The organism is Pseudomonas sp. W15Feb9B, assembly GCF_000828175.1.
Taxonomy (GTDB): domain Bacteria; phylum Pseudomonadota; class Gammaproteobacteria; order Pseudomonadales; family Pseudomonadaceae; genus Aquipseudomonas; species Aquipseudomonas parakoreensis.
The window spans coordinates 1-115,343 of record NZ_JTKF01000005.1; the positions used below are offsets into that span (position 1 = coordinate 1).

Below are 115,343 nucleotides of genomic sequence, written 5' to 3' on the forward strand. Positions count from 1 at the left end.
CTCAGACACAAGCGGGCTTGCTCGCGAATTCGGTCTTTCATTCAACATCTTTGTCGACTGACCTGACGCTTTCGCGGGCAAGCCCGCTCCCACAGTTGTTTTGGGTTGTTTTTAAGAGCGGCGTTGCCGCATCAAGTGCTTGAAGCCTTCAAACACCAGCACCACCACCGCCAGCCAGATCGGGATGTAAGTCAGCCATTCACCGGCCTTGATACTTTCACCGAGCAACAGCGCGACACCGAGCAGCAATACCGGCTCGACATAGCTGAGCAGACCAAACAGGCTGAATGGCAACAAGCGGCTGGCAATGATGTACACCACCAGCGCCGACGCACTGATCAAACCGAGCAGCGGGATCAGCCAGAGCAGGCCCGGATACTGATCGAACACGGCAAAGCCTTGCTCGCCACCGCGTACAAACCAGTACGCCACTGGCAGCATCAGCGTCATGTCGACCCACAGACCGCCGAGGTTGTCGGTCTTCAGGCGTTTGCGCAGCACGAAGTACAGCGGATAACCGACCACAACCACCAGGGTCGCCCAGGAAAAACCGCCGACCCGATACAGCTCGTTCGCCACACCCAGCGTGGCAAAGAACACCGCGATTTTCTGCAGGTACGACAGGCTGTCGCCGTAGACGATGCGCCCGGTCAGCACCATCGCCAGCGGCAGCAGGAAATAGCCCAGCGACACGTCGAGGCTATAACCGTTGAGCGGCGCCCACATGAACAGCCACAACTGCACGCCGAGCAACGCTGCCGAAACGATCAGGCCACCTGTCAGCTTCGGAGAACCGGCCACGCGCCGCAGCAATTCCAGCACCCGCCGCCATTCACCGGAAACCAGCATGAACACGGTCATGCACGGCACAGTCAGCAGCATCCGCCAGCCGAAGATTTCCACGCCGCTCAACGGAGTGAGCAGCGAGGTGTAGTAATACATGACGGCAAACAGCACCGAAGCTGAAACCGATAGAGCGATACCTTTAGACAAACTGTCCTCGCGGTGGGTGATCAAACAGGGCGCGCAGGATACGTGGTTTTTGTGCTGAATATTGGCCGAGTGCTCAATATTTCCCACATTCTGAAGATAAGCACAAAACCTGTGGGAGCGAGCCTGTTCGCGAAAGCGGTGTGCCAGACAACGCAGATGTTGAATGTGCCGGCCTCTTCGCGAGCAGGCTCGCTGCCACAATGGATTGGTGTTGCCCTCGTAATCTGCTGACGCCGCTGATGCCCGGCTTGTGAGGCTTTCAGGCCTGGCGCGGTTTACGGCCCGACACAAAATGGCTTACATCATTGAACCCCGGTGTCGACGCGTGCCCCGGGGTCACCAGCGAGTCGATAAACGCTTCATCCTCCGCCGTGATCTGCACCGCCTGCGCCTTGGTGTAAGCATCCCACTGCTGCTCGGTGCGCGGCCCGACGATCGCCGAAGTTACCGCACTGTTGTTCAGCACCCAGGCAATTGCGAATTCGACCATGCCCACGCCACGGCCTTGGGTGTATTGCTGGATCTGCTGAGCAATGCGCAGCGATTCAACCCGCCATTCGGTTTCCAGAATGCGTTTGTCCTGACGTCCGGCGCGGCTGTTGGCATCCGGAGTGACATCGGGTGCGTATTTGCCGCTGAGCACGCCACGGGCCAGCGGGCTGTAAGGCACCACGCCGAGGCCATAGGTCTGCGCGGCGGTGATCTGTTCGGTCTCGGCCTGGCGGTTGACGATGTTGTACAGCGGCTGGCTGATCACCGGGCGGTCGATACCGAGCTTGTCAGCGATACGAATCACCTCGGCGATGCGCCAGCCGCGATAGTTCGACAAGCCCCAATAGCGAATTTTACCCTGACGAATCAGATCGCCAATCGCCGACACGGTTACTTCCAGAGGGGTGTTGTGGTCCTCGCGGTGCAGGTAATAGATGTCGAGATAGTCGGTACCGAGGCGCGTGAGGCTGGCTTCCAGACCGTTGAAGATGTGCTTGCGGCTCAAACCGCTGCGGTTTGGCACGCCGTCCGCCGGGCCGAAACCGACCTTGGTTGCCAACACCCAGTCGTGCCGATGGCGGGCGATCGCCTCGCCGACAATTTCTTCCGAGCGGCCGTTGGTGTAGACGTCCGCGGTGTCGATGAAATTGATGCCCTGATCCCAGGCCTTGTCGATGATGCGCAGCGAATCCTCGGCGCTGGTCTGTTCGCCAAACATCATCGTGCCGAGGGTGAGGGTGGACACCTGCAACCCCGAGTGCCCCAGTGTGCGATAGCTCATGCCGAAATCCTTTTATCGGTGGGAAAGCTTCCATCAAATACCAGAAGCGTCCGACGGGGCAAAGTGAATTATCGGCTCAGTGCTGCGCAACGCGTCTGTAAAAACGCCTGCAACACCCGAACGCGTTCGGACACTTGGACCCGATGCGGGCAGAGCAGATTGAACGGCACGCTCTCGCCATGCCAGTCATCGAACAGCGTCAGCAGGCGTCCGCCGCGCACATCCTCGGCGACGTCCAGCCAGGCCTTGTAGGCAATGCCATGCCCGGCCAGCGCCCAGCGCCGCGCGACTTCGCCGTCATCGCTGAGATAGTCACCGTGGACTTCAACTTCCAGCGTTTCGTCCTCGCGACTGAAGCGCCAGGTGTTGTAAGGCCGGCCGTTGCGCAAATAGAGCAGGGCGCTGTGCTCGTTCAGTTCGCCGGGATGTTGCGGGGTACCATGGCGAGCCAGATAGTCCGGGCTGGCGCAGGCTACTCGTCGATGCGCCGGCAGAATCGGCAGCGCCACCAGCGTCGAGTCGCTGGGCACGCCGAAGCGCAGCGCGACATCCACGGTTTCGCGAAACAGATCGGCGTGCCGATCGTTGAGCAGCAGTTGCAATTGAATATTCGGGTGTTCGCGTTTGAATTCATCCAGCCATGCCAACAATACGTTGCGCCCGAAATCCGACGGCGCCGCCAGTTGCAGCACCCCACTGAGGCCTTCGCCGTGTTGCTTGAGCGCTTGTTCGCCTTCGGCCAGGGCGGACAAGGCGATGCGTACACTGTCGAGATAGCGCCGACCTTCTTCGGTCAAGCGCATGCTGCGGGTGGAGCGCGCGAGCAGGCGAATGCCGAGACGGGTTTCCAGGCGCTTCAACGCAATGCTGGCCGCGGCCGGCGTCAGTTCCAGCGCGCGGGCAGCGGCGGAGATGCTGCCGGAGTCGGCCACGCGGACGAAGATCTCCAGATCGAGAATCGAGCTCATTGGTAAAAATCCTTTAAAGATCTGTGCGTTTTTGCGGGATTTTTACGTGATTGGCAAGTTCGGGCGTTGCAATCAGTAAAGAAAAAAGATCGCAGCCTGCGGCAGCTCCTACATGGAAATACGCGTTTTCCTGTAGGAGCTGCCGCAGGCTGCGATCTTTTGATCTTAAAGCGTGATGATTAAGCCCGCAGAGTCCTCGTCATGCGCAACGCCAGCAAGCTGCCGCCAACGATCACACCCGCCAGCAGATACAACGCGGCATCGGTCGAACCGGTGCTGTCCTTGACCCAACCCACCAGGTACGGGCTGAGGAAGCCGGCCATCTGCCCCATCGAGTTGATCAACGCCAGTCCGCCGGCCGCGGCGCCTGCGCTCAACAGCGCAGTCGGCACTGGCCAGAACATCGGCAGACCGGTCAGCGCGCCCATGGTCGCAAGGGTCAGGCCGAGAATGGCGATGGCCGGGTTGGCGGCGAAGTTCACCGCGATCAGCAGACCGAGGGCGCCCATCAGCATCGGCACCACCAAATGCCAGCGACGCTCTTTGCGCAAGTCCGCCGAACGCCCGACCAGCAGCATGAACACCGCCGCCAGCAGATACGGAATCGCGCTCAACCAGCCGATCACCAGGTTGTCGCTGAAACCGAGGTTTTTGATGATCGACGGCAGCCAGAAGTTGATCGCGTACACGCCGCTCTGGATGCAGAAGTAGATCAGGCCAAACGCCCAGATCGCCGGGTTCTTGAATACCGCAAGCAACGAGTCCGAGGTGGTTTTCGGTTTGTTCGCCAGGTCTTCGGCCTGATCGGCTTCAAGCACCGCGCGCTCGTGCGGGCTCAGCCACTTGGCGTTGGCAAAGCTGTCACTCAGCAGGAAATAGGCGAGGGCGCCGAGGATCACCGTCGGGATGCCTTGCAGCAGGAACATCCACTGCCAGCCCGCCAGGCCGCCCTGCCCGGCGGCGAAGTGGTTGAGGATCCAACCGGAAAACGGGCTGCCGAGCAGGCCGGAGACCGGGATCGCCGACATGAACAGCGCCATGATCCGCCCACGGCGAAACGTCGGGAACCATTGCGAGAGATACAACACCACACCGGGGAAGAACCCGGCTTCTGCCGCGCCGGTGAACAGGCGCAGGGTGTAGAACTGGGTCGGGGTGGTGACGAACAACAGGCAGGTCGATAGCGTGCCCCACGTGATCATCATCAGCGCGATCCAGCGCCGTGGACCGAACTTGGTCAGCGCGAGGTTGCTCGGTACGCCGCACAGCACGTAGCCGATGAAGAAGATCCCGGCGCCGAGGCCGTACACGGTTTCACTGAATTTCAACGCGTCGAGCATCTGCAGCTTGGCAAAGCCGACGTTGACCCGGTCGAGGTAGTTGAACAGGTAGCAGATGAAAATGAAGGGAATCAAACGCAGGGTGATGCGTTTGTAGACGGCGTTTTTACCGTCGTCGATGGTCTGGGTAGCTGCGGCGCTCTGCGACATAGCGGCTCTCTCTTTATTATGATTTTTTGCGATGCACAGGTTAACGTTGATCGCCCTGAGAGTCTCGGCCACCTTTGGCCGGATTGTCTTTGTGCCTGAGCACAGGGTTTGCCGCCAGACCCTGTGCGGGTGAACAACCGTCCGCCGCCGTTGCTTAAGGATTTTGCCGATCATGTTCGAACTCGATCACGACCTCGCTCAGGATATCGTCGACCGGGCCATGGCCATTTTGCCCTATAACGTCAATGTCATGGACAGCCAGGGCCTGATCCTCGGCAGTGGCGAACCGGAGCGCATCAACACCCGTCACGAAGGCGCGCAACTGGTGCTGGCCAACGGCCGCGTGGTGGAAATCGATGCGCAAACGGCGATGCATCTCAAAGGTGTGCAGCCGGGGATCAACCTGCCGCTGTTACTCGATCAGCGCCTGATTGGCGTACTCGGCATTACCGGCGAGCCGGAGCAACTGCGCACCTACGCCGAACTGGTGCGCATGACTGCCGAAATGCTCGTTGGTCAGCGCAATCAGCAGGCCGAGCAGCAATGGCGGCGCCAGCGTTGCGATGACCTGCTGGCGTTGCTGTTGAGCGACGCCGGCGACTCGCCGCGGCTGGTCGATGAGGCGCAGCAACTGGGGCTCAAGCCGCAGTTGACCCGGGTGCCGTACCTGTTCGAGCTGGGCCTGGAACAAGGGCCGGGACAAACCGTCGAGGCATTGAGCGCATGGTTGACCTCGCGCTACCCGGACAGCTGGTGCGTGAGTTCGGCCAAGTCATCGCTGCTGTGGTGCCGGCCCGCAAGTCAGACGGTTGAGCATGATCGTTTGCTGGAAAAGCTGGATGGCCTGGGCTGGAACATTCTGCGCATCGCCGTGGGCGGGCAGGCGGATGGGCTGGCCGGTTTGCGCCGCTGTTATCGACGGGTCGGCGATCTGCTGGCGTATGGGCGTGAGGTGCTGCCGCAGTCGCGACTGCTGACGCTCAATCGCTATCGTTTGCCGGTGATGCTCTGGCGCCATCGCAACGATGATGCGCTGGATGAGTTGCTCAAACCGTTGCGCAAGGTCATCGCCAAGGACGGCAACGGCCAGTTGCTCGCGACCCTGCGCAGTTGGTGTGAACACGACGGCCAGAGCCAGGCCTGTGCCGATGCGCTGGGCATTCACCGCAACAGCTTGCGTTACCGGATGGAGCGGATTGCCGAGATCAGCGGAGTTGATCCGTTGCGGCTGGACGGGATGTTGGCGTTGTACCTTGGGCTGCAATTACTGCCGCAGACTGATCCGGCGGTGTGAGTTGTTCTTAAGGCCGCCATCGCTGGCAAGCCAGCTCCCACAGGTTTACAAGGTGATTACAAGTTATGTAGCCACTGAAGATCCCTGTGGGAGCTGGCTTGCCAGCGATGAGGCCAGAGCATTCGGCATCAAGTCCAAGGCTTTTGTAGAAATGAACAATAAACGCCAACCGCCCTTGTGCAGCGGACAGGCGTCAATGCGCGTGCCGACTGGCAGCATGAAGCGCATTGGAACTGGAGAATTCGCATGAAGATCGTCATCGCCCCCGATTCGTTCAAGGACAGCCTGAGTGCCCAAGGCGTTGCCGAGGCCATTGCCTTGGGCCTGGCGCAAGTCTGGCCGCACGCCACGCTGGTCAAATGCCCGATGGCTGACGGCGGCGAGGGCACGGTGGAGTCGATTCTTGCTGCCTGCGAAGGCGAACTGCGCAGGACTCGGGTACGCGGGCCGCTGGGCACTCCGGTCGATGCGGCATGGGGCTGGCTGCCGCACAACCACACCGCGATCATTGAAATGGCCGAGGCCAGTGGTTTGCAGTTGGTGCCTACGGGGCAGCGCGATGCCTGCATCACCAGCACCTTCGGCACCGGTGAACTGATTCGCGCCGCACTGGATGCCGGCGCGCAACGGGTGATTCTGGCCATTGGCGGCAGCGCCACCAACGATGGCGGCGCCGGCGCGATGCAGGCGCTGGGGGTGAAATTGCTCGATGCACAAGGTCAGGTGCTGGTACCGGGCGGCCTGGCCTTGGCGCAACTGGCGCGGCTGGACTTGAGCGAGCTTGATCCGCGTCTGGCCCAAGTGCGCTTCGACATCGCCGCCGACGTCAACAATCCACTGTGCGGGCCGCATGGCGCCTCGGCGATTTTCGGCCCGCAAAAGGGCGCGTCACCGGTACAGGTGCAACAACTGGATCAGGCCCTCGGTCACTTCGCCGAGCTCTGCGCGCAAGCGTTGGGCAAAGACGTTCGCGATGAGCCGGGCAGCGGCGCGGCCGGCGGGCTGGGCTTTGCGGCGAAAGCGTTTCTGGGCGCGCAATTTCAAGCAGGCGTGGACGTGGTGGCCGAGCTGGTGGGCCTGGCTGAAGCGGTCAACGGCGCCGATCTGGTGATCACTGGCGAAGGCCGCTTCGACGCGCAGACCCTGCGCGGCAAAACGCCGTTTGGTGTGGCGCGGATCGCCAAAAAACACGATGTCCCGGTAATCGTCATCGCTGGCACCTTGGGTGAGGGTTATCAGGAACTCTACGAGCACGGCATCGACGCCGCATTCGCCGTCACCAGCGGCCCGATGACCCTGGAGCAGGCCTGCGCCGAAGCTCCACGCTTGTTGCGCGAGCGGGCGACGGACATCGCCCGGGTCTGGCGGATGGCAGCGAAATCCTGAGTAAACCCTTTAGGAGCTGCCGAAGGCTGCGATCTTTTGATTTTGTTTTTAAAGATCAAGATCCAAAGATCGCAGCCTTCGGCAGCTCCTACAGGGGCGTGTTAGTGTTTCAGTGGTGAAACACCTTGAAAAATATTTTCGCTTTACACGAAATCTTCCTAAAGCCCAGCCGATACAGAGGTCAGGCGCACACAGATTCCCTCGAACAGTGCCGCCGGACTGATCCCGCTCAAGGGCCAGTGATGACGGCAAGGACGCTCGCAGTTACCTCTATCGAGAGTCCAACCATGTCCCTGCGTAACCTGAATATCGCGCCTCGTGCTTTCCTCGGTTTTGCCTTTATCGCCTTGTTGGTGATTGTCCTTGGCGTGTTCGCCGTCAACCGCATGTCGACCATCCGTCAGGCCTCCATCGACATGGAGACCAATCAACTGCCCAGCGTCACCTACCTTGGCGTGGTAACGGAAAACGTTTTGCGCCTGCGGATCCTGTCGTTCCGGATTCTGGTCAACCGCGACCCGGCAGGCCTGCAAGAAGCGCAAACCCGCATCGGCGTGCTGGTGGACAAGGTGCGCAGTGCTCAGGCCAGTTACGCCGCGTTGCCGGCAGAGAGCGAAGAGCGTGCGTTGTATCAGACGTTCGCGACCACGCTCGACAACTACCTGCAAGCGCAAAACCAGATGATGGAGCTGTCGCGTCAGGACAAGGTCGACGAGATGCGCACCTTGATCAACACGCGAATCAAGGACGGCACTGACCAGATGGGCGAACAGCTCAACAAGCTGATCGCAATCAACGCTGCAGGCGCGAAAGTCGCCTCCACGCAGGCCGGTGAGCACTACGACAGCGCCATTACCGGTATCGTCATTGTGGCTGTTGTCGCGGCGCTGGCCACCGTCCTGCTGGCCCTGCTGCTGACCCGCAGCATCGTCACCCCATTGAACCGTGCCGTACAGGCGGCGCAAACCATCGCTGGCGGCAACCTGACCCAGTCGATTGAAGTGGATGGCAAAGACGAAGCCACACAATTGCTGCAAGCCTTGTCGACGATGCAGACCAATCTGCGCAAAACCATCGAACAGATCGCCGGCTCCGCCACTCAGTTGGGCGCGGCTGCCGAAGAGCTGAGCGCGGTCACCGAAGAAGCCTCCCGTGGCCTGCAACAACAGAACAACGAGATCGAACAGGCCGCCACCGCCGTCAACGAAATGACCGCCGCTGTGGAGGAAGTCGCACGCAACGCGGTCTCGACCTCCGAAGCCTCGAACCAGTCGACCCAGGCCGCCCGCGAAGGTCGCGATCAAGTGGTGAAAACCGTCGACGCGATCCAGACCATGACCCATGACGTGCAGAGCACTGCGCAAATGATCGAAGGCCTCGCCGCACAGGGCCGCGACATCGGCAAGGTGCTCGATGTGATCCGCGCCATCGCCGAACAGACCAACCTGCTGGCCCTCAACGCGGCGATCGAAGCGGCGCGTGCCGGTGAGGCCGGACGCGGTTTTGCGGTGGTAGCGGACGAAGTACGTGCCTTGGCCCATCGCACTGCGCAATCGACTCAGGAAATCGAAAAAATGGTCGCCGGTATTCAGAACGGCACCGGTGAAGCCGTGTCGTCGATGCAGCAAAGCAACCAGCGCACCCAGACCACCCTGGAAATGGCTCGTGCCGCTGGCGTGGCACTGGAGCAGATTACCCAGTCGATCCATCAGATCAACGAACGCAACCTGGTGATCGCCAGCGCCTCGGAAGAACAGGCGCAGGTCTCGCGTGAGGTCGACCGCAACCTCGTCAACATCCGTGATCTGGCCACGCAATCGGCCGCCGGGGCCAACCAGACCAGCGCCGCGACCCATGAACTGTCGCGTCTGGCGGTGGATTTGAATGCGATGGTGGCGCGGTTTGTGATTTGACCTAGGGTGAAGGCTGGAGACCGCGCCATCAGGAGACGTACATGCGCTATTCAGCCTTGACCCAACGCATCGCCGGGGAGGGCGCAGCGGCCTGGCAGATTCATGACCGCGCGCTGGCGTTGCGCGCCGAGGGAGTCGACATTCTGCTGCTGAGCGTGGGTGATCCGGATTTCGACACGCCGCTGCCGATCATCCACGGCGCCATCGACAGCCTGTTGGCTGGCGATACCCATTATTCCGAAGTGCGTGGCCGACTGGCGCTGCGCAAGCTGATCGCCGCTCGCCACCAGCGGCGCAGCGGTCAAGTGGTGGATGCCGAGCACGTGATCGTGCTGCCCGGCGCGCAATGCGCGGTGTATTCGGTTGCTCAATGCCTGCTGGATCCGGGTGACGAAGTGATCGTCGCCGAGCCGATGTACGTGACCTACGAGGGTGTGTTCGGCGCGTGCGGCGCGACGGTGGTGCCGGTGCCGGTACGGCCGGAAAACGGCTTTCGCGTTGATCCCGCCGATGTCGCCGCGCGGATCACGCCGAAGACCCGCGCGATGTTGCTCAACAGTCCCAATAATCCTTCCGGCGCGAGCCTGTCCCTGCTGATCTGGCAGGAACTGGCGGCGCTCTGCATGCGTCACGATTTGTGGCTGATCAGCGACGAGGTCTACAGCGATCTGCTTTACGAGGGCGAGCACATCAGCCCGGCGAGTCTGCCGGGCATGGCCGAACGTACGGCGACCATCAACAGTTTGTCGAAATCCCACGCCATGACCGGTTGGCGCATCGGCTGGTCGATCGGGCCGAAAGCGCTGGCCGAGCATCTGGTGAACCTGTCGTTGAGCATGCTTTTTGGCCTACCGGATTTTGTGCAGAAAGCGGGGGAGATTGCGCTGCACAGCGATCTGCCGGAGGTGACACAGATGCGCGAGGAATATCGTTTGCGCCGCGATCTGGTCTGCGAGCATTTGCGCGGCTGCCCGGGGTTGCAACCGATTCGCCCGGATGGCGGGATGTTCGTGATGGTCGATGTGCGCCAGACCGGGTTTGGTGCGCAGGCATTTGCCGAGCGGCTGCTGGAAGGTTACGGGGTGTCGGTGCTGGCCGGTGAAGCGTTCGGGCCGAGTGCGGCGGGGCATATTCGCATCGGGCTGGTGCTGGATCGGGTGAAGCTGGCGGATGCTTGTGCACGGATTGCGTTGTGTGCGGTGCAGTTGTTGCAGGCGCGTAGTGCCTGACAGTTTTGTGTTGCCTGTCCCGGCCTCATCGCTGGCAAGCCAGCTCCCACAGGGTTTTGTGTCGTTCTGAAATGTAATGAACACTGAAGAACCTGTGGGAGCTGGCTTGCCAGCGATTTGGCCAGAACAGGCACTGAAGATATCAGCCTTGCCAAGCCACCGGATTCACCAGATTCACCGGCTTCTCCCCAGCCAAAGCCGCCAGCAGATTGTCCACCGCACACCGCGCCATCGCCTCCCGCGTCTCATGCGTCGCCGAACCCATGTGCGGGGTTGCCACCACATTGTTCAACTGCAACAACGGCGAATCATGATTCAGCGGCTCACGCTCGAACACATCCAGCCCCGCTGCGCGAATCCGCTGGTGGCGCAACGCGTCGATCAGCGCTGCCTCATCCACCACTTTGCCGCGCGAGATATTGATGAAGATGCTCTCGGGGCGCATCAGCGCAAACTGCTCGGCGCCAATCAGGCCTTCGGTCTGCGCAGTCAGCGGCAGGGTCAGGCAGATGAAATCAGCCTCTTGCAGCAGCGCTTCCAGGCTGCGGTACTGCGCCGCAAAACGTTCCTCAACGGCCGGTTTGCGCGACTGGCTGTGATAGAGCACCGGCATGCCAAAACCGAAATGCCCGCGCTGCGCCAGCGCCTCGCCGATGCGACCCATGCCGATGATGCCCAGGGTCTTGCCGTGCACATCGGTGCCGAAATGCGCCGGGCCGATGTTGCGGTGCCACTGGCCACTGCGCACCATGTTCGCCAGTTCCACCACGCGCCGGGCCGTGGCGAGGATCAGCGCGAAACCTGTGTCAGCGGTGGTTTCGGTGAGCACATCCGCGGTGTTGCTGAGAAGGATCTTGCGTCGGCTCAGGTAGTCGATGTCGTAGTTGTCGACGCCCACCGAAACGCTGGCAATCGCCTGCAGTTGCGGTGCCAGATCGAGTAGCGCGGCGTCGAGTTTCAAGCTGGCACCGAGCAAACCGTGGGCGCTCGGCAAGGCGTCGCGCAGCTTCATCAGCCCGTCGGCATCGAGGCTTTCGATCAGCGTCACTTCACACGCTTGTTGCAGGCGCGCCATCAGCGCTGGCGACAGTTTCTTGTACAGCACGACTTGCTTTTTCATGGGCAAAAATCTCTTCAGGAATGCGCCGGCACAGGACGCGTGGCAACGGCTTTGGCCACGACACGATCACTGGCGCCGGGCTTGAGAAAAATTGTCAGCACCACCGACAGCAGCAACGCGCCGCTCATCAGCAAATACGAAGCGCCGGGCGAACCGGTGGAGCTGTTCAGATAACCGACCAGGTACGAGCCACCGAACGAACCGAGCGCGCCCATGCTGTTGATCAGCGCCATAGCCCCACCGGCAACGTTGGCCGGCAGGATCTCCGGAACGATGGCGAAGAACGGCCCGTAAGGCGCGTACATGCAGGCGCCGGCGATCACCAGCAGCGTGTAGGACCACCAGAAATGTTCCGCGCCCAAGGCGTAGGAGCCGTAGAACGCGATGGAGGCGATCAGCAGCGGCGGCCAGACGAAGCGTTTACGTTTTTGCAGCTTGTCCGAGCCCCACGACACCCCGAGCATGCCGATCACCGCCGCCAGATAGGGCAGCGCCGACAGCCAGCCGGCTTCGATCATGTCCATTTGCGCGCCGGCCTTGAGGATCGACGGCAGCCACAGCACGAAGCCATAGACGCCAATGCTCCAGCAGAAAAACTGCAGCGCCAGAATGATGACCTTCGGCGAACGGAAGGCTTCGGCGTAGTTCTTCACCGCTTTGATCCCGACCTGTTCGGCGGCGAGAGCGCTTTCCAGATCGTGCTTTTCCTGTTCGCTCAGCCACTTGGCCTGAGCAGGACGATCATCGGCCAGCTTCCACCAGATAAACGCCCAGATCACCGCCGGCAAACCTTCGATGATGAACATCCAGCGCCAACTGAAGTGCTGCACCAGATAGCCCGAGACCACCGACATCCACAACATCGTGACCGGGTTGCCGAGGATCAGAAAAGTGTTGGCCCGCGAGCGCTCGGCACGGGTGAACCAGTGGCACAGGTAGACCAGCATCGCCGGCATTACTGCGGCTTCGACCACGCCGAGCATGAAGCGAATCACGATCAGCCAGTAGGCGTTGGACACGACGCCGGTCAGCGTGGCGAGCCCGCCCCAGAAGATCAGGCTGAAGAAAATCAGTTTTTTCACGCTGTGCTTTTGCGCGTAGATCGCCCCGGGCACCTGGAAGAAAAAGTAGCCGAGGAAGAACAGCGCCCCGAGCAATGAAGACAGGCCCGGGGTGATCATCAAGTCGGCGGCCATGCCGGACGCGGCGGCGAAGCCGTAGTTGGCACGATCGAGGTACGCCAGGCTGTAGGTGATGAACACGATCGGCATGATGTACCACCAGCGGCGGGCGGCGAGGGTTGTGGTTTTCATGGTGTTGCTCCTGAGCTTGTTGTTTTTGTCGCAGCAGGTTCAATTAATGGGTTGTCTGAGCGGGCCTCATCGCTGGCAAGCCAGCTCCCACAGGTATCTCGGGTAAGTCGACTATTGCATCCCCACCGCCGAACCCTGTGGGAGCTGGCTTGCCAGCGATGGCGGCCTCGAATTCGCTGGAGAGCTCAGACCGGGTCGGCAACCCCTCCATATCCCCGCGACTCTGCACCGCCCGACTACCAATCCAGTTGGCGCGTTGCACCGCCTCGGCAAAGCTCTGATGTTCAAGCAGGGCACTGATCATGCCGACGGCAAATCCGTCGCCCGCACCCACGGTGTCGACCACGTTGGCCACCGGCACTCCGGCGACAAACCCCTGATCCAGTTGCGTGCGGTAATAAGCGCCTTGCGGCCCAAGCTTGATCGCCACGGCTTCGGCGCCCTGATCGAGATAGAACGCGGCGATGTCCGCCGGATCTTCGAAGCCGGTCAGCAAGCGACCTTCACTCAAACCCGGCAGTACCCAGTGGGCGAGGGCGGCGAGGCGGTTGATTTCGCGGATCATCTCTTGCTCAGAGGCCCACAGGCTCGGGCGCAGATTGGGGTCGAACGACACGCTGCGCCCGGCATGGCGCATGCGAGTCATCAGTTCGAACGACATTTCCCGAGCGCTGGCCGACAGTGCCGGTGGAATCCCGGTGGCGTGCAGGTGGCGGGCACTGAGCAAAGTGTCGCTGATCGACTGCACGGACAGATGACTGGCCGCCGAGCCACGGCGGAAATACTCGACCTGCGGGTCGCTGCCATCGTCGTTACGGGATTTGAACTGGAAACCGGTCGGGTGCTGGTCATCGACCGCGACGTGACTGCAATCCAGACCTTCCTCGATCAAGGTCTGGACCACGAACCGTCCGAGGGAATCGGCGCCGACCCGGCTCAGCCACGCCACATTGAAACCCAGGCGCGACAAGCCGATCGCCACATTGCTGTCGGCGCCGGCAATGCGTTTGTGAAAATGTTCGACCGCCGCCAGATCACCGGTCTGCTCGGCGACCAGCATCGCCATGGTTTCACCGAACGACAGAATATCGATCTCAGACATGGGCAGGCTCCAGACGCGATTGGCCAAGGCGGGCGAGGGCGGCGACATGTTCGGTGGTAATTGCCACCAGGTCATCGCCCTGCAGTGGGTATTCGGCGGCGCGCATAACGCCTTGGGCCATGTGCCGCAGCAGTTGTTCCCACAAATGCAGGTCGCTGACGGCGGGCGGCACGGCGACCAGTTTGCCGTCGGCGCGCCGGGCCACGGCTTTGCAGTGCACGTAGCCGACATGCCGTCCGAGCAGACGTGCGGCGTTGGCGGCGGACTGGTCCTGCCACTGCCAGTTGCCGATATCGAAGGTCATCTTGATCGGCAAGTCATGCTGCTCGACCGCCGCGAAAAAGCGCTGGAACGGCTCGATGCGGCCGCCCTGCAAGGTCTGGTCGTTTTCCACCAGTAGCTGCACCGGGCTGTTGCCCAGCAGTTGCTGCAGCGCCTGCAAATCACAGTTGTCGGTGAAATAGCCGAGTGAGACTTTCAGCCATTTTGAGCCAAACGCCTGGGCGTGTTGCAGGGCGTTGATCAATTCGGGATTGGGCCGCGCCTGACCGGCGAGCCACAGTTCGGTCGGCGACGAATAGATGCTTTGCAGACCCTGCGCCTGGGTGGCGGCTTGCAATTGTGCAGGCACTTCGCGGGTCAGCAACTCTTCGCGCCATTCGATGCGATCGGCACCGGCGGCGGCCAGCACGTCGATGAAGAAATCTTGCCCGCGTTGGCGCACAAGCTCGGCGCCGTAGCTGGACAGGCTGATGGAAACGGCGGGTTTATTCATTGTTATCTGCCTCTGAAACCGGTTTCATTTTTGTTCAAAAAAAATCAGGTGGTTCTGTGATGGCCTTTCGGGCCGCATCGCTGGCAAGCCAGCTCCCACAAGGTTCTGGGGATTGCATTAACACCACAAACACCTGTGGGAGCTGGCTTGCCAGCGAAGGCGTCAGCTCACACACCACCATTCCCTCGGGTAGAACCGCGCTCAATCAGCACCGGGGTAAAATCGAGCCTGCGTGGAATCTCGACATCCCCCCGCAAACGCTTGAGCAAACACTCAAACGCCCGCGCGCCAATCTCGGCCGTTGGCTGGGCGAGGGCGGTAATCCCGCTGCCCACCAACGGGTACCAATCCAGGTCATCCAGGGCAATCAGCCCGACATCCGCGAATAACCCGCAGCCGATTTCACGCAAGGCGAGGGTGCAGGCCAGCGCCGCCACGCCGTTGGCGCAGAACAGTGCTTTAGGCCCGGTAGCCGGTGTGTTCAAAAAGGTTTGAAGATCAGTGGCGAGTGTGTCGCCGGTTTCCAGCACGGCCCCGGTCAATTCGGAACGCTGGGCAATGTGCGCCTGAAAACTGCTGACCCGCTCGATCCGCGAACTGGTGCCGTCATAAGGTTCAGTCACCATCAACACATCGCGATAGCCGCGCTGCTCAAGGTGCGTCAGGGCCATCTCGACAGCCTGCGCGTTGTTCAGCCCGAGCATGTCGCTATTGAGGCCATCGACCTTGCGATCCACCAGCACCAGCGGCATTTCCCGGTGCAGTTCGTGGAGTTCGTCACGGTGATGACCGAGGGTGTTCACGATCAGCCCTTCGATGTTGTACGAGCGCAACAACGCCAGGTGTTGGCGTTCCTGCTCGTCATCGCGGTCGGTGTTGCACACCACCAGGCTGTAGCCATGCGCACGGCAGGCGGTTTCCACCCCGTGCATCACGGCAATCGAATAAGGGTTGCGGATATCGGCCACCAGCATGCCGATCAGGCGCGTGCGCCCGCGTTTCAGACCACGGGCCATCTGGTTCGGGCGGTAACCCAGTTCGCTGATCGCCTGCTCGATACGCAGGGCGATGGCGTCGGAGAGCAGGGCGCGGTCATCGCCGATGAAGCGCGAGACGCTGGCCTTGGACACGCCGGCGCGTTCGGCAACATCGAGCATGGTCACGCGGCTGCGCTGGGCGGCGGAAAAGTCGTTCACGGTGTGAAACCTTATTATTGGATTTATTCGTTTCGTGCGCCGCGATGGCGCTGAAACCGGTTTCAGGAAACACCAGAAGCCGACGCTCCGTCAAGTGAATGCGCGTGGTACTTCAACCTGGCGCCGACGGGCGGTGCTTAGCGTTATTGAGGTATCTGCGCAATGCTCAGCCAAACAGGCCGGCAGCGATGTTGATCGAAAAGCCCAGAATCGCGGTGTTGAACACAAACCCGATCAACGACTGCGCCAGGACGATCTTGCGAATCTCCCGGGTAGCCACGCCGACATCGGCCGTCTGCACCGCCACGCCGATGGTGAAGGAAAAATACAGGAAGTCCCAGTAATTGGGCGTGGTCAGGCCTTCGGCAAAACGCAGGGCCGGTTCCTTGCCGTCCCAGGTGTAAAACAGGCGTGCGTAGTGCACACAGAAGATCACCCCGATCACCAGCCACGAACCTACCACGGTGACGGCGGTGAAGGCGTAATGCAGAAGTTTGCGATGGGTATCCAGATCCTTGCTACCGGCCAGTTCCAGGGTAATGGCGGCGAGACTCGCCAGGGCTGCGATACACACCACGAACAGCACCAGCCCGGCGTTTTCGTCTTCGATGACAGCAATACGTTTGACGTCCGGCGCCTTCGCCCGAACGGTCAACCAGAACATCAGGATCAGGTAGGTCCAGACGCCCGCATTCCAGCCGATGAGGATTTTGCTGACGATGGCGTCGGCAGGAACCAGCAGGCCGGTGGCAAGGCCAACCAGGGCGGCGGCGGACAGGCGAGGGTGGGTGCGGGCGAGAAAGCGCATGGGGATTCACAGTGATGATCGATCCCTGCACCTTAGCGCACGCTATCGTGCTTTTGTAGGCGCTGCTGGCTGCGATTCTTTTGATTCTGTTCTATCAAGATCAAAAGATCGCAGCCTGCAGCTCCTGCAGTGGGATCAAGGGTGTTTGCTGAAGCGTTGGACGAGCTTCATGACCACCACGAAAAACAACGGCACAAAAATCACCGCCAGGGTCGCCGTGATCATCCCGCCGATCACCCCGGTACCGATCGCCTGCTGACTCGCCGAACTGGCACCGGTGGCGATGGCCAAAGGCACCACGCCAAGGATGAACGCCAGCGAAGTCATGACAATCGGTCGCAGACGCAGGCGCGCTGCCTGCAACGTTGCATCGATCAGGTCGTGGCCTTCGTCATACAGGCTCTTGGCGAATTCGATGATCAGGATCGCGTTCTTCGCCGACAGACCAATGATCGTGATCAGCCCGACCTTGAAGAACACGTCGTTGGGCATGCCGCGCAAGGTCACCGCCAGCACCGCACCGAGTACGCCCAGCGGTACCACCAGCAGCACCGAGGTCGGAATCGACCAGCTCTCGTACAGCGCCGCCAGACACAGGAACACGATCAGCAGCGACAGGCCGAGCAGGATCGGTGCCTGACTGCCGGACAACCGTTCCTGCAGCGACAGCCCGGTCCATTCCTGACCCAGGCCTTTCGGCCCTTGGGCGACCAGTCGTTCAATCTCTGCCATCGCTTCACCGGTACTGTGCCCCGGCGACGGTTCGCCAGAAATCGCAATCGCCGGGTAACCGTTGTAACGGGTCAGTTGCGCCGGGCCTTGGGTCCATTTCGCCTGGACGAACGCCGACAGCGGCACCATGTGCCCGGCGTTATTGCGCACGTGCATTTTCAGCAGATCATCGACCTGACTGCGCTGATCGCCTTCGGCCTGGACCACCACCCGCTGCATGCGCCCCTGATTGGGGAAGTCATTGATGTAGGAAGAACCCACGGCGGTGGACAGCACGTTGCCGATGTCGGCGAACGACACACCCAGCGCGTTGGCCTGCTTGCGGTCCACTTCCAGTTGCACCTGCGGCGCTTCGGCCAGCGCGCTTTCGCGCACGTTCATCAGGATCGGGCTTTTCTCGGCGGCGGCGAGCAATTCGGTACGCGCCTGCATCAACGTCGCGTGACCGAGACCGCCGCGATCCTGCAGACGGAATTCGAAGCCGCTGGAAGTACCGAGACCGTCAACCGGTGGCGGCAATACCGCAAACGCGATGGCGTCCTTGATCTGGCTCAGGGCGATGTTGGCGCGGTCGGCAATCGAAGTGGCCGAATCGTCGCTGCCGCGTTCCGACCAGTCTTTCAGGGTGGTGAACGCCAGTGCCGCATTCTGCCCGCTACCGGAGAAACTGAAGCCGAGAATCACCGTGCTGTCGCCCACCCCCGGTTCACTGGCGTTGTGCGCCTCGATCTGCTCGACCACCTGCACCGTACGGTTCTTGCTCGCGCCCGGCGGCAGCTGAATATCGGTGATGGTGTAACCCTGATCCTCGACCGGCAGAAACGAGGAGGGCAGCCGCGCGAAGCACAACCCCATGCCGATCAGCAGCACGCCATAGATCAACAGATAACGTCCGCTGCGCTTCAGCGCGTAACCGACCCAGCCTTGATAGCGATCGGTCAGTTGCTCGAAGCGGCGATTGAACCAACCGAAGAAGCCGCTCTTTTCATGATGCTCGCCCTTGGCAATCGGCTTGAGCAGCGTGGCGCACAAGGCAGGCGTCAGCGTCAGGGCCAGAAACGCCGAGAACAGGATCGACGTCGCCATCGACAGCGAGAACTGCCGGTAAATCACGCCCACCGAACCCTGCATGAATGCCATCGGAATGAACACCGCCACCAGCACCAGGGTAATGCCGATGATCGCCCCGGTGATCTGCTTCATCGCTTTGCGCGTGGCGTCTTTTGGCGACAAGCCTTCGGTGGCCATGATGCGCTCGACGTTTTCCACCACAACGATGGCGTCGTCCACCAGAATGCCGATCGCCAGCACCATGCCGAACATGGTCAGCACGTTGATCGAGAAACCCAGCGCGAGCATGGTGGCGAAGGTGCCCATCAGCGCCACCGGCACCACCAGCGTCGGAATCAGGGTGTAGCGAATGTTTTGCAGGAACAGGAACATCACCGCAAACACCAGCAGCATCGCTTCGCCGAGGGTGTAGACGACTTTGGTGATCGAGACTTTGACGAATGGCGAGGTGTCGTAGGGAATCTTGTATTCGACGCCGGCCGGGAAGTAGCGCGACAGCTCGTCCATCTTCGCCCGGATCAACGTGGCGGTCGCCAGCGCATTGGCCCCCGGGGCCAGTTGCACGCCAACGGCGGTGGACGGCTTGCCGTTCAGGCGCGTGCCGAACTGGTATTCCTGACTGCCGATCTCGACCCGCGCCACATCGCCGATGCGTACGGTAGAACCATCGGGGTTGGCCTTGAGCACGATGTCGGCGAACTCTTCGGGCGTCGACAACTGACCCTTGACCAGAATGGTCGCGGTGATTTCCTGCGTAGACGGGTTGGGTAAATCGCCAATACTGCCTGCCGATACCTGGGCGTTCTGCGCGACGATGGCGGCGTTGACGTCGGCCGGGGTCAGGTTGAAACCGATCAGCTTCTGCGGATCGATCCAGATCCGCATCGCGCGTTCAGCGCCGTACAGTTGGGCCTTGCCGACGCCGTCGATGCGTTTGATTTCGTTCATCACGTTGCGCGCCAGGTAATCGCTGAGCGCTACGTCATCGAGGTTGCCGTCGCTGGAGGTCAGGGTGATCAGCAGCAGGAAGCCGGCGGAGACTTTTTCCACCTGCAGACCTTGCTGATTGACCGCTTGCGGCAGGCGCGACTCGACCACTTTGAGGCGGTTCTGCACATCAACCTGGGCCAGTTCCGGGTTGGTGCCCGGCTGGAACGTGGCCTTGATCGTCGCGCTGCCGAGGCTGCTCTGCGATTCGAAGTACAGCAGGTGATCGGCGCCGTTGAGCTCTTCTTCGATCAGGCTGACCACGCTTTCATCGACGGTTTGCGCCGAGGCACCGGGGTACACCGCGTAGATTTCGATTTGTGGCGGCGCGACGTCGGGGTACTGCGCCACCGGCAATTGCGGGATGGCCAGCGCACCGGCCAACAGGATGAACAGGGCGACAACCCAGGCGAACACCGGGCGGTCGATAAAGAACTGCGGCATAGAAGAGCGTCCTGCTTACTGACCAGAAGTCTGGGCAAGGGGAAGAGGGGTGTCGTCGATCTGCACTTTTTCGCCGGGACGGGCGTGTTGCAGGCCTTCGATGACAATACGGTCGCCGGGCTTGAGGCCGCCGGTGACGATCCAGCGGTCGTTTTGCACTGCGCCCAGTTGCACCGGTTGCTGCGCCACGCGCATCTGCTGGTCGACAGTCAGCACCTGAGCGATACCTGCGCTGTCACGCTGCACTGCACGTTGCGGTACGGTGATGCCGTTCTGCACAGTCGCTTGTTGCAGGCTTACGCGAATGAAACTGCCCGGCAACAGGTCGAGATCGGGATTGGGGAACTCGCTGCGCAGGATGATCTGGCCAGTGCCTGGATCGACCGTGATGTCGCTGAACAGCAACTTGCCCGGTAACGGGTAGAGACTGCCGTCATCCTGAATCAGCGTGGCCTTGACCTGATCCTGACCGACTGCCTGCAACTGCCCGGAACGGAACGCGCGACGCAGTTCGTTGAGTTCACGGGTCGACTGGGTAAGGTCGGCGTAGATCGGATTGAGTTGCTGGATCAGCGCCAGTGGCGTGGTTTCGTTCTGCCCGACCAGCGCGCCTTCGGTAACCAGAGCACGGCCGACCCGCCCGGAAATCGGCGCGGTGACGGTGGCGTAGCCGAGGTTCAGCTTCGCGCGTTCCACTGCAGCTTTATTGGCGGCCACATCGGCGGCGGTTTGCCGGGCATTGGCGCGGGCGTTGTCGTAGTCCTGAGCGCTGATGGCCTTGTCGTCGATCAACTGCGCGTAGCGCTGCTCTTGCAACTTCGCCTGAAAGGCGTTGGCCTCGGCCTTGCGCAGCGCAGCTTCGGCGCTATCAAGATCAGCCTTGAACGGTGCCGGATCGATGCGAAACAGCACGTCACCCTTTTTCACGTCGCTGCCTTCACGAAAGGTTCGTTGCAGCACCACACCGGCAACCCGGGCACGCACTTCGGCGATGCGCGGTGCGGCGATGCGCCCGCTCAGTTCACTGCTGATCGACAGGGGGCGGGCCTCGATGGTCTCGATGCGCACGGTGGCCGGCGGCGCTTCTTCTTCGGCCTTCGAAGACGAATCACAGGCGCTCAGCAACGACGCAACAGCGATCAGGCCGAGCCCGGCCAGAAGTTTTTTCGACATGTACCACCCCCAATATTGAAGCCCGCATCCTAAGGCCAGACGCCGAGGGTAGCGGTGAAGCTTTGTAGGCGCTGTGTGAAATTGTGTAAGGGTTTTACTCAGGGACGGGTGAGGGCGTATATCCTTTACGCCTTGAATTCTTTTGTGACGGTTGGACCGCTTTCGCGAGCAGGCTCGCCCCCACACAGGTTTTGTGAACGACGCAAAATCGATGTGGGCGCGAGCCTGCTCGCGAAGAGGGTCTGACATCCACCACAGCAATATTTGGAACACCCCCATGCCCAACATCCTCCTGGTCGAAGACGACACCGCCCTCGCCGAACTGATTTCCAGCTACCTGGAGCGCAACGGCTATTCCGTCAGCGTGATCGGTCGCGGTGACCATGTGCGTGAACGGGCACGGATCAATCCGCCGGATCTGGTCATTCTCGACCTGATGCTGCCGGGGCTCGACGGCCTGCAAGTCTGCCGTCTGCTGCGGGCCGATTCGGCGACGCTGCCGATCCTGATGCTGACCGCCCGCGACGACAGCCACGATCAGGTGCTGGGCCTGGAAATGGGCGCCGACGATTACGTCACCAAGCCCTGCGAGCCACGGGTTCTTCTGGCCCGGGTGCGCACCTTGCTGCGACGCAGCAGCCTCGGTGAACCGATGACGGTCAATGACCGCATCGTCATGGGCAATCTGTGCATCGATTTGTCCGAGCGCACCGTGACCTGGCGCGGGCAGCCGGTAGAGCTGTCCAGCGGCGAATACAATTTGCTGGTGGTGCTGGCCCGGCATGCCGGTGAAGTGCTGAGCCGCGATCAGATTCTGCAGCGTCTGCGCGGCATCGAGTTCAACGGCACCGATCGTTCGGTGGACGTGGCGATTTCCAAGCTGCGGCGCAAATTCGACGACCACGCGGGCGAGGCGCGCAAGATCAAGACCGTGTGGGGCAAGGGTTACCTGTTCAGCCGTTCCGAATGGGAATGCTGAGCTGATGTTCAGAATCCTGTTTCGCCTGTATCTGGTGACGATCGTCTCCTACAGCGCGGCAATCTATCTGGTGCCGGATCTGGTGATCATGGCGTTCCGCGAGCGCTTCATCACCTACAACCTCGACTACTCGCGCGGCTTACAATCGCTGATCACCCGTCAGTTTCACGCGGTGCCACAGGACCAGTGGCCAGCCTTGGCGCAGTCGATGGACAAGGACTTCCAGCCGCTGCACATCGTTCTGGCGCGCATCGACGACGCCGGTTTCACCGCCCCCGAGCAGGCGCGTTTGCGCCGTGGGGAAAACGTGGTGCGCATTGGCGATTGGGGATGGCGCACGTTGGCGGTCACGCCGCTGAACGATGATGTCGCGGTGCAAATGGTGGTGCCGCCGGATCCGTTGGACGTCAATCTGTTGTACTGGAGCATCAACGTGCTGATCGGCGCGACCATGCTCGCCTGCCTGCTGTTGTGGATTCGCCCGCACTGGCGTGATCTGGAGCGCCTCAAGGGGGCCGCCGAACGCTTCGGTAAAGGCCACTTGAGCGAGCGTACGCAGATTCCCGCCAGCTCCAACATCGGCAGCCTGGCCAATGTCTTCGACACCATGGCCGGCGATATCGAAAATCTGCTCAACCAGCAGCGCGACCTGCTCAATGCGGTATCTCACGAATTGCGCACGCCGCTGACCCGTCTGGATTTCGGTCTGGCCCTGGCACTGTCCGATGATTTGCCGGCGACCAGTCGCGAGCGCCTGCAAGGGCTGGTGGCACACATTCGTGAACTGGATGAACTGGTGCTGGAACTGTTGTCTTACAGCCGCCTGCAGAATCCGGCGCAATTACCGGAACAGGTTGAGGTTTCGCTGGATGAGTTCATCGACAGCATTCTGGGCAGCGTCGATGAAGAGCTGGAATCGCCGGACATCGTCATCGACGTGCTGCTGCACGGTCAGCTCGAACGCTTCACGCTGGATCCGCGCCTGACCGCGCGGGCGATCCAGAACCTGCTGCGCAATGCCATGCGCTATTGCGAGAAACGCATTCAGATTGGCGTGCAGGTCAGCCCTGATGGCTGCGGGATCTGGGTCGACGATGATGGGATTGGTATCCCGGATGACGAGCGCGAGCGGATTTTCGAGCCGTTTTATCGCCTGGATCGCAGCCGCGACCGCGCTACCGGTGGTTTTGGTCTGGGCCTGGCCATCAGCCGCCGGGCGCTGGAGGCGCAGGGCGGGACACTGACGGTGGAAAGCTCGCCGCTGGGTGGGGCGCGGTTCAGGTTGTGGTTGCCCACTGCCGCCTGAATAAAGTGAAGGAAAACCTGTGGCGAGGGAGCTTGCTCCCGCTGGGCTGCGGAGCGGCCCTGGACAAACTGCGGCCAGGCGGCATTTGTCGTTTTTGCGACGGCTTCGCCGCCGAGCGGGAGCAAGCTCCCTCGCCACAGGGATGCGGTTGCTGTGTCAGATGAGTTGGTTCGACTCAATCAAGCCAACCCCGGCCGTCTGCATCCGCTCCATGGCCGTCGCCAGTGAGCCCTCCATATCAATGGCGCGACAGGCATCCAGCACCACAAACGTATTGAACCCCGCCGCCCGCGCGTCCAGCGCCGAGAACATCACACAGAAATCCAGCGCCAGACCAACCATGTACACCGTGTCGATACCGCGTTCTTTCAGGTATCCGGCCAGCCCGGTGGTGGTGCGCCGGTCCGCCTCGAGAAATGCCGAATAGCTGTCGATGTCCGGGTTGCAGCCCTTGCGGATGATCAGCTGCGCATGAGGCAGTTTCAGGTCGGGGTGAAACTCGGCACCGGCGCTGCCTTGCACGCAATGATCCGGCCAGAGGGTCTGCTCGCCGTAGGGCAACTGAATCACCTCATACGGTTTGCGCCCGGGGTGACTGGAGGCGAATGACGCGTGGCCGCTCGGGTGCCAGTCCTGGGCAATGATCACTTGTTTGAACAGGCCGCTGAGGCGATTGATCAGCGGGACGATCTGATCGCCTTCGGGCACGGCCAACTGGCCGCCGGGGATGAAGTCGTTCTGCACGTCAATGACCAGCAGGGCGCTGCGGGGTGAAATCTGCATCGGGGGTTCCTCCTTGGATAATCACTCGCTCAGCATAGTGGCAGCGACTCTCATGCGCTCAACCGTTCGATCAAGCGCCTGGCCAGATCTTCCAGTTCCGGCGCCGGGTTGTGCCCGATCAACATCCACGCATGCTCGCCTTCGGCCCAGTACACCACGTTCATTTCATGGCGCCGTTCGTGCGCCAGTGGCCGGCTGCCGCTATTGGAGCGGGTCACGCATAAGGCCAGCGGACCATGCCTGGCGTCCAGATAGGTCAGTTGCGCAATCGGTACGCCGTCGTACTCGAGCATTTGTGCACGTTTGAGTTCGGCGCCCGGCAACTTCAGCACTGCCGGTGACAGCTTCAGACCGAGCCGCGCGTCAACCGCACGCAATTGCGCGCGTTGGCTGGCTTCGTCGCCCGGCAAATGATCAAGCGTTTGCGGCACATACAGCGCCATATAGTCGCCCACCAAGGCGCGCCAGTTATGCGCCTGCTGTGACTGCCAGGCGAGAAACAGGCGATCGGCCAATACGCCGCCCGCCAGCAGACTCGCGGCGGCCGCACCGATAAACCAGCGTCGGCTCAGGCCCGGCCGCTGGGGGGCGGGGATGGCATCGAGGCGCGCCTGCAAACGCTCCAGCGGCGCCTGTTGCGCCAGTTCGTCATAGGCATCCTTGTACGGCAGGCTGCTGCGTTCAAACCATTGCACGCGCAGGCTGAGCAACGGGTCGTCGACAATTGCGCTGTCGAGCTGATTGCGATACGCCGGGTCCAGCTCATGATCAAGGTAGGCCACCAGTTGTTCGTCAGAGGGCTTGTTCATGGGCGGTCACCTCCGGTGGTTTTCGGCACGGCTTGCAGCGGCGGGTATTCGGCCAGTTTCAGCCGCGCGGTGGCCAGACGACTCATCACCGTACCGATCGGCACTTGCAGGATCTCGGCGACTTCGCGGTAGGACAGGCCTTCGACGTAAGCCAGGTATACGGTTTCGCGTTGGGTTTCCGGCAACGCATCGACCCGGCGAATCACCTGCGCCGCCATGACGTGGGTTTGTGCGGCGTATTCGCCGTCGAAGGCCAGTTGCCCGTCGGCATCGACCTGGCCTGCACCCTGACGCACCCGGCGGGCGCGCACTTCATTGAGCCAGATCGAATGCAGGATGCTCAGCAACCAGCGATCCATGCGCGTGCCGGCTACATATTGCCCGGCACGTTCCAGCGCCCGCACGCATGTGGCTTGCACCAGGTCCTCGGCCACGTGCCGATTGCGCGACAACAGCAGGCCGTAGCGCCACAGTCGCGCCAGATGCTGTCCGAGTTCCGCTCTGAATGCCTGATCGCTGACGATGATGGCGTTCCTTTATCTGTTTCAGGTTTTCGATGAATCGTTGATGGCTTCAGCCAGGTCCTGGTATTCCTCGCAAGAAGTCCCGCAAATCGATTTAATCTGCTGCAACTGTTCCTGCGCCAGGTCGACGCGGCCTTTGATTACATAGGCTTCGCCGAGGTATTCACGCACTTGCGCGTACTGCGGATCGAGTTTCACCGATTGCAGGTAATAGCCGATGCCTTCATCGGTACGCCCCAGTTTTCGCGTGGCGTAACCGCGATAGTTGAGGGCTTTGGCGGTGTTCGGTTGTTTGAGGGTGTCGAGCAGGGCCAGGGCTTCTTCGTATCGACCGTCCTTGGCCAGTCTGTAGGCGTAATCGGTACGGTCGGCATCCGGCACGGCGCGGCTGGTCTGCATCACGCATTTCTGCGATTTGCTGTCCCAGACCTGGCCTTTGGGGCAATTGGGTTTCTGCACGGGCGCACTTTCATCACCGTTGGCAAACGCCATCGATGCAGACAGCGTGGTCACCAGCAGCAACGGGGCGGCGAACATAACGGAACGGATAGTCATGGGCAAGGCTCCACAGAGGGTTATGTTTCACTTTCAACACCACAGCACGGCATTTTATTCGTTGCTTTGTCAGGCTCTGTTCAAGGTAAGCGCAAATTGTGGCGTTATGCTCAAGAACGCCAGCCGTCCATCCAGCACCTGACGATGCCACCGCACTGCCATACGAGGAACTGCCATGAAAGATCAGGTCCATCACTCCGCTGCTGCCGGCTACAAGACTGCCGCCGACACCTACATCAAGGGCCGCCCGGACTACCCGCCGCAGGTCAGCCAGTGGTTGACCCAGACGTTGGGTCTGGACAGTCACAAGACGGTCATCGATCTGGGTGCCGGTACCGGCAAGTTCACCGGCCGGCTGGTGGCGACCGATGCACAGGTAATCGCCGTGGAACCGGTGGCGCAGATGCTGGAAAAACTTTCCGCCGCCTGGCCGCAGGTGCTGGCGGTGAGCGGTACGGCGACCGATCTGCCACTGCCAGATGCGTCGGTGGATGCTGTGGTCTGCGCGCAGGCGTTTCACTGGTTCGCCACGACCGAGGCCTTGAACGAAATCGCTCGGGTGCTCAAGCCCGGCGGCAAGCTTGGACTGATCTGGAACCTGCGCGACACGCAAGTCAGTTGGGTACCGAAACTCGATGCCATCGTTAACGCGCTGGAAGGCGACACGCCGCGTTACTACACCGGCCAATGGCGTCAGGTGTTTCCGCATCCGGCGTTCGGGCCGCTGCAATTGCAGCAGTTCCACCATGGACATACCGGCTCGCCGGAGGACGTGATTTTCAATCGGCTGCGCTCCACCAGTTTCATTGCTGCGTTGCCGCAGGCGCAGCGGGACAAGGTCGATGAGCAGATTCGCGCGCTGATTGCCTCGGAGCCGGCGTTGCGTGGGCGGCATGTGTTGACGGTGCCTTATGAGACGGCGGCGTATGTGGCGGTGAAGGGCGGTTAGACCGGGGCGGCCTCATCGCCGGCAGGCTGGCTCCCACATTTTTGCATCGATACAAAGCCTTGTAGGAGCTGCCGCAGGCTGCGATCTTTTGATCTTCAAAGTCAAAAGATCGCAGCCTGCGGCAGCTCCTACACGGACTGGAGCGCGGCAAAATTCTTTGTGAAAGTCAGTCCCGCATTTGGCCGAACCGCCATCGTGATGCCTTGTTATAGTTCGGGCCTCATTTTCTGCCCGGTAAAGGATCACTGCCATGACTCAATACACCGCCTTCAGCGTCGAACTGGCCGACAACATCGCGCACGTGCAGATCAATCGTCCGGAAAAGATCAACTCGATGAACGCCGCGTTCTGGAGCGAGATCGTCGAGATTTTCCAGTGGATCGATGACACCGACGAAGTGCGAGTGGTGGTGCTCAGCGGCAACGGCAAACATTTTTCTTCCGGCATCGACCTGATGATGCTCGCCGGCGTCGCCAATGAGCTGGGCAAGGACGTCGGCCGTAACGCGCGTCTGCTGCGGCGCAAGATCCTGACCCTGCAAGCCTCGTTCAACGCCGTCGATAATTGCCGCAAACCGGTGCTGGCGGCGATTCAGGGCTATTGCCTCGGTGGTGCCATCGACCTGATCGCCGCCTGCGACATGCGTTACGCTGCCGAAGACGCGCAATTCTCGATCAAGGAAATCGATATCGGCATGGCCGCCGATGTTGGCACTTTGCAACGGTTGCCACGGATCATCGGTGACGGCATGCTGCGTGAACTGGCTTACACCGGTCGTACGTTCGGTGCCGACGAAGCGCGCAGCCTTGGTCTGGTCAATCGCGTTTATGCTGACAAGGACCTGCTGCTTGAAGGCGTGATGGACATTGCTCGCGACATCGCCCGCAAATCGCCCATCGCGGTCACCGGTACCAAGGAAATGATCAGCTACATGCGTGACCATCGCATCGACGACGGTCTCGAATACGTTGCCACCTGGAACGCCGCCATGTTGCAATCCACCGACTTGCGCGTGGCCATGGCCGCCCATATGAGTAAACAGAAACCCGAATTTCTGGATTGAGAAACCATGACAGCTCGCTGGACCACTGCAGTACTGGACACCGATCAACCCGGCGGCTGGGCCGTGGCGCGCAGCCCCGAAGGCTTTCTGTTCGATGACAACGGCGCGCTGTTCCCCCGGGAATGGCTCAAGCGTCAGGACTTGTCGATCCTCGCCGAGCATGGCATTGGCCATCTCGATGGCGAGCCGGTGTATCTGCTGGAGCTGCACAGTCACAGCGAAGTGCCGGGCTGCAACTGGAAGGGGCTGCGGGCGTTCATGCTCGATGGCGATCACACCGTCTACAAGGTGTTGGGTTATGCCGCGCAGATCGGCACCTGGGCGCGCGAACATCGTTTTTGCGGCAACTGTGGGCAGGCGATGATGCAGGTGCCGCGTGAGCGGGCGATGTATTGCCAGCCGTGTGAGCTGCGCAGTTATCCGCGGATCTCGCCGAGCATGATCGTGCTGGTCACCCGTGGTGACGAGATCCTGCTGGCGCGCTCACCGCGTTTCGTCACCGGGGTCTACAGCACGCTGGCCGGGTTTGCCGAGCCGGGCGAGTCGGCCGAGGATTGTCTGATTCGCGAGGTGCGCGAGGAAGTCAGCATCGAGGTGAAGAACATCCAGTACATGGGCAGTCAGTGCTGGCCGTTCCCGCACTCGATGATGCTGGGCTTCCATGCCGAATATGCCGGTGGCGAGATCGTCTGCCAGGAAGACGAGATCGAAGACGCCCAGTGGTTCAACGTGCACGATCTGCCGCCGTTGCCGGCGTCAAAATCGATTGCCCGTTACCTGATCGACGTCTACGTGGCGCGCCGTTTAGGCCACGCTGAACCAGTGTTGCCAGGCTAGGCGCACGGTCAGGCCCAGCACCACGGTAATGAACACCGGACGAATGAACTTGGCGCCGCCGCTGATCGCGGTGCGTGCCCCGAAGAATGCGCCGACCATCACCGACAGGCCCATGCTCAGGCCGATGATCCAGTCCACTTGCCCGGAAAACATGAACACCGACAGCGCCGCAATGTTGCTGACGAAGTTCATGCTGCGCGCCACACCGCTGGCCTTGACCAGGTCGATGGGGTAGAGCAGCAGGCTGCTGACGGTCCAGAACGCACCCGTGCCGGGGCCGGCCACGCCATCGTAGAAACCGAGGCTGAAGCCTTGGCTCGATTGCCATTTCTTCTTGATTGGCGCGTCGCTGTCCAGCGGCGCTTTTGGCGTTCCGCCGAACAACAGATAAAGGCCGCAGGCGAAGACGATCACCGGCAGCATCTTGTTCAGCCATTCCGCCGGCAGGTAGTGCGCGACGACAGCACCGGTCAGCGCACCGACCAGGGTGCCGACGATCGCGTGCATCCACTGCCGAGGATGGAACAGTTTGCGTCGGTAGAAGGTGAAGCTGGCGGTGGCCGAGCCGAAGGTCGAACTCAGTTTGTTGGTGCCCAGCACCAGGTGCGGCGGCAGGCCGGCAGTCAGCAGCGCGGGCGTGGTCAGCAGACCACCGCCGCCGGCGATGGCGTCGATGAAGCCGGCAATGAAAGCGACAAGGGCCAGAACGGCCAGGGTAGTGAGGTCAACGCTGAGTTCGAAAGGCATGGAATCGGCTTGTGTGGCAGGAAGGAACGGGGCGTCATCATAGCCCGTAACACAGGCCTCCTGCGACACGGATCAGTTCTCGTCATGGGCGTCGGGATTTCACTTTAGTCGAGGGTCAAAAACTGAAAATTGTCGAGAAAATAACAGCCCTTGTTGCCGAACGGATCACTGGGTATGGCGACCTGAATATCCACCCGGCCGTAACCCTCTGGCGTAATGCCTTCCACCGTAATTGTCTGTGATTGCCGATCGACGTATCGCCAGCTGGTCCAGATAGTTGATTCGCCCTGAGCATTGGTCATCCAGATGGTATAAACGACGAATGCATTAATCAGCGGGTTGTCTGCCGTCTCGCGGCCCTGGATGTGAAAAGTTCTATGCTGGGTGTCTTCAAGAGGCACGGCATCGGGTGCCTCGATGTCGAAATCGAACTTGAAAGCTCCGGGCTTGACGCTGAAAATTTCAGCAGCCAGATTTTGTCCTTGATTTCTGCCGCCGACCATTCGAGCGGCAAAGTTGCCTTCGCGAAGTTCTACGGTTATTGGCGTGTCATATCCCCTGGGACGCCAGTAGTCGAAGTTGCCGCTGCTGAAATCACCATTTTTGATGCGATTGGTCTGTTTCATAGAGAGTCCTCAACGATCATGAAGTTGGCGGTACACTCCGATCATTCAGTCAATCAAGACTCATGACTACTGTCATAACTGACAGTCAGTTAGACATTTTCGCGATAAATCGATGGCGATCATCTTGAAACGGGAAGAAGGGTGCGATCCATTGACCTTGTTGCTTTCGAACAAGCCAATATCTCGCAGCCTCCGCATACTGCGACAGGGATTGCCGTGAACTTACAGACCCAGGTCCGACAGCCCCGGATGATCATCCGGACGCCGACCCAGCGGCCAATGGAACTTGCGTTCGCTTTCCTTGATCGGCATGTCGTTGATGCAGGCATAGCGCTGGAACATCAGGCCGTGCTCATCGAACTCCCAGTTTTCATTGCCGTAGGAACGAAACCAGTTGCCCGAATCGTCGCGCCACTCATAGGCGTAGCGCACGGCAATCCGCGTATCCGAATAGGCCCAAAGTTCCTTGATCAGGCGGTAATCCAGTTCCTTGGCCCATTTACGGGTCAGGAACGCCTTGGCTTCTTCACGGTTGTTGGCGAACTCGGCGCGGTTGCGCCATTTCGTGTCGAGTGTGTAAGCCAGCGACACCTTCTCCGGGTCGCGGGAGTTCCAGCCATCTTCGGCCAGTCGAACTTTTTCGATGGCCGATTCACGATTGAACGGCGGTAGCGGCGGACGCACTTGGGCAGCAGTCGACATTGTCAGTCTCCCGATCTAATAAACGATTAAACAACGGTTCAGGCTTATTTAAGGCGTTACAGGTCCAATAACTTACGCGCCATGCATTGCGCATTATCAGCGGCACTGTGATCACCCATCACAAGCGCTACGGTAATGGCGCCGTCAATCAGGATCAGCAACTGCCTGGCCAGACGTTGCGGATCTTCGACGCCATGTTCGGTGCACAGCTCGCACAGGTAGTCGAGCAGCTTCTGTTTGTGGTCTTTGGCGACCTGGCGCACCGGGTCCTCGGGGTCACCGGTCTCGCCACTGGTATTGATGAAGGCGCAGCCGCGGAAGCCTTCCGAGGCGAACCAGCTCTTGAGTACGGTAAACAGGTTGAGCAGGCGGTCGGCCGGGGTTTCGGCCTGATCGACAGCGCTGCGGTACCAGTGCATCCAGCGCACGTCGCGGCGTTGCAGGGCGGCGACGGTCAGCTCCTCCTTGTTGGCGAAGTAGCGGTAGATGCTTTTTCTGGAGACGCCGGCGGTTTTCACCAGAAGATCCATGCCGGTGGCCGCAATGCCACTTTTGTAGATCAACTTTTCGGTGACATCCAGAATGATGTCGCGGGTCGAGGTGTCATTGATTTCGTTCATGTGGCGAACAGTAGAACGATCGTTCTCCTTTCGCAAGCTATTTTTAAGATCAAAAGATCGCAGCCTTCGGCAGCTCCTACAATGATCCCTGTTGGAGCTGCCGAAGGCTGCGATCTTTTGATCTCTTTACAGACACTCACAAGACCCGAACCGGTTGATGGTGTAAGCTCTCGGGTTCTTCGGATTCGACCCATTGCGAGCCCTATGCCGTTGCTTTTCAAACGCTCTTTGCTGCCCAAACTGCGCAGCTTTCCCCTGACTGCCGAGGCCGTGACGATTCTGTCCGGCGCCGCCGAGTTCCGTCGTTGCCTGCTGGAGAAAATCGCTGAGGCGACCCGGCGCATCTACATCGTTGCGCTGTATCTGCAGCACGACGAGGCCGGTCAGGAAATCCTCGATGCCTTGCACGCCGCCAAGCTCAAGCGCCCGGAGCTGGAGATCGTCGTGGTGGTCGACTGGCTGCGCGCCCAGCGCGGGTTGATCGGTGCCGGCAAGCAGCCGGGCAACTCGGCGTGGTATCAGGAAATGACCCGCACGCATCAGAGTGAAGTGCCGGTCTACGGCGTGCCGGTGCAGACCCGCGAACTGTTCGGCGTCCTGCACTTGAAAGGCTTCGTGATCGACGACTGTGTGGTTTACAGCGGTGCGAGCCTGAACAACGTTTACCTGCACAAGTTCGACAAGTACCGCTTCGACCGCTACCACGTACTGCACAGCCGCGAACTGGCGGATTCGATGCATCATCTGGTCAAGCACGGTCTGATCGAATCCAAGGCTGTGCATCGCCTCGACCTGCCGAACCTGCCGAGCACCCGCAGCCTGCGCAACGACATCGGCGACCTGCGCAGCCGCCTCAAATATGCGGCGTACGACACCAGTGCCGGCAGCACGGCACATACCGGCCTGTCGGTGAGTCCGCTGCTCGGCGTGGGCAAGAACAACCCGTTGAACCGGGTCATTGTCGAACTGATCGCCAGTGCGCAACAGCAGCTGACGATTTGCACCCCGTATTTCAATCTGCCGCTGCCGATCATCCGCGAGATCAATCGCGCGCTGGCCCGTGGGGTGAAGATCGACATCGTGGTCGGCGACAAAACCGCCAACGATTTCTATATTCCGCCGAGCGAGCCGTTCAAGGTGATTGCGGCGCTGCCGTACCTGTACGAAATCAGCCTGCGCCGCTTCGCCAAGCGTCATCAGCGCAACATCGACAGCGGCCAGTTGAACCTGCACCTGTGGCGTGACGGCGACAACAGCTATCACCTCAAAGGCATGTGGGTGGATCAGCGCTATACGCTGCTGACCGGCAACAACCTCAACCCGCGGGCGTTTCGTCTCGACCTGGAAAACGCGCTGCTGATCGATGATCCGCAAGGCGAGTGGCTTGAGCCACGGGCGAAGGAGCAGGCAGAGATTTTCCGCAACACCACACGGATTGCCAGCTTCCAGAACCTTGAGACTCTGCCGGAGTACCCGGCGGGAGTGGCGAAGTTTCTCAAGCGGGTGAGCCGGGTGCGGATTGAGCGGTTGCTGTACCGGATTTTGTAACCGTTAAAAGCAAAAGATCGCAGCCTCCGGCAGCTCCTACATTGGGTATGTGAACACCCTGTAGGAGCTGCCGAAGGCTGCGATCTTTTTTACTGGCGACTCAAATCCGTCAGTTCAGCCCCAACTTGCCACGCAACGTGGACAGGTCTTCCGCCAAGGTATTGACCGGGCCAACCAGTGCCTTGCGATCGTTGTCCTTCACCTTGTCATACGTCTCGAAACCACCGTCCTTGGTCTTGTACTTGGCGAGGATCTTGTCGACGGTGGCGAAGTTCTTGTCGACTTTGGCAACGAACGCCTTGTCCTGCTTTTCGATCTGCGGACGGAACAGGTCGACGATCTTCTTAGCGCCGTCGATGTTGCCCTGGAAGTCGTACAGGTCGGTGTGGCTGTAACGGTCTTCTTCACCGGAGATCTTGGTCGCGGCAACTTCTTCCAACAGCGCGGCCGCACCGCCGACGACTTTCTCCGGCGGGAAGGTCAGGCCGGCGACGCGGGTCTGCAGGTCTTTGACGTCGCTGTCCAGCTTGTCAGCCAGCGCCGTCAGGCCTTCGGTGCTCTTCTCCGAGAACAGCGAATATTCGAGGCGATGGAAACCGGTGAAATCTTCAGCCTTCACGCCTTTTTCGTGGTCGTCGACGCGCGAGTCGATGGACGCATCAAGGTCACTGAACAGCTCGGCAATCGGCTCGATCGACTCGTAGTAAACGCGGGTCGGCGCGTAGAGCTTTTGCGCGGTGGCCAGATCGCCTTTCTTCACCGCATCGGTGAACTGCTTGGTGTGGCTGCCCAGTTCATCCAGTTGCTCGGTGACGTAGATCTTGTAGTCCGACACCGGGCCGACCAGATCCAGCGGTGCTGTTGCGGCGAACGCCGACAACGGGGTGTTGAGTAAACCGAGGGTCAGCAATAACGCGAGTGGCGACTTTTTCATGGAGCGGCTCCGAGGTTTTTTATGGTTAGGCAGCTGTTTTGGGTTGGGTGGCGTTGAGCAGCGAGCGACCGATGAAATCCTTGTCGCCGGTGACACCCGGGAGGGTGAAGAAGTAACCGCCGCCGACCGGTTTGAGGTACTCCTCAAACGGCTCGCCGTTGAGGCGGGTCTGCACGGTGATGAAGCCTTTTTCCAGGTCGGCCTGATAGCAGATGAACAGCAGGCCCATGTCGAGCTGGCCGTTCTTGTTTACGCCGTTGGAGTAGTTGAACGGCCGGCGCAGGATCAGGTTGGCCTGACTCGCGGCGGTGCGCGGGTTGGCCAGGCGGATGTGCGCGTCGAGCTTGGTCAGCTTGCCTTCCGGGTCTTTGCTGTAATCCGGGACCTCGGTTTCATGGTGGGCGCCCACCGGCGCGCCCGTGGTTTTGACCCGACCGATGATGCTTTCCTGTTCCTGCAACGGCGTACGGTCCCAGCGCTCGACGAAATTGCGGATGATCCGTACCGCTTGATAGCTGCCGTGCGCCGCCCAGGCCGGTTCATCGCTGCCCGGTTGCACCCAGACAATCTTGTCCATGGCCTTGGCGTCGTTGGAATCGGGGTTGGCCGAGCCGTCACGGAAACCGAGGAAGTTACGCGCCGATTGCGCCGGCACACCCGGTTTGACCGGGGCTTGCGGCGGCACGCTGCCTTCCTGTTTCCAGCGCACCAGCAGTAGATCAGGCAGGTTTTTGACGATGTCGCGCAGGGCGTGAATGTTGGTGTCGGCGGTGTTCGAGCAGAATTGCAGGCTCAAGTCGCCGTGGCAGCAATCGGCCTCCAGTGCATCGTTGGGGAAGCCGACCATGCGTTGCAGACGCTTCGGTTTGGCGGCGGCCAGGCCGAAGCGCTCGTCGAACAGCGACTCGCCCACCGAGACGGTGATGGTCAGGTTGTCCGGGGTCACGATCGGGCCAAGGATGCCGGAATCCGGCGGTGGCAGTTTCGGATCGACCTGTGCCACCGGGCCGCCCTTCATCAGGAACGCGATGCGCTCGTTGAGGGTGCGGAACAGCCGCTCAAGGTCTTCGCGATCGCTGGCCAGTACGTCGAACGACACGAACATGCCGGACGCCGGGCGCGGGGTGACGATGCCGGTCTGGTGCAGGCCGTGGAAGTCGTGGCGGTCTTCAGTCTTGTCGCTGTTCGGCGCTTCGGTGACTTGCGCCGGGGCTGCAGCCATGGCCGGGCAACTCAGGGCCGATCCGGCCAGGGCGACGCCGGCGACACCCATGCCCATCAGCAGGCGGCGACGTTGCACATCGAGGTTTTGCAATTCTTTCATCGGTATTCGTCTTCTGCTTACAGGCCGGAGAGGCCGAGGGCGGGATCGGTGCCATCCAAAGCGTCGGCGAGTGCCTTGGCCTTGTCGGCGATCTGTTTGCGTTGTGCGCCACTGACCGTGTCGTAAGTGGCGTAGCCGTCCTTGACCTTGAAGCTGTTCAGTACGCTGGCGAAATCACTCAGCGCTGCGTCAATTTTCGGCAGCAGCTCTGGCGCCGACTTGCTCAGCATCGGCCGCAGCAGCTCGACCACTTTGTGCGCGGTTTCCAGATTGCTGGCGAAGCCATTGAGATCGGCGCGGCTGTAGCGTTCCTCTTCACCGCTGGCGGCGCGCACGTCGGCCAGGGTGTTGAGGTTGCGAACTACGATGCTCACCAGCTGTTCCGGCGGCAGCGATTGGGCCAGCAGGTGTTGCTTGAGCGTGGTGACGTCGGCCAGCAGACGCTCGGCGACCGGGTTCAAGTCGTCGAGGCTACGTTGCTGGAACAGCGCATATTCGACCCGGTGGAAACCGACGAACGCTGGATCCTGCTCACGTTTTTCGAAGTAATCGGCGCGAGCGTTGATGCTGTTGTCCAGTTCCGCCAGACGTTGCGCGGCAGGTGCCAGACGCTGGTAAGCGGCACGGGCCGGCAGGTACAGCGCTTGCGCCTGCGCCAGGTCGCCGCTGGCAACTGCCTGATTCAGCGCGGTCACGGCTTTGATCAGCGCGCTGCCCTGAGTCGCCAGATACACGCGGAACTCCGACAAAGGCCCGACGAAAGCGACCATCGACGGCTTGGCCTTGGCGGCAGCATCGGAGGCCGCTGTCGGCGTCACGTGCAGCACGCCGCGAGGGTTGCTCAGCAGACCGCAAGTGATCGCGTAGTCGCCGGGTTGCAGGTTGGCGTTGATCACCTGGCTCAGGCCTGGCGCGATGTTCTCGCGCTCTTCGATCACCAGCACGCCGTCGAGGATTTCCCATTCCACCGCCCGCTCGGAGCGGTTGACGATGCGGAAACTGGCGCGGCCAGCGGGAACCGTCAACTCGTTCGGATCACAGCTGTGGGCGTTGATGTTGACCACGACTTCATCATGGTTGTGCTGACGCTTGGCCGCGGCCATTTTCGAGGCGTAGTAGAACAGGCCACCGGCGGCGATCATCACGACCACCGAACCGGCCACCGCCCGGCGCAAGGCGCGGGGAGGCGAGGCCTGAGGAGTATTAGGCGTTGACATGGGTGCCCTTATTGGCTGGAAACGGAAGACGATTTGCCGGCTGTGTCTGCGCTGGGGGCCGGCGCGGCGGGGTAGAAAAACATCACCAGCGCCAGCACCAGATAGATCAGGTACGCACCGAGGGTGCTGACAGTCGGCGCATCCTGATAACCGAACATGCCGGCCAGCACCGAGCCCAGCGGGCCGTCCATCGGCAGCGTCGCGCTGAAATCGAACAGCACGCTTTGCAGGTGATTCCACACACCGGCTTCATGCAGGGCTTGCACCGAGTTGGCGAGGATTCCGGCGGCGACCACCAGAATGAACAACCCGGTCCACTTGAAGAACGCCGACAGGTTCAGGCGCATGCTGCCGCTGTAGATCAGGAAGCCGACGACGATTGCCAGCACCAGGCCGAGCAGGGCACCGATCGGCGCGCCCGGGCCTTCGCTCTGCTGGAATACCGCGAGCAGAAAGAACACGGTTTCCAGGCCTTCGCGAGCCACGGCGAAAAACACCATGGCGATCAGTGCGATTACTTGATGCTTTGACGAGGTCAAGGCGTGATCCAGCGAGGCCTGTAATGAATGCTTGATCGAACGCGCGACCTTGCGCATCCAGAACACCATCGAACTGAGGATGCCCACCGCGACCAGTCCGACAATGCCTTCGAACAATTCCTGCTGTTTCTGCGGGAATTCGGCACTGACCAGTTCCAGGCCGCCGCCGACCAGCAGCGCCAGCGCAGCGGCGAGGAAGACGCCGATCCACACCGCCGGCATCCATTGGCCACGACCGGTCTGTTGCAGGTAGCTGGCGATGATGCCAACGATCAGCGCGGCTTCAATGCCTTCGCGCAGCATGATCAGAAAGGGAACGAGCATTCAGGCAACCACGAGTAATTTAGATAGGTGGCTAAGTTGTAACATAATGACACTCATTCCCAAATGGGGATGGTTGACATTTACCTGAACGTTCGCTGAACGGCGCGTTTTTTATCCAGCCACTGTTCAACCTTGTGGGAGCGAGCCTGCTCGCGAATGCGTGGCGTCAGTCGGCACAGTTTTTACTGATCCACAGCTTTCGCGAGCAGGCTCGCTCCCACAGGATCGGTGTTGTGCTGGGGATGGCTGCGTTAAGATGCACGTCACTCGAAAACCACAAGGTCTGCCTCGCTCCATGTCGGAAAAAGACACCATCGCCGTGCAGCTGGTGCGTGAAGCGCTGCTGCAAAGTTGTGCCCCGGGCGTGGCCACGGATGAAGTCTTGAACAAGGTCGGGATTGCGCCGGCCCTGCTGCACAGCGAACAGGGCAGGGTGCCCGCCTCGCAATACGCCAGACTCTGGCGTCTGCTGGCCCGGCGCGGCGATGACGAGTTCTTTGGCATGGATCCGCGCCGGCTCAGGTCCGGCAGCCTCGAATTCCTCTGCCGCAGCGCCATGGCGCAATCGACGCTGGCCGCCGGCCTGAACATGGGCCTGAGTTTTCTCTCGCTGATGCTGGAAAAAATGCCCGCGCAACTGGTGCATCAGCAGAGCCTGGCGGAAATCGTCCTGCTCGAAGACGACCCGGAGCCGCGCCGCGCGTTCACCTATTTCACCTACTGGATGATCGTCCACGGCGTGGCCTGCTGGCTGGCGGGGCGCCGGATTCCGATCCTGGCGATCGAATTGCGCTGCGCCGAGCCGGATTTCTGCGACGACTATCGGGTGATGTTCTCGGAAAACCTGCGCTTCGAGCGTCCGCGCACGCGGATGATCTTTGCTGCTGACTGCCTCGACCTGCCGATCAAGCGTACGGCCGAAGAACTGAAACGCTTTCTGGCCCATGCGCCGGCGAACATTCTGGTGAAGTACCGCGATCCTGAGAGCCTTGCCAGCCGGATCAAGCAGGATCTGCGGCAGTTGCCCGCCGAACATTGGCCGGAGACCGAGGCGCTGGCGCAGCAACTGTGCATGTCCGCCTCGACCCTGCGCCGGCGTTTGTCCGAGGAAGGGCAGACCTATCAGGGTCTCAAGGACAGCGTGCGCAAGGAATTGGCGATCAGTTGGCTGGCGGAACCGTCGATCAGCTTCGTCGAGATCGCCACGCGGCTGGGGTTTGCCGATGCGAGTTCGTTCTACAAGGCGTTTCGCAAGTGGTCGGGGTCCAATCCGGGGCATTACCGTACGTTGATCCTTAACGAAGCGGTCTGATTCAGAGCATCTGTCGCCTGGCCCACCGCCATCGCTGGCAAGTCAGCTCCCACAGAGTTTGCGCTAACCCTGTGGGAGCTGGCTTGCCAGCGATAGGGCCGGTCAAGGCAACACATCCCTTGAAACATGGCCAAACCAGTCAGCCACTTTGATGGCTTTGACCATTGCCGCTTCAGCGCCGCAGCGCGACTATCCCTGTGTTGTTTACGGTTCCCAGCCTAATAAAAACACCGAGGGATTCTGGCAATGCGCGATTACTTGTCTGCCACCGAACAGTTCAACTATCAGCACACCGTGGACGCGGCGCTCAGCGGCACGCTGGAGGCGCTCAACGCCTGCGTCGAATGTTGCGACCGCCATGCCTTGCCGGGGCGCATCGCACTGTTCTGGGAAGGCCGCGACGGCGCCAGTGCCACGTACACCTTCAGCGAACTGCAAGACAAAGCCGCGCGCTTCGCCAATTTCCTTCTCGAACAAGGCGTGCAGAAGGGCGACAAGGTCGCCGGCCTGCTGCCACGCAACATCGAATTGCTCATCACCGTGTTCGCCACCTGGCGCATCGGCGCGGTGTATCAGCCGCTGTTCACCGCGTTCGGCCCCAAGGCCATCGAGCATCGCCTGAACAGTTCCGGCGCCAAAGTGGTGGTCACCGACGCGGTCAACCGGCCAAAACTCGCCGAAGTCACGGATTGCCCGACCATCGTCACCGTCGGCGGCGCCAAAGGTCAGGGCATCGTCCGCGGTGATTTCAGTTTCTGGGCCGAACTGGCCAACTATTCCAGCGTTTGCGAACCGGTGCTGCTGAGCGGCGAAGATCCGTTCCTGCTGATGTTCACCTCGGGCACCACCGGCCCGTCGAAAGCGCTGTCGGTGCCGCTCAAGGCCATCGTCGCGTTCCAGAGCTACACCCGCGACGCGGTGGATCTGCGCCCTGAAGATTCGTTCTGGAACGTCGCCGATCCGGGCTGGGCCTACGGCATCTATTTCGGCGTCACCGGCCCGCTGTCGATGGGGCATCCGATCACCTTTTACGATGGCCCGTTCACCCTCGAAAGCACCTGCCGGGTAATCAACAAATACGCCATCACCAACCTTACCGGTTCGCCAACTGCGTACCGTCTGTTGATTGCCGGTGGCAACGAGTTCGCCAAATCGATCAAGGGCAAGTTGCGCATCGTCAGCAGCGCCGGCGAGCCGCTCAACCCGGAAGTGATCCGCTGGTTCGCCGACAATCTCGACGTGGTGATTCACGATCATTACGGCCAGACCGAACTGGGCATGGTCCTGTGCAACCACCACGGCCTGGAACACCCGATCCACCTCGGTGCCGCCGGTTTCGCCTCGCCGGGCCATCGCATCGTGGTGCTCGACGAGCACTACAACGAACTCGGCGTCGGCCAGCCGGGCATTCTCGCCATCGACCGCACCCAGTCGCCGATGTGCTGGTTCGGCGGCTACGAGGGCGTGCCGACCAAAGCCTTCGTCGGCGATTACTACCTCAGCGGCGACACCGTGGAATGGAACCCGGACGGCAGCATCAGCTTCGTCGGGCGCAGTGATGATGTGATCACCACCTCCGGCTACCGCGTCGGCCCGTTCGACGTCGAAAGCGCGCTGATCGAACACCCGGCAGTGGTCGAAGCGGCCGTGGTCGGCAAGCCTGATCCGGAGCGCACCGAACTGGTCAAGGCGTTCGTCGTGCTCAACCCGCAATACCGCGCCGAACCGGCGCTGGCCGAAGAGTTGCGCCAACACGTGCGCAAGCGTCTGGCCGCGCATTCGTACCCCCGTGAAATCGAATTTGTCAGCGAATTGCCGAAAACCCCAAGCGGCAAATTGCAGCGCTTTATCTTGCGCAACCAGGAAATCGCCAAGGCTCAAGAGGCCGCGGCGCACAACGTTTCAGCTTGAATCAGGAAGTCCGTCATGCAGATCGAGAACAAGGTTTTTATCGTCACCGGCGGCGCGTCCGGCCTGGGTGCCGCCACCGCCGAATTGCTGGTCAACGCCGGCGCCAAAGTGATGTTGGTGGACATGAATGCCGAAGCCGTCGCCGCGCAGGCCCAGCGCCTTGGCGCGCAAAGTGTGGTGGCCGATATCAGCAATGAAGCCGCTGCCGAAGCTGCGGTGCAGGCCACGGTGAAAGCCTTTGGCAACCTCAACGGTCTGGTCAACTGCGCCGGTATCGTCCGTGGCGAAAAGATCCTCGGCAAGAACGGCCCGCATGCGCTGTCGAGTTTTGCCCAAGTGATCAACATCAATCTGATCGGCAGCTTCAACATGCTGCGACTGGCCGCAGCGGCCATTGCCGAGAGCGAAGCCAATGCCGATGGCGAGCGTGGGGTGATCATCAATACCGCCTCGGTCGCAGCGTTCGATGGCCAGATCGGTCAGGCGGCGTATTCTGCTTCCAAAGGCGCGATTGCCAGCATGACCCTGCCGGCCGCGCGTGAACTGGCACGTTTCGGCATCCGCGTGATGACCATCGCTCCGGGCATTTTCGAAACGCCGATGATGGCCGGCATGACCCCGGAAGTGCGCGAGTCGCTGGCCGCTGGCGTACCTTTTCCGCCGCGCCTCGGGAAACCTGCCGAGTACGCCGCGCTGGTTCGGCATATCATCGAAAACAGCATGCTCAACGGTGAGGTGATCCGTCTCGACGGCGCCTTGCGCATGGCCGCCAAGTAAGGAGGATTTGTCATGACTATTGCCAACGATCCGATTGTTATCGTCAGTGCCGTCCGTACCCCGATGGGCGGTTTTCAGGGCGAACTGAAAAGCCTCACCGCGCCGCAACTCGGTGCCGCCGCGATCAAGGCCGCAGTTGAACGGGCCGGCGTCGCCAACGACGCGGTCGACGAAGTGTTGTTCGGTTGCGTATTGCCCGCCGGCCTCGGTCAGGCACCGGCCCGTCAGGCGGCTCTGGGCGCCGGGCTGGATAAATCCACCCGTTGCACCACGGTCAACAAGATGTGCGGTTCGGGCATGGAAACCACCATCCTCGCCCATGACATGCTGCTGGCCGGCAGCGCCGACGTGGTGATTGCCGGCGGCATGGAAAGCATGTCCAACTCGCCGTACCTGCTGGACCGCGCCCGTGCCGGTTACCGCATGGGCCATGGCCGGGTGCTCGATTCGATGTTCCTCGACGGCCTCGAAGACGCCTACGACAAGGGCCGTCTGATGGGCACCTTCGCCGAAGACTGCGCCGAAACCAACGACTTCAGCCGTGAAGCCCAGGATGCGTTTGCCATCGCCTCGACCACCCGCGCCCAGCAGGCGATCAAGGACGGCAGCTTCAAAGCCGAGATCGTTCCGCTCACAGTGACCGTCGGCAAGGAACAGCGGCTGATCAGCAACGACGAGCAGCCGCCGAAAGCCAAGCTGGACAAGGTCGCCTCGCTGAAACCGGCGTTCCGCGAAGGCGGCACGGTGACAGCGGCCAACTCCAGCTCGATCTCCGACGGCGCGGCGGCACTGGTGCTGATGCGTCAGTCGCAGGCGCAGAAACTCGGGTTGAAACCGCTGGCGGTGATTCACGGTCACGCTGCGTTTGCCGACACGCCGGGCCTGTTCCCGGTGGCACCGATTGGCGCGATCAAGAAGCTGGTGAAGAAGACCGGTTGGGCGTTGAACGAGGTCGATCTGTTCGAAATCAACGAAGCGTTCGCCGTGGTAGCGATGGCCGCGATGACTCACCTGGAAATCCCCCACGACAAGCTCAACGTGCACGGCGGCGCCTGCGCGCTGGGCCATCCGATCGGTGCCTCGGGCGCGCGGATTCTGGTGACCTTGCTCTCGGCCCTGCGCCAGAAAAATCTGAAACGCGGGATTGCGGCGATTTGCATCGGCGGCGGTGAAGCCACGGCGATGGCCGTGGAATGCGTGTATTAACGTTGGCACCGGACCCTGTGGGAGCGGGCTTGCCCGCGATGGCGGTGGGTCACACAGTCAATATGTTTACTGACACGGCCCCATCGCTGGCAAGCCAGCTCCCACAGGATTCTGTGTGGTAACCCGGATTTAAGTTAAGGATTCAACATGATTCCCAACGAAGACCAAACCCAGATCCGCGACATGGCCCGGCAGTTCGCCGAGGAACGGCTGAAACCGTTCGCCGCCGAGTGGGATCGCGAACATCGCTTCCCCAAGGAAGCCATCGGCGAAATGGCCGAACTGGGCTTTTTCGGCATGCTCGTGCCGGAACAGTGGGGCGGTTGTGACACCGGTTACCTGGCCTACGCCATGGCCCTGGAAGAAATCGCCGCCGGCGACGGCGCCTGCTCGACCATCATGAGCGTGCACAACTCGGTCGGCTGCGTGCCGATCCTCAAGTTCGGCAACGACGACCAGCGCGAGCGCTTCCTCAAACCGCTGGCCAGCGGCGCCATGCTCGGAGCCTTCGCCTTGACTGAACCGCAGGCCGGCTCCGATGCCAGCAGCCTGAAAACCCGCGCTCGTCTGGAAGGTGATCACTATGTACTCAACGGCTGCAAACAGTTCATCACGTCCGGGCAGAACGCCGGGATCGTGATCGTGTTTGCGGTGACCGATCCGAGTGCCGGCAAGCGCGGCATCACGGCGTTCATCGTGCCCACCGATTCGCCCGGCTACAAAGTCGCCCGGGTCGAAGACAAGCTCGGCCAGCACGCGTCAGACACCTGCCAGATTCTGTTTGAAGACGTGAAAGTGCCGGTGGCCAATCGCCTGGGTGAAGAGGGGGAAGGTTACAAAATCGCCCTGGCCAACCTTGAAGGCGGACGTGTCGGTATCGCTTCGCAAGCGGTGGGCATGGCCCGTGCCGCGTTCGAAGCGGCCCGCGACTACGCCCGCGAGCGCGACACCTTTGGCAAACCGATCATCGAACACCAGGCCGTGGCCTTCCGCCTCGCCGATATGGCCACGCAGATCGCCGTCGCCCGGCAGATGGTGCATTACGCCGCCGCGCTGCGCGACAGCGGTCAGCCGGCGCTGGTCGAAGCCTCGATGGCCAAACTGTTCGCCTCGGAAATGGCCGAGAAAGTCTGCTCGATGGCGTTGCAGACGCTGGGCGGTTACGGTTACCTCAACGACTTCCCGCTGGAACGCATTTACCGCGATGTGCGAGTCTGCCAAATCTACGAAGGCACCAGCGACATTCAGCGCATGGTTATTTCGCGCAATCTCTGACAAGGAATCTTGCCCATGACTTACGAAACGATTCTGCTGGAACACCATGGCCGCGTCGGCCTGATCACCCTGAACCGTCCGCAGGCGCTGAATGCGTTGAACGCGCAACTGGTCAGCGAAGTGAACCACGCCCTTGATGCTCTGGAAGCGGACGCGAACATCGGTTGCATCGTCATCACCGGATCGAAGAAAGCCTTCGCCGCCGGCGCGGATATCAAGGAAATGGCCGAGCTGACCTACCCGCAAATCTACATGGACGACCTGTTCAGCGACAGCGACCGCGTGGCCAACCGTCGCAAGCCGATCATCGCTGCGGTCAACGGTTTCGCCCTTGGTGGCGGCTGTGAACTGGCGTTGATGTGCGACTTCATTCTGGCAGGCGACAACGCCAAATTCGGTCAACCGGAAATCAACCTCGGCGTGCTCCCGGGCATGGGCGGCACCCAGCGCCTGACCCGCGCCGTGGGCAAGGCCAAGGCCATGGAAATGTGCCTCAGCGGGCGGATGATCGATGCGGTGGAGGCCGAACGTTGCGGCATCGTTGCGCGGATCGTACCGAGCGATGAGTTGCTCGACGAGGCGTTGAAAGTCGCCGCCGTGGTCGCCAGCAAGTCGCTGCCGATTGCGATGATGGTCAAAGAAAGCGTCAACCGTGCGTTTGAGGTCAACCTGACTGAAGGCGTGCGTTTCGAGCGCCGGGTGTTCCACGCGGCGTTTGCGACGCAGGATCAGAAGGAAGGGATGGCGGCGTTTGTGGCCAAGCGCGCGCCGGAGTTTACCGGTAAGTAATGTTGCGTTCTCACTGACGCTATCGCGGGCAAGCCCGCTCCCACAGGGGATTTATGTCGTACACAAATCCCCTGTGGGAGCGAGCCTGCTCGCGAAGCTTTTGAGGCAACATCAAAAGATCGCAGCCTTCGGCAACTCCTACACCGGTTTCCTGTAGGAGCTGCCGAAGGCTGCGATCTTTTTGCTTTTACAGTGGGTAGTTCTTCAGTTCCCGCGCAATCACCATCCGCTGAATCTCGCTCGACCCCTCGTAGATCTGGGTGATCCGCGCATCGCGGTAGTACTTCTCGACCGGATAATCCTCCAGATACCCGTACCCGCCATGAATCTGAATCGCCGACGAGCAAACCTTTTCGGCCATCTCCGAGGCAAACAGTTTGGCCTGCGACGCCTCCGACAGACACGGCTTGCCCGCCGTACGCAGGCGCGCCGCGTGCAGGATCATCAAGCGCGCCGCGTTGATTTGCATGTGCATGTCGGCCAGCAGGTTGGCGATGCTCTGGTGTTCATTGATCGGCTTGCCGAACTGGATGCGATCACGGGAGTACACAAGCGCCGCTTCAAACGCCGCCCGGGCGATGCCCAAGGCTTGCGCAGCAATGCCGATGCGCCCGCCTTCGAGGTTGGACAGGGCAATCGCCAGGCCTTTGCCGCGCTCGCCGAGCAGATTGGCCTCGGGAATGCTGCAGTTGTTCAGCGTCACTGCGCAGGTGTCGGAGGCGCGGATGCCCATCTTGTGTTCGGTGCGATCAACGATGAAACCCGGCGTATCGGTGGGCACCAGGAACGCAGAAATGCCTTTCTTGCCCAGATCCGGGTCGGTCACCGCAAACACGATCGCCAGTTTCGCCCGTTTGCCGTTGCTGACGAATTGTTTGGCGCCGTTGATCACCCACTGGCCGTCGCGCAGTTCGGCGCGGGTGCGCAGGTTGTGCGCCTCGGAGCCGGCCTGCGGTTCGGTGAGGCAGAAGCAGCCAATGACCTGACCGCTGGCGAGGTCGGCCAGCCAGGTTTGTTTCTGTTCTTCGCTGCCGTAATTCATGACTGGCCCACAACCCACCGAGTTGTGGATGCTCATAAATGCGCCAGTCGCGCCGTCACCGGCTGAAATTTCTTCGACGGCCAGCGCATAGGCGACGTAATCAACGTAAGTGCCGCCCCATTCCTCGGGCACCACCATACCGAGCAAACCGAGTTCGCCCATCTTCGCCACCAGCGCGTCGTCGATCCAGCCAGCCTTTTCCCAGGCTTGTGCGTGAGGTGCGATTTCGCCACGGGCAAAATCCCGGGCCATGTCGCGGATCATTACTTGTTCTTCAGTCAGTTCGAGATCGTGCATGGCTCAGCTCCCGCTCTCATCAAAACCGTTAAAGAAACTCGCGACGTGCCCGGCGTCCAGCGCGGCGAGGGTCGGCGGATTCCAGCGAGGTGTCTTGTCTTTGTCGATCAGCAGAGCGCGTACGCCTTCGATCAGGTCGCCGCGTTCGAACCACTGACGATCCAGATGCAGTTCGAGGGCGAAGCAGTGTTCCAGGCTCAGTTGCCGACCGCGACGGAGCATCTCCAGGGTCACGGCCATCGCCAGCGGCGAGCGGGTCTCCAGCAGGTCAGCGGTGGTCGTCGCCCACTCATGGCTGTCGGCGACAGTGACTGCGCGCAGTTGCTCGACAATGCTCGGCACGTCCGGCAGGGCGAAGAAATGGTCGATGGCCGGGCGCAACTTCTCCAGCGGCGCATCGCTCAGGGTTTGCACGCCGTTTTTCGCCAGCAGGCCCTGCAGATCCTTGAGCGGCGTGTCGTGCCATTCCAGGTGATCAAGTTGTTCGTCGAGGCTCGCCAGTTGGCGGCTGTCGACAAACCAGTCGGCCAGCCCGCAATACAGCGCATCCGCCGCACGAATCTGCACACCGCTGACGCCCAGATAGATCCCCAGTTCACCGGGAATGCGCGAGAGGAAATAGCTGCCGCCGACATCGGGGAAATAACCAATGGCCACTTCCGGCATCGCCAGACGGCTCTTCTCGGTGATCACCCGCAGGTCCGCACCTTGCACCAGGCCCATGCCGCCGCCGAGGACGAAACCGTCCATCAACGCCAGCACCGGTTTGCGGTAGTGATGAATCGTCAGGTCGAGGGCGTATTCCTCGACGAAGAAATCTTCGTGCAGCGTAGCGCCGCTTTTGAAACTGTCGTACAGGGAACGAATATCGCCACCGGCGCAGAAAGCTTTTTCACCGGCACCGCGCAGTACCACCGCGTGCACATTGGCATCAGCAGCCCAGGCATCGAGTTGCTGCTGCAACTGCCGAACCATGTCGAGGGTGATGGCGTTGAGACCGGCGGGGCGGTTGAGGGTCAGGTGACCGATGTGGTTACGAACCTCGGCCAGCACGTCGTTTTGCGTGGCATCCATGGACGGCGTCCGCGGGGATGAAGCCTGAGCAGTCATCACTAACTCCCTGCTTTTATTGTCTTTATTCGAGAAGCTCGCGCGCGAGCGTTGACGGATCGTAACAGTGCAAATTTGCCGTGTACAACGGGGATATGTGCAGGGGGAGTTTGCGTTTTTGCAGCAGGTTGAGGAAGGCCTTTGTGGCGAGGGAGCTTGCTCCCGCTCGGCTGCGCAGCAGTCGTAAGCTGCGCCGTTGAGCGACGGGTCCGCTTCGCGGCCCAGCGGGAGCAAGCTCCCTCGCCACAGAGATTCAGGTGCTTAACGGGTGAAGACTTCGCCGATGCTGCGGCGTTTGGCGTGCAGTTCGCTGGCGTGGATCAGTTGTTCGAGGTCTTCGGGAGTGACGTCGATAAAGGCTTCCATCTCAGCCAGTGCCCGTTTCAAATCCTCGGCGGTAATTGACTGACTGTCGACGGGAGTCTGCAGCGGCGCGGGTTCGGCCGGGCGCTTCGGATAGCGGATGCGCGTCAGGTTGTTGTAGGCCAGCGCACTGAGCAGCATGCACGCGGCGGCGAGCATCACCGGTTCCATGGCTTTCCAGTCCAGGGCGATGGTGGCGGGATCGGCGAGCACCAGTGTCAGCGCCAGTGCGCCGGCCGGTGGGTGCAGGCAACGCAACCAGCACATCAGAATCAGCGCCATGCCTGCCGCCAGACAGGCACTGCCCAGGGTTCGCCCAAGAACATGAGCCACCAGCAACGCAATGACACTGGCGCACAGATAGCCGCCGATGATCGACCAAGGCTGCGCCAGCGCACCGGAGGACACGGCGAACAACAGCACCGCCGAAGCGCCCAATGGCCCGATCAGGTGATACGCCACTTCATGGCCGAATACCTGACTGCACGCCCAGACACTGAACAAGGTGCCCAGCGCCATACCGATGGCGGCGCGGCTCCATTCGGTGGGGCGAGTGTTGATGGCGGCGGGGAACCAGCGAGCGAGCATGTAAATCGGGTCCTTGCAGTAAATTCGGGGCAAAAAAAAGGACTTGTCCGTTTCGGAAAGTCCTCGAAGCGTTCCAACTATTGGGGGAGGAACGCGCACAGTGTGCCGTGCAAATTCGATGCTGACAAATTCATATAAATGCTGCTTCAGTGCATTATTTTTGAATTGTTGCCACGCGGCGTCCACTGACAAAACACAGATACCCACCCAGCGCCGCCAGAGCGCTCAGGGCGTAGAACATGCTCGGCGCCGGCGTGTGCATCAGCAGGAACCCGCACATCACCGGACTCAGCGCACCGCCCAGTGCCGCGAGGTTTTGCGCGCCGTAATAACTGCCGCGCAGCTCCTCGGGAGCGAGGGTGTCGACGAAGAGGAAATCCGCCGGGTAAATGATCATCTCGCCGAGGGTGAAGATGAACATCGCCACGCACCAGCCGACGAGGCTGTCCGCCAGGCTGAAACCGATCAGACCGACGATGAACAACGCCGTGCCGCCGGCAATCCAGAACCGCAGGTGCTCGCGCTTGAGAAAGCGCCCGATCTGGTATTGCAGCAGGATCACCGTGATCGCGTTGCAGGCCAGCAGGGCGGCCATGGTGTCGAGTGTCTGTTCTTGGGTATGGGTCACCAGCAGGTATTGCGACAGGTACAGGGTAAAGCGCCCGTGAACCAGGGTGCTGAGCAGACAACCGAGGGTGAACAGGATCATCGTGCGGTCGTTTTTCAGGATGATCAGGGTGTTCAGGAAACTCTGTGGTGGGCTGGCCTGCGACAGCGTATTGGTCTCGCGGGACACGCCCAGCAGCAGGAAAACGCTGCCGGCGGCAATCAGCCCGGCGACGATAAACGGCGCTGAAGGCTGAACCCCGGCAATCACAACACCGATCATCGGGCCAACGGCGTAGCCAATATTGGTCAGCGTGTAGTTCAGTGAAAACGCCTTGACCCGCTGGCCGACCGGCAGGTTTTCACTGAGCATCGCTTTGGAGCAGATCAGGAACAGTGCCGACGCCGTTTCACTGATGATCAGCACCAGCGTGACCAGGTACAGATTCTGCGCGAACGTCAGCAGCATCAGGCCGACACCGCTGGAGAGCATGGTCAGGATCAACAGCTGACGCTTGTCGAGGCGATCGATGATGTAGCCGCCGTACAGCGACAACAGCGTGGCACTGAACACGGCGATGCCCAACAGCAGACCGACGTCCTGCGGGTTGAGGCCCAGTTTGTTGCTGAGGAACAGGGTCAGCAGTGGACTGATCAGGGCACGGCTGATGACGATGCTCAGCGAGGTGATCATCAGTCGGCGTATCAGGCGGGAGTAAGTGGCCACGGCAGTGCAAATGTCCTTATTTTTATGATGAAACCCGCGTGGCAGCGAGCCTGCTCGCCAATACCGAATGTCAGGCGCCAACGCAGTTGACTGACAGGACGCTATCGCGAGCAGGCTCGTTCCTACAAGGGATTTGTCCTGTCAGGGCAATCTCAGTTGCATGGCGCAGCGTCGCTCGGCGGTAAAACCCTGTTCGATTTCGTTCTGCAGGGCATCGCGCAAATGCGCTTCGTGCTCACCGGGTGCAACTACCACAAACCCCATCCGCTGATAAAACGGCGCATTCCACGGCACGTCGCGAAACGTGGTCAGGGTCACGGCGCGCATCTGCTCGCGGCGGGCATGTTCAATCGCGGCCAGCAGCAGTTGACGGCCCACGCCCTGACCCTGAAACACCAGGCCGACGGACAGTTCCTCAATGTGCAGTTGGTTGCCGACATCCAGCGCGCGGATAAACCCTGCGAGCTGCGCCGAGGTGTTTTCGGCGACCCAGACGTGGGCATGGTCGATGAATTGGCGATGTTGCGCGGCGCTGGCCACGTCGGTGTCGGCCAGCCAGGCGAGGGTCGGATCTGTGCGAAACAGCTCGGCGGCCGAGCGTTCGATGGCGGGGAGGGCGGCGGCATCATTCTGCCGCGCCCGGCGTACAACAAAACTCATGGTCAAGAAATCCCTGTAGGCGCTGTCGCTGGCTGCGATCTTTTTCCCGAAAGCGCAAAAGATCGCAGCCTCAATCAGTTCCTACAAGGGTTTCAGGTACAGCAGCACGTAATCGTTCTTGTCGAAACGGCCGGTCAGTACCGGTTGCAGACCCGCCAGCGAGGTGCCCTGCAGCGATTGCAGGTCCTTGCTGTCCATCATCAGCCAGGCCGGGCCTTTGAGGGCTTCGAGTTGCTGCACCGTTTCGGTGAACTGCGGTTGCAGGTCCTGCTCGACGTTGACCATGAACTTGATCGCCTTGGCGTCTTTGCCCATGCCGTGCAGCACCAGCAGTGCCGGGTTCTGCTGCACCTGCGCGAACGCGGCGCGACTGAACGCCTGCGTGTCGTACAAGCGTCGCTCCACCGGTTCGAACACCGCGGCATACACCATCCACAACGCGAGCACCGAGCACAGCGCCAGCACTTCGGCACGCCAACGCGGCATCAACAGACGCGACAACGCGAGCAATTGCAGAACACCGAGCACGATCAGCACCAGAGTCAGACCGTCGAGCTGCTCGGGGAAGCGGCGTTTGGCAACCAGCAGGGCCACCATCAACAGTCCCGGCGTCACCAGCCAAATGCCTTGGATCACCCCACGCAATACGCGGAACACCCGACCGTGCAGCACCTGAAACGGGTACGCTGCGATGATCGCCGCCATCGGCAACATCGGCAGCAGGTAACGCGCCTTCTTCGCCTGCGGAATCGACAGGCCAACCATGACGATCAGCCCGGCAGCCGCGCAGTATTGCACCAGACGCAAGGCCGGCCCGCGCTGATGCGGTTTGCTCAGCCAGGTCGCCGCCAACGCCAGGATCGCCAGCGGATATGCCAGTGCGTAGTTGCCCATGGAACTGGTGAAGTAATACAGCGAACCGCTGACGCCTTCACTGCCGTCCATGCGCCCCATGAACTGCATGCGGATCACGTCTTGCAGGAACGCTTCGCCGCCACTGAGTCTGGCCAGCCACAACAGCAGCGCGACGCACGCGGCGAGCAGGATCGACGCCAGCAAACCGAACACCAACAGGCGTTTCCACTCACGATTGAGCAGGTAGTAACTGCAGAGCATGCCGGTCGGCACCACCAGGCCGATCGGCCCACGGATACCAAAACCCAGCAGCAACAGGACAAAGATCAGCGGCCAGCGTCGGCGCGAGCCGAAGTGGTCGTGCGCGTAACCCAGATAAAACACCGACAGCGCCACGGCTGCCAGCATCAGGTCTTGCGACACCGCGCGCACTTCGGTGACGAAGGTGCTGGTGAGCATCAGCAGCGCAATGCTGATCAACGCCCAGCGTTGCGAATGCACCGCCAGCAAGCGGTACATCAACGTCACGATCACGCCGCCGGCAATGGCGCTGGGCAGCCATGCCGTCAGGGTATTGATCGCGCCGAAGGGCAGCGACAACAGCCAGATGAACAGCGTCGAAAGCGCCGAATAATCGGCGTACGGCTGCCCGTAGGTCGTCGGGAATACCGTTGGCCCGTGCCTGAGCATCTCTTGGGCAAACAGCACAAAACGTGAATCGAAGCCAATGGGAGCCTGTCCGTAAACCCCGGCAATAAACAACAGCAGTGCCAGCAGCCCTGCGATCAGGGACTGCCGGCGGATGACAGGCGACAACGTGATCAAGCGACGTCCGCTTTGTTAGGCCACTGCTGCAGTGGCATCGGCAGTTTGCGCGAATCGCCTCGGCCGATCGGGAAGTACTTGAAGCCATTGCGCGCCAGACGCTCGGCGTCGTACAGGTTGCGGCCGTCGAAGATCACCGGGGCTTTCAGGCGTTGCTCGATCAGGTCGAAATCCGGCGCCTTGAATTGCTGCCATTCGGTGCAGATGATCAGCGCGTCGGAACCCGCCAGCACCGATTCCGGGGTGCCCATCAGCATCAGTTTTTCTTCGTTCGGGTACAGGTGCTGGGTTTCCTGCATCGCTTCCGGGTCGAACGCGCGCACACTGGCGCCGGCGGCGAACAGCGAATCGAGCAGCACGCGGCTCGGTGCATCGCGCATGTCGTCGGTGTTCGGCTTGAACGCCAGGCCCCACAGGGCGAAGGTCTTGCCGCGCAGGTCACCTTTATAGAACGCGTTGATGCGGTCGAACAGCTTGTGCTTCTGCCGCTCGTTGATCGCTTCGACCGCTTGCAGCAGGTCGCTGGAGCAATGCGCCTGCTCGGCGCTGTGAATCAGCGCGCGCATGTCTTTCGGGAAGCACGAGCCGCCATAACCACAGCCCGGGTAGATGAAGTGGTAACCGATGCGCGTGTCGGCACCGATGCCCTGACGGACCGATTCGATGTCGGCGCCCAGGTGTTCGGCCAGTTCCGCGATCTGGTTGATGAAGCTGATCTTGGTCGCCAGCATGCAGTTGGCGGCGTATTTGGTCAGCTCGGCACTGCGCAGGTCCATGAACATGATGCGGTCGTGGTTGCGGTTGAATGGCGAGTACAGGTCGCGCATCACATCGCGCACGTCGTCACCTTCGCAGCCGATGACGATGCGGTCCGGACGACGGCAGTCGGACACCGCCGAACCTTCCTTGAGGAATTCCGGGTTGGAGACGATATCGAACTGCAGCTCACGAGCGGCCTTGTCCAGCGCGGCTTGAATGTGTGCACGCAGGGTGTCGCCGGTGCCAACCGGTACGGTGGATTTCTCCACCAGAATCAGCGGCTGCTCACGGTGGCGCGCCACCGCGTCACCCACCGACAGCACGTATTTCAAGTCAGCCGAGCCGTCGTCGCTGGACGGTGTACCCACGGCGATGAATGCGACACGACCGTGCTGCACGGCGAGTTTTTCATCCGAGGTGAAATGCAGGCGGCTGGAGTCCAGACCTTCGCGCACCAGGCTCGACAGGCCCGGTTCGAAGATGCTGACGTGACCCTGGCGCAGCAGTTCGACTTTCTTCTGATCGATGTCCATGCACACGACGTCGTGACCGACTTCAGCCAACACGGCGGCCTGCACCAGACCGACATAACCGCTACCAAATACTGTGATTTTCATGGAGCACTCCTGAATTCGGGCGCACGAGACGGACGAGTGTTAATAGTGATGACCCCGAGCATGACCAGTGCCACGCCCAGCGATTTAGTGAAACTGAACGATTCGTTGAACAGCGGCAGACTGGCCGCCAGCAGGTACACCAGCGCATAGCTGATGCTCAACAGTGAATAGGCCCGCCCCAGCGGCAGATCGCGCAAGGCCGCGAGCCAACAGAGCATCGACAGGGCGTAGGCGAAAATTGCCGCCACCACCACGGCCAGTGCCGACAGATCGACACTGCCGGAGCTCAACGCCGCCAGCCATTGTTCCGGTTGCGGCAGGCGCGTCATGCTCCAGCGCATCCCCAACTGGGCAGCGCTGACCAGCCCCACGCTGGCCAGCGCAAAACCGATACCTCGTGCCTGGTTCATGACTGTTGCCCCAGCAAAACCACGCCACCGATCACCAGCGCCACGCCCAGCCAATGCTGTCGGTCGATGGGCTCGCGAAAGACGAAGCGGGCGATCAGGGTGATCAGCACGAAGTTGAGGCTGAGCATCGGGTAAGCGATGCCCACTTCAAGACGTTGCAGCACCAGCAGCCAGACCAGCAGCCCGCTGCCGAGTGAAAACAGCGCCAGCCACAACCACGGCGAACGCAGTTTGTCAGCCCACGACGACTCAACGCCGCGCCAGCTTTCCACGGCGAATTTCTGTGCGACTTGCCCCAGACACGTCAGCAGACACGCCGTCAGTAACAGCAACCAACTCATGACGGATCCTTGGGCAGCACCATGATCACCAGATTGCCCGATTCGTAACGGGTACCGTCTTTAGGCAGCAGATCGAGTTCTTCAAGTTCGTCCTGACCCTTGACGCGCATCAGCACGCCGACCGAGCCGCTGCGGCGCGCTTCACGTACCCATTGCTGAACGTTGTCTTTGGTGAGTCGGCGTTCAGCACCTTCCGGGTAGGACAGACCGTATTTGAGTTCGCCGACCGTGTTGTACAGCGCGACCTCTGGTTGTTTCATGCGCCAGGCCAGTGCCGCTGCGGCGCCCAGATCGTTGCTCAGCAAGTGCGTGGCACCGGACAGTTCAGTGACGTGATGGCGGATGAACTGATCCGGGGTTTTGTTGGCCACCACCGATTTTGGCAACGCCGCCGGCAGGATCCCGGCCAGCAACAGGCTGCCCAGCGCCGGTGCCGCCCAGCATTGCAGCGGCAGGAACGCTTGCGCCAGGTTGGCGATGATCCAGCCGATCAAGGCAATGAACACCAGCACCATGCTGTGCAGTTCGTGGTCGTACACCGGTTTGTTCAGTTGCAGGTAAACCAGTGCGATCAGCGTGACCACACCCAGCAGCAGGTTCAGCAGACCATTGATCCCCAGCGCCCGACCTTGTTCGAGACGCAGACGATCAGCCAGCGCATTGCCCAGCAGCAGTGCCAATGGCAGCAGACACGGCAGGATGTAGGTCGGCAGCTTGCCGTTGCTCAGGCTGAAAAAGCCCAGCGGCAACCACAGCCACAACAGCAGGAAAACCATGTTCGGCTGGGCACGGGTTTGCCAGGCTTGCTTGAACGCGGTCGGCAACAGGCCAACCCACGGCAGACTGAACGCCACCAGCAGCGGCAGGTAAAACCACCATGGCGCATCGTGCTGCGCATCGTCACCGGCGAAGCGGCGGATGTGTTCGTGCCAGAAGAAAAACCGCCAGTAATCCGGTTCCTGTGCGTGCACCGCCAGTGCCCACGGCAAGCTGACGACGATCGCGATGGCGATGGCCACCGGACCGAACACCAGCAGTTCACGCCAGCGTTTCTGCCAGAGCATCCACGGCAATGCGATCAGCACCGGCAGCAACCAGGCAAGAAAGCCCTTGGTCATGAAGCCCATGCCGCAGGCCAGCCCCATTAGCGCCCAGGCGCCCAGGCGGTGCCCGGTGCTTTTGCTGTCAAGCGCAAACCACAGCGCCACCAGACTCAGGTTGACCCAGAAGGTGAACTGCGGATCGAGGTTGGCGTACCCGGCCTGACCGGCGACGACGGTGAAACTCATGTAGAGCAGGGCGCAGACGAAGCTCTTGCGCGGATCGTTCCATAGCCTGCGTGCGACCAGGTAGGCCAGCAACACACTCAAAGCCGTGCTGAGGGCCGACGCGAAGCGCACGCCGAACAGGTTCTGCCCGAACAAATCCTGGCCGATGGCAATCATCCAGTAGCCGGCAATCGGCTTCTCGAAATAACGTAGGCCCATGAAATGCGGCGACACCCAGTTGCCACTGAGCAGCATGTCCTGGCTGATCTGTGCGTAACGGGTTTCGTCGGGGATCCACAGGCCATGGGTGCTCAACGGCAACAGATAGGCCAGCAGACAAAGACCGACCAACAGCGGCAGTGCCCAGCGTCTGGTCATGCGCCTTGCACTCCCAGCCAGCCTTCGCGGCCTTCGAGCGCACCGCGTTGCACGCGGCCCACGGGCAAGGTGTTGAAATACTCGGGCAGCAAGTTGCCCAAGGGTTGGAAGTCAATGTGGCGCTGGCGTGCATCGGCCAGCAATTGACGAAAGTCCTGAGCCATCAGAATCCCTTCTACTTCGGCATGAATGGTGTAGACGTTGAGTGCTTGCGACTGGAACCGGTCGAGGATGAAGGCGTTGAAGTCCTTCGCTGCCACGTGCGGGCCGACGACCTCGTCGAAGGTTGGCAGGTCCACTGGAATCTGCGGCGTGCCCGGTGTTCCGTCCGCCAGCAGCGGACGGAACAGGCTCTGCCCACGGCAATCGCTGTTGTAGCGAAAGCCGAAAGTCTGCTTGGCCTCGATCACGCGCTCGTCCGCACGCCAACCGGCGGCGGCCGAACACTGGATCTTTTCGCCGAGGATGTCGCTCAAGGTGTCGACGCCGCGACGGATCTGTTCGATCAGTTGCGCGTCACTCCAGCGACCGGCATTGGCCTGCCAGCCATGGTGATCCCAGGCGTGCAGGCCAACCTCGTGACCGGCGTCCCGGGCCTGACGCATCAGGTGCCCGAGATCACGGCCAATCGGTTTGCCGGGCCAGGCGGTGCCGGCCAGCAGAATGTCCCAGCCGTACAGGCCGGCAGCGTTGGAACGCAGCATTTTCCAGAGGAACTGCGGGCGAATCAGGCGCCACAGATGCCGGCCCATGTTGTCCGGGCCGACACTGAAGAAAAACGTTGCCTTGACCTGCGCCTCGTCGAGCATCTCCAACAGACGCGGCACACCTTCTCGGGTGCCGCGGTAGGTGTCGACATCGATACGAAGACCTGCCTGCATTACTTCTTGTCCGCGATTTCGAGCATGGCTTCACGCAGGAAGAAGTCCAGGGTGTTGCCGATGGTCTCGCGCATTTCCACGGTCGGCTCCCAGTTCAGCAGGCGCTTGGCGTTGGCAATGCTTGGCTTACGGTGTTCCACGTCCTGGTAACCGGCACCGTAGAACGCCTTGCTTTCCACGTCGCGGAAACCGGCGAACGGCGGGAAGTTGTGACGCAGCGGGTGTGCTTCGAACTGACGCAGCAGCTCCTCGCCCAGTTGACGGATGCTGGCTTCGTTGTCCGGGTTGCCGATGTTGATGATCTGGCCGTTGCAGACATCGTTGTCGTTGTCGATGATGCGCGCCAGGGCTTCAACGCCATCAGCGATGTCGGTGAAGCAACGCTTCTGCTCGCCACCGTCGAACAGGCGGATTGGCGTGCCTTCCACCAGGTTGAGGATCAACTGGGTGATGGCGCGGGAGCTGCCGATACGCGCCGAATCCAGACGGTCCAGACGCGGGCCCATCCAGTTGAACGGACGGAACAGGGTGAAGTTCAGGCCCTTGGCGCCGTAAGCCCAGATCACGCGGTCCAGCAGTTGCTTGGAGACCGAGTAGATCCAGCGCTGCTTGTTGATCGGGCCAACGATCAGGTTCGAGCTGTCTTCGTCGAAGTTCTTGTCCTGGCACATGCCATAGACTTCAGAGGTCGACGGGAAGATCACGCGCTTGTTGTACTTGACGCAGTAGCGAACCAGCTTCAGGTTTTCTTCGAAGTCCAGTTCGAATACGCGCAGCGGGTTGCGGGTGTATTCGATCGGCGTGGCGATGGCCACCAGCGGCAGGACCACGTCGCACTTCTTGATGTGGTACTCGATCCACTCGGAGTGAATGCTGATGTCGCCTTCGACGAAGTGGAAGTTCGGGTGGCTGCGCAGGCGGTCGATGGCGTCGGAGCCGATGTCCAGACCGTAGACTTCGTAGCGGTCGTCACGCAGCAGGCGCTCGGACAGGTGGTTACCTATGAAGCCGTTGACACCGAGGATCAGCACGCGGGTACGACGTGGCGCACGCCCGGATTCGGCGCCGCGCAGCAGCGAGCCATCCACGAGACCCAGTTCGTTGGCCAGTTGCGGGCCGCTGAGGTACAGACCGTTGTCGTTGCGCTGACCGGCGTTGATCACCAGCGAGTCCTGACCGCAGGCAATGCGCAGCGGATCGACGCTGATCACGCGGCCTGGCGCCTGGCCTTCGTTGCCCTTGACGACTTCGGCGCTCCAGACGATCAGTTTGTGCTCGCCCACGGCGCAGAACGCACCCGGGTAAGGACGGGTCACGGCGCGCACCAGGTTGAACAGTTCTTCGGCCGGTTTGGCCCAGACCAGTTTGCCGTCCGCCGGGGTGCGACGACCGAACACGGTGGCTTTCGATTCGTCCTGCGGGGTTTCAGTGATCTTGCCTTGCAGCATGTTCGGCAGGGTGTCGCGCAGCAGGTCGCTGGCGGCGGTGCGCAGTTTGGCGTGCAGGGTCAGGCCGGTGTCGCTGCGTTCGATGGCAACACGCTGTTGAGCAACGATGGCGCCGGCATCGGCGCGCTTGACCATGCGGTGCAGGGTCACGCCGGTTTCGGTTTCGCCGTTGACCAGCACCCAGTTCGCCGGAGCGCGACCGCGGTAGCGCGGCAACAGCGAACCGTGCAGGTTGAATGCACCCTTTTTGGCCAGGGCCAGCAGTGGCTCGCTCAGCAGGTTGCGGTAGTAGAAGGAGAAGATGTATTCCGGGTCCAGCTTGGCGATGCGCTCGATCCACAGTGGGTGGTTGGCGTCTTCCGGCGCGTGTACCGGGATGCCTTTATTGGCGCACAGCTGGGCCACCGACGCATAGAACGCGTTTTCTTTCGGATCATCGGCGTGAGTGAACACTGCTGCAATGTCAAAGCCGCTGTTGAGCAGGGCTTCAATGCCGGCGCAGCCAATATCGTGGTAGGCGAAGACAACAGTTTTTGCACTCATGAGAGAACCTGATCGGAAGTGGAAGAAGTAGCGGTAGAAGAAAGACCATCAACGGTGACGGCAGGGGCCGGATCGGCCGGCTGGCTGCGCAACACCTTTTCGATGAAGAAACGCGGACGGGCGCGGACATCGCTGTACATGCGGCCCAGGTATTCACCCAGCAGGCCCATGCCGATGAACTGGCCACCGGTGAACACGAACAGCACGGCGAACAGCACGAACGTACCGTCACCGGCCCAGCCGGCACCGAAGGCCAGACGCAGAACGATCAGCGCAACAGCGAACAGCACACCCAGACCGGCCATGGCGAAGCCGACGATGCTGAGCAGGCGCAGCGGCGTGGTGGTCATGCAGGTCACCAGATCAAACATCAGGTTGATCAGGCGCATCGGGCTGTATTTCGAGTCGCCGTGTTCACGCTCGGCGTGGGCCACGACGATTTCGGTGGTGTGACGGGCGAAGCTGTTGGCCAGGATCGGGATGAACGTGCTGCGTTCGCGGCAGGCGAGCATCGCGTCGATGATGGTGCGGCGGTAGGCACGCAGCATGCAGCCGTAGTCGCTCATGGCAACGCCAGTGGAGCGCTGCACGGCAAGGTTGATCAGCTTCGACGGATAACGGCGCAGCGCCGAATCCTGACGATTGCCGCGCACGGTGCCGACCACGTCGTAACCTTTTTCGGCCTCGGCCACCAGTCGCGGGATTTCTTCCGGCGGGTTCTGCAGGTCGGCGTCGAGGGTGATCACCACGTCGCCCTTGCACTGTTCAAAACCGGCCATGATCGCGGCGTGCTGACCATAGTTGCGGTTGAGAATGACCGCCACGAACGGGCTGTTCTCGCGCCCGGCGGCTTCTTCAAGCATGTTTGCCGACTCATCGCGGCTGCCGTCGTCGACCAGCACGATTTCGAAATCGTGATGCAACTGGCGGCAGGCCGCTTCGGTGCGACGCAGCAGTTCTGGCAGGCTTTCCTGTTCGTTGTAGACCGGGATGACGATCGACACGCTACGGATTGGATAAGGTTTCACAGGCGTTTTTCCATGATGTGTGCGATGGCACCGACCACCCGGTCAAGGTCTTGACCGGTCATGTCGGGGAACAGCGGAATCGAGCACAGCCGCGCCGAGTTCCATTCGGTGTTGGGCAGGTAGAGGTCGGGGTCACGCTGGCGATACCAGGTGTGCAGGTGGGTGGCGATGAAATGGATACCGGTGCCGATGCCCTGATCCTGCAACGCCTTCATGAAGGCTTCGCGGTCCATGCCGCAACGCTCGCTGTCGATGCGCAGGATGAACAGGTGCCAGGCGTGTTGCTGGGCGTAGTCGGGCAGGGCCAGCGGTTGCACCGGCAGGCCTTCGAACTTTTGCAAATAGGTCGTGGCCAGTTCGGTGCGGCGGGCGTTGATTTCGTCCAGGCGCTGCAACTGCACCAGGGCAATCGCGGCGTTGATGTCGGCCAGGTTGTACTTGAAGCCCGGCTCCATCACTTGTGCCTGCGGCTTGCGGCCACCGGTCAGACGGTCATAGGCGTCGACGCCCAGGCCGTGGAATTTGAGCATGCGCACGCGGCTGGCGAGGGCTTCGTTGTCGGTGACGAACATTGCGCCTTCGGCACAGGTCATGTTCTTGATCGCGTGGAACGAGAAGATCGCCGTGCCTTGCGAACCGACGTGACGCCCCTTGTAGCGCGTGCCGGCTGCGTGGGCGGCGTCTTCGATGACCGGGATGCCGTGTTTGTCGGCCAGGGCATACAGCGGATCGAGATCGAATGCTGCGCCGGCATAGTGCACCGGAATGATTGCCTTGGTCCGCGGGGTGATGGCCGCTTCGATGCGTGCAGCGTCGGTCATCAGCGTGTCGCGGTCGACATCGACGAACACCGGTTTGGCGCCCAGCAGGGAGATCATGTTGGCGGTCGAGACCCAGGTCTGCGACGGGGTGATGACTTCGTCGCCCGGGCCGATGCCCAGGGCCAGCAGCGTGATGTGCATCCCACCGGTGGCCGAAGACAAGGCCACCGCGTGCTTGCAACCCACGTACTGCGCAAATTGCTCTTCGAGTGCCTGGTTTTTCGGCCCCGTGGTGATCCAGCCCGAGCGCAACACCTGCTCGACAGCGGCAATTTCCTCATCGCCGATACTGGGGCGAGAGAAGGGGAGAAACGCCTGACTCATGGGCACCTCATTGCAAAAAATAAAAGGATGGACTCACGCAACTGTTGGATCCAACCACAGCGTAGACACAGAAAAGCGCTCCTGCATCAATAACTTGGCAAAAAAAGCATGACGTCGGGGATTGATTGACTTTTCACGATTTGCCCGGCAGGTTGGGGCATAGCCACTACCGAACCTATGGGAATTAAGGTTATGCCGGTTTTTGTGAAAGGAACATGAAAAACCGGTTGGCGAATCGTTTATCTGTCACTTATACAGCCGCTGTTCAGGCTTCTGCCGTCCATCGCGGTTTTTTGTCCGACAGTGCAGCTCAAGTACCTTCTTTACTTCAAGTACATTGCATTTGTTAGTTGTTGTAGTGCTGTACATTTTTTACTCAAGGTTTAACGTTTGATTGATTTAGTTGCTGCAACCCCCGACGCTCCAAAAACCAACCCGATGAGCCTGTACCTCGCGCGTTTGGCGCCCTCCAGCCAATTGACCATGCGTTACGTGCTGCAAGATGCGGCCGATCGCCTGGGCTTTGAAGACATGAATGTCGAAGAGATTCCCTGGCATGCCTTGCAACCAGAAGATGTTGTTGCACTGGTTGCTGCATTACGCGCAGACAACTACGCACCGAACACTTCTTCGTTGTATGTGAATGCGGTGCGCGGCGTCATGAACGAGGCCTGGCGCATGAGCCTGATCAGCCAGGAACATCTTTTGAAGATGCGCTCGGTCAAGGGCATTGCCGGCACACGGTTGTCCCAGGGACGCAATCTCAAGCGCACGTTGATTCACGAATTGATGGAAATCTGCGCCGCCGACCCGCGCCCGCAGGGCCTGCGCGATGCGGCGATCATCGCGTTGCTGTACGGCACGGGTATGCGCAAGTCGGAATCGGTGGACCTGGACCTGAATCAGGTCGACTTCACAGAGCGCAGCCTGTGCGTCACCGCCAAGGGCAACAAGCAGTTGATCAAGTACGCGCCGGCGTGGGCATTCAGCAAGCTTGATGCGTGGCTCGAACTGCGCCGTTCGCAGCTCAAGGAAGGTGAGAGCGATGATGCCTTTCTGTTCAACCGCATTCGCCGTGGAAGCCACATCACCCGCGAGCGCATTACCAAGCATGCGATCTACTACATTGCCCGCCAACGGGGTATGCAGGTCGGGGTGAAGATCATGCCCCACGATTTCCGTCGCTCGTTCATCACTCGGGTGATCGAGGAGCACGACCTGTCGATTGCGCAGAAACTGGCGCATCACAGCAACATCCAGACCACCGCCAACTACGATGTGCGCGATGACAACGAGCGGCGGCGGGCGGTGGATCGCTTCGATCTCTGATCAGTTCAGGCCAAACACATGCGCCGCACCGAGCACCGACAGCTGCACCGCGCTGCCGGCGGGCGGTGCGTGCATGCCGGTGCTGCGCACCAGAATCGAACGGGCCGGATCCTGAGTCGCGGATGAACTCAGTTCAACCGTCAAAGTGCAGGTGTTGCCGGCAAAATCACGGTCGGTGACCCGCGCGTGGCAGCCGTAACTGTCAGAGGCCACCTCGGCGATCTGCAGTTGTTCGGGGCGCAGCATGATTTGCGCGGCGCCACTGAAACCGTTGCTGTTCACTGCCACCGGACCCAGGTCGCAATGCGCCCAACCCGCCTCGATCTGCGCGGGCAGGACCACCGCTTCGCCGAGAAAGTGCGCGGTCTGTTCATCCTCCGGATAGCGGTAGAGATCCATCGGATGCCCGGACTGCACCAGCCGGCCACTGCGCATCACGGCCAATTGATCGGCAAACGACAACGCCTCGCTCTGATCGTGAGTCACCAGAATGGTGGTGACGCCGGCGTCTTCGAGCAGGCGCGCGACCATTTTGCGCATGGCACTGCGCAAGCCGGTGTCGAGGGCGGAGAACGGCTCATCCAGCAGCATCAGTCGTGGTTGTTGCGCCAGAGCGCGGGCCAGCGAGACCCGCTGTTGCTGGCCGCCCGACAGCTCATGCGGCCAACGGTGGGCCATGTTGGCGTCGAGCGCCACGCTGTCCATCAACTCAAGGATGCGCTGGGTGCGGGCCGCACCGGTCAGGGCCAGACCGAAGCCGATGTTCGCCGCCACCGTCATGTGCGGGAACAACGCACCGTCCTGCGGCACGTAGCCGATCTGCCGTTGATAGGCCGGCACCGCGTGGCTGCGATCGACCAGCGTCTGGCCGTTGAGCGTAAGGCTGCCGCTGTCGGGGAATTCGAACCCGGCGATCATCCGCAACAGCGTGGTTTTGCCGGAACCGGAGGGGCCGACGATCACCGTGCGGCTGCCGGTCGGCACGTTGAGGCTGACGTCGTCGAGCGCCTTTTGCGCGCCGAAGGTTTTACTGAGGTTGTGCAGTTCGAGAGCGTTCATCGGCCAGCGGTACGCCTGGATTGGTGATAGAGAATGGCCGTCAGCGGCAGTGAAAGCAGGATCATCAAAAACGCGTAAGGCGCTGCGGCGGCGTAATCAATTTCGCTGGTCATCGCCCAGAAACCGGTAGCGAGGGTGCGCGTGCCGTTGGGCGCGAGCAGCAGGGTTGCGGTCAGCTCATTGGTGATTGCCAGGAACACCAGCGCCGCACCTGCCGCCGCGCCGGGAGCCGCCAGGCGCACAGTGATCAGCCACAATGCGCGCAACGGCGAGCGGCCAAGGCTTTGTGCGATGTTTTCCAGCTCGACCGGGGCTTGCGCGAAACCGGCGCGCAGACTGACCAGCGCCCGCGGCAGGAACATCAGCAGATAGGCCAAGAGCACCGTGATGGTGGTCTGGTAGATCGGCCGGGCGAAATGAATGGTCACGGTGACCAGCGCCAAAGCAACGACAATGCCGGGCAGTGAACTGGTGATGTAGTTGCAGCCTTCCAGCAAGCGCTGGAGCTTGCCCGGAGAGCGGATCGACAGCCACGCAATGGGAATCGCCGCGACACTGGTCAACAATGCGCCGGCCACGCCATACGACAGGGTTTGCAGCAAGGCTGGCAACAGCTCGTCGCCTTGCCAGACCTGCGCACCACCGGCCACCAGCCAGCGGCCCAGCGTGAGCAACGGCACACCAAGTGCCAACAAGCACGTCAGCGTTTGCAGCAGCAGCGCCAAGGTTGTCGCGCCACGCCCCAGTTGCACACTGCGCTGATCCCGGGCGCTGCCGGAACCGACCCGCGCATAACGCGCCTGGCCACGAGCAGCGGATTCCGCCGTGAGCATCGCCAGACAGCACAGCGCCAGAACCCCGGCGAGCATGTTGGCGGCCGGGCCGTTGAAGGTCGATTTGAACTGATCGAAGATCGCCGTGGTGAACGTGTCGAAACGGATCATCGCGTACAGGCCGTATTCGGCCAGCAAATGCAGGCCGACCAACAAGGCTCCGCCGCAGATGGCCAGCCGCAGTTGCGGCAACACCACCCGGAAAAACACCGCCCACGGCTTCAGCCCGAGGGACTGAGCGACATCTTCAATCGCCGGATCGAGACGGCGCAAGGTCGCGGCAATCGGCAAATACAGAAACGGGAAATAGGCGATCACCGACACCAACACGCCGGCCGGCAGACCGTGGATCGACGGAATCAAACTGACCCACGCATAACTGTGGACGAACGCCGGCACGGCCAGTGGCGCAACCGCCAGCAGCGACCACAGACGCCGGCCGGGCAAATTGCTGCGTTCGGTCAGCCAGGCCAGGGTTGTCCCGAGCACAATGCACAGCGGCAAGGTGATCAGCACCAGCAGCACGGTGTTGATCAGCAACTCGCCGACCCGCGGGCGAAACACCAGGGCTTCGAGGGTCGCCCAACCGGTGTACCACGCCACGCCGATCACGAAGGCAATCGGCAGCAGTGACAGCAACGACACCAGCACCGCCGAGCTCACCACCCACGAACTGCCGCGCCCGGCCAGCGTGCGGGGCGGGTGGAGGAGGTTGGCGGGGGCCGTCACCACGGCCGGTGCAGGCAAGGTTTTGGGCATCACTTAGAGCAACCCGGCCTGGGTCATCAGCTCGACGGCTTTTTTGCTGTCGAGGGTCGATGCATCGACTTTCGGCGCATCGAGGGTTTTCAGCGGGGTCAGCTTCGGATTGGACGGCGCGTCTTTACCCACGGCGTATTCGAAGGAGCTGCCGGTTTCGAGCACTTCCTGACCTTCTTTGCTGGTGATGTATTTGACGAACTTCTGCGCTTCATCCTGATGCTTGCTCGATGCCAGCACGCCGGCGCCGGAGGTGCTGACGAACGCGCCCGGATCCTGATGTTTGAAGTAGTACAACTGGGTGTTTTTGCTGTTCTCGCCGGTCTTGGATTGATCGACGAAGCTGTAATAGTGGTAGATCACGCCGCTGTCGATCTGTCCGGCGTTTACCGCTTTGAGCACCGCGCTGTTGCCGCGATAGATCGTGGCGTTGGTCTTCATGCCCTTGAGCCATTCCAGCGTGGCGGCTTCGCCTTTTTGTTGCAGCACAGCGGCGACGATCGCCTGGAAGTCCGCGCCAGCCGGGGAGGCGGCCCATCGGCCTTTCCAGGCTGGGGTGGCGAGGTCGAGCAGGGATTTGGGCAGGTCTTTTTCAGTCAGCTTGTTCGGGTTGTAGACGAACACGGTGGAACGGGCAGCGATGCCGACCCAATTGCCGTGGGCCGGACGGTAGGCGGAATCGACTTGCTCAAGGGTTGTCGGCGCCAATGGGGCGAACAGTTTGGCGTTGTCCACCAGCACCATCGCCGGGGAGTTCTCGGTGAGGAATACGTCTGCCGGCGAGGCGGCGCCTTCCTGCACGAGCTGGTTGCCCATCTCGGTGTCATCGCCGTTGCGAATGGTCACCGGGATTCCGGTTTCCTCGGTGAAACCGGCCACCCAGGCCTTGGTCAGCGTTTCATGCTGCGCGTTGTAAACCACCAGACCCACCGAGTCGGCGGCAACAGCATGCCCGGTGCCGAGCAACGCGGTGGCCAGCAATGCGCGCTTGAAGAAGGATGGAAAGCGTGGATTCATTCGGGCAGCTCCTGTTTTCAGACGTTATGAGCAAACCCTCGCAGGAAACAATGCGAACGATTTGCAAGTGTCGAGTCGCGGCAATGTAGGGTGGCAAATGAGAAAAAAACGTCAAAGAAGCCGTTAATAGTTGTCATTGCCATTCAAATTTACCGCGACTCTCTACTTTTGTCTTAACGTCATCGCTCAGGAGTGGGGGATGTAAGCCACGCTCTGATCTTCCCGCCCGTGAAAGACCTGCTCGCCACGGGTGGGCGTGGTGGTAATGACCTGATGGTCAGCCTTCAATGCATCGAGCGGCACGGCGTCACCGGAACGGTATTGCGCCACGAAAATCGTGCGTTGCGGGTCCCACCGTTCTCCGCTGGTGCGTTCCAGCCAGGCGATCAGCGTTGCTGTGTCGCCATTGTGCGGAAAGTCCTGGATCGTTTCCGGCACGTAGTAGAACGGTGCACCACCGGTTTGCAGATACATCGGCACTTTGTTGTCGACCTCGACCATGACCATGCGCCATTGATTCAACGGTGCCTGCTGACTGGCCTGCTCGCGAACCTGTTCGCCGAAGCGGATGACACCGCCGCCGCTGTTGGTCCACGGGTAAAGCACACCCAGGATCGCGGCAAGCAACACGGTGGTGACAGCGAAACCGATCTTCAGCCCGCGGCCTTCGCTGTGGCGAGCGGCCATGCGCCGGGTCACCCACCAGGCACCCAGCAGTTGCGCGAAGGGCACCAGCGGCAAGACGTAATAGCTGCGGCGGCTGCCACTGGCGGTGAAGAACAGCATCAGCAACGCGAGCCCTTGAATCAGCCAGCGGGTATCCGGTTCGATGTGCTTCCAGTTGCGCGCGGCCACCCACAAGGCGATCAACCAGCACGGCGCCCAGGGCAGGGTGTAGACCGGCAGGTAGATCAAGTAGGTGTAAATCGGCCCGAACTGATCGAACGGCTGGAAAAACCGCACAACGTTTTCACGCAGTACCAGCCCCAGGCCGCTTTGTTCGTAGTTGGGCGCGCCGTAGAAGTGCGAGAGCACGAACGGCGTCATGTAAAACGCCCCGGCGATCACTATCGCCGCGAACAGTCGCAGGTTCAGGTGACGTTTCCAGCGGTGCTCACTGAGCAGGTGTGGCAGCAGCACCAGCCCCGGCAGGATGAAACCGATCAGGCCCTTGAACAGCGAGGTCAGCGACAGCAGGCCGAAGAACACTACGTAGCGCCAGAAGCGGGTGTCATCCGGGCCGCGCCAGTACCACCAGACGGCCGCCAGTACACCGCAAACGGTGAGGATGTCGGCAGTGGCGACTCGGGCCCAGAACACGAAGTAGAACGTGGTCGCCAGCATCCATCCGGCAATCAGCCCGGTGCCTTTGCGAAACAGTTGCTCGCCGATGAGGTACACCAGCCACACGCTGAACCACGCGGAAATCACCGATGACAGGCGCAACGACCAAGGCCCCAGTCCACCCGTGAACCAGGCGGTGGCGGTGATCAGCCAGTACGACAGCAGCGGTTTGTCGTAATAAGGACTGCCTTTGAGATAGGGATCGAAATAGTCGCCGCTCTGCAGCATCTGCAAGGCGATATTGGCCCAGCGGGTTTCCGCCCCCCACAGCTCGCGACTGCCCAGACCGAGCAATAACAGCAGGGCAGTCGCGGCCAGCAGAAGCAGCAACTGCCTGCGTTCAGTCCTGGTCTGGGTCATGGCTGGCTCTGGCTGAAAATGAGGATTTCGATTTGCCCACGGCGGTAGTGCTTGCCGTCTATTGGCAGCAGCTCGAGTTGTTGTTCGTCGGAGGTGCTGTTGACGCGCATCACCACACCCACCGAGCCTTTTTTGCGCGCTTCGGTCATCCACTCGCCTACACCGTCGAGGCTGACCTTGCGTGACGCCATGGCCGGGTCATCGAGGCCGTACTTGAGCTCGCCAACGGTGTTGAACAGGTCGACTTGCGGGCGACGCAAGCGCCATGACAACGCAGAAGCCGCCCCCAGGTCGTTACTCAGCAACGAGCGGGTCTGGCTGAGTTCCTGCTGGTGTTCGGCAATGAACTGATCCGGCATCTTGCTGTTGACGATGGTCGCCGGCATGGCGGCAGGCAGCAGTGCGACGAGCAAGCCGATGCCCAGCGCCGGCATCGCCCACAGCGTCAGTGGGCGCACGGTTTGCAGCGCGCCGGCAATGAGCCAGCCGAGCAACACGATATATCCCAGCGACAGGCTGAACATTTCGGTGTGTTCGTAAATTTCACGGGTCGCTTGCAGGTAGATCAGTGCAACCAGCGCAGCAATGGCCAGCACCACGTTGACCACACCGTTGATGCGCAAGACGCGCCCGTTCTGGTCAGCTATCCAGTTCATTACCGTGTAGCCCATCAACAGGGCCAACGGCAGCATGCACGGCATGATGTAGGTCGGCAGTTTGCCGCTGCTCGCGCTGAAAAATGCCAGCGGCAGCAGGAACCACAAGGCGAGGAAGGCGATTTTCGGATCGCGTTTTTCGCGCCAGGTGCGCAGCAGCGTCGAAGGCAACAGCAGGGCCCATGGCAAGGTAGAAGCAAACAGCAACGGCAGGTAGAACCACCATGGCCGTGCGTGCTGTGCATCTTCGCCGGCGGCAAAACGCCGGATGTGTTCGTGCCAGAAGAAGAATCGCCAGAAATCCGGTTCACGGTAATGCACGGCCAGTGCCCATGGCACGCTGACCAGCGCGGCCACCGCAACGGCGACCAGGCCATAACGCACCAACTCGCCAAAGCGTCGCTGCCAGATCATGTAGGGCAGGGCAATCAGCACCGGCAGCATCAGAGCGAGGAAACCTTTGGTCATCAGACCCATGCCACAAGCGAATCCCAACAATGCCCAGCCGCCCAGACGCGCGCGCGGGGTATTGCTGTCGATGGCAAACCAGATCGCCACCAGGCTGAGGTTGACCCACAAGGTGAATTGCGGATCGAGGTTGGCATAGCCAGCCTGCCCTGCGATCAGGCCGAAGCTCATATAAAGGAGGGCACAAGCGGCACTGATGCGCGGGTTGTTCCACAGGCGACGGGCCAGCAGATAGGCCAGCCAGACGCTCACGCCCGTGCTGAGCGCCGAGGCGATGCGTACGCCAAACAGGTTTTCACCGAAAATGGCTTGGCCGATGGCAATCATCCAGTAGCCGGCAATCGGTTTTTCGAAATAGCGAATGCCCATGAAGTGCGGCGCCACCCAGTTGCCGCTCTGCAGCATTTCCTGGCTGATCTGCCCATAGCGGGTTTCATCGGGAATCCACAGGCCGTGGGTCATCAGCGGCAGCAGATAAAACATCACGAATGCCAGCACCAGCCCGGGTATCGCAAAGCGTTCGATCAGAGTGCTCTGGTGGAGGCGCGGCAAATTCAACGCTGCATGGTGCAACGGTTTGTTCTCAGACGTCATGACTGGACCTTGGTGCAGTACAAAGTGTGCGTTTCAGTGTTGCGCCTGGCGATATCCGTTGCAGGCGCGGCACTGGGTTGAATGAATGCAGAGGCGAGCACGCCCGAAGGGCGTGTCCTGTATTCAGAGAACGGGTCTGCTTCCAGCGTTAAGTTCTCCTCGAAAAGACAAGCTTTAAAATGAAATATTTCCAGTTTTTCAAAGTGAAAAAAATTTCTTATTACAATTTCATAAGCACCAATAGCCTGTGCCAGAGCATTGCCCGAGTGTTTTTTACTTGATCAAGTCGGAAGATTACTTGGCTAATCGTTGCCAGCCTTCAGGGTTCATGATGCCGATTACTTCAAGTTTGCCTTGCGCATCTATTCGAGCTAAAACCGTGCTGCCATATTCGGCGGCGACCGCGCGTGGGTAACCGGTTTGCCGTTCGAAATCGGCGATGCAGCCGCTGTGGGTCACCAGGATCATGTTCTGTCCTGCGGTCTTGTGCGCCACCACCTCATTGCGCATCGTTGGGCCACAGGTTTCCAGCCATTCCGCGGCCACTGCGTCGCGACCGAACATGTAGTGAGCCGTTTGTGCGGTGCGCGTCAGCGGACTGGTGAACACCTGAGTCTGCTGCATTCCCAGTTGCGTAAAGGCCCGGCCCACGGAGGCTGCAGAGACACTGCCCAGCTGAGTGATACCGTCGGCCGGCCCCAGGCAAACATTGCTCGAACGGTCACAACGTTCGGCATGGCGGACCAGCGCGACGACCTCGCCAGCCTGCCAGGCTTTGACCCACTCCTGGGTGGCAGATGCGCTGACATAGCGCAGGTTGGCCGGTGAACGCTGCAGCCAGACAAAGCCACAAATCAGACTGATCACCAGCACGCCGACTGCGATGGCTGCCCAGGCACGCGGACGCGAGAGGTACGACCTCTTGGGTGCTGATTGTACTTGTGCTAATTCAACCACGACGTTGCCCCTTGTCATTCCCGAGTTCCATTCAGTTCACACGCAAAGTGCAACGTAAGCTCCAGGAGGTTAGTTACTTTACGGCGGTTTGCTTGAATGGCTGCTGAACACTACGTTCAGAGTCGTGGCGGAGCAGTGAAGAACATGTGAAAAATTTGCGAGGCAAGAGCAGGTATTAACGGAAAAGCCTATTTGATAACTAAACTCAAATAAGCGTTTTGTTTTTTTAACTACTTAACAAGAGCGCCGGGCAAGGCGAAGCTGCGAGCTTTGGGCAACGGCGTCGCGCGGGCCCTTGCCGCCTCACCTCAGCACTGGAGTCGTTGAACCGGATGGACCTCAAGCAAAGCCTCGCCAATCGGATTGTGATTGTGTTCGCCTTGATGAGCGCGGTGGTGGCCGGTGTCTTCGCAATGGGCATTGTGGCTACCGTGCATGTCGTGGAGCACAAGTTGACCATGACCGCCCTCAGCGGTGGCTTGCGCCGGTTGTTGGCGATGGACGACATCAACCAGTGGCGCCACGAGCCGGAAAAGAGCGAACTGTTTTTTTTCGAGAACGGCCCCGGGCCCATGGCGCTGACGCCGCAACTGGCGGAACTGCCCGTGGGGTTTCAAGAGATCACGTTCAACGGTGATGACTTCTACGCGATGGTCGAGGCGGTCGGCGGTCGCAAATATGTGCTGTTGCGCAATCAGGAAAGCTTCGAACAACGCGAGCACCTGCTGTTCGTGGTGGTGATAGTCGGGTTCATCCTCAGCGTCATGCTGGCGGTCGCGCTCGGCAGGCTGCTGGCGCGGCAAGTCATGGCGCCGGTGATTCGCCTGGCGGGGCAGGTGCGTCATCGTGACCAGTTGATCGCACTGGCACCGGCGCTGCATCCGGATTACGCCGATGACGAGGTTGGGGCGCTGGCGCTGTCTTTCGACCAGACACTCGGCCGGTTACGCGAAACCCTGAACCGGGAAAAGCTTTTCACCAGTGACGTGAGCCATGAACTGCGCACACCGCTGATGATTCTGGCCAGTTCCTGCGAGCTGTTGCTGGCCAACCCCTCGCTGGATTCGCGCTCCACCCAACAGGTCAAACGCATCGCCCGGGCCAGTGCAGAAATGCGCCAACTGGTTGAGACCTTCTTGATGCTGGCGCGCAAGCCGGAGGAGCTCGGCACCGAATCCACTTGCACACTCAAATCTATCGCCGACGCCCAGGTAGAAATCTGGGGGCGATTGATTGGCGAAAAGGGTCTGGAGTTTATCTACGAGCCGCAACTGGCGGGCAGCGCACGTTATGACCTGACGTTCTTGCAGTCGGTCATGGGCAATCTGCTGCGCAATGCCTGGCATTACACCGATCAGGGCTTTGTCCGGTTGACCCTGCTCAACGACAGCTTTGTGGTCGAGGACAGCGGCATCGGTATTCCGGAAGAAAAACGTCACGCAATGTTCCAGCCGTTCGTGCGCGGTGACGAACAGCGCGGTGAAGGCCTTGGGCTGGGGTTGTCGCTGGTGCAGCGGATCTGCAGCCATCAACGCTGGCAGGTTCAGTTGGTCACTCGCGAGCCTAATGGCTGCCGTTTCACGGTCACGCTGTCGGCGGCTCAGGAGGCTGACGGGCAGCGAGCGTTGCCCGCTGCCTGATTGATCAGGGCTGCCAGGCGTTTGACGTTGTTCTGTTGCGCGGCCACCAGTTCGTCGATGCTCGGGCCGGAGGGTGTTTGCAAAGTTGAATGGCAGGTCAGCAGAGCGTTGTCCGCCGCACCGCTCGGGCGCAGGCGCCATTTGACGTCGATCAGCCCATAGTGTCCGGGGATCGAGTCGAAACGCTGCACATCGATACGCACCGAAACATTGCCGCGACTGCCGGTATTGCTCAGTTGATCGCTCAAGGCACTGCGCAATTCATCCGCCAGACTCGCTCCCCACCACTGGGTTTCCAGAATCGCCAGGCCATTGTTGCCCTGACGGATGACGATCTGCGGGCGGTCGACTTGCGGCGGCACGCTGATCCCCTCAATGGGAATCTGCGCGCCGGCCCGGGACGCCGACAGCTCCACCGGCGTCAGGGTGTGAAAATTGATCGGCTCGCTGCGGCAGGCGCCAAGGAGCATGAACGCAGCGAGCACGGTGATCTTCAGCGGTACAGCCATGGGATAGCTCCTGGGCTCAATTGCGTGGCGGTCCTTTCAGATCCAGCGGCGCTGCGTTGTCGGGGCGACCGCGAATCAGCGATTCCGGATGGCGACCGAGATAGTCCGACAGCTCACGCAGCGAACGCGACATGCGCCCGAGTTCGTCGAGGGTCTCGGTGAGTTTCTCGCGCTGCGGTGAATCCTCGGCCAGGGTCGAACTGGCGGACTGCAAGGTCTTGCTGACGTCGGCCAGTGTGGTTTGCACGCCCGGCAGGGTTTTCGCATTGAACTGTTGCAGGCCTTTGCGCAGCTCGACGAGGTTGCTGTCGAGGTTGCCGGCAATCCGCTCGACCGGCAGTTTGTTGAGCTTGTCGACCACCGCTTCGAGTTTTTCCTGCAATTGTTCGAGGCTGCCGGGCACGGTGGGCAAGGCGACCGGTCGGGCCGTTGCGTCGAATGCAACTTTCTCGGCTTTCGGGAAGAAATCCAGCGCGATATACAACTGCCCGGTCAGCAGGTTGCCACTGCGGGCCTGAGCGCGCAGACCGTTGTCGACGAACGTGCCGAGCAGACGAATGCCAGCCGCTTCGTCGTTGGGATCGTGTTTGAATTCGGTCAGCATCTTTTTGTAAGCCTGGCCGAGGCGCTGCGGGTAAATGACGATCCCGACGTTAAGCGGGAAGGTGCGTTTTTTCGCGTCGAAGTCGAGGTTGATTCCGACGACCCGGCCAATCTCCATGCCGAGAAACTCGACGGGCGCATCGACCTTGAGCCCGCGCAACGACTGCTCGAAACGCAACACCATGTATTGCGCCTTGCCGTTGGGCGGGGCGAGGGCGGTCTGCTGATCGGCGAACAGTTCGAAATCCTTGTCTTCGCTGGCGGCCACATCGTTGGGGCTGTAATCCGGCGCGCGGAAGGCAATGCCGCCAACCAGCATGGTGGACAGCGATTCGGTCTTCACCGCGAAGCCATTGGCGCCGACATTGATGTCGATGCCGCTGGCGTTCCAGAAGCGCGTGTTTTCGGTGACGAACGCGTCGTTCGGTGCGTGAATGAACACTTCGATGTCCACGCCTTTGCCCTCGGGATTGAGGGTGTAGGTCACGACTTGGCCTACCGGAATCTTGCGGTAGTAAACCGGGGAACCGATATCCAGCGAGCCGAGATCCGAGGCATGCAGCATGAAGCGCTTGCCCGGTTCGCCGTAAGTGATCGGCGGCGGATTCTCCAGCCCCTTGAAATGCTTGGCGCGGTTGTTGGCCTGGCCGATGTCGGCGCCGATATAGTCGCCGGAAAGCAAGGTATCGATGCCCGAAACGCCGCCGGCACCGATGCGTGGGCGCACGACCCAGAACTGCGAGTCTTCGCGGGTGAAAGTTTCGGCCTGTTTGGCCAGTTTGATTGTGGCGTCGACGCTCTTCTGATCGCCGCTCAATTCGACATCCGTCACCTGACCGATCACCACACTGCGGTATTTGACCTCGGTCTTGTTGGCAACCAGGCCGCTGCCAGTCTTGAAGTTGACGACGATGGTCGGGCCTTCCTGCAGCAGGTTGTGCACCACCAGCGATATGCCGACCAGCACCGCGACGACCGGGACGATCCACACCAGGGAGATGCTGAAACGCCGGGTCTTGATCGGCGCGTGGCCCGGTGCTCGTGGTTCATCGGCGGCTGACGACTTCATCCATGTCCTCCTCGGTTTTGTGGATGCTGAGCGTCAGGAACGCAAAAGCACTTCATCAATATAGAAGTGCTTGGCGATAGAGCAAATTCACGGGCTGATGCGGATTTGTGCAGGCGCTGTCGCAGGCTGCGATCTCTTGATTTTAAAGATCAAAAGATCGCAGCCTGCGGCAGCTTCTACAGGGGCGAGCGTTAGCCGAGGATTTCGCGCAGGCGATACCAGAACATGCCCAATGCCAGCAGCGGTGAGCGCAAGGCCGGGCCGCCGGGGAAGGTCATGTGCGGTACCGCGCTGAACACGTCCATGCCCTGACTGTGGCCGGCGTGAATGGCCTCGCCCAGCAGCCTGGCGCACCAATGCGTGACATTCAGACCGTGACCGGAATAACCCTGAGCGTAGAACACGTTCGGCTGTTGCTTGAGCCGCCCGACCTGCGGAAAGCGGTTAGCGGTAATGCCAATCTTGCCGCCCCATTGATAGTCGATGCGCACGTCCGCCAGTTGCGGGAAGACCTTGAGCATTTTCGGGCGCATGTAGGCGGCGATGTCCGCCGGATCGCGACCGGAATAGTGACAGGCGCCGCCAAACAGCAGGCGTCGGTCCGCCGAGAGCCGGTAATAGTCGAGGCCGACTTTCTGGTCGCACAACGCGAGGTTGTGCGGGATCAATTGCGCGGCACGTTCCTCGGACAGCGGCTCGGTGGCGATGATGTAACTGCCGGCGGGCAGGACCTTGCCGCTGAGTTGCTGCTCGAGTTCATCCAGATGCGCGTTGCAACCGAGCACCAGACTGCCGGCACGAACGCTGCCGGTGGCGCAGCGCACTTCAACGGTTTCGCCGTGGATGATCTGCTGGACCGGGCTCTGCTCGAAAATGCGTACACCGAGGGACGCCGCCAGACGCGCTTCGCCCTGCACCAGATCCAGCGGGTGCAGATGGCCGGAGCCCATGTCGATCAGACCGCCAGCATAGACATTGGCGTTGACCACTTGCTGACGGATTTGCTCGGGGCCGACCAGTCGGGTTTCATGGCGGTAGCCGAGTTCGTCGAGGCTGACCTGTTCGTCCTTGAACGCCGCGAACTGCGCCGGGGTGTTGGCCAGTTCGCAGAAGCCCCAACGCAGGTCACACTCGATGGCATGCTCGGTGATGCGCTGGCGCACCAGTTCCACGGAGTCGATACCGGCGCGTTGCAGATAACGCACGCCGTCGTTGCCGACGTAACGGGCAAAGCCTTCGACCTCGTGACCGATGCCACGAATCAACTGGCCGCCGTTGCGTCCGCTGGCGCCCCAGCCGATGCGCCGGGCTTCGATCAACACCACCGACAGCCCGCGCTGCGCCAGTTCAATCGCGGTGTTGACCCCGGTGAAGCCGCCGCCGATCACGCAGACATCGGCGGTGAGGTCACCGTCGAGTGCCGGCCAAGGCGTAATGGCCCGGGCCGAAGCCGCGTAATAGGAGCGGGCGTGTTCTTGCGTGTACTGATTCATTTGTTCGACTTCACTTTGCTCCAGGACCGGGTCATCAGACGCATGATCGACTGGGGCGGGGTAGAGGAGATGTAGAGCTTGTCCAGCACTGCCTGGGACGGGTACACCTCGGGATTGTTCACCAGCGCCTGGTCCATGTACTGCTTGGCGGCCGGGTTCGGGTTGGCGTAACCGACCGAAGCGCTGACCTTGGCAATCACTTGCGGATCAAGCAGGTAATTGATGAAGGCGTGGGCCTCCTTGGTGTTGCTGGCGTCGGCCGGGATCGCCAGCAAGTCAAACCACAGGTTGGCGCCTTCTTTCGGAATCGCATAGGCGATGTTCACCCCGTTCTTGGCTTCCTTGGCGCGGTTGGCCGCCTGGAACACGTCGCCGGAGTAACCGAAGGCTACGCAGATGTCACCATTGGCCAGATCGGAAACGTATTTCGAGGAATGGAAGTAAGTGATGTACGGGCGGATGCTCAGCAGTTTGGCTTCGGCTTTTTTGTAGTCTTCCGGGTTCTCGCTACGTGGGTCCATGCCCATGTAGTTGAGGATCGCCGGGAACACTTCGTCCGCCGAGTCCATCATCGACACGCCACATTGGGTGAGCTTCTTCAGGTTCTCCGGCTCGAACAGCACGGCCCAGGAATCGATGTGATCAATGCCAAGCACTGCCTTGACCTTGTCGACGTTGTAGCCGATGCCGTTGGTGCCCCACAGGTACGGTACCGAGTGCTGGTTGCCCGGGTCGTTCTTTTCGAGCAATTCGAGCAATTTCGGGTCGAGATTTTTCCAGTTCGGTAGCTGCTCGCGATCCAGTTTGAGGAACGCGCCGGCTTTTACCTGACGGGCGAGAAAGTGGTTGGACGGCACCACCACGTCGTAGCCGGTGCGACCGGCGAGGAGTTTGCCTTCCAGGGTTTCGTTTGAGTCGAACACGTCGTAGATCACCTTGATCCCGGTCTTGGCCTGGAAGTCGGCGAGGGTGGTTTCACCGATGTAGTCGGTCCAGTTGTAGACGCTGACCTGGGGCTGGGCCAGGGCTGCGGTGCTGCACAACAGCGCCAGTGCGGCGGGAACCATGGATTTCAATAGACGCATATCGACACCTCTTGGAGTTATTGGAGTTTTTCGGGTGAGCACGGCCCCTTGTGGGAGCTGGCTTGCCAGCGATAGCGGTGGGACAGTCGATAATGATGTCGACTGTGCCGACGTAATCGCTGGCAAGCCAGCTCCCACAGGGTTTGTGGGTGTTGCTCAGACGCTCAGTAGCAGGAACTCGCGCTCCCAGGAGCTGATTACGCGCTTGAAGTTTTCATGCTCGGCGCGTTTGACCGCGACGTAGCCGCGCACAAACTTGTTGCCAAGGTATCGGGCAACGGTGTCGCACTCTTCCATTTGCGTCAGCGCGTCTTCGATGGTGATCGGCAGGCGCAGGTTGCGGCGTTCGTAGGCGCGGCCTTCGACGGCGGCACTCGGTTCGATGCCTTCGACCATGCCGATGTAGCCACACAGCAGGCTCGCGGCAATCGCCAGATACGGGTTGGCGTCGGCGCCCGGCAAACGGTTCTCCACGCGCATGGCTTCCGGCCCGGAGGTTGGTACACGCAAACCGACAGTGCGGTTTTCTTCGCCCCACTCGACGTTGACCGGTGCCGAGGTGTCCGGCAGGAAGCGGCGGAACGAGTTCACGTTGGGCGCAAACATCGGCAGTACTTTAGGAATGTACTTTTGCAGGCCGCCGATGTGATGGCGGAACAAGTCGCTCATCTTGCCGTCGGCATCAGCGAAAATCGGCTTGCCCGTGGCGATTTCCACCACGCTCTGGTGCAGGTGCATGGCACTGCCGGGTTCGTCGCCAATCGGTTTGGCCATGAACGTCGCGGTGACGTTGTGCTTGAGCGCCGCTTCGCGCAGGGTGCGTTTGAACACGGTGATCTGATCGGCCAGATCCAGGGCGTCGCCGTGACGGAAGTTGATTTCCATCTGCGCCGGGCCGTCTTCGTGGATCAGCGTGTCCAGATCCAGACCTTGCAGCTCGCACCAGTCGTAGACGTCTTCGAACAATGGATCGAACTCGTTGGCGGCGTCGATGGAGAATGACTGCCGACCGCTTTCGGCACGGCCCGAACGCCCCAGTGGTGCCTTGAGTGGCAGGTCCGGATCTTCGCAGCGCTGGGTCAGGTAGAACTCCATTTCCGGTGCAACGATCGGCTTCCAGCCCTTGTCGGTGTACAGCTGCAGGACTTTTTTCAGCACGTTGCGCGGCGACAGTTCGATTGGATTGCCGAACTTGTCGAAGGTGTCGTGGATGACGATGGCGGTCGGCTCGATGGCCCATGGAATCACATACACGGCGTCGCTCACCGGTTTGCAGACCATGTCGATGTCGGCCGGGTCGAGCAGGTCGTAGTAGATGTCGTCGTCGACAAAATCCCCGGTTACCGTTTGCAGCAGCACACTTTCCGGCAGGCGCATGCCTCGCTCATGCAGGAACTTGTTGGTCGGTGCGATCTTGCCGCGGGCGATGCCGGTCAGGTCGCTGACCACACATTCAACTTCGGTAATCTTGTGATCTTTCAGCCATGTGAACAGCTGATCGAAAGGGGCATTCATAAAGACCTCGTTATTGGTTTTATAGACGCCGGGGAGGGCGGGTTTCATCTTCCGCCCCTTCCCCTGTGGCGCGTTGACGACTATCTTGGGCGTGCCTTGCCGTTCCATCTATCCACTTTAAGCAGCACCAAAGCGCACCAAAAGAGTGCGCAAGGTCTCCCATGACAACGTGTAATCCGCTTCAGGTTCAGGCGTTCAATACCGCTGATGTCACCGAACAAATCCGCGCTACGCCGGGTTGGGTTCAGCATTACCAGCAGATGTCGCCCGGGCATTTCGCCGGGCAGATCCGCTATCTGGATCTGGAAGGTGTGCAGGTCTACGAAGAACAGATGAACACCCGCGTCGAGCAGGCATTCAGTGCGCCATCGGGTGCCTTGGCGTTCTGTTTTGATCGCAGTGACAACGCGCTGTACCTGCTTAACGAAGACAGCCGCAACATTTGGATCACCCCGGAGAACTACCAGGAAATCGCCGTGGTGTTCGGCCCGCAATTCGTCCGGGAACACGGTCTGGATGTGGCGAAACTCGAGGGATTGTTCATGGCGCCGCTTAACTGCGGGCAGAACGCCTTGTTCAGTCGCTGGTTAAGCTCAACGCTCACGAAGTTGTCGCAAGCTGTTGATCCGTTTGATAAAAACTCATTGACTCAGCAACTGCTCGAAGACTGTCTGTTCATTCTCGACAACGCTCACACCCGCCTTGATCGAGGCGGTTTGCAGCGTCGTACTGAAGAGCGGACGATCATGAAGCGAGTAGGGGAATGGGCAGCGGATTCGCCGGAAGAGACTGTCAACCTGCTTGAGCTTTCGAAGGTGGCAGGGGTGCCGTTGCGTCAATTACAGCAGGCGTTCAAGGCTTACACCGGCATGACCCCCAGCCACTGGCTGCGCCTGCGCCGGCTTAACAGTGCACACCGCGAATTACTCAATCGCCGGCCCACGGAAACCACCGTGGCCGAAGTGGCGATGAACTGGTCGTTTTGGCATCTGGGGCGGTTTTCCAACAGTTATCGGGCGCTGTTCAAAGAGCTGCCGAGCGAGACTCTGAAGCGTTAGCGATGTGGTGCTTAAAGGTTAGCAAAGTGGGCATACGCGGACTCCCCGTTGAATGACCCGCTACTCGCAGGAGTTGAACGTGGGACGCTAGTTGTCGATCCTTTTCAGTAGATCTGTGAGTAATCCCGCGACATGTGTTAGTGCTTTATCTTTCTCTCTGCGCTGATTCCAAGCTAGATGAAGCCTGAACCCGTTAACCGGAATAGGCACGGGTAACACGCTCAAATCGCCGGTCACCGATAACACCCGCGATGGCAGCATGGCAATCATGTCTGAACCGCGCAGCAGTTCGGGGACCATTCCAAAAGATGGCACCACCAGCCCGATGCGCCGGGTCATGCCGAGCTGTGCAAGTTCGTCATCCAAAGGGCTGTTGGCCTCACCGATTCCCGATACCAGAATGTGAGGGTAGGAGAGCCACCGGGCGAGATCGAATCCCGGGATAGCCGGATGGTCATGGCGCAGAGCAATGACATAGTTTTCGTCGAGCAACCACTCACAATGAATGTCTGCGTCGGGCCCGGAGAAGACCGAAACAGCGATGTCGGTTGTTCCATCCATCAGGGCGGCGCGAGCGGCCTCGGCCCCTCGCCAAGGTTGAACCACGATCGCAATACCCGGTGCCGTTTCGAGGAGCGCGCGTTGCAATGATGTGATCACCAACAATGCGGGGTAGTCGGCCATCGTAATACGCAGCGTTTGCTTGATATCTGACAGCGGCACCTCGGGTAGATCGACCAGATTGCGCACGTCAGAAAGCAATGACTTCAACGGCAAGCGCAAGGATTGTGCTTTCGGCGTCAGGCGCATGCAGCCTCGACCGCGCTCCAGCAATGGGTCGCGAAACAGATGGCGGCAACGTTGCAGCGCGGCTGAAGTAGCTGGCTGGGAAAGAAAAAGTCGTTCGGCAGCACGGCTGACATGCGCTTCATCGAGAAGCGCATCCAGTATGACCAGCAGGTTGAGGTCCAGCGATCGTAAATTCATGCAGTCGATAATAGATTAGACATTTCATCGATTAGATTATTTAGAAGAGCACGGTGATCATCTACATCATCCAAAACGTTGGAGAGGGTGATGACCCAAACTCTTCTGCTGCTTTTTCATCCCGATTTAAACCGATCAAAAGCCAATGCTGCTTTGGTGCGTGCCGTCGAACCGCTGCCTGGCGTGGAAATCGTCGACATGAGCGCCGCCTGTCCCGAAGGCCTCGATCTTTCACGCGATGGTGAGCGAGAAGCCGCCCGGTTGCTCGCCGCCGACCGGATCGTACTTCAATTCCCCATGCAGTGGTATTCGAGCCCGCCACTGCTCAAAGCCTGGCAGGACGCGGTGCTGACACGCATGTTCTACATCGCCTATGAGTCCGAGGGGCGGCGCCTGGAAGGCAAACCCATCATGATCGCCATTACTGCTGGGAACACTGTTGGGGCCTATGCCTCAGGCGGACGCAATATGTACACGATGTCGGACTTGCTCGCACCGCTGCGAGCGACGGCGCACCGGTGCGGATTGGAATGGGGCGAACCCTTTGTCCTGTATCAGGCCGACAAACTCTCATCTTGCGAACTGGAGTCGGCTGCTGAGCAGTATGCAGAATATCTCACACGCTGGATCGCAAGCTCCAAACATCATCCCAAGGACTGACAAAGCTCGAAAGCATCTGACGCACTCAGGACGACGGGGCCCGACGTTTTACTGCGTCGGTGTTCGCGAAAGGCAGAGAAGGCTTGGCAGAGGAGAAACTGGCCTGCAAATCGCTTCTGCCCATTTACGGTGAATTTTTGCGCGTTTGCCTGGAAGAGTGGCCGTAGGAGCGCCGCTACAATGATGAGGGGGCCGCGTTCGCTCCGCCTTCCAATGCTCCGCCCCCCTTGGAGAAGTCACTGCTCGATGATGACGGCGAAGTAAGCTTCCACTTGATCCACTATCAACGCACAAATTTATAACCAAGTGTCCAGCGACGCTGCAAATGCTGCGTCGCTGGACAAACTACAGCCCGACCTGCTCAACGCGCCAAGATCCTCGAATGCTGCAACGACTTCAAAGAATTTGATTCATTACAACTGGGATCTCTGAGCAAAATTATCGTTAGCACTTGAACAAGCGCCTATCACTGCTTCTCCACAGGCCAAGTGTCGGAAAGACGATACCCTGCCGGAAACGGATCAGTAGGATCCAGCGTGTGTTGGTGTGTGCCTGTAATCCAGGCTTGTCCGGAAATGATCGGACTGATACCTGGACGGCCACCCACGGATAATACTGAATCGATCCGACAATCGAACTCGGTGCCCAGGATCGACGTGCCGATGAAGCGATCACCCGATTTCATCTGGCCTTTTGCATGCAGGACTGCCATGCGTGCCGAGCAACCCGTGCCGCATGGGGAACGGTCTACTTTTCCGGGGCGGATAGCCACTGCATTGGCTGCGGTCAGAACGCCGTTTTTCATTTCTGCCGGGTTAGCGATCTGGCAGAAGGAAATATGCTTCCAGTCACTGTTTTCCGGGTGGACAAAACTCAATTGTTCGTTGGCTGCCTGGGTGATCTTCATGCCGTAATCGGCAATCTCTCTGGCTTCGTCAGGGGTCAGCGAGAAGCCCAGTCTTCTGGCGTCGGTAATGACGAAACTGTCACCACCATAAGCAGTATCGACGGTTAGAGACCCAATCCCGGCTACCTCGATAGTCACATCGAGTTTGTCAGCGAATGATGGCACGTTACGTACGGTAATTCGTTCAGCCTTGCCATTGCGGCAGCTTGCAACCACTTCGATCAATCCTCCTGGCGGCTCGAGGAACATGCGGGTTTCCGGCTCAACCATCGGGATGATCCCTGTCTCCAGCAGTACGGTCGCCACGCACATCGAGTTGGACCCTGACATTGGTGGCGTATCGCACGGCTCCATGATGATCCAGCCAACGTCTGCTTTCGGGTGCTTGGGCGGAACTAGCAGATTGACGTGCCGGAACACTCCGCCGCGTGGCTCATTCAAGACAAAGTTGCGCAGTGTCTGGTCGGTTTCAATGAACTTGCGTTGCTCCCAGATCGTTTCCCCCGGAGGGGCGGCAACACCGCCAACAATGACGTCGCCCACTTCACCCGCTGCATGGCAACTGACGACATGGATGACTTTGGATGATCGCATGGTATTTCTCCGAGGATTCGAGGGGCGCCTGGCGCCCGACATGTATTGAACGTGCAAACGACGAAAGGTTGGGCTTAGTGGGCAACTGAAGTCCGCTGGTAAGCCAGAATGGCGGCTGCGAGGTCTTCTACCGACGCCCCAACCGATTTGAACAGGGTCATGGCTTCATCCGGAGTCTTCAGGGCTGCGCGCCCGGAGTGTTTCCCGGCACACAGCTCGCTGAACTCGGCGATCACGTCGTCTTCGGTAATAACGCCTTTCTTAATTGGCTGGATCAGGTCACCTGTTTCCGCGAGAGCACCTTCGCGGGTATCAACGAAAATGCTGCAGCACGCCACAACATCGTCGTCGACTTCGCGCATGGCCGGGGTGAAGCTGCCGACCAGGTCCAGATGAACGCCAGGTTTCAACCACTGACCTTGTATGACCGGCTCCGTGGCCAGCGTGGCGCAACTGATGATGTCGGCGGACGCAGCGGCTGCGGGTAATTGCTGAAGCGTGACGGCTTTTGCCTGGATTCCTTTGGCCTTGATGTCGTTCGCGAAAGCTGTCGCAGCTTCGAAGTTGAGGTCGTAAACAATGACCTCTTCCAGATCTCGAACCGATCGATGCGCGCTGACCAGATATCGTCCCATACGGCCGGCCCCGACCATCAGCAGTCGTTTCGAATCGGCACGAGACAGATAGCGAGAGGCAAGCGCAGAAGCCGCGGCTGTGCGGCGGGCTGTCAGTTCATTGCCATCAAACTGACCCAGCGGCAGGCCGGTTTTCGCACAGCTGAGGAGATAGTGGCTGCTGAGCCCCGGTTGGCCTTTTGCATTGTTCCCGGGGAACACGGTGACTTGCTTGACCCCCAGATACTCGCCCTCGATCCATGCTGGCATCAGCAACAGCATGGCGGCGGGGTCGCCCGGTACTTCTATCTTGTGGTGATGACGCACAGGGGAATGCACGGTGCGGGTGAATATATCGGATAACGCACTCATCAGCGCGTCCCAAGGCAATGCATCGGCCAGTTGTTGGGCATTCAAATACATGAGTGAAACTCGACATTGAAGGATAGAGAACACAGCGCTTCGAGATTGATCGCGTTCAATCCGCAAACGCCATTCAGGGAGTCGTTTAACGCTGGGGCGAGGGCGCAGTGACGGAGGCACTAAGCGGTTCGCCGGCAATTACCCAGTCGGAGGGCGCCACATCGGTGAATGTGATGGTGACGTCCCTTGGCGCGGAACCGAGGATCCTGGAAAAGGCAGCCGTTATTTCACGTGCCAATTCGTGCTTTTTATCGCCTTGTCGTCCGGCGAGCATTTCGATTTTTACTATCGGCATTCCGTGTTCTCCTGAGTGTTCGCGCTGCGAGCGTCGAAGGCGGGTTGCGATAAGCCCGTATCAAAGAATTAACAAATGTTCGCTGGAGCCGGGCTCATTCATCAGATCGTGGAAAAAAGACCTGAGGTCGTCGTACTTACCGGTTTTCTGGGCGGAGTGCCGGGGCGCGCCGGGGGCGACTGTCGTTTTGTCGACGACCCGCGATTGTTTGGCAGGCTTTTTGGGGGGCGAATGCATGCAGGTTCCTCCTGTTGTTCTTGTTGGCAGGTATGCAGCGCAAGCACGGCGTTCGTCGCTTGACACCGAGTGAGTCAAACTCTAGATTGAATATCGTATACGTTGATGGTGGTGTCAACGGGTTTTTAGGGGCTGATGAAGCGCGTCAGTCACCCGGCGAGGCTGTATCACCAGAGAGACCAGCCGATGGTAAGCTACGGGCTGATATAGAATACGTTATTCGATCGTGGCTTCCCGATTGCACACATGGAGTTCAAATTGCCCCTAAGTCCTGCAGATCTGCCGTCACTTGGCTCCGCGCCTACGGCGTCCGATATCATCGCCAATCACATTCGCGAGGCGATCATCACGGGTGACTTCGATGAAGGCGAACCGATTCGCCAGGACGACGTCGCCAAGTTGTTCGATGTCAGTAAGATACCAGTGCGTGAAGCGCTCAAACGCCTCGAAGCCGAAGGCCTTGTCGAGTTTCAGCGCAACCGCGGTGCTGTCGTCAAGAGCATTTCCGAGCCGGAAATTGCGCAGATTTTCGAAGTCCGGGCAATGCTGGAGTCCAGTGCGCTGAAACTGTCCGTGCCACTGATGACCGAAGCCACTTTCAAGAGAGCCGAGCAGTATTGTGACGAGTTCGCGCAGGAGACCAACGTGGCGCGCTGGGCGGAGCTCAATTGGCAGTTTCATTCCTGCCTCTATGAGGATGCCAACCGACCGTTCCTGATGAACCTCATCCGTTCGGTCAATGACCGAATAGAGCGCTACTTGAGAATTCAACTGACCTTATCCGGTGGCACAGGGGTCGATGATCGCGAACACCGGCAGATCCTGGCGGCATGCCGCAAAGGCGATGCCGAGGAGGCTGCTGAGTTGCTGCGTCAGCACATCACCAAGGCGTGTGAGTCACTGTTGGACAACATTCGCAAGTAAATTCAGGCGTAGGTGTCCGCAATGCCGTAGCCTGCGCTACGGCGATTTTAATTCACCATTGTGCGTATACCATATCCGATAATTTTCGGAATTTGACGCAGTCTTCAAGGGGGGTTATATGGCGCCTGTTCGTTCTTACGAGCGCTTTCGCTTGTTTTCAGAGAGGGTGGTAGTCGTAGGTGGAGGCATCGTAGGGACTTGCTGTGCGCTGTATCTTCAAAAGGAAGGGTATGCCGTTACTTTGATCGATCCCGCCGCGGCAGGCGACAGTACTGCCAAGTGGAGCTGCGGCCAAATGGCCATCGGCGAAGTGGTTCCACTTTCCAGACCTGGGGTGATGCAGAAGATTCCGGGGTGGCTACTCGATCAGGAAGGCCCCCTGGCGTTGAGAGCCAGCGCATTGCCAGGCATGTTGCCGTGGTTCCTGAGGTTTCTGGCGTGTGCCAAGCAATCGAAATCCGAAGAAATTGCTCGGGATATCGCCAGTCTTACACTTCATGCGCACTCGGACTATGCGCCATTGTTACAGGCTTGTACTGAGCAAGGGTTGCTACGCGAAAGTCCTGTGATCAAGTTGTTTGAGTCCGCAGCAGGTATGGAACAGGAGCGTCCCTATTTGGCGTTCCGAACAGCCTTGGGCTTCAAAGCAGAAATACTGGATGCCGCGGCAATTGCCGATCTTGAACCTTCGCTAGCGGGCAGATTCAGTCACGGCTTACTCTTTCCTGACTGGCGCTCGGTAAGCGACACCGAGGGGTTTATTGCAGCGTTGACGCAAAGCTTTATCGACCAAGGCGGTGTTCGGGTCCGTGGTCAGGTCAAACGCTTGGATGAAGGGGGCGAGCGTGCAAGCGGCGTCACGCTGGCCGATGATGAGCGCTACGCGGCCGATCATGTGGTGATCGCAGCCGGTGTCGGTTCGCGAAAGTTTTTTGCCCAGCTAGGCGTACAGATTCCTTTGGTCGGGATCGCCGGGTACCAAGTGCTTCTGCCAGCGGAGGTAGAAAGAGTGCAACACTCGATCATTTTCCCCGATGGTGGTTTTTGCATCAGCCCCATGACACGTGGCTTGCAAATCGGTGGCACCATGGAGTTTGCACGACATAATGCCGAGCCGAATTTCAAACGCGCAGAAATCATTCTTGAAAAGGCGCGCAAGATCATTCCCGGATTGCGACTGAGTGACCTGGAGTACGGCGTCGGTTACCGACCGTATTTACCAGACACCAAGCCCGTGATCGACCGTAGTACCCGGCTATCGAATGTATTCATGGCTCTAGGGCATGGTCAGCTTGGTCTGACCTTGGGGGCCACGACCGGCCGACTCATTGCGCAGATGATTGCCGGCCGCACACCCGCGCAGAATCTGGAACCTTTCAGTGCCAAGCGTTTCTCCATATGACAGGATCGCGGCCGGAATCGGGTTTACCCCTCTGACTTGCGCATGAAGTTCAGACCGGCCGCAGCGGTGGCAAAACCCCATTTCTCATAGAACGGGACCATCTCGTCCAGGCAGTAGAGTTCGCGGTGTTTAATGTTAACCAACGCCGGATCGTTCAGCACTGTGTTCATTAGTACAGCGCCCAGCCCGGTCCCTCGCCACGTCTCCTTGACAATAATGTCGAAGATCATCGCCTTGTAGACGCCGTCGGTCATTGCTCGGGCGAACGCGACAAGTTCATCGTTCTGCGGGTCAATGAAAGCGAAGAGCGGGCCGCCCGATTGCACCATCTTTTCTACATCTGCACTGATGCGTCCCTTGGTCCACCATTCGGTTTGAAAAAGCGCCACCAGTTGTTCGATGTGTGAAGACGATAGCGATTGGTGAAGTTCCAGTTTGTCGGTGTCGCGGGATAGGTTGCTCATGTCTTTTCCAGAATGTTGCTTTTGAGGTGGGGGGAATGTATCTGTGAATGTGATCAAGGTGCCTGCATGGCGTTGTCCGCGGCCATTTGCTGCAGATCCGCAATGGCTTTTTTTGTAAGGGAAATGCCTTGGGTCAGTGCGGTGTGCCGGTTCTTGTGGCGCCTTGCACCTGGCAGTCGATCCTGACCGGCTTCTATCAAACGGTTGCACAGGATCGCAGCGCGCTGGCTGAAGTCGGTTGTGCCGCCACGATCCGGGTCGATCATGATCAATAACTGCCCGGCCTTTGGCGTCTGCGCACCAACGCAACTGCCGAAGTCGTTCTCGAACGACAATTGTCCTCCGGTCAGGGCGCCAGCCAACAGTTCGACCATGAGTGCAATCGAAGAGCCCTTGTATCCGCCGAATGTGTTTAATGCGCCGCTGGCCAGCACCGCATGTGGGTCGGTAGTAGCGTTACCTGAGCTGTCGACGCCGGTGCCGGGCGGTAGTGGCCGATCGTCTAGCGCATGCAGCCTAACTTCGCCATTGGCCATGACACTGGTCGCCTGGTCCACCACCAGTGGTTCAGCGCCGGCGACCGGCGTTGCAAAGGCAATCGGGTTGGTTCCGAAAACCGCTGTGTGTCCGCCGTGCGGGACGACATTTGCCAGACCGTTGACGAAGCTGATCGCGACAAGTCCTTTGAGTGCGAACGGTTCAACGTCAGGCCAGAGTGCACTGAAATGGTGGGAATTTCGGATAGCGACGACGGCTACGCCGGTAGCTTCGATAGCTACATCAATGGCCTTCGCAGCGGTGGCCAGGGCTGGTTGGGCGAATCCGTTGCGGGCATCGATGCGGATGAACGAGGGGCTTACGATATTTACTTCGGCATTGGCTTGTCCGTCCACCCAGCCGGTTTTCAGCGATTCCACATAACCTGGCATGCGAAAGATGCCATGGCTCAGCGCACCATCGCGCTCGCAGCCTGCGCAATTGGCGGCCAGGATCTCAGCGACGAAATCAGATGTTCCGTGGCGGATGAAGATTTTTCTCAACAGCAGGCTGAGTTCGTCGAAGTCCATGCGTACTAAAGAAAGATCGTTTTTCATGGCGTCAGTCTTCTTTTAAGGAGGTGGCGGAGTTGGGGGAGGGTTGTCCCAGGTCATCGGAGCGGCATGAGAGTTGGAGAAATTTGCGCAGGCAGTTTTCCAGCAGGCGCGACACGTTGTTGTCGTAGTGGTTGTGCGAGAGGCTGCCGCAAAACGTAATAGACCCGACCGAGAACAGACCTCCGCCGTTCTCGTCGACGCCATAGATGATGTTCGAGCGGATGCCGCCGTAAGGTCGCGGGCCACCATCGAATACACCCGGAAGCAGAAGCTCTTCGAAAGTGGTTTCGAAGGTCGGGCCATGACCTTCAGAGGCAGCAACTACCGAAACGAAGTCCGGGGTACCCAAGTCCGAACAGACTTGGTCGATCTCGAACCCGGCAGCTCCGCCTCCCGAAAGACCGAAATCGCCTATTCGCTGATCGGGTGCAATACCCTCAAACAGAAAGTTCAGTTCACTACGATACGATTCCGGAGTGCGGACGTAGTACGTCCCCTCGAATGCGCCTTCGGCGGTGAAACCTACGCCGGCGACTTGTTGCGGTGCGATTCCGTTGCGACGCCACAAGCCGCCATACTCGCCATCGAGTTGGTGGTAATACTCACCGGGCTGGCTGGCCCAGACCCGCATACCACCTTCTGCGCGACGCACCTCGATCATATGAGGGAGCTGTGAATGGCGGCCGATTTTCCAGTAGAAGCCGTTACCGCCGAGGTACATCAGTTTGCCGCCGCGCTCGCGGTAGGTGATCAGCGCTTCCAGTGTGCGGCGCGTTTGATACTCAGGCTGGGTCCCGGTTAGCACGACATCGTAGTGCGTCAGGGCATCAACGCCTTCACGATCCAGATCTTCATCGGTAATGACGTCGAAGTCGTACTCTTTGGCTTTCAACCAGTCGGTCAGATGCGAGTCCGAGGCAAAGCCACGCATCCCGGAACCTCGCTCGTCGAGATAGACCAGATAGGCAGGGCGCATAGTCATGATCGGCCGCAATCGGGATGAAAGGGTTATCCCTGACCCATCCGGGTGACAGTTGTAGTTTGAATATCCAAATGTACCGATGACATCCGGATTATGAGGATAGGCATTCCACTCACTGACTCGGTTCTGCAGCGCGCCGGCGAATGTTCCGCGGGCATGGTTCGCATAGGCCTGATAGGTAAACGTGGGTGCCAGAAAGAGAATTTTGCGTCGAGGCAAGCCTGCACCGGGTAGAACGTAGAACGGGATAGTGTCGCTGCCTGACGGGTGATCGACGATAAGTCCGTAAACACCCGATGGCATACCGGCAGGCACTCGAACCGCAATGGTCGTGCTCCACTGACAATCGCTCAGATCATCAGCGTGAAAAGCGATGGCGGCATATTCGTCAGGCGCGTTTTTCCAGTCCATGTTGCGGCCGGTCCAACCCGAAGAGCGCACGCCACGCATCGGCATGTTGACCAAGGTGAGATGGCGCGAGGGATCAATGTCATCTTCAATCGTTTGCTTGAATGCATCATTGGCAAAAGACCAGCGCGCAAGCACTTCGATGTCGGTACTCGTGCCAACCTGAGTGCGGGTCAGGCATGGAGCCTCGATGGCGCCATTGAGGCAATCGACGGGATGGCCGCTCCAGATGGCAGCGAGAGTCAGATGACTGGTGTTCTTGAGCAAGGCGTGAAGCCCTTCCAGGCAGGTGCTGGATTCGGCGGTTTCTCGTCTGCCCACCAGCCTCGATCGAACAACGATGTCTTGCACGCCAAAGCCGATTTCCAGCTGAGTCCAACGGTTGATTTCCAGGCAAAGACCAAGCTCCAGGCGGGTGTGTTCCCCCAGCCGTTTTAACTCAAGCGTGCCCGCGTTGAGGATCAATGCGAAGCCCGTCGTTGCAGTTTCATCCTGCCACGAAAAAATTACTTGGTCGGCGGTGCTGTACAGCGTGGGCTTTATAAGCAGCGATAATGTCAGGTTGCTGGTATCGCTGAGACAGGGCAGGGGAGCAACTGCACACGATCCGAGGTAAGTCTTTTGTTCGGTTGCCCGATAGCTCTCGTCCAGGTCGAAATCCACGTCCACGCTTTTGAGGCCTGGGCCCTGCGGATTGGGATCGCAGCAGTCAAGCCGAACAACCCTGGCGCGAATATCCATATCACCTGCCGAGGAAATCTTGAATTCGAGAAGTTTTCCGGGTTGCGCACTGAGCGGCGTGACATAGCCGATGACGGCCGGCGAATCGATTTCTGAATGAGTCATACATCTGATACCTGATGTTTTTATCGAATATCGTATACCGTATCGCCTGTGTCAATGACGTCATCAAGTCATAGCCGGGCTGGATTCTTTCCTTCTTTATAGGCCTTCCATTTGCCTGCCTATCGATCAGCCTTGATCAGCGGACTTGCTATTTGACAGTTGACGAACATCGTTTATCGTATACCATATCTGAAATGGCGATCTATTTACGCCATTTCTAGCTTTCGCAACCCTGAGATACGGAGAATACGAATGCAGTACGAACGATCATTTGCCACGGTTGAGCTGCACACGAGCGGGGAAACGTTCCGTCTCGTTACCCAGGGGCTACCCAAAGTGCCTGGTGCGACCATTGTCGAGCGCAGTACCTGGTTGCAGCAGAACGCCGACCATTACCGGCGAGCCCTCATGCTTGAGCCACGCGGTCACAAGGATCTGTACGGCGGTTTTCTGACTGAGCCGGTGAGTGTAGGCGCCGATTTCGGCATCATTTTCCTGAACAACATGGGCTATAGCCCACATTGCGGTCACGGTGTGATCGCGCTGGCAACGGCTGCTGTGGAGCTGGGCTGGATTGAGCGAAAAGCCCCCGAGACCCGTGTAGGTATCGATGCGCCATGCGGCTTCATCGAGGCGTTCGTCGAGTGGGATGGTGTGCGGGCAGGGGCGGTACGTTTCGTCAACGTAGCATCGTTCATCTTCGAGCGAGATGTGACAGTGACCACGCCAACGTTCGGCAAGGTGACCGGTGATATCGCCTACGGCGGCGCGACTTACTTCTACGTCGATGGCCGGCCACATAATATCGCCATACGCGAGAAGGATCTGTCCACCCTCACTCAGTTCGGTTATGAAATCAAAACCGCCATCAATGCCCGGGGTTCGTTCATTCACCCTGAAATCCCCGAGTTCAATGATGTGTACGGCGTAATGGTGTATGGCGATCCGCGTCACGAGGGGTCAAGCCAGGCCAACTGCTGCGTGTATGCCGATCGTGCGATCGACCGGTCGCCAACCGGATCGGGCACCGCGGGCCGCGTTGCACAACTCTATCTGCGTGGTGAACTATCGGCCACCGATGCATTGATCAATGAATCCATTATCGGGACCGTTTTCAAAGGTCGCGTGCTCAGTGAGACAAAGGTAGGTCCGTTGGACGCCGTTATCCCCGAGGTAAGCGGTAAGGCACATATCTGTGGTTTCGCGAACTGGATCATCGATGAGACCGATCCACTTACCTACGGTTTTCTCGTCCAGTGATACCAACAATAATGATCTAAGAGCTGTAATTTTACTGCCCCGATAATACGTATACGATATCCAAGATACGCTAAAATATGCGTATCTTGTTTCTGAGTTCAGCCAACAAACGAGGGGAACAAAAATGCGCATCAACTCACTCATTCTGGCCGCAGCCGTCGCCGCTTTGAGCACTACTGCCGTTCACGCAGACCAGTTGGACGATATCATTTCGTCGGGCAAGCTGCGTTGTGCGGTAGAACTTGACTTCCCGCCTAACGGCGCGCGAGACAAGGACAACAAGCCGATCGGCTTCGATGTCGACTACTGTAATGACCTGGCCGCCGCTCTTGGTGTGAAGGCGGAAATCGTCGATACCCCGGATCCGGACCGGATTCCCGCGGTGCTGTCGGGCCGGGCCGATGTCGGGATTGCCGTGGCCTCCGATACCTTGGAGCGCGCAAGGACGATCGGTTTCTCTATTCCTTACTTCGTGTTCAAAACCATCATCCTCGCCCGAGAAGACGCCGGCATTCATAGTGTTGCCGATTTCAAAGGGCACACAGTGGGAGGGCCGGCCGGAGCCTATGAAACGACCGCTCTGAACGAGGCAGTGAAAAAGATCAATGATCCCGCCACCAAGATGCTGACCTTTCAGTCGCAGTCGGACAGCTTCCTTGCACTTAGCCAGAAGAAAATTGATGCGACATACACCACTGCGACGATTGCTACCCACGTGATCAATTCGGGTAAGTACCCGGGATTGAAGATCGTCGGTGATGCCCCTGTCGATCCCGATTACTGCGCGTTTCTCGTGCAACGCCAGGAGCAGGGCTTGCTCAACTACGTGAATCTTTTCCTGAACCGCCAGGTGCGCTCGGGTCGCTATGCAGAGCTCTACGCCAAATGGGTCGGAACTGAAGGTGGGCCGGCTCCGGATCTGACTGTCTCAGGCACCTATCGTTAAGGAAACGGAGCATTCGTTCCGCATAACAAAAACCTTTCGCGTAAAAAGGTAATCGTATGTCTTATACCTTCCAGTGGCGCCCGGTTCTGGAATCGCTTCCGGATATGTTATCGGGAGCGGTAGTCACTCTGGAGATAGCCACGCTGGCGATGGCAGTTGGTACGGTGTTGGCGATCCTGCTGGCGCTTGCAAAACGATCGGGTAACAAAACCCTTTCTGGCTTGGCCAGTGTATGGATCGAAACGGCGCGCAATACCCCGGCGCTATTTCAGATTTACATGGTGTATTTCGGGCTGGGCTCCATTGGAGTGGGTATCGACTCGTACTATGCACTCTTGCTTGGTATTACGTTCAACAACGCAGGCTATCTGGCAGAAACGTTCCGGGGCGGCTTCTCCGCCGTCCCGGAAACGCAAGTCCGCGCTGCTCGTTCATTGGGTATGGGAGCTGTTCAGACGTTGTGGCACATCGTGCTCCCGCAGATGTTGCGGGCGGTGTTTCACGCCATGACCAACCAGATGGTCTGGTCGATTCTGATGACTTCTCTCGGAACCATCGTGGGTCTGACGAGCGACCTGACGGGGGTTACTCAGCAGCTTAATGTCATGACTTATCGGACATTCGAGTACTTCTTCGTCGCGGCTTGCCTGTACTACCTGATATCGAAAATATTCACGATTTGCGCGCGGCTATGTGCTTGGCGCCTGTTTCGTTATTGAGAGGTGCGCCATGTTTTTTGAAGGGACATTAGCGTGGAGCGACATCCTTTTTCTGTTGAAGGGTGCTGTTGTCACAATCGCGATTACGTTGGCTGCGGTCGGGATAGGCACATTGCTCGGCACACTGTTTGGTGTAATCAGAGCCGGTGCCGCGTGGTGGATAAGCTCTCCCATCGGTTGGGTGCTGGATATCTTTCGTTCTGTGCCGCTGTTGATTCAATTGGTCATATTCAATTCGTTCAACAGCATGTTTCGCCTGAACTGGCCAACTTACGTAGTGGCGTGTATTTGCCTTGGCGTCTATGCCGCAGCACTGTGCACCGAAATCGTCAGGAGCGGGGTGGCGGCAGTGCCTGCGACCACCCGCCGTGCCGCGCGATCACTGGGCCTTTCCTGGCGCCAGGAGGTGGCCTCGATCACCTTGCCGATCGCCACCAGAATCGTGTTCCCGAGCTGGATCGGTCTGGCCCTCGGGATCATGAAAGACACCTCGCTAGTGTTGTGGATCGGCATTATCGAACTGTTGCGTAGCTCGCAGATTGTTACAACTCGAGTGCAGGAACCGCTGACCATTCTGGCCATTACCGGCGTGATCTATTTCTTAATGAGCTTCCCTATTGCGAGACTCGGCGCTCGCCTTGAGAAAAGGTGGCAAATACAATGATAAAAATTGAAGACGTACATAAACACTTTGGCGCCTTGCATGTACTCAAGGGCGTCAGCCTGAGCGTAAATAAAGGCGAAGTGCTATCGATGATCGGTGGTTCGGGTTCCGGCAAGTCGACCATGCTGATGTGTATCAATGGTCTGGAAGATATCCAGCAAGGTCGTATCAGTGTCGATGGTATTCATGTCCATTCGAAAAAAACCGACCTCAATCAACTTCGGCAAAAAATCGGCATCGTCTTTCAGCAGTGGAATGCGTTTCCCCACATGACCGTGCTCGAAAACGTGATGCTCGCGCCAAGAAAAGTCCTGGGCAAATCGAAACAGGAAGCCGAGGCGATCGCCGTCGAAAAACTCCGGCATGTCGGTTTGGGTGAAAAGCTGACGGCGTTCCCATCGCGCCTGTCGGGTGGCCAACAGCAACGCATGGCTATTGCCCGGGCATTGGCGATGTCGCCAGATTACATGCTGTTCGACGAGGTGACATCAGCCCTCGATCCGCAATTGGTCGGCGAGGTGCTTGATACCTTGCGCATGTTGTCTCACGAAGGGATGACGATGATCGTGGTAACCCATGAAATGCGTTTCGCCCGTGAGGTTTCAGATCGTGTGGCTTTTTTCCATAAAGGACAGATCCACGAATTAGGGACGCCCGAACAGATCTTCGACCATCCTGAAAAAGCTGAAACCGCAGACTTCCTGCGCTCGGTACTCTGAAGATCGCGCCCTTGCAATAAGGGCGGCGAACATCGCGGCTACCGTATCAACCGGTAGCCGCGATGTTGACGCCGATTACGTCATTCTACTTGGCGGCAATCATTGCCTTTGCGCCCTGAAGTTGCCAGGAGTTTCGTACTGGCGCGTCTTCAATTCGGTTCATGACCGCTCCATTTTCCTTTTAACGGTTTCCTTGGCTGAGCTCTAATAATGGCGACTACCCTCGGTGTGAAACTCGACGACCTGACCCGTGAACGTCTCAAATCTGCCGCTGCATCAATTGATCGAACCCCGCATTGGTTGATCAAGCAGGCCCTTTTCCATTGTCTGGAAAAGCTTGAAGGCGGCATTACGCTGGATGAGCTGCTAGGCACGCACCTCGGTGATCCGGAGGAACAAGGAGAACTGGCAGCGGTGGAGACGGCCTGCCAACCCTTTCTAGACCTGGCCGAAAACATCCATCCACAGTCGGTGCTCAGAGCGGCGATTACTTCAGCTTATCGGCGGCCAGAGGAGGAGATGGTACCCATGCTGCTTGAGCAGGCACGTCTGCCTGCAGAGATGGCCTCTTTGACAGCCGGACTGGCTACAGACATTGCCGACAAGCTGCGCAATCAAAAAAACGCTAGCGGACGGGCAGGGCTTGTGCAGGGATTACTTCAGGAGTTCTCCCTGTCCTCGCAGGAAGGTGTTGCTTTGATGTGCCTGGCCGAAGCGCTGTTGCGCATTCCGGATAAGGGCACGCGCGATGCGTTGATCAGGGACAAGGTCAGTAATGGCAACTGGCAGACGCATATCGGCAAAAGTGGCTCTCTGTTCGTGAATGCTGCGACGTGGGGGTTGCTGCTGACCGGGAAACTGGTCGCGACTCATAGTGAATCCGGAATGACCTCTACGCTTACACGCATCATCGGCAAAGGTGGAGAGCCGCTGATTCGTAAAGGCGTAGACATGGCGATGCGTGTCATGGGCGAACAGTTTGTCACCGGCGAAACCATTGCGCAGGCATTGGCAAATGCTACCCGATTCGAGTCCAAGGGCTTTCGCTACTCCTACGACATGCTCGGTGAAGCGGCACTGACCGAGCATGACGCACAGAAATACCTGGCGTCCTACACTCAGGCCATTCATGCCATTGGCAAGGCCTCCTACGGCCGTGGAATCTACGAAGGCCCCGGCATATCAATCAAGCTTTCGGCACTGCACCCACGCTACAGCCGCGCCCAATATGATCGGGTGATGGATGAGCTGTACCCGCGGCTGCTGTCGCTGACCCTGTTGGCCAAGCAATACGACATCGGCCTGAACATCGACGCCGAAGAGGCTGATCGTCTGGAGCTGTCGCTGGATCTGCTCGAGCGCCTTTGCTTCGAGCCACAGCTGACTGGCTGGAACGGCATCGGTTTCGTGATTCAGGCGTACCAGAAGCGTTGCCCATACGTGATCGACTACGTGATCGACCTGGCTCGCCGCAGCCGTCATCGCCTGATGATCCGTCTGGTGAAAGGCGCGTACTGGGACAGCGAAATCAAGCGCGCCCAGGTCGAAGGCCTGGAAGGCTATCCGGTCTACACCCGCAAGGTGTACACCGACGTTTCCTACATCGCCTGCGCGCGCAAACTGCTGTCGGTGCCGGAAGTCATCTACCCGCAGTTCGCCACGCACAACGCCCACACCCTGTCGGCGATTTATCACATTGCCGGTCAGAACTATTACCCGGGCCAGTACGAATTCCAGTGCCTGCACGGCATGGGCGAACCGCTCTACGAGCAGGTAGTCGGCAAAGTTTCCGAAGGCAAGCTGAACCGTCCGTGCCGCGTGTACGCACCGGTTGGTACTCACGAAACCCTGCTGGCGTACCTGGTGCGTCGTCTGCTGGAAAACGGCGCCAACACCTCGTTCGTCAATCGCATCGCCGACCAGTCAATCACCCTCCAGGAATTGGTTGCTGATCCGGTGTTGACTGTAGATGCAATGGCTTTTGAGGATGGTGCTCACGGCCTACCACATCCAAAGATTCCGTTGCCAAGGGATTTGTACGGGGTCGATCGTGCCAACTCCGCCGGAATCGACTTGACGAATGAACATCGCCTTGCCTCTCTTTCCTGTGCGTTGCTCGCTACTGCGAACACTGAATGGGTCGCCACACCTATGCTGGGTGGAGGCGGGCGATCGGGTGAGGTTAAACCGGTCCGCAATCCCTCAGACTTGCGAGACATCGTGGGGCACGTCCAGCCGGCTGACCTGGAAGATGTCGAACAGGCACTGGGACATGCAACCAGTGCTGCCCCTATCTGGCAGGCAACGCCCGTCAGCGAACGGGCGCAAATTATGGAACGGGCAGCGGACCTGATGGAGGCGGATATTCAACCGCTCATGGGCCTGCTCGTGCGAGAGGCCGGGAAAACCTTTGCCAATGCTATTGCCGAAGTGCGAGAGGCTGTCGACTTTCTAAGGTATTACGCCACACAGGCTCGCAAGGAGTTTACCAATGATGCTCATCGGCCATTGGGGCCGGTAGTCTGCATCAGCCCTTGGAATTTCCCGTTGGCTATTTTCACCGGCCAGGTCGCTGCCGCATTGATGGCAGGCAATACAGTTCTGGCCAAACCAGCCGAGCAGACATCATTGATCGCCGCGCAAGCTGTACGCATTCTGCTTGAAGCCGGTACTCCGATTGGCGTACTGCAGCTTTTGCCGGGGCGTGGCAGTGTCATCGGCTCGGCGCTAATCAGTGACGACCGAGTCAAGGGGGTCATGTTTACCGGGTCGACAGAGGTAGCACGTCTGCTGCAAAAAAATATCGCCGGACGCCTCGACGCAATAGGTCGCCCGGTTCCGCTGATTGCAGAGACGGGCGGCCAGAACGCAATGATCGTTGACTCATCGGCGCTGACCGAGCAGGTCGTCATTGATGTTGTGGCTTCCGCTTTTGACAGTGCCGGCCAGCGCTGCTCAGCGTTGAGGGTGCTGTGCCTTCAGGATGACTCAGCGGATCGAGTAATCGAGATGTTGAAAGGCGCTATGGCTGAATGTCGGCAAGGCAACCCGGACCGGTTAAGCGTGGACATTGGACCAGTCATTGATGCCGAGGCGAAAGCGGGCATCGATAAACACATCGAAAGCATGCGTGCCAAAAGTCGCTCGGTTTACCAGACTTCAATCATTTCAGGTGAGGATTTCCGCAGAGGCACATTCGTACAGCCGACGTTAATCGAGTTGGAAAGCATTGATGAACTGGAACGAGAGATCTTCGGGCCGGTACTTCACATCGTTCGCTATAGCCGCAAGAATCTCGATCGACTGATCCAGCATATCAATGGTTCCGGGTACGGGCTGACGTTGGGGGTGCATACCCGTATCGATGAAACCATAGCCAAAATCATTGGGAATGTTCACGCGGGCAATGTTTACGTAAACCGTAACATCGTCGGAGCAGTTGTCGGCGTGCAGCCATTTGGAGGAGAAGGCTTGTCCGGCACCGGGCCGAAAGCCGGTGGACCTCTTTACATGTATCGCCTGCTGTCGACAAGACCGGAGCATGCTTTGTCCAAAGCGTTTGGTGAATCCGACGCGCAGAATGCTCCAGAACAAAGTGCTCGCGAAAGTTTGTTGCGACCACTTAAGTCTCTCGTTGTTTGGGCTCATTCCATTAGAAATAACGCGCTGTATTCACTCTGCACGACATTTGAAACCGAATCGCAAAGCGGACTGACACGTGTGCTGACCGGGCCTACGGGTGAGCGAAACACTTACACGATTCTGCCTCGGTCTCGTGTGCTTTGCATCGCTCACACGGAAGCGGATCTGCTGGTGCAACTGGCGGCTGTACTCGCCGTAGGCAGTCAAGTCTTGTGGGTCGAAAACCCAGAAACAAAGGCGTTGTTCAGCAAACTTCCTGAAGCAGTACAGCGCGTTATCAGTAGAGCTGTGGAATGGAACAGCGGAACGGTGGAGTTCGACGTCGTTCTTCATCATGGGCATTCAGATCAATTGCGGCATTTATGCCAACTCATCGCTTCTCGGCCAGGGGCAATCATCAGCGTTCACGGCCTGTCACCTGGTGAGTGCGACATTCCACTGGAACGGCTGGTCATCGAGCGGGCGGTGAGCGTAAACACCGCCGCCGCAGGTGGTAACGCAAGCCTGATGACCATCGGTTAAGCGAAGGGCAGGGGGCTGACAGGGAACGTCGGCCGTTTGACGTGATTTCTCGCAACCAGCGATCTCCATTTGTAGGAGCAGTGATGTTCAGACCCGTTCTGGCTTTGATGAACCGTGCGCGATATGCGCAGAAGTTTTCACTGATTTTCGTGGTGTTCATGCTTCCGTACTGTTGGCTCTCCATCGATAAGATGATCAGCATTTACCAGGAACGACAGTCAGCCCGACTCGAGCTGCAAGGACTTGAAGCCATGAGTAAAAGTCTGTCCGAGTACAAAAAAGCCGTGGAGCTTGCGGGCCTTGAGGTTGTCGCGCGTGCTCGCAACAAACCAGACATCGCCGCGCTCATTCGAAAGCAGGCTGATTTGCTCAAACAACAAACAGATGAACTGAACCAGTGGCTGAAAAAAAGCCCGTTCTCCAATTCCCTCGTCACCTCGAATGCTCCGGCACAGATTACTGACGCTTCACAGCCTTTGAGCGTGCGATATACCGAGGGGGCCCGCGCACTTCACAAACGCCTTGTTACTATCAAGGAAATTGCCGCATCGGCGCGCCTCACTCATGATGACGACCCACTTGTCTATCGCAATATGGCGCTGTTGCTCGACGAAATCCTGCCCCTGTATCAAGTGCTCGCTCAGACCCAAAGTTACGCAGGCTATGTCACTGCATTTGGCTATCTCGACTCGTCCACGCAAGCCACCGTCCTTAACCAACTGAACAATTTCGACCGGTTCATTCAGGCCGAAAACAACGGGGCGGACAATGCTGATACACAATTGCTCATTGCCAGTGCGGCCCAAGAAGCTGAGTCCAGATACAAATCAAGCATCATTGATCCCTATTCGATAACAGGCTCGGTCTACCAGAAGCTGATGGGCACATGGCTAGAGCGGTTCAACGATTACGCGCCTTTTCTTGCGAAGCTTGACCAAGCGATGGAGTCAGTGTTCGCACAGGCCGACCAAAAACTGCATGAACGCTTGGCTAAATGCCAAAACAAACTGATGCTCTGGGGTTTTGCGCTCACGGCAACAGTAATGGTGATCATTTATCTGTTCATCGGATTCTACCTGTCCGTTGGCCGGGCCATCCGCGAACTCTCAGGCGCGACGCGTCTCCTTGCGCAAGGCGATCTACGCCACGGGATAAAATCGTTGGGGAGTGACGAACTGGGCGACCTCGCACGAGACTTCAACCTCATGCAAGCCCGTATGCGCGAACTGATATCCGAAGTGAAAAACTTTTCCTTTTCAACACAGGACAAGGCGGTACATGTCAGCGAACATGCACTCTCATCTCACAAAAGCATAGAACAGCAAGCTGTCAGGCTAGAGTTGATTGCAGCCTCAATGGTGGAGTTGGTCCGTAGCGTACAAGAGGTCAGCGTCAGTTCCCATACAACGGCCGACAAAGCTAGCCTGGCAGGTCAGAAGTGTCGCGACGGTACCGTCCAGGTTGGCCGGGCAGTGACGGGAATCAATAATCTGTTCCAGGAACTGAACGACTCAATGATTTCCATACAAGCGGTGGAAAGCGAAAGTCAGGCCATCTCAAAAGCGGTAGGACTCATCAAGAGTGTTTCCGAGCAGACAAACCTGCTCGCACTCAATGCCGCGATCGAGGCAGCACGTGCTGGTGACCAGGGTCGGGGATTTGCGGTGGTCGCCGATGAAGTGCGTAGCCTGGCGATTCACTCCCATAAGCTGACGGGCGAGATCCACGCTAACATTACCCGGTTGCAACACGAGGTACTCAACGCGGTCTCGATCATCCGCAGTTGTCATGGCAACGCATCTACAACGGTGGAGGAGGTGTCCCGGGCAGCCGGCTACTTTGATGACATTACCTGCGGTATGGCGCTCATCATCGATCAGAATATTCAGATTGCTTCAGCTACTGAGGAGCAGGCGAATGTTGTGCAAGACGTTGAGCAGAATACGTTAGAGATAAAAACGCTGAGCGAGTCCACGGCAGGGCAGACACTCAGCACGGTCAATATCAGCAATCAGGTTGCTGATATGACACGTGATTTGCACGGGCTAATTGCCAATTTCAAGGTGTAAGTGAGCTGCCGGTGTTGTTTTACCGAGCGTCGTGAAACCTGGGCAATACGTACTCGGCAATTTCTTCAATCACCTCGGCAACCGGGCGCGTGTTGTGACGAAGATGCAGGCCTACGTGTTGCACACCTGCTTCACGCAGTGCTTCCAATTCATCAATGAGGGCCATCCTTCCGCCTCGTCCGCCGAAGCGCACGGGTTTCATTGGCGAATGAGGATCGGCTTCAAGGTGCAGGTGCAGGAACGTGATGTAAGGCTTGTCGCCGCCGACTTCTCGCCACAGCCCGACACGCCGGCGATGTTCTTGCGCTGTTCCGGGGTAAGCGAGCCAGCCATCCATGTGTTTTCCTATCCACTCGGGTGATTGCTGACCAAGCCCGGCGACGAGCAGGGGAGCTTGTTCCTGGCGCTGTGGCAGGAGTTGAACACCTTCAGGCAAGCGTCCGTTGCCCTGACTTTTGAGCAGTTCTACAGCGCTGCGAAAGTGTGCTCCTCGCTGGTCGTAATCGACACCGAACAGCGGGTATTCCATCGGACGGTCGCCACTGGCCACTCCCAGTAACAGACGACCATCGCTCAGTTCGTCGATGCTGTTGGCAGCTTTAAGAGTCAGCCACGGTTGTCGAAGCGGCAACACGACCGCCGCAGTGCCCAGCATGATGTTTTTGGTAATACCAGCCAGATAGCCCAGGTAGGAAAAGGCCTCGAATACTTGCGCTGCATCTCCGAAATGCGGGTCGTACATCGGAACATCCCGCACCCACAGTGCTCGAAAGCCGCTGCTGTCGGCCAATTGCGCCAGTTGTGCATGTTGCTTGAGGTCAGGGACGCCGAAAGGACGATCCTCCGCTATACGCAGGCGCTGGCCTGTTGTCGACCAGTCATTGTCCAGTGGCAGTTCCAGGCCGAGGGAAAAGTCTCCCGGGCCAAGCAATCGTTGAAAGTGCGAGTTCATCAGATCTCCTGCGCCTTATGTGATACCAGGCAACGTAATGTGTGAATGCCGCCAGTATCGGCCGCTCCCCACTGGAGAAAAATGTGTCAACATGCACAAGAGTCTTGAGCAAAACGCACGATTGATATGGATGCTGTCGTTGCCTGAATGGAGGTCAATGCCGGGGGCCTTGATGGCTCTGAAACATGGCTAGAGCCAGTGCTTGCCCATCATGAGAAAGAAAGGTAGCCGCTCCCTCTGCTGCACCTTTGGCAGATGCGACCACACGGTCAAACATCATTCGTTCGTACTCTGCTACGGCGTTATCGGACGAACGACGCTTGATCAGCAAATCCGCGAGTTCGGCGGCGTCAAGCATGGCGTTATTCACACCGTCGCCACCAAACGGCGACATTACATGAGCTGCATCACCGATCAGGGTTAAGCCTGGACGATGTACCCAAGAATGGCCCGTGGGCAGGGCAAAAATCGGGCGAACGGCGAAGTCATCGTTACAGGCCCGGAAAAGACCCAGAATATTCTCGGAGTACCCGGCGAACTCTTGAATCAATCCCCCGCGCACGGCGCGTGCTGATTTGAAGTCAAATTTCCTCTCGACCCACCCCATCGGCACGCGAAAGATTGCATACCCACGGACATGGGCATTGCCATTTCGCTGGACTATGAGGGCCTTGCCATCACCTTGTACATTCAACATTCCACGGCCTACCAACGTAGCCAAATCAGGATGCAAGCGGTCAATATCATCGATGCCAAACTCTACAAAGCACAGCCCGCTGTATTGCGGCTCGTATGTCGAGAGGTAAGGCCGCACACGTGACCAAGTGCCATCGGCGCCGACCACGCAATCAAAAGGACCCTCGTTACCGTGGCCGAACGAGAGGTTCCAGCAGTTGCCCCCGGCTTCCTCCAATTCCGACAATGCACAGTTCCAACGAATCATCGTCGCTGGCAAAGCGTCCAGCAGCAGAGAACGCAGAGCTGTGCGATCCACTTCGGGTCGATTGCCGTCACTTGGGTTTTGATCATCGAAAAGCAGCTGCCCGTTCTTGGTCAGGAGCCGCATGCCTTGATCTTCGTAGCGGGCGACAGCTTGAAATTCATTTCTCAATCCGGCGCGTTCAAGCGCCAGCAACCCCGAGTCCTCGTGCAAATCGAGCGAACCACCTTGAGGCCGTGAAAGTGGGTGAACATCCCGCTCGTACACAGTGGCGACAATACCGTGCAAGTAAAGAATACGAGCCAGCGTCAGTCCGCCGAGGCCTGCGCCAATGATCGCAATGCGTGGATTTGAATGCATGAAAGCCAGCCATTAAGATAGGTGCCTATACATTTAATATAGGTGCCTATGCATGTCAAATGTGTTGGATAAAAACCCCATGAGGCTAATAGGGATGGTGTCTAGGAGCTTTTCGCGCCTGGTCGACTTACCGCTTCGAGAACTTGGCCTTACCGTCAGCCAATTGCCCGTATTGGTCACACTCAAAAACTTCGGAGCGATTTCACAGGGAGAATTGGCCCGAGCCGTTCGAGTCGAGCAACCCAGCATGGCGCAACTGCTCAGTCGTATGGAGCGTGATGAGTTGGTTCAGCGTGTACTCGATCCTGCAGACGGCCGCAGTCGGCTGATCTCGCTGTCAGCACTGGCAACATGTCAGTTGCCCAAAGCCAAACGAGTGATGGATCAGACATGCAGCCAGGCGCTTGAGGGTTTAAGTGCTGAAGAACAAATGCTATTGCACAAATTGTTGCTGAAAGTGGATGCCAATCTAAACCGGGCCTTGGAGCACATGCAGCAAGCGAGTAAATGAAGGTGCTTCCCCTCAAAAAGCTTTTTGAGCAATGACGGGATGCTTGTGTTACCAGTCCGAATGACTGAAGTCACTACGCGCTGCTGATTGCGATCACATTGAGGTTAAGGTGCCGGCAGATTGTATCGCGACGGTGTATCGAGGTTTTTAAAGTACTGCACGGCATATTCGACGAACGTCTTTACGCGCGACGGTAGCTTTTTCCCCCCCTCGGTCAGCAGATGAAAACCGGTGCTCGGGCATTGATAGTCTTCAAGCAATGGGATCAACCGTTTGGCGTGTAGGTCATCTGCCACCTCCCAGACTGACTTCCAAATGATCCCTAGGCCTTGCACTCCCCATTGACGCAACGTGAATCCGTCATTGGCCATCCGGTTACCCTTGACCTGAATGGTCGTCGGCACCCCTTTGTCCATGAATTTCCAGCGATCAAGCGTGAAATCCGCACTCAGGTGTACCAGGCAGTTGTGATGCTGCAGATCTTCAGGGGTGCGCGGTGCACCGTGCTGCTGAAGATATTGTGGAGAGCAGCAAACGATATGGCGGTCCACTCCGAGTGAGCGGGCGATAAGTGAGCTGTCCGGAAGGTCGCCGAACCTGATCGCAATGTCTGACCCGGACTCAACAAAATCCAGTACGCGGTCAGTGAGGAAAAGGCGAATGACGATATGAGGATTTTCGCTGATAAAACTGTCGACCAACTGGCTAATCCACTGCCGGCCCAGATCGGTAGGGCACGTCAGTCCGATGGTGCCAAGTACATCACTGTGGCCGTTTTTGATGATGCTGTCGAGGGTGTCGACCTCTTCAAGAATTTTCCGGGCGTTTTCAAACAACAGTTGCCCTTCGGCGGTAGGGCTCAGGCTTCGCGTGTTGCGCTTGAGCAACCGCAATCCATAAAAGTCCTCCATCGCCTTGAGTCGACCACTCATGGCCGCAGGTGACAGGCCCATCTGCCGACCCGCTGTTGAAAGGGAACCTGTCTGAACGACGAGGCGAAATAGCCGCATGTCTTGCAATCGATCGACCATGGGAATCTTGTCTCGTGGAAGTTGTTTTTGTTTTCAGAAAAGTATCAGTCAATTATTCAGTAAAAACCACAAATTCAAAGTGAAAGCGAAAAGTCGTTGTGATACGCAAGTGCTTTGGGACGGGGCTTTGAGTACGCCTGTGAAGCGAATTCAAATATGTTTGTTGTTGGGTTCACCTTTCGGCATCAGTGAATAGTCATTTCCCTAAAATCGAATAGAAAAGTCCGATTGATTGTTAATAATGCAAGTCAGTGCCTGTGAGTCACAATAAAAAGAGGGTTTATGCTATGCGTGTTCAATATCAAGAGACCGCCCCTTCAATAGACCTGGCCGGTCAGTTCAAAATGGCAATGGGCCGCTTCGCCTCTTCAATAACCCTTATCACCACACTCGATGATGACGGTCAGTCCCACGGCTTGGCCGCGACTGCCTTTTCCTCGGTATCGATGGACCCCGCCTCGGCACTGATCTGTGTTAACCGCACCGCCAGTGCCTCGCCGATCATCAAGCGTTCCGGGCTCTTCTGCGTGAATATGCTGCAAATTCAGCATGAGCCGATCTGCAAAATCTTCAGTCAACCCGATTTGCGCGAACGGCGATTCTTGGAAGGCGACTGGCGCACCGGCGTGCATGGCATCCAGTATCTGACCGATGCACAGGCGGCGATTTTTTGCGAAGTCGTGCAGGAGATAGAACACGGTTCACATACGGTGTTTATAGGAAACGTCATAGATGTGATTACGCAGCCATTGGAAGAGCCTCTCCTCTATATGGGAGGCCGCTATCGGCAGCTCGGTCACTAAGTCGTAATTGATGCACTGCTCGATCTTATAACAATTAAATAAGAAGTGGATGTGGGTATGAACAACCAGTTGTTGGCAAAGGCACGACTCTCCGGAGCAATTCCAAAGTGGATTGGTCTGGAATCCAGTATCGCTGGCCCTATGGTCGGCCTGTTGTTGTTATGTGCGGTATTGACCTTCTTTACCGATAGCTTTCTGACCCTGAGCAACTTGCTTAATGTACTGGATCAAGTGACCGTACTGGGCATCATGGCCTTGGGCATGACCCTAGTGATTTTGATCGGTGGTATCGATCTGTCCGTGGGGGCCGTTCTGGCGGTGGCGATCATGGTCATGAGCTGGCTCGAACAGGTCCTGGGCCTGCCAATGTGGGCGGCCATGCTTGCTGCGATCGCCGTGGGTGCAGCGTGTGGTTCGACAACCGCCTTACTGGTCGTGCGAGCGGGCCTGCCTTCATTTATTGCAACACTCGCGATGATGTCGGTCGCTCGTGGTTTGGCCTACATGGTCACAGACGGTGCTCAGGTCAGCGGTTTCCCTGAGTGGTTCAGCAATCTCTCGGTGATTCGTTACGGGGGTGTGCTGTCGCTGACGGTCACTTGCTTCGTGGTGCTGGCGCTGGTGTTTTGGTTCGTCCTCAAATTTACGGTCTCAGGACGAAGTCTGTATGCCATCGGTGGGAGCAGCAAAGTGGCCAAGCTCGCCGGCATCCGGGTCAAGGGGTACACCAGCGCGGTGTACATCATCTCCGGCATCTGCGCGGCACTGGGCGGCATCATCATGACGTCGCGTCTGGACACTGCCGGCGCCGGCGCAGGTGTCGGTTATGAACTTGATGTGATTGCCGCCGTTGTGATCGGCGGAGGCAGCCTGAAAGGCGGTGCAGGCAGCGTGGTGGGCACAATCATCGGCGTGTTGATCATCGGCGTCTTGCGCAACGGCTTGAACTTGGCGGGTATTTCTCCTTTCGTCCAGCAAGTGGTCATCGGCGCGGTCATCGCGTTCGCGGTAATGCTCGATTTACTCAAGCGCAAGACTGATTGAGTCCGGATCACGCTTCAAAAGAATCCCCGTCTACACACACGATTAGAAGGATAAAAACATGAAGCTGTGTGCTGTTTTCTCGCTACGTTTTCTGTGGTTGCCGTTGCTCGGCGGCCTGATGTCGATGACTGCTCACGCACAAAGCAAGGCGTTGGATGAAATCACTGTGGGAATGTCGATCCCCAGCCTCCAGTGGGTGTTCTATCTGATGGTTCGCGATGGTGTCATGGAGCAGGCAAGTACCCTCGGTATCAAAAATGTGCTGGTAGCTGATGCCCAGGCCGACCCGGCGCGGCAGGTCAGCCAGATTCAGGACATGCTGAGTAAAAAAATCGACGTGCTGCTCTACACCGCTACCGGCAGTGCCGCTTCGGCCGTGCCAGTGCGTCTGGCGAGACAGCAGGGTGTGCCGGTGATCTGCATTGACAACTTTCCGAAAAACGTCGAGTGCGACGCATATGTTTCGACGGACAACCTGGCAGCCGCAGGTGAACTGGCCCGGCAGATGATCCAGCTGACGGGCGGCAAGGCCGAAATCGGTCTGCTGCAAGGCACCTTGGGCGACTCCACTGAAGTGGCCCGTGCCAAAGGCCTGGATGCGGTGTTGTCCGAGGTACCTGAAATGAAGATCGTCGACCACAAGCCCACTGACTGGCTGCAGGAAAACGGCTTCAAGGTCGCCCAGGACATGCTGCAGAAGAACCCGAACATCAATGTGTTCATCGGGCGTTCCGATGCTCCGGCGCTGGGTGCGGCACAGGCGGTAAAAGTGGCCAACATCGATCACAAGGTCTGGGTTTTCGGTTATGACGGTTTGCCATCTGCCCTGGAGGCCATTCGTGATGGAAAAATGGACATGACCATAACGCAGCAAGCCGTGGAGATGGGGCGTACCGCATTGCGTACCGCCGTCGATCTCCAGCAAGGCAAACAAGTAACCAAGACCCAGTTGTTGCCAGCCTTTGTAACTACCCGGGAAAACGCAGCAACCTTCCTCGAGAAGCACCCGTGAGTCCGGTGAAGGAGGGCACGTCATGACAGTCATCAAGACCCACCAGGCGCCTTTGTTTCGCGCGAGCAATATCGGCAAGTCTTTCAACTCGGTCAGGGTGCTGGAAGACATCAGCCTCGACATTGGCTATGGAGAAGTGGTCGCTCTGCTTGGCGAAAACGGCGCGGGAAAATCCACCTTTTCCTCGATCGTCGCCGGAGCGCTGACGCCATCGAAAGGCGAGATGTTTGTTGCCGGCGAACCTTATGCGCCGAACGGGCCGGGCGCTGCCATGGCGCAGGGGATCAACATGATCCACCAGGAAATCCATCTGCTGCCCGACTTGAGTGTGGCGGAGAACGTGTTCCTTGGTCATTTACCCACGCAAAACGGCATTGTTGACCGCAAGACCATGTTCCGTGAAACCGAGAAACAACTGCGCCGTCTCGGCCTGGACATCTCGCCGGAGACGCCGGTGCGCCAGCTGAAAATCGCTGCACAGCAACTGGTGGAAATCGCGCGGGCGCTGACGCTCAACTCGCGGCTGTTGATTCTCGATGAGCCAACCGCCGCGTTGGGCAAAGACGAAACCGAACTGCTGTTCAAGCAGATCCGGGAGCTGAAAAAGGAAGGCGTGTCATTCATCTACATCAGCCATCGCATGGACGAGATTGCGCGGATCGCTGACAAGGTAGTGGTGATGCGCGACGGTCACCTGATTGCGCGGCACGACAGCGGTTCGGCTGATGTCGGCGTTCTGGTCTCGCAAATGGTGGGGCGCCCGATTGATCGCCTGTTTCCGGAATTACCCATCCCTGGGGAGAAGGTGGTTTTGAGCGTCGAGCAACTATCGGACAGGGCGGGGCGTTTTCACGATGTGTCGTTTTCAGTGAAGGCTGGGGAGATCTTCGGTATTGCCGGCATTGTCGGCGCCGGACGTACCGAACTGGTTCAGGCGATTGCCGGATTGAGCGCACTGAGTACCGGCAAAGTAATGCTCGGCGATCGAACGCTGCCCGCCAACAACGTGCTGGCGGCGATTGACGCCGGCATTGTGTTGATCCCGGAAGATCGAAAATCCGAGGGCGTAGTGCTGAATCAGACGATTGCCGAGAACCTTGCGTACTGCAATCTGGATAGCCTCAGCTCCTGTGGAGTAATTGCCGGACACCGGGTAGCGGCATTCGCTCGTGAACGCATCGCGACCCTGGGGATCAAGGGCGTAGCGGGGCAGATACTCGACAAGTTGTCCGGCGGTAATCAGCAGAAAGTAGTGATTGCCAAATGGATCGCTCGCAATCCGAAAGTCATCATCCTCGATGAGCCGACCCGAGGCATCGACATGGGCGCACGGGCGGCGATTTACGAACTGATCATTGACCTGTCGAAAACCGGTGTGTCGGTGATTGTCGTCAGTTCCGACCTGGAGGAAGTCATCGGATTGTCCCATCGGGTGATGGTCATGGCTCGCGGTTGCTCCCAAGGCATCCTGCATCGGCCGCAGATTGCCCCTGACCGCATCATGACGCTGGCCACCGCGTGATGACCGAGAATCTTCGAGGAACATCTAACATGTCGTCACCCTATCAGGCATTGCCATACCGGCCTTTTGCCGAGCTTCTTGATTTATCCGGTAGAACCGCGGTGGTTACTGGTGGTGGCAGTGGTATCGGCTTCGCCATCAGTCGGCGACTGGTGGAAGCCGGGGCCAACGTGGTGATTGGAAGCCTTGCGCCGGAGCGCAGTGGGGAGCTGGTGGAGGCTGGTTTTCCCGTGACGTTTCAAGCAACCGATGTCAGCCAACCGGCGGATATTCAGAGGCTGGCGGACACCGCTGTCGAGCGCTTCGGCAGCGTGGATATATGGATCAACAACGCAGGCATCTATCCGCTCAAGGCCATTGACGAAGTCGATGCGGACTTCTGGGACGGGCTGCACTCGATCAATACGCGAGCGGTATTCGTGGGCGCGCAGGTGGCGCAACGGCAGATGCGCAGGCAGCGGAGCGCTGGGGCGATCGTCAACCTGTCGTCGATTTGTGGTCACAGGCCCATGGCCAATCACTGTACCTACGACACATCTAAAGGCGCGGTCATGGCCATGACTCGCAGCCTCGCGAAAGATCTGAGCGCCTTCAATATCCGGGTCAATTCGGTGTCGCCGGGGCTGACCGCGACACCCGGCAATCTGGAGCCGGAACTGCTTGAGCAGCACCGCAAAAACAACGTGCTGGGCAACATCGCCCTGGGCCGCGCGGCGGAACCTTGGGAGATCGCCGATGCGGTGCTGTTCCTGGTTTCACCGCTGTCGTCCTATGTGACCGGAATTGATCTGCTGGTGGACGGCGGTTGGTTGTTGCACGGAAGTTAAAACACAGGTCAAGCACTTGAGGGTGAGTTGCAGGCGTTAAGTGACGCCTCACTTCCCCGGAATTTAACCCATTCCTTGAACGTTGCGACTTGCAGCGCCGGCATTGGCACGCCTGCGAAACGAGCGCTCGTCATAAAAACGGTGAGTTGTGAAAACTGTTCGCAACGCGCCCATCACTCAACGCAGCAGGAGAACGACATGAAACTCGCCATGTTCATGCAGCCACTTCATCACAAGGGCTGGGACTATCACGAGATGTACGATCAGGATATCGCCTGCGCTGTCCATGCTGACAGCGTCGGTTTTGATGAACTCTGGGTCGGTGAACACACGTCACAGCGCACCGAGCCGATCACCAACGCGCTGCAATTTCTGTCCACCCTGATTCCGCTGACGCAACGCATGAAACTGTGCACCGGTGTGCTGAATTTGCCGCATCATTTCCCGGCGCGAATTGCCGCCGATGCTGCGATGTTCGACCATATGTCCAAAGGGCGCTTCATCATGGGCATTGGCCCTGGCGGGCTCGCTTCCGACTTCGAGGTGTATGGCAGCAACGGTAAGGACCGTGGGCAGATGATGGTCGAGTGCTACGAGATGATACGTGCAATCTGGAACTCGAAAGCGCCCTATGATTTTTCCTCAGAGCACTACCAGGTCAGCCTCAAGGACGCGGTGCACCACGATCTGGAAATCGGTTACATGCCGACGCCTTTTCAAAAGCCGTTTCCGCGCGTGGCAACCACGGCCATGAGTCCGTTTTCCGGCACTGCGAAACTTGCCGGTACCAAGGACTGGGACCTGATGTCCGCCAACTTCAACCCGACCGCCACGGTTGCCTCCCATTGGCTCGCTTACTGTCAGGGTGCCGAAAGCGCAGGTATCAAAGCCGACGCCAATAACTGGCGTGTGGCTCGTTCGGTGTTCGTTGCCGACTCCCAAGCTCAGGCCGAGGACTATCTGGCGCAAGAGAGCTGCACGCTGCGACGCTACTTCGATTACATGATCGATAACCTTGCCACCAACCATTACACCAAGATCTTCAAGACCCGCCCCGACATGACCGACGAGGAAGTCACGGTCGACCATTGCATCAAGGAAATGGTGATTTACGGCGACGTGAATTCCGTCACCGAGCAACTGGTCGCGTTCAGTGAACAGACTGGACCGTTCGGTACGTTGATGACCACTTTCCACGAGTGGGATGACGAAGCGCTGTGGCGGCGATCGATGCAACTGACTGCGCAGCAAGTCATGCCTCGCCTCAACGATTACATGACACCTCGTTTGAAAGCGCAGTGATCGCCTGATTGCCGTGGGCTTATGTGTGGCCGCATCGCAGGTGCGGCCAAAATTCTGCTAATGCGCCTGGATACGACATATGACTGATTTGACAGATATCCGCGAAAGCGCGGATCAAGCCTTTGAATTGACCGAAAAGGAGTTGGCTCGCCTGCGGGAAAAAGCTCAATTCATCCGTCTGGAAACCATCCGGCTGATCGAGATCGCCAAGGTCGGCCACTACACTTCGGTATTTTCCGCTGCCGAGTTGTTCGCTGCGTTGTATTACGACGTGATGGAACTGCGATTCGGTCAGCCGAAGTGGCCCGACCGCGACCGTTTCATGATGGGCAAAGGACACGCCGCCGTCGGCTTGTTTCCGGTGTTGGTGGAGTGGGGCTTCTTCGCCAAAGACATTCTCGACAACTACACGCGCCTCGGCAATCCCCTGGGTGACCACCCTGACATGCGCAAAGTCCCCGGCGTGGATTTTTCCTCAGGTTCTATCGGTCATGCTCTGTCCGGCGGTTTGGGCATGGCTCTGGCCGGGCGGATGCTGGGCAAATCATTCACCACTTACGTGATGCTCGGCGATGGGGAAATGCAGGAAGGGCAAGTGTGGGAGGCGGCACTGTCGGCGGCTCACCACAAGACTGCAAACCTGGTGGCGATCATCGACCGCAATGGCTATCAGCTTGACGGCAACGTTGATGATGTTATCGGTATCGAACCATTGGCGGACAAGTGGATTGCGTTCGGCTGGGAGACCCATGTGGTAGATGGCCATGATCTCGCTGCGGTCACGAGCCTGTTGCGTCGCCTCAAAGCCGATACGACACGCACGCAACCGGTATGCGTCATTGCCAATACGGTCAAAGGCAAAGGGGTTTCCTACATGGAGACTGAACCAGGTTGGCACCTGGGGTATCTCGATCCCGAAGATGCACAACGTGCAATTGACGAAATCAAAAGCAAGGTGATCTAACCCATGAATACCGCACCTCTGTCGAACAACTCCTGGCAGTACCGGGAACTCAATAGCCAGACACCGAGCCTGAATGCCTTGTCGGATGCCTTGATCGAACTGGTCGAGCGGGGCGAGCCGATCGTTGCCGGTACCGCTGACCTTCAATACTCCAACGGTCTTTCAAAGTTCGCCAAACTGCATCCAGAGAAATTCGTGCAGTTCGGTATTTCCGAACAGAACATGGTGTCAGCCGCCGCCGGCATGGCAGCGGTGGGCATGAAACCGTTTGTGGCGACCTTTGCGTCGTTTCTGCCACTGCTTTGCTGTGAGCAGATCCGTATGGACGTTGCTTATTCGGCGCTCCCGGTACGCCTGATCGGTCACCACGCCGGAATCTCACTCGGCTTTTACGGCACCTCGCACCACGCTACCGAAGACCTGGCAATCATGCGCTCGATTGCCGACATCACCGTCGTCGCACCTGCTGATGGCAACCAGCTCAAAGCTGCGATTCTTGCTTCGGCCAACTACCCACAACCGATCTATTTCCGTATCCAGCGCGGGCGCGACCCTGTGGTGTATGACACTGTTCCGGACTTTGTTTTCGGCAAGGCGACCGTGCATTTGACCGGCGATGAACTGACGATCATTGCCACCGGTTCCACGGTTCATCCGGCCCTCGAAGCGGCGCGGGCATTGAATGCCGCCGGGCGCTCGGTAGGTGTGATCGATATGACCACCATCAAGCCGCTAGACCGTGAGGCGGTACTGACCGCTGCGCGAAATAGTCGGGCGATACTGACCGTTGAGGAACACAACATCATCGGCGGTCTGGGCGGTGCCGTGTGTGAAGTGATCGCGGAGGAGGGCGTCGGCGTCAAGGTTCGCCGGCATGGTATCTACGACGAGTACAGCCTGATTGCCCCGCCAACCCATCTCTACCGGCACTACCGACTCGATGCCGCCGGCATTGAAAGTGTAGCGTTGGAAGTTCTGGGTTGATGACGTAAATCCATACCTGCGTTGTAGTGAACGCGTAGCGGTATTTCTGGCTTTCCCTTTCAGGCAATTTAAGCCTGCACGTGCGATCAGGGTGTTCATTGACGAAGACCTTGGCCGCACGTTTTTTTTGCGAGTGCTGTGTTCGGAAGGACAATTTGCACAGGTACAAAAAAGCTCACCGAAGTGAGCTTTCGAACCGCGCAGCGACGATCACCATTGGACGCCGCTTGTCTCGATCCATTGCAGCATCGACTCACGCTTTGGCGTCCAGCCCAGCAGGTTTCTGGCGTTGACGGCTCGCACACGGCTATTGGAGCCGATGGCGAAACGCGCCCAGTCTCCCAACTGAGCGATTGCCTCGTCGGCCGGCCAGCTTTGAATGGCGCCACCAAAACCGAGGGACTTGCTGATGGAGCACGCGATGTCGAGGAACGACGCTTCGCCGTTTTCTGCGAAGAACAAGGAGGCAGATGGCGCCTTTTCGATGGCCAGGCGATAGAGCTCTGCCAGATCCTCAATATGCACGTTAGACCAACGATGTACACCGGCACCGATATAAGCGCCCGCGCCATACTTTCGCGATTGCTCGAACAGCTTCGGCAGTTGATCGCTTTTCACAGGCAAACCCAGGGATTCTCCGTAAATCATGGTCGGGCAAAATACGATGCTGCGGATACCCTGTTCAACACCTGCTCGCCTTACGACCTGGTTGATATGGACGCGGTCTTTACGGATGTCCATAGGCGTAAACGGCGTTTCGTCGGTGAAAATCTCCTTGCGCTCATAAGCGCCGCGAGCATCGTCACCGACAACGCTCGAGCCCGAAGTGTGCAGCAGGACTTTCCCACTGCCGCTCAGTGCTGAAATAAAGGTATGTACCGAAGCCAGATGGTCGGAGTTAGCCGCGTTCACTACCGCGTCCGCAGCACGCGCCTGTTCGGTAAGAATGAAGGCGTCATCCAGGGTGCCGAGCACAGGGGTGATCCCCATAGCCTGCAATGCCCCACGCTGTTCCGGGTTGCGTAGCAGACCGCTGACTTCATGGCCTGCATCCACCAGGTATTTAGCTACAGAGCCGCCGATGTAACCGGTCACGCCGGTAACGAAAATTTTCACTGTCCTGCCTCCCTCTTATTTTGATTGGGCCTGGCCTTTCCTGAGCGAAAGGCGAAGCCATTCCTGAGTAAGGAATCTCATCACCATACGACGGAGGCTTTTTGTGAGCTAGACTGCTTTAACTACAAGAATCTGTGAATCAAGTTCATGCTAAATCTCAAAGACATCAATCGTTCTGGCGAAATGGAAGTGTTCACCCGAGTGGTCAATGCTGGCACTTTCTCAGAAGCGGCGCGGCGCCTGGAAATGTCTCCTTCAGCGGTCAGTAAACTGATCGCCCGTATGGAGGCACGCCTGGGGGCCCGTTTGCTGCATCGTTCCACTCGGCGACTGGAACTCACGGCGGAGGGCGAACGCTTCAACAATGAGTGCCTGCGCATTCTTGAGTTGATCGACTCCGCCGAACGGGATATCGGTAACGTGTCCAGGCCCAGCGGGCTGATACAGGTCAACGCCAACCTTCCTTTTGGCCTGCATTACTTGTTACCGCAATTGCCTGAATTTCTGGCGGCCTACCCGGACATCACCTTGAACGTGGAACTGACCGATACCGTTGTGGATTTACTCGAACGACGCGCGGATGTCGCGATACGCACGGGGCCTATGAAGGAGTCGAGCCTGGTCCAGCGTCGACTGGGTGAAAGCCGAATGATCACGGTGGCTTCGCCGGCTTACATCGCACGATACGGTCAGCCGGAAACTCTGGATGATTTGCACCGACATAATCGGTTGAGCTTTGGTTTTCATCGTCATTCGCAGGCTTGGGTTTATCGCGACGCAGCAGGCCAACGCATTGAGATTGAACCCAAGGGTAACGCGTTACTCAGTGATGGTGAGAGCATGCGTCAGGCTGCGTTGGCTGGTCTGGGTATCGCCAGACTTGCAAGCTTCCACATCAATTCCGATATCGAGTCAGGGCGGTTGTTACCGCTGCTTGAGCAATTCAACAGCGGCGAAACCGAAGCCATCCATGCGGTGTTTATCGGCCCTGGCCAGCAACTGCCTCACCGGGTGAGGGTTTTTATTGATTTCCTGCTGGAAAGGATTGCTCCACATCTCAGTTCTAAATGAAGGCAGGTCAAGTAACCACTTTCGTTTTTTGGTTAAAACAGTCTTCTGCAACCCTTGAAAGACTTCATTACGAGCCTGGGGCAAGATTTTGCCTAAAACAACAAAACAAGGCAGCTTCCATGGATTATCAACTGACTGGCAAAACCGCACTCATTACTGGCGGAGCGACAGGCATTGGCAAGGCCATCGCCCAGCGCTTCATTCTCGAAGGGGCGAAGGTTGTCATTAGCGGGTTATCGGCAGATGAAGTGAGTGCGGCGGTTGAAGAACTGGGTGACTTCAGCAAGGGACTGGTGGCCGATTTAACGGAGGAAGGTGCGGCGCAGCAGTTGGTTGATATGGCCCTGGAGGACGGTCCCATCGA

The 115,343-nt window shown here is 59.2% G+C and carries 101 protein-coding genes and 1 pseudogene (1 of these 102 running past the window's edge); 41 read left to right on the forward strand and 61 right to left on the reverse strand.

Annotation, left to right across the window (positions count from 1 at the left end; translation table 11 throughout):
* Positions 1–111: 111 nt before the first annotated feature.
* The 4 genes from rarD to OC71_RS02335 all read right to left on the reverse strand — a co-directional run bounded on the left by rarD (position 112) and on the right by OC71_RS02335 (position 4,724).
* On the reverse strand, positions 112–993 hold the full coding sequence (gene rarD / locus OC71_RS02320) for an EamA family transporter RarD (protein WP_041064620.1): 882 nt from the start codon (positions 991–993) through the stop codon (positions 112–114).
* Between the two features lie 259 nt (positions 994–1,252).
* Positions 1,253–2,266, reverse strand: coding sequence for an aldo/keto reductase (locus tag OC71_RS02325; RefSeq protein WP_041063700.1), 1,014 nt, complete (start codon positions 2,264–2,266; stop codon positions 1,253–1,255).
* Positions 2,267–2,334: 68 nt separating this feature from the next.
* Entirely contained in the window at positions 2,335–3,234 is a 900-nt protein-coding gene (locus tag OC71_RS02330; RefSeq protein ID WP_041063701.1) for a LysR family transcriptional regulator, read from the reverse strand.
* Between the two features lie 179 nt (positions 3,235–3,413).
* A complete protein-coding gene (locus OC71_RS02335; RefSeq protein ID WP_041063709.1) occupies positions 3,414–4,724 on the reverse strand; it encodes an MFS transporter in 1,311 nt (436 codons plus the stop codon).
* Positions 4,725–4,896: 172 nt separating this feature from the next.
* On the opposite strand from OC71_RS02335, the gene OC71_RS02340 reads away from it, so the two are divergent.
* The 4 genes from OC71_RS02340 to OC71_RS02355 all read left to right on the forward strand — a co-directional run bounded on the left by OC71_RS02340 (position 4,897) and on the right by OC71_RS02355 (position 10,546).
* Complete coding sequence (locus OC71_RS02340) at positions 4,897–6,018, forward strand: sugar diacid recognition domain-containing protein (RefSeq protein ID WP_041063711.1); 1,122 nt, start codon at positions 4,897–4,899, stop codon at positions 6,016–6,018.
* Between the two features lie 246 nt (positions 6,019–6,264).
* Complete coding sequence (locus OC71_RS02345; RefSeq protein WP_041063714.1) at positions 6,265–7,404, forward strand: glycerate kinase; 1,140 nt, start codon at positions 6,265–6,267, stop codon at positions 7,402–7,404.
* A 287-nt stretch (positions 7,405–7,691) separates the two neighbouring features.
* Complete coding sequence (locus OC71_RS02350) at positions 7,692–9,317, forward strand: methyl-accepting chemotaxis protein (RefSeq protein WP_041063716.1); 1,626 nt, start codon at positions 7,692–7,694, stop codon at positions 9,315–9,317.
* A 41-nt stretch (positions 9,318–9,358) separates the two neighbouring features.
* Complete coding sequence (locus tag OC71_RS02355) at positions 9,359–10,546, forward strand: pyridoxal phosphate-dependent aminotransferase (RefSeq protein ID WP_041063718.1); 1,188 nt, start codon at positions 9,359–9,361, stop codon at positions 10,544–10,546.
* A gap of 142 nt (positions 10,547–10,688) precedes the next feature.
* Here the strand turns inward: OC71_RS02355 and OC71_RS02360 are convergent, their stop codons facing one another.
* The 8 genes from OC71_RS02360 to OC71_RS02395 all read right to left on the reverse strand — a co-directional run bounded on the left by OC71_RS02360 (position 10,689) and on the right by OC71_RS02395 (position 21,267).
* Entirely contained in the window at positions 10,689–11,666 is a 978-nt protein-coding gene (locus OC71_RS02360) for a D-glycerate dehydrogenase (protein WP_041063720.1), read from the reverse strand.
* A 14-nt stretch (positions 11,667–11,680) separates the two neighbouring features.
* Positions 11,681–12,979 carry an MFS transporter gene (locus OC71_RS02365; RefSeq protein ID WP_041063722.1) on the reverse strand — a complete coding sequence of 433 codons (1,299 nt, stop codon included), beginning with the start codon at positions 12,977–12,979 and terminating at the stop codon, positions 11,681–11,683.
* 43 nt (positions 12,980–13,022) lie between these two features.
* Complete coding sequence (locus OC71_RS02370; RefSeq protein ID WP_041063724.1) at positions 13,023–14,081, reverse strand: sugar kinase; 1,059 nt, start codon at positions 14,079–14,081, stop codon at positions 13,023–13,025.
* The gene (locus OC71_RS02375) at positions 14,074–14,856 is read right to left on the reverse strand and encodes an AP endonuclease (protein WP_041063726.1); all 783 of its coding nucleotides are present in this window, start codon (positions 14,854–14,856) and stop codon (positions 14,074–14,076) included. The genes OC71_RS02370 and OC71_RS02375 overlap by 8 nt, the downstream gene beginning before the upstream one ends.
* Positions 14,857–15,023: 167 nt before the next feature.
* The gene (locus OC71_RS02380; protein WP_041063727.1) at positions 15,024–16,052 is read right to left on the reverse strand and encodes a LacI family DNA-binding transcriptional regulator; all 1,029 of its coding nucleotides are present in this window, start codon (positions 16,050–16,052) and stop codon (positions 15,024–15,026) included.
* A 166-nt stretch (positions 16,053–16,218) separates the two neighbouring features.
* On the reverse strand, positions 16,219–16,860 hold the full coding sequence (locus OC71_RS02385; protein ID WP_041063729.1) for a DUF1345 domain-containing protein: 642 nt from the start codon (positions 16,858–16,860) through the stop codon (positions 16,219–16,221).
* Between the two features lie 135 nt (positions 16,861–16,995).
* Positions 16,996–20,094, reverse strand: a complete 3,099-nt coding sequence (locus OC71_RS02390) for an efflux RND transporter permease subunit (RefSeq protein ID WP_041063731.1) — start codon at positions 20,092–20,094, stop codon at positions 16,996–16,998.
* 15 nt (positions 20,095–20,109) lie between these two features.
* On the reverse strand, positions 20,110–21,267 hold the full coding sequence (locus OC71_RS02395) for an efflux RND transporter periplasmic adaptor subunit (protein ID WP_041063733.1): 1,158 nt from the start codon (positions 21,265–21,267) through the stop codon (positions 20,110–20,112).
* Positions 21,268–21,544: 277 nt separating this feature from the next.
* On the opposite strand from OC71_RS02395, the gene OC71_RS02400 reads away from it, so the two are divergent.
* The gene (locus OC71_RS02400; RefSeq protein WP_041063735.1) at positions 21,545–22,246 is read left to right on the forward strand and encodes a response regulator transcription factor; all 702 of its coding nucleotides are present in this window, start codon (positions 21,545–21,547) and stop codon (positions 22,244–22,246) included.
* Between the two features lie 4 nt (positions 22,247–22,250).
* Complete coding sequence (locus OC71_RS02405) at positions 22,251–23,552, forward strand: ATP-binding protein (protein ID WP_041063736.1); 1,302 nt, start codon at positions 22,251–22,253, stop codon at positions 23,550–23,552.
* Positions 23,553–23,708: 156 nt separating this feature from the next.
* On the opposite strand, the gene pncA is transcribed toward OC71_RS02405, so the two are convergent.
* From pncA to OC71_RS02425, 4 genes are all read right to left on the reverse strand, one after another.
* Positions 23,709–24,335, reverse strand: coding sequence for a bifunctional nicotinamidase/pyrazinamidase (pncA, locus tag OC71_RS02410; protein ID WP_041063738.1), 627 nt, complete (start codon positions 24,333–24,335; stop codon positions 23,709–23,711).
* Positions 24,336–24,385: 50 nt separating this feature from the next.
* Complete coding sequence (locus tag OC71_RS02415; protein ID WP_041063740.1) at positions 24,386–25,144, reverse strand: hypothetical protein; 759 nt, start codon at positions 25,142–25,144, stop codon at positions 24,386–24,388.
* The gene (locus OC71_RS02420) at positions 25,141–25,599 is read right to left on the reverse strand and encodes a sigma-70 family RNA polymerase sigma factor (RefSeq protein ID WP_230679381.1); all 459 of its coding nucleotides are present in this window, start codon (positions 25,597–25,599) and stop codon (positions 25,141–25,143) included. Before OC71_RS02420 ends, OC71_RS02415 begins: the two co-directional genes overlap by 4 nt.
* Positions 25,600–25,689: 90 nt before the next feature.
* Positions 25,690–26,223, reverse strand: a complete 534-nt coding sequence (locus OC71_RS02425) for a tetratricopeptide repeat protein (RefSeq protein ID WP_041063742.1) — start codon at positions 26,221–26,223, stop codon at positions 25,690–25,692.
* A 175-nt stretch (positions 26,224–26,398) separates the two neighbouring features.
* Between OC71_RS02425 and OC71_RS02430 the strand changes: the two genes are divergently transcribed.
* From OC71_RS02430 to nudC, 3 genes are all read left to right on the forward strand, one after another.
* The gene (locus OC71_RS02430; RefSeq protein ID WP_041063744.1) at positions 26,399–27,172 is read left to right on the forward strand and encodes a class I SAM-dependent methyltransferase; all 774 of its coding nucleotides are present in this window, start codon (positions 26,399–26,401) and stop codon (positions 27,170–27,172) included.
* A gap of 250 nt (positions 27,173–27,422) precedes the next feature.
* The gene (locus OC71_RS02435) at positions 27,423–28,235 is read left to right on the forward strand and encodes a crotonase/enoyl-CoA hydratase family protein (protein ID WP_041063746.1); all 813 of its coding nucleotides are present in this window, start codon (positions 27,423–27,425) and stop codon (positions 28,233–28,235) included.
* 6 nt (positions 28,236–28,241) lie between these two features.
* Entirely contained in the window at positions 28,242–29,072 is an 831-nt protein-coding gene (gene nudC, locus OC71_RS02440) for an NAD(+) diphosphatase (RefSeq protein ID WP_041063748.1), read from the forward strand.
* Here the strand turns inward: nudC and OC71_RS02445 are convergent.
* The 4 genes from OC71_RS02445 to OC71_RS02460 form a co-directional block, all read right to left on the reverse strand.
* The gene (locus OC71_RS02445; protein ID WP_041063750.1) at positions 29,040–29,819 is read right to left on the reverse strand and encodes a TSUP family transporter; all 780 of its coding nucleotides are present in this window, start codon (positions 29,817–29,819) and stop codon (positions 29,040–29,042) included. The two genes, nudC and OC71_RS02445, sit on opposite strands and share 33 nt — an antisense overlap.
* A 104-nt stretch (positions 29,820–29,923) precedes the next feature.
* Positions 29,924–30,445, reverse strand: coding sequence for a hypothetical protein (locus tag OC71_RS02450; protein WP_041063752.1), 522 nt, complete (start codon positions 30,443–30,445; stop codon positions 29,924–29,926).
* Positions 30,446–30,667: 222 nt separating this feature from the next.
* Positions 30,668–31,147: a nuclear transport factor 2 family protein gene (locus OC71_RS02455; protein ID WP_007963424.1), complete on the reverse strand. Its 480-nt coding sequence runs from the start codon at positions 31,145–31,147 to the stop codon at positions 30,668–30,670.
* 56 nt (positions 31,148–31,203) lie between these two features.
* Positions 31,204–31,767, reverse strand: a complete 564-nt coding sequence (locus OC71_RS02460; protein ID WP_041063753.1) for a TetR/AcrR family transcriptional regulator — start codon at positions 31,765–31,767, stop codon at positions 31,204–31,206.
* Positions 31,768–31,971: 204 nt separating this feature from the next.
* On the opposite strand from OC71_RS02460, the gene pssA reads away from it, so the two are divergent.
* Positions 31,972–33,315: a CDP-diacylglycerol--serine O-phosphatidyltransferase gene (gene pssA, locus OC71_RS02465; protein WP_041063754.1), complete on the forward strand. Its 1,344-nt coding sequence runs from the start codon at positions 31,972–31,974 to the stop codon at positions 33,313–33,315.
* A gap of 109 nt (positions 33,316–33,424) precedes the next feature.
* Here the strand turns inward: pssA and efeO (OC71_RS02470) are convergent, their stop codons facing one another.
* The 4 genes from efeO (OC71_RS02470) to efeU are packed head-to-tail and all read right to left on the reverse strand — an operon-like array spanning position 33,425 to position 37,653.
* Positions 33,425–34,249, reverse strand: coding sequence for an iron uptake system protein EfeO (efeO, locus tag OC71_RS02470; protein ID WP_041063755.1), 825 nt, complete (start codon positions 34,247–34,249; stop codon positions 33,425–33,427).
* Positions 34,250–34,274: 25 nt separating this feature from the next.
* Complete coding sequence (gene efeB, locus OC71_RS02475) at positions 34,275–35,573, reverse strand: iron uptake transporter deferrochelatase/peroxidase subunit (protein ID WP_041063756.1); 1,299 nt, start codon at positions 35,571–35,573, stop codon at positions 34,275–34,277.
* 17 nt (positions 35,574–35,590) lie between these two features.
* A complete protein-coding gene (gene efeO / locus OC71_RS02480) occupies positions 35,591–36,790 on the reverse strand; it encodes an iron uptake system protein EfeO (RefSeq protein ID WP_041063758.1) in 1,200 nt (399 codons plus the stop codon).
* An 8-nt stretch (positions 36,791–36,798) separates the two neighbouring features.
* The gene (gene efeU / locus OC71_RS02485; protein WP_041063760.1) at positions 36,799–37,653 is read right to left on the reverse strand and encodes an iron uptake transporter permease EfeU; all 855 of its coding nucleotides are present in this window, start codon (positions 37,651–37,653) and stop codon (positions 36,799–36,801) included.
* 295 nt (positions 37,654–37,948) lie between these two features.
* Between efeU and OC71_RS02490 the strand changes: the two genes are divergently transcribed.
* The 6 genes from OC71_RS02490 to OC71_RS02515 all read left to right on the forward strand — a co-directional run bounded on the left by OC71_RS02490 (position 37,949) and on the right by OC71_RS02515 (position 44,923).
* On the forward strand, positions 37,949–38,965 hold the full coding sequence (locus OC71_RS02490; RefSeq protein WP_041063762.1) for an AraC family transcriptional regulator: 1,017 nt from the start codon (positions 37,949–37,951) through the stop codon (positions 38,963–38,965).
* A 246-nt stretch (positions 38,966–39,211) separates the two neighbouring features.
* Positions 39,212–40,876 carry an AMP-binding protein gene (locus OC71_RS02495; RefSeq protein WP_041063764.1) on the forward strand — a complete coding sequence of 555 codons (1,665 nt, stop codon included), beginning with the start codon at positions 39,212–39,214 and terminating at the stop codon, positions 40,874–40,876.
* A 15-nt stretch (positions 40,877–40,891) separates the two neighbouring features.
* Positions 40,892–41,653: an SDR family NAD(P)-dependent oxidoreductase gene (locus OC71_RS02500; protein ID WP_041063766.1), complete on the forward strand. Its 762-nt coding sequence runs from the start codon at positions 40,892–40,894 to the stop codon at positions 41,651–41,653.
* A 12-nt stretch (positions 41,654–41,665) separates the two neighbouring features.
* Positions 41,666–42,859 carry an acetyl-CoA C-acyltransferase gene (locus tag OC71_RS02505; RefSeq protein ID WP_041063768.1) on the forward strand — a complete coding sequence of 398 codons (1,194 nt, stop codon included), beginning with the start codon at positions 41,666–41,668 and terminating at the stop codon, positions 42,857–42,859.
* A 147-nt stretch (positions 42,860–43,006) separates the two neighbouring features.
* Positions 43,007–44,134 carry an acyl-CoA dehydrogenase gene (locus OC71_RS02510; protein WP_027611962.1) on the forward strand — a complete coding sequence of 376 codons (1,128 nt, stop codon included), beginning with the start codon at positions 43,007–43,009 and terminating at the stop codon, positions 44,132–44,134.
* A 15-nt stretch (positions 44,135–44,149) separates the two neighbouring features.
* The gene (locus tag OC71_RS02515; protein WP_041063770.1) at positions 44,150–44,923 is read left to right on the forward strand and encodes an enoyl-CoA hydratase; all 774 of its coding nucleotides are present in this window, start codon (positions 44,150–44,152) and stop codon (positions 44,921–44,923) included.
* A 187-nt stretch (positions 44,924–45,110) separates the two neighbouring features.
* Here the strand turns inward: OC71_RS02515 and OC71_RS02520 are convergent, their stop codons facing one another.
* From OC71_RS02520 to arnB, 14 genes are all read right to left on the reverse strand, one after another.
* On the reverse strand, positions 45,111–46,262 hold the full coding sequence (locus OC71_RS02520; protein WP_041063771.1) for an acyl-CoA dehydrogenase family protein: 1,152 nt from the start codon (positions 46,260–46,262) through the stop codon (positions 45,111–45,113).
* Positions 46,263–46,265: 3 nt separating this feature from the next.
* Positions 46,266–47,372: an enoyl-CoA hydratase/isomerase family protein gene (locus tag OC71_RS02525; protein ID WP_041063773.1), complete on the reverse strand. Its 1,107-nt coding sequence runs from the start codon at positions 47,370–47,372 to the stop codon at positions 46,266–46,268.
* 261 nt (positions 47,373–47,633) lie between these two features.
* Positions 47,634–48,323 carry an HPP family protein gene (locus OC71_RS02530; protein WP_041063775.1) on the reverse strand — a complete coding sequence of 230 codons (690 nt, stop codon included), beginning with the start codon at positions 48,321–48,323 and terminating at the stop codon, positions 47,634–47,636.
* A 154-nt stretch (positions 48,324–48,477) separates the two neighbouring features.
* Positions 48,478–49,656 carry an MFS transporter gene (locus OC71_RS02535; protein WP_041063777.1) on the reverse strand — a complete coding sequence of 393 codons (1,179 nt, stop codon included), beginning with the start codon at positions 49,654–49,656 and terminating at the stop codon, positions 48,478–48,480.
* A 141-nt stretch (positions 49,657–49,797) separates the two neighbouring features.
* Positions 49,798–50,316 carry a GNAT family N-acetyltransferase gene (locus OC71_RS02540; RefSeq protein WP_041063779.1) on the reverse strand — a complete coding sequence of 173 codons (519 nt, stop codon included), beginning with the start codon at positions 50,314–50,316 and terminating at the stop codon, positions 49,798–49,800.
* An 81-nt stretch (positions 50,317–50,397) separates the two neighbouring features.
* Complete coding sequence (locus OC71_RS02545; protein WP_041063798.1) at positions 50,398–51,996, reverse strand: glycosyltransferase family 39 protein; 1,599 nt, start codon at positions 51,994–51,996, stop codon at positions 50,398–50,400.
* Positions 51,993–53,372 (reverse strand): UDP-glucose/GDP-mannose dehydrogenase family protein, encoded by a 1,380-nt coding sequence (locus OC71_RS02550; protein ID WP_041063799.1) that lies wholly within the window; start codon positions 53,370–53,372, stop codon positions 51,993–51,995. Before OC71_RS02550 ends, OC71_RS02545 begins: the two co-directional genes overlap by 4 nt.
* The gene (arnF, locus tag OC71_RS02555; protein ID WP_041063801.1) at positions 53,369–53,782 is read right to left on the reverse strand and encodes a 4-amino-4-deoxy-L-arabinose-phosphoundecaprenol flippase subunit ArnF; all 414 of its coding nucleotides are present in this window, start codon (positions 53,780–53,782) and stop codon (positions 53,369–53,371) included. The genes OC71_RS02550 and arnF overlap by 4 nt, the downstream gene beginning before the upstream one ends.
* Entirely contained in the window at positions 53,779–54,123 is a 345-nt protein-coding gene (gene arnE / locus OC71_RS02560; protein ID WP_041063803.1) for a 4-amino-4-deoxy-L-arabinose-phosphoundecaprenol flippase subunit ArnE, read from the reverse strand. Before arnE ends, arnF begins: the two co-directional genes overlap by 4 nt.
* Entirely contained in the window at positions 54,120–55,769 is a 1,650-nt protein-coding gene (gene arnT / locus OC71_RS02565) for a lipid IV(A) 4-amino-4-deoxy-L-arabinosyltransferase (RefSeq protein ID WP_041063805.1), read from the reverse strand. Before arnT (OC71_RS02565) ends, arnE begins: the two co-directional genes overlap by 4 nt.
* Entirely contained in the window at positions 55,766–56,650 is an 885-nt protein-coding gene (gene arnD, locus OC71_RS02570; RefSeq protein WP_041063807.1) for a 4-deoxy-4-formamido-L-arabinose-phosphoundecaprenol deformylase, read from the reverse strand. Before arnD ends, arnT (OC71_RS02565) begins: the two co-directional genes overlap by 4 nt.
* Positions 56,650–58,641: a bifunctional UDP-4-amino-4-deoxy-L-arabinose formyltransferase/UDP-glucuronic acid oxidase ArnA gene (gene arnA / locus OC71_RS02575; RefSeq protein ID WP_041063809.1), complete on the reverse strand. Its 1,992-nt coding sequence runs from the start codon at positions 58,639–58,641 to the stop codon at positions 56,650–56,652. The genes arnD and arnA overlap by 1 nt, the downstream gene beginning before the upstream one ends.
* Entirely contained in the window at positions 58,638–59,669 is a 1,032-nt protein-coding gene (gene arnC, locus OC71_RS02580) for an undecaprenyl-phosphate 4-deoxy-4-formamido-L-arabinose transferase (RefSeq protein ID WP_041063810.1), read from the reverse strand. Before arnC ends, arnA begins: the two co-directional genes overlap by 4 nt.
* Positions 59,666–60,814, reverse strand: coding sequence for a UDP-4-amino-4-deoxy-L-arabinose aminotransferase (gene arnB / locus OC71_RS02585; protein ID WP_041063811.1), 1,149 nt, complete (start codon positions 60,812–60,814; stop codon positions 59,666–59,668). Before arnB ends, arnC begins: the two co-directional genes overlap by 4 nt.
* Positions 60,815–61,252: 438 nt before the next feature.
* Between arnB and xerC the strand changes: the two genes are divergently transcribed.
* Positions 61,253–62,143 (forward strand): tyrosine recombinase XerC, encoded by an 891-nt coding sequence (xerC, locus tag OC71_RS02590; protein WP_052510571.1) that lies wholly within the window; start codon positions 61,253–61,255, stop codon positions 62,141–62,143.
* Here the strand turns inward: xerC and OC71_RS02595 are convergent, their stop codons facing one another.
* The 6 genes from OC71_RS02595 to OC71_RS02620 form a co-directional block, all read right to left on the reverse strand.
* Positions 62,144–63,202 (reverse strand): ABC transporter ATP-binding protein, encoded by a 1,059-nt coding sequence (locus OC71_RS02595; protein ID WP_041063815.1) that lies wholly within the window; start codon positions 63,200–63,202, stop codon positions 62,144–62,146. It abuts the gene before it with no gap.
* Positions 63,199–64,794, reverse strand: a complete 1,596-nt coding sequence (locus OC71_RS02600; protein ID WP_041063817.1) for an iron ABC transporter permease — start codon at positions 64,792–64,794, stop codon at positions 63,199–63,201. Before OC71_RS02600 ends, OC71_RS02595 begins: the two co-directional genes overlap by 4 nt.
* Positions 64,795–64,797: 3 nt before the next feature.
* Positions 64,798–65,811, reverse strand: a complete 1,014-nt coding sequence (locus OC71_RS02605; protein WP_041063819.1) for an iron ABC transporter substrate-binding protein — start codon at positions 65,809–65,811, stop codon at positions 64,798–64,800.
* A 186-nt stretch (positions 65,812–65,997) separates the two neighbouring features.
* Entirely contained in the window at positions 65,998–67,515 is a 1,518-nt protein-coding gene (locus OC71_RS02610; protein WP_041063821.1) for a glycosyltransferase family 39 protein, read from the reverse strand.
* A complete protein-coding gene (gene arnT / locus OC71_RS02615; RefSeq protein WP_041063823.1) occupies positions 67,512–69,233 on the reverse strand; it encodes a lipid IV(A) 4-amino-4-deoxy-L-arabinosyltransferase in 1,722 nt (573 codons plus the stop codon). Before arnT (OC71_RS02615) ends, OC71_RS02610 begins: the two co-directional genes overlap by 4 nt.
* Before the next feature lie 294 nt (positions 69,234–69,527).
* A complete protein-coding gene (locus tag OC71_RS02620; protein WP_041063825.1) occupies positions 69,528–70,208 on the reverse strand; it encodes a histidine phosphatase family protein in 681 nt (226 codons plus the stop codon).
* A gap of 314 nt (positions 70,209–70,522) precedes the next feature.
* Here OC71_RS02620 and OC71_RS02625 point away from each other — a divergent pair, with 314 nt between their 5' ends.
* On the forward strand, positions 70,523–71,830 hold the full coding sequence (locus OC71_RS02625) for a HAMP domain-containing sensor histidine kinase (RefSeq protein ID WP_041063827.1): 1,308 nt from the start codon (positions 70,523–70,525) through the stop codon (positions 71,828–71,830).
* Here the strand turns inward: OC71_RS02625 and OC71_RS02630 are convergent.
* The 5 genes from OC71_RS02630 to OC71_RS02650 form a co-directional block, all read right to left on the reverse strand.
* Positions 71,791–72,339, reverse strand: a complete 549-nt coding sequence (locus OC71_RS02630) for a membrane integrity-associated transporter subunit PqiC (RefSeq protein WP_041063829.1) — start codon at positions 72,337–72,339, stop codon at positions 71,791–71,793. The genes OC71_RS02625 and OC71_RS02630 overlap by 40 nt on opposite strands.
* Positions 72,340–72,355: 16 nt before the next feature.
* Positions 72,356–74,011 (reverse strand): intermembrane transport protein PqiB, encoded by a 1,656-nt coding sequence (locus OC71_RS02635; protein ID WP_041063831.1) that lies wholly within the window; start codon positions 74,009–74,011, stop codon positions 72,356–72,358.
* A 191-nt stretch (positions 74,012–74,202) separates the two neighbouring features.
* On the reverse strand, positions 74,203–75,504 hold the full coding sequence (locus OC71_RS02640) for an FAD-binding oxidoreductase (protein WP_041063833.1): 1,302 nt from the start codon (positions 75,502–75,504) through the stop codon (positions 74,203–74,205).
* Entirely contained in the window at positions 75,501–76,589 is a 1,089-nt protein-coding gene (locus tag OC71_RS02645) for a polyamine ABC transporter substrate-binding protein (RefSeq protein ID WP_041063835.1), read from the reverse strand. The genes OC71_RS02640 and OC71_RS02645 overlap by 4 nt, the downstream gene beginning before the upstream one ends.
* Positions 76,590–76,745: 156 nt before the next feature.
* Positions 76,746–78,104 (reverse strand): glutamine synthetase family protein, encoded by a 1,359-nt coding sequence (locus OC71_RS02650; RefSeq protein WP_041063837.1) that lies wholly within the window; start codon positions 78,102–78,104, stop codon positions 76,746–76,748.
* 161 nt (positions 78,105–78,265) lie between these two features.
* On the opposite strand from OC71_RS02650, the gene OC71_RS02655 reads away from it, so the two are divergent.
* Positions 78,266–79,162, forward strand: a complete 897-nt coding sequence (locus OC71_RS02655; RefSeq protein ID WP_041063839.1) for a helix-turn-helix domain-containing protein — start codon at positions 78,266–78,268, stop codon at positions 79,160–79,162.
* Between the two features lie 87 nt (positions 79,163–79,249).
* Here the strand turns inward: OC71_RS02655 and OC71_RS02660 are convergent, their stop codons facing one another.
* Positions 79,250–80,149: a LysR family transcriptional regulator gene (locus OC71_RS02660; protein ID WP_041063841.1), complete on the reverse strand. Its 900-nt coding sequence runs from the start codon at positions 80,147–80,149 to the stop codon at positions 79,250–79,252.
* Positions 80,150–80,239: 90 nt separating this feature from the next.
* Between OC71_RS02660 and OC71_RS02665 the strand changes: the two genes are divergently transcribed.
* On the forward strand, positions 80,240–80,809 hold the full coding sequence (locus OC71_RS02665; protein WP_041063843.1) for an NAD(P)H-dependent oxidoreductase: 570 nt from the start codon (positions 80,240–80,242) through the stop codon (positions 80,807–80,809).
* Between the two features lie 466 nt (positions 80,810–81,275).
* On the opposite strand, the gene OC71_RS02670 is transcribed toward OC71_RS02665, so the two are convergent.
* The 4 genes from OC71_RS02670 to OC71_RS28260 all read right to left on the reverse strand — a co-directional run bounded on the left by OC71_RS02670 (position 81,276) and on the right by OC71_RS28260 (position 83,879).
* A complete protein-coding gene (locus tag OC71_RS02670) occupies positions 81,276–82,310 on the reverse strand; it encodes a proline racemase family protein (protein WP_041063845.1) in 1,035 nt (344 codons plus the stop codon).
* Between the two features lie 74 nt (positions 82,311–82,384).
* Positions 82,385–83,347, reverse strand: coding sequence for an ornithine cyclodeaminase family protein (locus OC71_RS02675; RefSeq protein WP_041063847.1), 963 nt, complete (start codon positions 83,345–83,347; stop codon positions 82,385–82,387).
* Between the two features lie 85 nt (positions 83,348–83,432).
* On the reverse strand, positions 83,433–83,642 hold the full coding sequence (locus tag OC71_RS02680) for a tautomerase family protein (RefSeq protein WP_041063849.1): 210 nt from the start codon (positions 83,640–83,642) through the stop codon (positions 83,433–83,435).
* A 60-nt stretch (positions 83,643–83,702) separates the two neighbouring features.
* The gene (locus OC71_RS28260) at positions 83,703–83,879 is read right to left on the reverse strand and encodes a hypothetical protein (RefSeq protein ID WP_161794891.1); all 177 of its coding nucleotides are present in this window, start codon (positions 83,877–83,879) and stop codon (positions 83,703–83,705) included.
* A gap of 258 nt (positions 83,880–84,137) precedes the next feature.
* On the opposite strand from OC71_RS28260, the gene OC71_RS02685 reads away from it, so the two are divergent.
* Together OC71_RS02685 and OC71_RS02690 are read left to right on the forward strand one after the other, a co-directional pair.
* Complete coding sequence (locus tag OC71_RS02685; RefSeq protein ID WP_041064625.1) at positions 84,138–84,803, forward strand: GntR family transcriptional regulator; 666 nt, start codon at positions 84,138–84,140, stop codon at positions 84,801–84,803.
* Between the two features lie 118 nt (positions 84,804–84,921).
* Positions 84,922–86,205, forward strand: a complete 1,284-nt coding sequence (locus tag OC71_RS02690; protein WP_041063851.1) for an FAD-binding oxidoreductase — start codon at positions 84,922–84,924, stop codon at positions 86,203–86,205.
* Positions 86,206–86,228: 23 nt separating this feature from the next.
* On the opposite strand, the gene OC71_RS02695 is transcribed toward OC71_RS02690, so the two are convergent.
* The 3 genes from OC71_RS02695 to OC71_RS02705 are packed head-to-tail and all read right to left on the reverse strand — an operon-like array spanning position 86,229 to position 89,999.
* Positions 86,229–86,669, reverse strand: a complete 441-nt coding sequence (locus OC71_RS02695) for a GNAT family N-acetyltransferase (protein WP_041063853.1) — start codon at positions 86,667–86,669, stop codon at positions 86,229–86,231.
* A 53-nt stretch (positions 86,670–86,722) separates the two neighbouring features.
* Entirely contained in the window at positions 86,723–87,763 is a 1,041-nt protein-coding gene (locus OC71_RS02700) for an Ldh family oxidoreductase (protein WP_041063855.1), read from the reverse strand.
* A 4-nt stretch (positions 87,764–87,767) separates the two neighbouring features.
* Positions 87,768–89,999 carry a N,N-dimethylformamidase beta subunit family domain-containing protein gene (locus OC71_RS02705; protein ID WP_052510572.1) on the reverse strand — a complete coding sequence of 744 codons (2,232 nt, stop codon included), beginning with the start codon at positions 89,997–89,999 and terminating at the stop codon, positions 87,768–87,770.
* A gap of 252 nt (positions 90,000–90,251) precedes the next feature.
* Between OC71_RS02705 and lhpH the strand changes: the two genes are divergently transcribed.
* From lhpH to OC71_RS28640, 8 genes and pseudogenes are all read left to right on the forward strand, one after another.
* Positions 90,252–91,259, forward strand: coding sequence for a trans-3-hydroxy-L-proline dehydratase (gene lhpH, locus OC71_RS02710; protein ID WP_041063857.1), 1,008 nt, complete (start codon positions 90,252–90,254; stop codon positions 91,257–91,259).
* Between the two features lie 124 nt (positions 91,260–91,383).
* Entirely contained in the window at positions 91,384–92,205 is an 822-nt protein-coding gene (locus OC71_RS02715) for a transporter substrate-binding domain-containing protein (protein WP_041063859.1), read from the forward strand.
* Positions 92,206–92,261: 56 nt separating this feature from the next.
* Complete coding sequence (locus tag OC71_RS02720) at positions 92,262–92,924, forward strand: amino acid ABC transporter permease (protein WP_041063861.1); 663 nt, start codon at positions 92,262–92,264, stop codon at positions 92,922–92,924.
* A gap of 10 nt (positions 92,925–92,934) precedes the next feature.
* Positions 92,935–93,588: an amino acid ABC transporter permease gene (locus OC71_RS02725; protein WP_041063863.1), complete on the forward strand. Its 654-nt coding sequence runs from the start codon at positions 92,935–92,937 to the stop codon at positions 93,586–93,588.
* Entirely contained in the window at positions 93,585–94,307 is a 723-nt protein-coding gene (locus OC71_RS02730) for an amino acid ABC transporter ATP-binding protein (protein WP_041063865.1), read from the forward strand. Before OC71_RS02725 ends, OC71_RS02730 begins: the two co-directional genes overlap by 4 nt.
* A gap of 207 nt (positions 94,308–94,514) precedes the next feature.
* On the forward strand, positions 94,515–98,471 hold the full coding sequence (putA, locus tag OC71_RS02735) for a trifunctional transcriptional regulator/proline dehydrogenase/L-glutamate gamma-semialdehyde dehydrogenase (protein WP_152620425.1): 3,957 nt from the start codon (positions 94,515–94,517) through the stop codon (positions 98,469–98,471).
* A gap of 1,043 nt (positions 98,472–99,514) precedes the next feature.
* Positions 99,515–99,685, forward strand: a pseudogene (locus tag OC71_RS28635) (HAMP domain-containing protein); the annotation flags it as partial.
* Between the two features lie 141 nt (positions 99,686–99,826).
* Positions 99,827–100,540 (forward strand): methyl-accepting chemotaxis protein, encoded by a 714-nt coding sequence (locus OC71_RS28640; RefSeq protein WP_371260336.1) that lies wholly within the window; start codon positions 99,827–99,829, stop codon positions 100,538–100,540.
* 19 nt (positions 100,541–100,559) lie between these two features.
* Here OC71_RS28640 and OC71_RS02745 read toward each other — a convergent pair whose 3' ends face one another.
* The gene (locus OC71_RS02745) at positions 100,560–101,492 is read right to left on the reverse strand and encodes a TIGR03571 family LLM class oxidoreductase (protein ID WP_041063872.1); all 933 of its coding nucleotides are present in this window, start codon (positions 101,490–101,492) and stop codon (positions 100,560–100,562) included.
* Between the two features lie 154 nt (positions 101,493–101,646).
* Complete coding sequence (locus tag OC71_RS02750; RefSeq protein ID WP_041063873.1) at positions 101,647–102,792, reverse strand: NAD(P)/FAD-dependent oxidoreductase; 1,146 nt, start codon at positions 102,790–102,792, stop codon at positions 101,647–101,649.
* 52 nt (positions 102,793–102,844) lie between these two features.
* On the opposite strand from OC71_RS02750, the gene OC71_RS02755 reads away from it, so the two are divergent.
* Positions 102,845–103,303: a MarR family winged helix-turn-helix transcriptional regulator gene (locus OC71_RS02755; protein WP_041063875.1), complete on the forward strand. Its 459-nt coding sequence runs from the start codon at positions 102,845–102,847 to the stop codon at positions 103,301–103,303.
* 104 nt (positions 103,304–103,407) lie between these two features.
* Here the strand turns inward: OC71_RS02755 and OC71_RS02760 are convergent, their stop codons facing one another.
* The gene (locus OC71_RS02760; protein ID WP_041063877.1) at positions 103,408–104,334 is read right to left on the reverse strand and encodes a LysR family transcriptional regulator; all 927 of its coding nucleotides are present in this window, start codon (positions 104,332–104,334) and stop codon (positions 103,408–103,410) included.
* 287 nt (positions 104,335–104,621) lie between these two features.
* Here OC71_RS02760 and OC71_RS02765 point away from each other — a divergent pair, with 287 nt between their 5' ends.
* From OC71_RS02765 to OC71_RS02800, 8 genes are all read left to right on the forward strand, one after another.
* A complete protein-coding gene (locus tag OC71_RS02765) occupies positions 104,622–105,137 on the forward strand; it encodes a flavin reductase family protein (RefSeq protein ID WP_041063879.1) in 516 nt (171 codons plus the stop codon).
* A gap of 57 nt (positions 105,138–105,194) precedes the next feature.
* Entirely contained in the window at positions 105,195–106,181 is a 987-nt protein-coding gene (locus OC71_RS02770; RefSeq protein WP_041063881.1) for an ABC transporter permease, read from the forward strand.
* Between the two features lie 58 nt (positions 106,182–106,239).
* Positions 106,240–107,193, forward strand: a complete 954-nt coding sequence (locus OC71_RS02775) for a sugar ABC transporter substrate-binding protein (protein ID WP_052510573.1) — start codon at positions 106,240–106,242, stop codon at positions 107,191–107,193.
* 22 nt (positions 107,194–107,215) lie between these two features.
* Entirely contained in the window at positions 107,216–108,715 is a 1,500-nt protein-coding gene (locus OC71_RS02780; RefSeq protein ID WP_041063884.1) for a sugar ABC transporter ATP-binding protein, read from the forward strand.
* A gap of 29 nt (positions 108,716–108,744) precedes the next feature.
* Positions 108,745–109,542 carry an SDR family NAD(P)-dependent oxidoreductase gene (locus tag OC71_RS02785; RefSeq protein ID WP_052510574.1) on the forward strand — a complete coding sequence of 266 codons (798 nt, stop codon included), beginning with the start codon at positions 108,745–108,747 and terminating at the stop codon, positions 109,540–109,542.
* A 198-nt stretch (positions 109,543–109,740) separates the two neighbouring features.
* On the forward strand, positions 109,741–110,844 hold the full coding sequence (locus tag OC71_RS02790) for an LLM class flavin-dependent oxidoreductase (RefSeq protein WP_041063886.1): 1,104 nt from the start codon (positions 109,741–109,743) through the stop codon (positions 110,842–110,844).
* Between the two features lie 79 nt (positions 110,845–110,923).
* On the forward strand, positions 110,924–111,808 hold the full coding sequence (locus OC71_RS02795; protein ID WP_041063888.1) for a transketolase: 885 nt from the start codon (positions 110,924–110,926) through the stop codon (positions 111,806–111,808).
* A gap of 3 nt (positions 111,809–111,811) precedes the next feature.
* A complete protein-coding gene (locus OC71_RS02800; RefSeq protein WP_041063890.1) occupies positions 111,812–112,792 on the forward strand; it encodes a transketolase family protein in 981 nt (326 codons plus the stop codon).
* Between the two features lie 210 nt (positions 112,793–113,002).
* On the opposite strand, the gene OC71_RS02805 is transcribed toward OC71_RS02800, so the two are convergent.
* Positions 113,003–113,908, reverse strand: coding sequence for an NAD-dependent epimerase/dehydratase family protein (locus OC71_RS02805; protein WP_041063892.1), 906 nt, complete (start codon positions 113,906–113,908; stop codon positions 113,003–113,005).
* A 147-nt stretch (positions 113,909–114,055) separates the two neighbouring features.
* On the opposite strand from OC71_RS02805, the gene OC71_RS02810 reads away from it, so the two are divergent.
* Entirely contained in the window at positions 114,056–114,979 is a 924-nt protein-coding gene (locus tag OC71_RS02810) for a LysR family transcriptional regulator (RefSeq protein ID WP_041063894.1), read from the forward strand.
* Positions 114,980–115,098: 119 nt separating this feature from the next.
* On the forward strand, positions 115,099–115,343 hold the start of the coding sequence (locus tag OC71_RS02815; RefSeq protein WP_041063896.1) for an SDR family NAD(P)-dependent oxidoreductase. It continues 538 nt past the right edge of the window; 245 of the gene's 783 nt are visible here — the first part of the coding sequence; the start codon lies at positions 115,099–115,101; the stop codon falls past the right edge of the window.

What these genes read in the sequence shown, in the direction of transcription:
- OC71_RS02425 (WP_041063742.1), bottom strand. Translation starts at nt 26,223, where the DNA reads ATGACTATCCGTTCCGTTATGTTCGCCGCCCCGTTGCTGCTGGTGACC.
- efeO (WP_041063755.1), bottom strand. Translation starts at nt 34,249, where the DNA reads ATGAAAAAGTCGCCACTCGCGTTATTGCTGACCCTCGGTTTACTCAAC.
- OC71_RS02635 (WP_041063831.1), bottom strand. Translation starts at nt 74,011, where the DNA reads ATGAAGTCGTCAGCCGCCGATGAACCACGAGCACCGGGCCACGCGCCG.
- OC71_RS02670 (WP_041063845.1), bottom strand. Translation starts at nt 82,310, where the DNA reads ATGCGATCATCCAAAGTCATCCATGTCGTCAGTTGCCATGCAGCGGGT.
- OC71_RS02620 (WP_041063825.1), bottom strand. Translation starts at nt 70,208, where the DNA reads ATGACAAGGGGCAACGTCGTGGTTGAATTAGCACAAGTACAATCAGCA.
- OC71_RS02785 (WP_052510574.1), top strand. Translation starts at nt 108,745, where the DNA reads ATGTCGTCACCCTATCAGGCATTGCCATACCGGCCTTTTGCCGAGCTT.
- OC71_RS02770 (WP_041063881.1), top strand. Translation starts at nt 105,195, where the DNA reads ATGAACAACCAGTTGTTGGCAAAGGCACGACTCTCCGGAGCAATTCCA.
- OC71_RS02455 (WP_007963424.1), bottom strand. Translation starts at nt 31,147, where the DNA reads ATGTCGACTGCTGCCCAAGTGCGTCCGCCGCTACCGCCGTTCAATCGT.
- efeO (WP_041063758.1), bottom strand. Translation starts at nt 36,790, where the DNA reads ATGTCAACGCCTAATACTCCTCAGGCCTCGCCTCCCCGCGCCTTGCGC.
- OC71_RS02385 (WP_041063729.1), bottom strand. Translation starts at nt 16,860, where the DNA reads ATGCGCTTTCTCGCCCGCACCCACCCTCGCCTGTCCGCCGCCGCCCTG.
- OC71_RS02795 (WP_041063888.1), top strand. Translation starts at nt 110,924, where the DNA reads ATGACTGATTTGACAGATATCCGCGAAAGCGCGGATCAAGCCTTTGAA.
- arnT (WP_041063805.1), bottom strand. Translation starts at nt 55,769, where the DNA reads ATGACCAGACGCTGGGCACTGCCGCTGTTGGTCGGTCTTTGTCTGCTG.
- OC71_RS02430 (WP_041063744.1), top strand. Translation starts at nt 26,399, where the DNA reads ATGAAAGATCAGGTCCATCACTCCGCTGCTGCCGGCTACAAGACTGCC.
- OC71_RS02700 (WP_041063855.1), bottom strand. Translation starts at nt 87,763, where the DNA reads ATGAAAAACGATCTTTCTTTAGTACGCATGGACTTCGACGAACTCAGC.
- OC71_RS02365 (WP_041063722.1), bottom strand. Translation starts at nt 12,979, where the DNA reads ATGAAAACCACAACCCTCGCCGCCCGCCGCTGGTGGTACATCATGCCG.
- OC71_RS02345 (WP_041063714.1), top strand. Translation starts at nt 6,265, where the DNA reads ATGAAGATCGTCATCGCCCCCGATTCGTTCAAGGACAGCCTGAGTGCC.
- OC71_RS02540 (WP_041063779.1), bottom strand. Translation starts at nt 50,316, where the DNA reads ATGAGTTTTGTTGTACGCCGGGCGCGGCAGAATGATGCCGCCGCCCTC.
- OC71_RS02775 (WP_052510573.1), top strand. Translation starts at nt 106,240, where the DNA reads ATGAAGCTGTGTGCTGTTTTCTCGCTACGTTTTCTGTGGTTGCCGTTG.
- OC71_RS02550 (WP_041063799.1), bottom strand. Translation starts at nt 53,372, where the DNA reads ATGAAAATCACAGTATTTGGTAGCGGTTATGTCGGTCTGGTGCAGGCC.
- OC71_RS02500 (WP_041063766.1), top strand. Translation starts at nt 40,892, where the DNA reads ATGCAGATCGAGAACAAGGTTTTTATCGTCACCGGCGGCGCGTCCGGC.
- OC71_RS02330 (WP_041063701.1), bottom strand. Translation starts at nt 3,234, where the DNA reads ATGAGCTCGATTCTCGATCTGGAGATCTTCGTCCGCGTGGCCGACTCC.
- arnT (WP_041063823.1), bottom strand. Translation starts at nt 69,233, where the DNA reads ATGACGTCTGAGAACAAACCGTTGCACCATGCAGCGTTGAATTTGCCG.
- OC71_RS02505 (WP_041063768.1), top strand. Translation starts at nt 41,666, where the DNA reads ATGACTATTGCCAACGATCCGATTGTTATCGTCAGTGCCGTCCGTACC.
- OC71_RS02800 (WP_041063890.1), top strand. Translation starts at nt 111,812, where the DNA reads ATGAATACCGCACCTCTGTCGAACAACTCCTGGCAGTACCGGGAACTC.
- OC71_RS02460 (WP_041063753.1), bottom strand. Translation starts at nt 31,767, where the DNA reads ATGAACGAAATCAATGACACCTCGACCCGCGACATCATTCTGGATGTC.
- OC71_RS02810 (WP_041063894.1), top strand. Translation starts at nt 114,056, where the DNA reads ATGCTAAATCTCAAAGACATCAATCGTTCTGGCGAAATGGAAGTGTTC.
- OC71_RS02745 (WP_041063872.1), bottom strand. Translation starts at nt 101,492, where the DNA reads ATGAACTCGCACTTTCAACGATTGCTTGGCCCGGGAGACTTTTCCCTC.
- OC71_RS02630 (WP_041063829.1), bottom strand. Translation starts at nt 72,339, where the DNA reads ATGGCTGTACCGCTGAAGATCACCGTGCTCGCTGCGTTCATGCTCCTT.
- OC71_RS02325 (WP_041063700.1), bottom strand. Translation starts at nt 2,266, where the DNA reads ATGAGCTATCGCACACTGGGGCACTCGGGGTTGCAGGTGTCCACCCTC.
- OC71_RS02680 (WP_041063849.1), bottom strand. Translation starts at nt 83,642, where the DNA reads ATGCCGATAGTAAAAATCGAAATGCTCGCCGGACGACAAGGCGATAAA.
- arnF (WP_041063801.1), bottom strand. Translation starts at nt 53,782, where the DNA reads ATGAACCAGGCACGAGGTATCGGTTTTGCGCTGGCCAGCGTGGGGCTG.
- OC71_RS02445 (WP_041063750.1), bottom strand. Translation starts at nt 29,819, where the DNA reads ATGCCTTTCGAACTCAGCGTTGACCTCACTACCCTGGCCGTTCTGGCC.
- OC71_RS02725 (WP_041063863.1), top strand. Translation starts at nt 92,935, where the DNA reads ATGTTTTTTGAAGGGACATTAGCGTGGAGCGACATCCTTTTTCTGTTG.
- OC71_RS02525 (WP_041063773.1), bottom strand. Translation starts at nt 47,372, where the DNA reads ATGACTGCTCAGGCTTCATCCCCGCGGACGCCGTCCATGGATGCCACG.
- OC71_RS02405 (WP_041063736.1), top strand. Translation starts at nt 22,251, where the DNA reads ATGTTCAGAATCCTGTTTCGCCTGTATCTGGTGACGATCGTCTCCTAC.
- OC71_RS02335 (WP_041063709.1), bottom strand. Translation starts at nt 4,724, where the DNA reads ATGTCGCAGAGCGCCGCAGCTACCCAGACCATCGACGACGGTAAAAAC.
- OC71_RS02760 (WP_041063877.1), bottom strand. Translation starts at nt 104,334, where the DNA reads ATGGTCGATCGATTGCAAGACATGCGGCTATTTCGCCTCGTCGTTCAG.
- OC71_RS02375 (WP_041063726.1), bottom strand. Translation starts at nt 14,856, where the DNA reads ATGAATAAACCCGCCGTTTCCATCAGCCTGTCCAGCTACGGCGCCGAG.
- arnE (WP_041063803.1), bottom strand. Translation starts at nt 54,123, where the DNA reads ATGAGTTGGTTGCTGTTACTGACGGCGTGTCTGCTGACGTGTCTGGGG.
- OC71_RS02730 (WP_041063865.1), top strand. Translation starts at nt 93,585, where the DNA reads ATGATAAAAATTGAAGACGTACATAAACACTTTGGCGCCTTGCATGTA.
- OC71_RS02390 (WP_041063731.1), bottom strand. Translation starts at nt 20,094, where the DNA reads ATGCCGCAGTTCTTTATCGACCGCCCGGTGTTCGCCTGGGTTGTCGCC.
- pncA (WP_041063738.1), bottom strand. Translation starts at nt 24,335, where the DNA reads ATGCAGATTTCACCCCGCAGCGCCCTGCTGGTCATTGACGTGCAGAAC.
- OC71_RS02715 (WP_041063859.1), top strand. Translation starts at nt 91,384, where the DNA reads ATGCGCATCAACTCACTCATTCTGGCCGCAGCCGTCGCCGCTTTGAGC.
- OC71_RS02400 (WP_041063735.1), top strand. Translation starts at nt 21,545, where the DNA reads ATGCCCAACATCCTCCTGGTCGAAGACGACACCGCCCTCGCCGAACTG.
- efeB (WP_041063756.1), bottom strand. Translation starts at nt 35,573, where the DNA reads ATGAAAGAATTGCAAAACCTCGATGTGCAACGTCGCCGCCTGCTGATG.
- OC71_RS02650 (WP_041063837.1), bottom strand. Translation starts at nt 78,104, where the DNA reads ATGAATGCCCCTTTCGATCAGCTGTTCACATGGCTGAAAGATCACAAG.
- lhpH (WP_041063857.1), top strand. Translation starts at nt 90,252, where the DNA reads ATGCAGTACGAACGATCATTTGCCACGGTTGAGCTGCACACGAGCGGG.
- OC71_RS02600 (WP_041063817.1), bottom strand. Translation starts at nt 64,794, where the DNA reads ATGCCCAAAACCTTGCCTGCACCGGCCGTGGTGACGGCCCCCGCCAAC.
- OC71_RS02690 (WP_041063851.1), top strand. Translation starts at nt 84,922, where the DNA reads ATGGCGCCTGTTCGTTCTTACGAGCGCTTTCGCTTGTTTTCAGAGAGG.
- OC71_RS02660 (WP_041063841.1), bottom strand. Translation starts at nt 80,149, where the DNA reads ATGAATTTACGATCGCTGGACCTCAACCTGCTGGTCATACTGGATGCG.
- OC71_RS02790 (WP_041063886.1), top strand. Translation starts at nt 109,741, where the DNA reads ATGAAACTCGCCATGTTCATGCAGCCACTTCATCACAAGGGCTGGGAC.
- OC71_RS02610 (WP_041063821.1), bottom strand. Translation starts at nt 67,515, where the DNA reads ATGACCCAGACCAGGACTGAACGCAGGCAGTTGCTGCTTCTGCTGGCC.
- OC71_RS28640 (WP_371260336.1), top strand. Translation starts at nt 99,827, where the DNA reads ATGGTGGAGTTGGTCCGTAGCGTACAAGAGGTCAGCGTCAGTTCCCAT.
- OC71_RS02655 (WP_041063839.1), top strand. Translation starts at nt 78,266, where the DNA reads ATGACAACGTGTAATCCGCTTCAGGTTCAGGCGTTCAATACCGCTGAT.
- OC71_RS02605 (WP_041063819.1), bottom strand. Translation starts at nt 65,811, where the DNA reads ATGAATCCACGCTTTCCATCCTTCTTCAAGCGCGCATTGCTGGCCACC.
- pssA (WP_041063754.1), top strand. Translation starts at nt 31,972, where the DNA reads ATGCCGTTGCTTTTCAAACGCTCTTTGCTGCCCAAACTGCGCAGCTTT.
- nudC (WP_041063748.1), top strand. Translation starts at nt 28,242, where the DNA reads ATGACAGCTCGCTGGACCACTGCAGTACTGGACACCGATCAACCCGGC.
- OC71_RS02435 (WP_041063746.1), top strand. Translation starts at nt 27,423, where the DNA reads ATGACTCAATACACCGCCTTCAGCGTCGAACTGGCCGACAACATCGCG.
- OC71_RS02370 (WP_041063724.1), bottom strand. Translation starts at nt 14,081, where the DNA reads ATGTCTGAGATCGATATTCTGTCGTTCGGTGAAACCATGGCGATGCTG.
- OC71_RS02765 (WP_041063879.1), top strand. Translation starts at nt 104,622, where the DNA reads ATGCGTGTTCAATATCAAGAGACCGCCCCTTCAATAGACCTGGCCGGT.
- OC71_RS02490 (WP_041063762.1), top strand. Translation starts at nt 37,949, where the DNA reads ATGTCGGAAAAAGACACCATCGCCGTGCAGCTGGTGCGTGAAGCGCTG.
- OC71_RS02720 (WP_041063861.1), top strand. Translation starts at nt 92,262, where the DNA reads ATGTCTTATACCTTCCAGTGGCGCCCGGTTCTGGAATCGCTTCCGGAT.
- arnB (WP_041063811.1), bottom strand. Translation starts at nt 60,814, where the DNA reads ATGAGTCAGGCGTTTCTCCCCTTCTCTCGCCCCAGTATCGGCGATGAG.
- OC71_RS02510 (WP_027611962.1), top strand. Translation starts at nt 43,007, where the DNA reads ATGATTCCCAACGAAGACCAAACCCAGATCCGCGACATGGCCCGGCAG.
- arnD (WP_041063807.1), bottom strand. Translation starts at nt 56,650, where the DNA reads ATGCAGGCAGGTCTTCGTATCGATGTCGACACCTACCGCGGCACCCGA.
- OC71_RS02665 (WP_041063843.1), top strand. Translation starts at nt 80,240, where the DNA reads ATGACCCAAACTCTTCTGCTGCTTTTTCATCCCGATTTAAACCGATCA.
- efeU (WP_041063760.1), bottom strand. Translation starts at nt 37,653, where the DNA reads ATGCTCGTTCCCTTTCTGATCATGCTGCGCGAAGGCATTGAAGCCGCG.
- OC71_RS02755 (WP_041063875.1), top strand. Translation starts at nt 102,845, where the DNA reads ATGTCAAATGTGTTGGATAAAAACCCCATGAGGCTAATAGGGATGGTG.
- OC71_RS02645 (WP_041063835.1), bottom strand. Translation starts at nt 76,589, where the DNA reads ATGCGTCTATTGAAATCCATGGTTCCCGCCGCACTGGCGCTGTTGTGC.
- OC71_RS02450 (WP_041063752.1), bottom strand. Translation starts at nt 30,445, where the DNA reads ATGAAACAGACCAATCGCATCAAAAATGGTGATTTCAGCAGCGGCAAC.
- OC71_RS28260 (WP_161794891.1), bottom strand. Translation starts at nt 83,879, where the DNA reads ATGCATTCGCCCCCCAAAAAGCCTGCCAAACAATCGCGGGTCGTCGAC.
- OC71_RS02355 (WP_041063718.1), top strand. Translation starts at nt 9,359, where the DNA reads ATGCGCTATTCAGCCTTGACCCAACGCATCGCCGGGGAGGGCGCAGCG.
- OC71_RS02530 (WP_041063775.1), bottom strand. Translation starts at nt 48,323, where the DNA reads ATGCTCGCTCGCTGGTTCCCCGCCGCCATCAACACTCGCCCCACCGAA.
- OC71_RS02360 (WP_041063720.1), bottom strand. Translation starts at nt 11,666, where the DNA reads ATGAAAAAGCAAGTCGTGCTGTACAAGAAACTGTCGCCAGCGCTGATG.
- OC71_RS02520 (WP_041063771.1), bottom strand. Translation starts at nt 46,262, where the DNA reads ATGCACGATCTCGAACTGACTGAAGAACAAGTAATGATCCGCGACATG.
- OC71_RS02780 (WP_041063884.1), top strand. Translation starts at nt 107,216, where the DNA reads ATGACAGTCATCAAGACCCACCAGGCGCCTTTGTTTCGCGCGAGCAAT.
- OC71_RS02675 (WP_041063847.1), bottom strand. Translation starts at nt 83,347, where the DNA reads ATGTATTTGAATGCCCAACAACTGGCCGATGCATTGCCTTGGGACGCG.
- OC71_RS02750 (WP_041063873.1), bottom strand. Translation starts at nt 102,792, where the DNA reads ATGCATTCAAATCCACGCATTGCGATCATTGGCGCAGGCCTCGGCGGA.
- OC71_RS02705 (WP_052510572.1), bottom strand. Translation starts at nt 89,999, where the DNA reads ATGACTCATTCAGAAATCGATTCGCCGGCCGTCATCGGCTATGTCACG.
- xerC (WP_052510571.1), top strand. Translation starts at nt 61,253, where the DNA reads ATGAGCCTGTACCTCGCGCGTTTGGCGCCCTCCAGCCAATTGACCATG.
- OC71_RS02395 (WP_041063733.1), bottom strand. Translation starts at nt 21,267, where the DNA reads ATGTCGAAAAAACTTCTGGCCGGGCTCGGCCTGATCGCTGTTGCGTCG.
- OC71_RS02415 (WP_041063740.1), bottom strand. Translation starts at nt 25,144, where the DNA reads ATGAACAAGCCCTCTGACGAACAACTGGTGGCCTACCTTGATCATGAG.
- OC71_RS02515 (WP_041063770.1), top strand. Translation starts at nt 44,150, where the DNA reads ATGACTTACGAAACGATTCTGCTGGAACACCATGGCCGCGTCGGCCTG.
- OC71_RS02640 (WP_041063833.1), bottom strand. Translation starts at nt 75,504, where the DNA reads ATGAATCAGTACACGCAAGAACACGCCCGCTCCTATTACGCGGCTTCG.
- OC71_RS02695 (WP_041063853.1), bottom strand. Translation starts at nt 86,669, where the DNA reads ATGAGCAACCTATCCCGCGACACCGACAAACTGGAACTTCACCAATCG.
- arnA (WP_041063809.1), bottom strand. Translation starts at nt 58,641, where the DNA reads ATGAGTGCAAAAACTGTTGTCTTCGCCTACCACGATATTGGCTGCGCC.
- OC71_RS02350 (WP_041063716.1), top strand. Translation starts at nt 7,692, where the DNA reads ATGTCCCTGCGTAACCTGAATATCGCGCCTCGTGCTTTCCTCGGTTTT.
- OC71_RS02340 (WP_041063711.1), top strand. Translation starts at nt 4,897, where the DNA reads ATGTTCGAACTCGATCACGACCTCGCTCAGGATATCGTCGACCGGGCC.
- OC71_RS02595 (WP_041063815.1), bottom strand. Translation starts at nt 63,202, where the DNA reads ATGAACGCTCTCGAACTGCACAACCTCAGTAAAACCTTCGGCGCGCAA.
- OC71_RS02625 (WP_041063827.1), top strand. Translation starts at nt 70,523, where the DNA reads ATGGACCTCAAGCAAAGCCTCGCCAATCGGATTGTGATTGTGTTCGCC.
- OC71_RS02495 (WP_041063764.1), top strand. Translation starts at nt 39,212, where the DNA reads ATGCGCGATTACTTGTCTGCCACCGAACAGTTCAACTATCAGCACACC.